At 50.3% G+C, this 115,343-nt stretch carries 98 protein-coding genes and 3 tRNA genes (2 of these 101 cut by a window edge); 63 read left to right on the top strand and 38 right to left on the bottom strand.

The annotated features are described in order from the left end of the window. The 7 genes from IEX02_RS11535 to ybaK all read left to right on the top strand — a co-directional run. Positions 1 to 335 carry the end of a M14 family metallopeptidase gene (locus IEX02_RS11535; protein WP_188694969.1) on the top strand. It extends 790 nt beyond the left edge of the window, so the window shows 335 of its 1,125 coding nt (coding positions 791-1,125); its start codon lies off the left edge, out of view; it ends in the stop codon at positions 333 to 335. Positions 336 to 504: 169 nt separating this feature from the next. Further along, positions 505 to 2,190 carry an alanine/glycine:cation symporter family protein gene (locus tag IEX02_RS11530; protein ID WP_188694966.1) on the top strand — a complete coding sequence of 562 codons (1,686 nt, stop codon included), beginning with the start codon at positions 505 to 507 and terminating at the stop codon, positions 2,188 to 2,190. 172 nt (positions 2,191 to 2,362) lie between these two features. Then, positions 2,363 to 2,755 (top strand): zinc-ribbon domain-containing protein, encoded by a 393-nt coding sequence (locus tag IEX02_RS11525; protein WP_188694964.1) that lies wholly within the window; start codon positions 2,363 to 2,365, stop codon positions 2,753 to 2,755. Positions 2,756 to 2,757: 2 nt separating this feature from the next. After that, positions 2,758 to 3,033: a YeaC family protein gene (locus IEX02_RS11520; protein WP_188695698.1), complete on the top strand. Its 276-nt coding sequence runs from the start codon at positions 2,758 to 2,760 to the stop codon at positions 3,031 to 3,033. Further along, positions 3,023 to 5,803: a DUF349 domain-containing protein gene (locus IEX02_RS11515; RefSeq protein WP_188694961.1), complete on the top strand. Its 2,781-nt coding sequence runs from the start codon at positions 3,023 to 3,025 to the stop codon at positions 5,801 to 5,803. Before IEX02_RS11520 ends, IEX02_RS11515 begins: the two co-directional genes overlap by 11 nt. A 113-nt stretch (positions 5,804 to 5,916) precedes the next feature. Continuing rightward, positions 5,917 to 6,330: a nucleoside diphosphate kinase regulator gene (rnk, locus tag IEX02_RS11510; protein ID WP_188694958.1), complete on the top strand. Its 414-nt coding sequence runs from the start codon at positions 5,917 to 5,919 to the stop codon at positions 6,328 to 6,330. Positions 6,331 to 6,365: 35 nt separating this feature from the next. Then, on the top strand, positions 6,366 to 6,830 hold the full coding sequence (gene ybaK / locus IEX02_RS11505) for a Cys-tRNA(Pro) deacylase (RefSeq protein ID WP_188694955.1): 465 nt from the start codon (positions 6,366 to 6,368) through the stop codon (positions 6,828 to 6,830). A gap of 9 nt (positions 6,831 to 6,839) precedes the next feature. Here the strand turns inward: ybaK and ansA are convergent, their stop codons facing one another. Then, positions 6,840 to 7,847: an asparaginase gene (gene ansA, locus IEX02_RS11500; RefSeq protein ID WP_188694952.1), complete on the bottom strand. Its 1,008-nt coding sequence runs from the start codon at positions 7,845 to 7,847 to the stop codon at positions 6,840 to 6,842. Positions 7,848 to 8,046: 199 nt separating this feature from the next. On the opposite strand from ansA, the gene IEX02_RS11495 reads away from it, so the two are divergent. From IEX02_RS11495 to IEX02_RS11450, 10 genes are all read left to right on the top strand, one after another. Next, positions 8,047 to 9,864, top strand: coding sequence for a DUF885 domain-containing protein (locus tag IEX02_RS11495; RefSeq protein WP_188694949.1), 1,818 nt, complete (start codon positions 8,047 to 8,049; stop codon positions 9,862 to 9,864). A gap of 155 nt (positions 9,865 to 10,019) precedes the next feature. After that, positions 10,020 to 12,284, top strand: coding sequence for a DUF5916 domain-containing protein (locus IEX02_RS11490; RefSeq protein ID WP_188694947.1), 2,265 nt, complete (start codon positions 10,020 to 10,022; stop codon positions 12,282 to 12,284). An 11-nt stretch (positions 12,285 to 12,295) separates the two neighbouring features. Further along, complete coding sequence (locus tag IEX02_RS11485; RefSeq protein ID WP_188694944.1) at positions 12,296 to 12,526, top strand: hypothetical protein; 231 nt, start codon at positions 12,296 to 12,298, stop codon at positions 12,524 to 12,526. Positions 12,527 to 12,741: 215 nt separating this feature from the next. Beyond that, a complete protein-coding gene (gene uvrY / locus IEX02_RS11480; RefSeq protein ID WP_188694941.1) occupies positions 12,742 to 13,386 on the top strand; it encodes a UvrY/SirA/GacA family response regulator transcription factor in 645 nt (214 codons plus the stop codon). A gap of 79 nt (positions 13,387 to 13,465) precedes the next feature. After that, positions 13,466 to 15,307 carry an excinuclease ABC subunit UvrC gene (uvrC, locus tag IEX02_RS11475; protein WP_188694938.1) on the top strand — a complete coding sequence of 614 codons (1,842 nt, stop codon included), beginning with the start codon at positions 13,466 to 13,468 and terminating at the stop codon, positions 15,305 to 15,307. Between the two features lie 61 nt (positions 15,308 to 15,368). Continuing rightward, entirely contained in the window at positions 15,369 to 15,932 is a 564-nt protein-coding gene (gene pgsA, locus IEX02_RS11470; protein WP_188695695.1) for a CDP-diacylglycerol--glycerol-3-phosphate 3-phosphatidyltransferase, read from the top strand. 153 nt (positions 15,933 to 16,085) lie between these two features. After that, positions 16,086 to 16,161: transfer RNA gene (locus tag IEX02_RS11465), tRNA-Gly, on the top strand. Positions 16,162 to 16,165: 4 nt separating this feature from the next. After that, positions 16,166 to 16,239, top strand: a tRNA-Cys gene (locus IEX02_RS11460). Positions 16,240 to 16,452: 213 nt separating this feature from the next. Then, positions 16,453 to 16,539 (top strand) — tRNA-Leu (locus IEX02_RS11455). A gap of 216 nt (positions 16,540 to 16,755) precedes the next feature. Beyond that, on the top strand, positions 16,756 to 17,412 hold the full coding sequence (locus IEX02_RS11450) for a helix-turn-helix domain-containing protein (RefSeq protein WP_188694935.1): 657 nt from the start codon (positions 16,756 to 16,758) through the stop codon (positions 17,410 to 17,412). Here the strand turns inward: IEX02_RS11450 and IEX02_RS11445 are convergent. Then, positions 17,364 to 17,759, bottom strand: coding sequence for a VOC family protein (locus tag IEX02_RS11445; protein ID WP_188694932.1), 396 nt, complete (start codon positions 17,757 to 17,759; stop codon positions 17,364 to 17,366). The two genes, IEX02_RS11450 and IEX02_RS11445, sit on opposite strands and share 49 nt — an antisense overlap. A gap of 350 nt (positions 17,760 to 18,109) precedes the next feature. Between IEX02_RS11445 and IEX02_RS11440 the strand changes: the two genes are divergently transcribed. The 4 genes from IEX02_RS11440 (at position 18,110) to IEX02_RS11425 (ending at position 19,695) form a co-directional block, all read left to right on the top strand. Further along, on the top strand, positions 18,110 to 18,508 hold the full coding sequence (locus IEX02_RS11440; protein ID WP_188694929.1) for a hypothetical protein: 399 nt from the start codon (positions 18,110 to 18,112) through the stop codon (positions 18,506 to 18,508). Positions 18,509 to 18,554: 46 nt separating this feature from the next. Further along, positions 18,555 to 18,953 carry a septal ring lytic transglycosylase RlpA family protein gene (locus tag IEX02_RS11435; RefSeq protein WP_188694926.1) on the top strand — a complete coding sequence of 133 codons (399 nt, stop codon included), beginning with the start codon at positions 18,555 to 18,557 and terminating at the stop codon, positions 18,951 to 18,953. 89 nt (positions 18,954 to 19,042) lie between these two features. Next, positions 19,043 to 19,216 (top strand): DUF3012 domain-containing protein, encoded by a 174-nt coding sequence (locus IEX02_RS11430; protein ID WP_188694923.1) that lies wholly within the window; start codon positions 19,043 to 19,045, stop codon positions 19,214 to 19,216. 53 nt (positions 19,217 to 19,269) lie between these two features. Beyond that, entirely contained in the window at positions 19,270 to 19,695 is a 426-nt protein-coding gene (locus IEX02_RS11425) for a DUF3788 family protein (RefSeq protein ID WP_188694921.1), read from the top strand. A gap of 21 nt (positions 19,696 to 19,716) precedes the next feature. On the opposite strand, the gene IEX02_RS11420 is transcribed toward IEX02_RS11425, so the two are convergent. Continuing rightward, positions 19,717 to 20,112, bottom strand: coding sequence for a MerR family transcriptional regulator (locus IEX02_RS11420; protein ID WP_188694920.1), 396 nt, complete (start codon positions 20,110 to 20,112; stop codon positions 19,717 to 19,719). Positions 20,113 to 20,182: 70 nt separating this feature from the next. Between IEX02_RS11420 and IEX02_RS11415 the strand changes: the two genes are divergently transcribed. The 7 genes from IEX02_RS11415 (at position 20,183) to IEX02_RS11385 (ending at position 28,356) form a co-directional block, all read left to right on the top strand. After that, positions 20,183 to 20,806, top strand: coding sequence for a cation diffusion facilitator family transporter (locus IEX02_RS11415; protein ID WP_188694918.1), 624 nt, complete (start codon positions 20,183 to 20,185; stop codon positions 20,804 to 20,806). Positions 20,807 to 20,821: 15 nt separating this feature from the next. Further along, the gene (locus IEX02_RS11410) at positions 20,822 to 21,154 is read left to right on the top strand and encodes a hypothetical protein (protein WP_188694916.1); all 333 of its coding nucleotides are present in this window, start codon (positions 20,822 to 20,824) and stop codon (positions 21,152 to 21,154) included. Between the two features lie 56 nt (positions 21,155 to 21,210). Then, complete coding sequence (locus tag IEX02_RS11405; protein WP_188694913.1) at positions 21,211 to 22,488, top strand: TolC family protein; 1,278 nt, start codon at positions 21,211 to 21,213, stop codon at positions 22,486 to 22,488. Positions 22,489 to 22,499: 11 nt separating this feature from the next. Then, complete coding sequence (locus IEX02_RS11400; RefSeq protein ID WP_188694911.1) at positions 22,500 to 23,729, top strand: efflux RND transporter periplasmic adaptor subunit; 1,230 nt, start codon at positions 22,500 to 22,502, stop codon at positions 23,727 to 23,729. A gap of 8 nt (positions 23,730 to 23,737) precedes the next feature. Continuing rightward, the gene (locus IEX02_RS11395) at positions 23,738 to 26,875 is read left to right on the top strand and encodes an efflux RND transporter permease subunit (protein WP_188694910.1); all 3,138 of its coding nucleotides are present in this window, start codon (positions 23,738 to 23,740) and stop codon (positions 26,873 to 26,875) included. 151 nt (positions 26,876 to 27,026) lie between these two features. Further along, on the top strand, positions 27,027 to 27,473 hold the full coding sequence (locus tag IEX02_RS11390; RefSeq protein ID WP_188694908.1) for a GNAT family N-acetyltransferase: 447 nt from the start codon (positions 27,027 to 27,029) through the stop codon (positions 27,471 to 27,473). Between the two features lie 163 nt (positions 27,474 to 27,636). Then, positions 27,637 to 28,356, top strand: coding sequence for a substrate-binding periplasmic protein (locus IEX02_RS11385; RefSeq protein WP_229702198.1), 720 nt, complete (start codon positions 27,637 to 27,639; stop codon positions 28,354 to 28,356). A 55-nt stretch (positions 28,357 to 28,411) separates the two neighbouring features. Here the strand turns inward: IEX02_RS11385 and IEX02_RS11380 are convergent, their stop codons facing one another. From IEX02_RS11380 to IEX02_RS11350, 7 genes are all read right to left on the bottom strand, one after another. Continuing rightward, positions 28,412 to 30,787, bottom strand: coding sequence for a family 20 glycosylhydrolase (locus tag IEX02_RS11380; RefSeq protein WP_188694906.1), 2,376 nt, complete (start codon positions 30,785 to 30,787; stop codon positions 28,412 to 28,414). 2 nt (positions 30,788 to 30,789) lie between these two features. Continuing rightward, positions 30,790 to 31,710: a sugar kinase gene (locus IEX02_RS11375; protein WP_188694905.1), complete on the bottom strand. Its 921-nt coding sequence runs from the start codon at positions 31,708 to 31,710 to the stop codon at positions 30,790 to 30,792. Between the two features lie 2 nt (positions 31,711 to 31,712). After that, positions 31,713 to 33,194, bottom strand: a complete 1,482-nt coding sequence (locus tag IEX02_RS11370; protein ID WP_188694904.1) for a sodium:solute symporter family protein — start codon at positions 33,192 to 33,194, stop codon at positions 31,713 to 31,715. 65 nt (positions 33,195 to 33,259) lie between these two features. Continuing rightward, the gene (locus IEX02_RS11365) at positions 33,260 to 33,646 is read right to left on the bottom strand and encodes a RidA family protein (RefSeq protein WP_188694902.1); all 387 of its coding nucleotides are present in this window, start codon (positions 33,644 to 33,646) and stop codon (positions 33,260 to 33,262) included. Next, positions 33,646 to 35,103 carry an N-acyl-D-amino-acid deacylase family protein gene (locus IEX02_RS11360; protein WP_229702197.1) on the bottom strand — a complete coding sequence of 486 codons (1,458 nt, stop codon included), beginning with the start codon at positions 35,101 to 35,103 and terminating at the stop codon, positions 33,646 to 33,648. Before IEX02_RS11360 ends, IEX02_RS11365 begins: the two co-directional genes overlap by 1 nt. 1 nt (position 35,104) lies before the next feature. Beyond that, complete coding sequence (locus tag IEX02_RS11355; protein WP_188694900.1) at positions 35,105 to 35,956, bottom strand: MurR/RpiR family transcriptional regulator; 852 nt, start codon at positions 35,954 to 35,956, stop codon at positions 35,105 to 35,107. 19 nt (positions 35,957 to 35,975) lie between these two features. Next, a complete protein-coding gene (locus IEX02_RS11350) occupies positions 35,976 to 37,217 on the bottom strand; it encodes an amino acid deaminase (protein ID WP_229702196.1) in 1,242 nt (413 codons plus the stop codon). A 210-nt stretch (positions 37,218 to 37,427) separates the two neighbouring features. Here IEX02_RS11350 and IEX02_RS11345 point away from each other — a divergent pair, with 210 nt between their 5' ends. Continuing rightward, positions 37,428 to 40,349 (top strand): TonB-dependent receptor, encoded by a 2,922-nt coding sequence (locus tag IEX02_RS11345; protein WP_188694898.1) that lies wholly within the window; start codon positions 37,428 to 37,430, stop codon positions 40,347 to 40,349. A 283-nt stretch (positions 40,350 to 40,632) separates the two neighbouring features. Here the strand turns inward: IEX02_RS11345 and IEX02_RS11340 are convergent, their stop codons facing one another. Next, complete coding sequence (locus tag IEX02_RS11340; protein WP_188694897.1) at positions 40,633 to 41,436, bottom strand: helix-turn-helix domain-containing protein; 804 nt, start codon at positions 41,434 to 41,436, stop codon at positions 40,633 to 40,635. A gap of 155 nt (positions 41,437 to 41,591) precedes the next feature. Between IEX02_RS11340 and IEX02_RS11335 the strand changes: the two genes are divergently transcribed. After that, complete coding sequence (locus IEX02_RS11335; RefSeq protein WP_188694894.1) at positions 41,592 to 42,068, top strand: carboxymuconolactone decarboxylase family protein; 477 nt, start codon at positions 41,592 to 41,594, stop codon at positions 42,066 to 42,068. 24 nt (positions 42,069 to 42,092) lie between these two features. Here IEX02_RS11335 and IEX02_RS11330 read toward each other — a convergent pair whose 3' ends face one another. From IEX02_RS11330 to IEX02_RS11310, 5 genes are all read right to left on the bottom strand, one after another. Then, positions 42,093 to 44,156, bottom strand: a complete 2,064-nt coding sequence (locus tag IEX02_RS11330) for a methyl-accepting chemotaxis protein (RefSeq protein ID WP_188694891.1) — start codon at positions 44,154 to 44,156, stop codon at positions 42,093 to 42,095. Positions 44,157 to 44,244: 88 nt separating this feature from the next. Further along, positions 44,245 to 45,477 carry an ABC transporter permease gene (locus IEX02_RS11325; RefSeq protein ID WP_188694889.1) on the bottom strand — a complete coding sequence of 411 codons (1,233 nt, stop codon included), beginning with the start codon at positions 45,475 to 45,477 and terminating at the stop codon, positions 44,245 to 44,247. A 10-nt stretch (positions 45,478 to 45,487) separates the two neighbouring features. After that, the gene (locus tag IEX02_RS11320) at positions 45,488 to 46,801 is read right to left on the bottom strand and encodes an ABC transporter permease (RefSeq protein WP_188694886.1); all 1,314 of its coding nucleotides are present in this window, start codon (positions 46,799 to 46,801) and stop codon (positions 45,488 to 45,490) included. Continuing rightward, positions 46,794 to 47,525 carry an ABC transporter ATP-binding protein gene (locus IEX02_RS11315; RefSeq protein WP_188694883.1) on the bottom strand — a complete coding sequence of 244 codons (732 nt, stop codon included), beginning with the start codon at positions 47,523 to 47,525 and terminating at the stop codon, positions 46,794 to 46,796. Before IEX02_RS11315 ends, IEX02_RS11320 begins: the two co-directional genes overlap by 8 nt. A 51-nt stretch (positions 47,526 to 47,576) precedes the next feature. After that, complete coding sequence (locus IEX02_RS11310; protein WP_188694880.1) at positions 47,577 to 48,848, bottom strand: efflux RND transporter periplasmic adaptor subunit; 1,272 nt, start codon at positions 48,846 to 48,848, stop codon at positions 47,577 to 47,579. Positions 48,849 to 49,041: 193 nt separating this feature from the next. Here IEX02_RS11310 and IEX02_RS11305 point away from each other — a divergent pair, with 193 nt between their 5' ends. Genes IEX02_RS11305 through IEX02_RS11295 form a run of 3 tightly spaced genes read left to right on the top strand, consistent with a single transcriptional unit; the run spans position 49,042 to position 51,067 of the window. After that, positions 49,042 to 49,422 (top strand): MAPEG family protein, encoded by a 381-nt coding sequence (locus IEX02_RS11305; protein ID WP_188694877.1) that lies wholly within the window; start codon positions 49,042 to 49,044, stop codon positions 49,420 to 49,422. Between the two features lie 6 nt (positions 49,423 to 49,428). Then, positions 49,429 to 49,950, top strand: a complete 522-nt coding sequence (locus IEX02_RS11300) for a DUF2937 family protein (RefSeq protein WP_188694874.1) — start codon at positions 49,429 to 49,431, stop codon at positions 49,948 to 49,950. Positions 49,951 to 49,990: 40 nt separating this feature from the next. Then, positions 49,991 to 51,067 (top strand): ABC transporter substrate-binding protein, encoded by a 1,077-nt coding sequence (locus IEX02_RS11295; RefSeq protein WP_188694871.1) that lies wholly within the window; start codon positions 49,991 to 49,993, stop codon positions 51,065 to 51,067. Here the strand turns inward: IEX02_RS11295 and IEX02_RS11290 are convergent. Continuing rightward, positions 51,055 to 51,852: a metallophosphoesterase gene (locus IEX02_RS11290; RefSeq protein WP_188694866.1), complete on the bottom strand. Its 798-nt coding sequence runs from the start codon at positions 51,850 to 51,852 to the stop codon at positions 51,055 to 51,057. The genes IEX02_RS11295 and IEX02_RS11290 overlap by 13 nt on opposite strands. 122 nt (positions 51,853 to 51,974) lie before the next feature. On the opposite strand from IEX02_RS11290, the gene IEX02_RS11285 reads away from it, so the two are divergent. The 10 genes from IEX02_RS11285 to IEX02_RS11240 all read left to right on the top strand — a co-directional run bounded on the left by IEX02_RS11285 (position 51,975) and on the right by IEX02_RS11240 (position 60,211). Continuing rightward, the gene (locus IEX02_RS11285; RefSeq protein WP_188694864.1) at positions 51,975 to 52,526 is read left to right on the top strand and encodes a GNAT family N-acetyltransferase; all 552 of its coding nucleotides are present in this window, start codon (positions 51,975 to 51,977) and stop codon (positions 52,524 to 52,526) included. A gap of 116 nt (positions 52,527 to 52,642) precedes the next feature. Then, positions 52,643 to 53,329, top strand: a complete 687-nt coding sequence (locus IEX02_RS11280; protein WP_188694861.1) for a rhomboid family intramembrane serine protease — start codon at positions 52,643 to 52,645, stop codon at positions 53,327 to 53,329. A gap of 261 nt (positions 53,330 to 53,590) precedes the next feature. After that, positions 53,591 to 55,345 (top strand): GGDEF domain-containing protein, encoded by a 1,755-nt coding sequence (locus IEX02_RS11275; protein WP_188694856.1) that lies wholly within the window; start codon positions 53,591 to 53,593, stop codon positions 55,343 to 55,345. A 61-nt stretch (positions 55,346 to 55,406) separates the two neighbouring features. Then, positions 55,407 to 56,048, top strand: a complete 642-nt coding sequence (locus IEX02_RS11270; protein WP_188694853.1) for a tetratricopeptide repeat protein — start codon at positions 55,407 to 55,409, stop codon at positions 56,046 to 56,048. After that, positions 56,045 to 56,701 (top strand): response regulator, encoded by a 657-nt coding sequence (locus IEX02_RS11265; RefSeq protein WP_188694850.1) that lies wholly within the window; start codon positions 56,045 to 56,047, stop codon positions 56,699 to 56,701. The genes IEX02_RS11270 and IEX02_RS11265 overlap by 4 nt, the downstream gene beginning before the upstream one ends. Further along, positions 56,698 to 58,017 (top strand): sensor histidine kinase, encoded by a 1,320-nt coding sequence (locus tag IEX02_RS11260; RefSeq protein WP_188694847.1) that lies wholly within the window; start codon positions 56,698 to 56,700, stop codon positions 58,015 to 58,017. The genes IEX02_RS11265 and IEX02_RS11260 overlap by 4 nt, the downstream gene beginning before the upstream one ends. Beyond that, positions 58,010 to 58,360 (top strand): cupredoxin domain-containing protein, encoded by a 351-nt coding sequence (locus IEX02_RS11255; RefSeq protein ID WP_188694844.1) that lies wholly within the window; start codon positions 58,010 to 58,012, stop codon positions 58,358 to 58,360. Before IEX02_RS11260 ends, IEX02_RS11255 begins: the two co-directional genes overlap by 8 nt. After that, positions 58,350 to 59,135, top strand: a complete 786-nt coding sequence (locus IEX02_RS11250) for a hypothetical protein (protein ID WP_188694840.1) — start codon at positions 58,350 to 58,352, stop codon at positions 59,133 to 59,135. The genes IEX02_RS11255 and IEX02_RS11250 overlap by 11 nt, the downstream gene beginning before the upstream one ends. Next, the gene (locus IEX02_RS11245) at positions 59,132 to 59,827 is read left to right on the top strand and encodes a hypothetical protein (RefSeq protein ID WP_188694838.1); all 696 of its coding nucleotides are present in this window, start codon (positions 59,132 to 59,134) and stop codon (positions 59,825 to 59,827) included. The genes IEX02_RS11250 and IEX02_RS11245 overlap by 4 nt, the downstream gene beginning before the upstream one ends. Before the next feature lie 18 nt (positions 59,828 to 59,845). Further along, positions 59,846 to 60,211: a CBS domain-containing protein gene (locus IEX02_RS11240; RefSeq protein WP_188694835.1), complete on the top strand. Its 366-nt coding sequence runs from the start codon at positions 59,846 to 59,848 to the stop codon at positions 60,209 to 60,211. Between the two features lie 49 nt (positions 60,212 to 60,260). On the opposite strand, the gene IEX02_RS11235 is transcribed toward IEX02_RS11240, so the two are convergent. The 8 genes from IEX02_RS11235 to IEX02_RS11200 all read right to left on the bottom strand — a co-directional run bounded on the left by IEX02_RS11235 (position 60,261) and on the right by IEX02_RS11200 (position 68,546). Continuing rightward, complete coding sequence (locus tag IEX02_RS11235; protein WP_188694833.1) at positions 60,261 to 60,797, bottom strand: cytochrome b; 537 nt, start codon at positions 60,795 to 60,797, stop codon at positions 60,261 to 60,263. Between the two features lie 34 nt (positions 60,798 to 60,831). Further along, a complete protein-coding gene (locus IEX02_RS11230; protein ID WP_188694829.1) occupies positions 60,832 to 61,626 on the bottom strand; it encodes a phosphatase PAP2 family protein in 795 nt (264 codons plus the stop codon). Next, complete coding sequence (locus tag IEX02_RS11225) at positions 61,619 to 63,217, bottom strand: phosphoethanolamine transferase (RefSeq protein WP_188694826.1); 1,599 nt, start codon at positions 63,215 to 63,217, stop codon at positions 61,619 to 61,621. Before IEX02_RS11225 ends, IEX02_RS11230 begins: the two co-directional genes overlap by 8 nt. A 9-nt stretch (positions 63,218 to 63,226) precedes the next feature. Further along, positions 63,227 to 63,652: a diacylglycerol kinase gene (locus IEX02_RS11220; protein ID WP_229702195.1), complete on the bottom strand. Its 426-nt coding sequence runs from the start codon at positions 63,650 to 63,652 to the stop codon at positions 63,227 to 63,229. Then, on the bottom strand, positions 63,642 to 65,225 hold the full coding sequence (locus IEX02_RS11215; RefSeq protein ID WP_188694823.1) for a ShlB/FhaC/HecB family hemolysin secretion/activation protein: 1,584 nt from the start codon (positions 65,223 to 65,225) through the stop codon (positions 63,642 to 63,644). Before IEX02_RS11215 ends, IEX02_RS11220 begins: the two co-directional genes overlap by 11 nt. Positions 65,226 to 65,445: 220 nt before the next feature. Next, positions 65,446 to 67,122, bottom strand: coding sequence for an ArnT family glycosyltransferase (locus IEX02_RS11210; RefSeq protein WP_188694820.1), 1,677 nt, complete (start codon positions 67,120 to 67,122; stop codon positions 65,446 to 65,448). After that, positions 67,115 to 67,819, bottom strand: coding sequence for a TVP38/TMEM64 family protein (locus tag IEX02_RS11205; protein WP_188694817.1), 705 nt, complete (start codon positions 67,817 to 67,819; stop codon positions 67,115 to 67,117). The genes IEX02_RS11210 and IEX02_RS11205 overlap by 8 nt, the downstream gene beginning before the upstream one ends. Then, positions 67,800 to 68,546, bottom strand: a complete 747-nt coding sequence (locus IEX02_RS11200; RefSeq protein WP_188694814.1) for a glycosyltransferase family 2 protein — start codon at positions 68,544 to 68,546, stop codon at positions 67,800 to 67,802. Before IEX02_RS11200 ends, IEX02_RS11205 begins: the two co-directional genes overlap by 20 nt. Before the next feature lie 324 nt (positions 68,547 to 68,870). Between IEX02_RS11200 and IEX02_RS11195 the strand changes: the two genes are divergently transcribed. Next, positions 68,871 to 70,457, top strand: a complete 1,587-nt coding sequence (locus tag IEX02_RS11195) for an ABC-F family ATPase (protein ID WP_188694811.1) — start codon at positions 68,871 to 68,873, stop codon at positions 70,455 to 70,457. A 45-nt stretch (positions 70,458 to 70,502) separates the two neighbouring features. On the opposite strand, the gene IEX02_RS11190 is transcribed toward IEX02_RS11195, so the two are convergent. Then, positions 70,503 to 71,429, bottom strand: coding sequence for a cation diffusion facilitator family transporter (locus tag IEX02_RS11190; protein WP_188694808.1), 927 nt, complete (start codon positions 71,427 to 71,429; stop codon positions 70,503 to 70,505). A 163-nt stretch (positions 71,430 to 71,592) separates the two neighbouring features. Here IEX02_RS11190 and IEX02_RS11185 point away from each other — a divergent pair, with 163 nt between their 5' ends. The 3 genes from IEX02_RS11185 to IEX02_RS11175 all read left to right on the top strand — a co-directional run bounded on the left by IEX02_RS11185 (position 71,593) and on the right by IEX02_RS11175 (position 76,525). Next, positions 71,593 to 73,314 carry a Na+/H+ antiporter NhaC family protein gene (locus IEX02_RS11185; RefSeq protein WP_229702194.1) on the top strand — a complete coding sequence of 574 codons (1,722 nt, stop codon included), beginning with the start codon at positions 71,593 to 71,595 and terminating at the stop codon, positions 73,312 to 73,314. A 199-nt stretch (positions 73,315 to 73,513) separates the two neighbouring features. Next, positions 73,514 to 75,931 (top strand): TonB-dependent receptor, encoded by a 2,418-nt coding sequence (locus tag IEX02_RS11180; RefSeq protein WP_373285003.1) that lies wholly within the window; start codon positions 73,514 to 73,516, stop codon positions 75,929 to 75,931. 114 nt (positions 75,932 to 76,045) lie between these two features. Further along, positions 76,046 to 76,525: a SixA phosphatase family protein gene (locus IEX02_RS11175; protein ID WP_188694803.1), complete on the top strand. Its 480-nt coding sequence runs from the start codon at positions 76,046 to 76,048 to the stop codon at positions 76,523 to 76,525. Positions 76,526 to 76,576: 51 nt separating this feature from the next. Here the strand turns inward: IEX02_RS11175 and IEX02_RS11170 are convergent, their stop codons facing one another. Next, positions 76,577 to 78,421: a M2 family metallopeptidase gene (locus tag IEX02_RS11170; RefSeq protein WP_188694800.1), complete on the bottom strand. Its 1,845-nt coding sequence runs from the start codon at positions 78,419 to 78,421 to the stop codon at positions 76,577 to 76,579. Between the two features lie 339 nt (positions 78,422 to 78,760). Here IEX02_RS11170 and psrA point away from each other — a divergent pair, with 339 nt between their 5' ends. From psrA to IEX02_RS11155, 3 genes are all read left to right on the top strand, one after another. Further along, complete coding sequence (gene psrA / locus IEX02_RS11165) at positions 78,761 to 79,423, top strand: TetR family transcriptional repressor PsrA (RefSeq protein ID WP_188694796.1); 663 nt, start codon at positions 78,761 to 78,763, stop codon at positions 79,421 to 79,423. Positions 79,424 to 79,437: 14 nt separating this feature from the next. Further along, positions 79,438 to 81,759 carry an acyl-CoA dehydrogenase gene (locus IEX02_RS11160; protein ID WP_188694793.1) on the top strand — a complete coding sequence of 774 codons (2,322 nt, stop codon included), beginning with the start codon at positions 79,438 to 79,440 and terminating at the stop codon, positions 81,757 to 81,759. A gap of 164 nt (positions 81,760 to 81,923) precedes the next feature. After that, on the top strand, positions 81,924 to 83,342 hold the full coding sequence (locus IEX02_RS11155; RefSeq protein ID WP_188694790.1) for a serine hydrolase domain-containing protein: 1,419 nt from the start codon (positions 81,924 to 81,926) through the stop codon (positions 83,340 to 83,342). Between the two features lie 54 nt (positions 83,343 to 83,396). On the opposite strand, the gene IEX02_RS11150 is transcribed toward IEX02_RS11155, so the two are convergent. Then, entirely contained in the window at positions 83,397 to 84,293 is an 897-nt protein-coding gene (locus tag IEX02_RS11150) for a LysR family transcriptional regulator (protein ID WP_188694787.1), read from the bottom strand. Positions 84,294 to 84,416: 123 nt separating this feature from the next. On the opposite strand from IEX02_RS11150, the gene IEX02_RS11145 reads away from it, so the two are divergent. Both IEX02_RS11145 and IEX02_RS11140 read left to right on the top strand, forming a co-directional pair. Next, positions 84,417 to 84,656, top strand: coding sequence for a DUF2798 domain-containing protein (locus IEX02_RS11145; protein WP_188694783.1), 240 nt, complete (start codon positions 84,417 to 84,419; stop codon positions 84,654 to 84,656). Between the two features lie 12 nt (positions 84,657 to 84,668). Further along, on the top strand, positions 84,669 to 85,154 hold the full coding sequence (locus IEX02_RS11140; protein WP_188694781.1) for a DUF2938 domain-containing protein: 486 nt from the start codon (positions 84,669 to 84,671) through the stop codon (positions 85,152 to 85,154). Between the two features lie 100 nt (positions 85,155 to 85,254). Here IEX02_RS11140 and IEX02_RS11135 read toward each other — a convergent pair whose 3' ends face one another. From IEX02_RS11135 to IEX02_RS11125, 3 genes are all read right to left on the bottom strand, one after another. After that, positions 85,255 to 85,428, bottom strand: coding sequence for a hypothetical protein (locus IEX02_RS11135; protein ID WP_188694778.1), 174 nt, complete (start codon positions 85,426 to 85,428; stop codon positions 85,255 to 85,257). A 5-nt stretch (positions 85,429 to 85,433) separates the two neighbouring features. Beyond that, on the bottom strand, positions 85,434 to 88,052 hold the full coding sequence (gene ppc / locus IEX02_RS11130) for a phosphoenolpyruvate carboxylase (protein ID WP_188694775.1): 2,619 nt from the start codon (positions 88,050 to 88,052) through the stop codon (positions 85,434 to 85,436). 192 nt (positions 88,053 to 88,244) lie between these two features. Beyond that, positions 88,245 to 88,553 carry an isoamylase early set domain-containing protein gene (locus tag IEX02_RS11125; protein ID WP_188694772.1) on the bottom strand — a complete coding sequence of 103 codons (309 nt, stop codon included), beginning with the start codon at positions 88,551 to 88,553 and terminating at the stop codon, positions 88,245 to 88,247. A 450-nt stretch (positions 88,554 to 89,003) separates the two neighbouring features. Between IEX02_RS11125 and IEX02_RS11120 the strand changes: the two genes are divergently transcribed. Continuing rightward, a complete protein-coding gene (locus IEX02_RS11120; RefSeq protein WP_188694769.1) occupies positions 89,004 to 91,238 on the top strand; it encodes an EAL domain-containing response regulator in 2,235 nt (744 codons plus the stop codon). Beyond that, on the top strand, positions 91,235 to 93,139 hold the full coding sequence (locus tag IEX02_RS11115) for a sensor histidine kinase (protein WP_188694767.1): 1,905 nt from the start codon (positions 91,235 to 91,237) through the stop codon (positions 93,137 to 93,139). The genes IEX02_RS11120 and IEX02_RS11115 overlap by 4 nt, the downstream gene beginning before the upstream one ends. A gap of 113 nt (positions 93,140 to 93,252) precedes the next feature. Here the strand turns inward: IEX02_RS11115 and rbp are convergent, their stop codons facing one another. After that, entirely contained in the window at positions 93,253 to 93,537 is a 285-nt protein-coding gene (gene rbp / locus IEX02_RS11110) for an RNA-binding regulator (protein ID WP_188694764.1), read from the bottom strand. 442 nt (positions 93,538 to 93,979) lie between these two features. On the opposite strand from rbp, the gene IEX02_RS11105 reads away from it, so the two are divergent. After that, positions 93,980 to 96,031: a putative bifunctional diguanylate cyclase/phosphodiesterase gene (locus IEX02_RS11105; RefSeq protein ID WP_188694762.1), complete on the top strand. Its 2,052-nt coding sequence runs from the start codon at positions 93,980 to 93,982 to the stop codon at positions 96,029 to 96,031. Here the strand turns inward: IEX02_RS11105 and cysZ are convergent. Continuing rightward, entirely contained in the window at positions 95,999 to 96,769 is a 771-nt protein-coding gene (cysZ, locus tag IEX02_RS11100) for a sulfate transporter CysZ (RefSeq protein WP_188694759.1), read from the bottom strand. The two genes, IEX02_RS11105 and cysZ, sit on opposite strands and share 33 nt — an antisense overlap. 138 nt (positions 96,770 to 96,907) lie before the next feature. Here cysZ and smc point away from each other — a divergent pair, with 138 nt between their 5' ends. From smc to IEX02_RS11070, 6 genes are all read left to right on the top strand, one after another. Next, positions 96,908 to 100,375 carry a chromosome segregation protein SMC gene (smc, locus tag IEX02_RS11095; RefSeq protein WP_188694757.1) on the top strand — a complete coding sequence of 1,156 codons (3,468 nt, stop codon included), beginning with the start codon at positions 96,908 to 96,910 and terminating at the stop codon, positions 100,373 to 100,375. Positions 100,376 to 100,384: 9 nt separating this feature from the next. Continuing rightward, positions 100,385 to 101,668: a cell division protein ZipA gene (zipA, locus tag IEX02_RS11090; protein ID WP_188694755.1), complete on the top strand. Its 1,284-nt coding sequence runs from the start codon at positions 100,385 to 100,387 to the stop codon at positions 101,666 to 101,668. A gap of 149 nt (positions 101,669 to 101,817) precedes the next feature. Further along, positions 101,818 to 103,845 carry an NAD-dependent DNA ligase LigA gene (gene ligA / locus IEX02_RS11085; protein ID WP_188694753.1) on the top strand — a complete coding sequence of 676 codons (2,028 nt, stop codon included), beginning with the start codon at positions 101,818 to 101,820 and terminating at the stop codon, positions 103,843 to 103,845. 48 nt (positions 103,846 to 103,893) lie between these two features. Continuing rightward, positions 103,894 to 104,217: a DUF3392 domain-containing protein gene (locus tag IEX02_RS11080; protein WP_188694752.1), complete on the top strand. Its 324-nt coding sequence runs from the start codon at positions 103,894 to 103,896 to the stop codon at positions 104,215 to 104,217. Next, a complete protein-coding gene (locus tag IEX02_RS11075; RefSeq protein WP_188694751.1) occupies positions 104,217 to 104,690 on the top strand; it encodes a DUF2919 family protein in 474 nt (157 codons plus the stop codon). The genes IEX02_RS11080 and IEX02_RS11075 overlap by 1 nt, the downstream gene beginning before the upstream one ends. A gap of 238 nt (positions 104,691 to 104,928) precedes the next feature. After that, complete coding sequence (locus IEX02_RS11070; protein WP_188694750.1) at positions 104,929 to 107,511, top strand: TonB-dependent receptor plug domain-containing protein; 2,583 nt, start codon at positions 104,929 to 104,931, stop codon at positions 107,509 to 107,511. A gap of 97 nt (positions 107,512 to 107,608) precedes the next feature. On the opposite strand, the gene IEX02_RS11065 is transcribed toward IEX02_RS11070, so the two are convergent. The 5 genes from IEX02_RS11065 to IEX02_RS11045 all read right to left on the bottom strand — a co-directional run bounded on the left by IEX02_RS11065 (position 107,609) and on the right by IEX02_RS11045 (position 114,084). After that, on the bottom strand, positions 107,609 to 108,211 hold the full coding sequence (locus IEX02_RS11065) for a GAF domain-containing protein (protein ID WP_188694748.1): 603 nt from the start codon (positions 108,209 to 108,211) through the stop codon (positions 107,609 to 107,611). 170 nt (positions 108,212 to 108,381) lie between these two features. After that, on the bottom strand, positions 108,382 to 108,795 hold the full coding sequence (locus IEX02_RS11060) for a hypothetical protein (RefSeq protein ID WP_188694746.1): 414 nt from the start codon (positions 108,793 to 108,795) through the stop codon (positions 108,382 to 108,384). Between the two features lie 2 nt (positions 108,796 to 108,797). Then, entirely contained in the window at positions 108,798 to 109,727 is a 930-nt protein-coding gene (locus IEX02_RS11055) for a LysR family transcriptional regulator (protein WP_188694743.1), read from the bottom strand. A gap of 126 nt (positions 109,728 to 109,853) precedes the next feature. After that, entirely contained in the window at positions 109,854 to 111,203 is a 1,350-nt protein-coding gene (locus tag IEX02_RS11050) for a DUF3472 domain-containing protein (RefSeq protein ID WP_188694740.1), read from the bottom strand. Between the two features lie 64 nt (positions 111,204 to 111,267). Continuing rightward, the gene (locus IEX02_RS11045; protein ID WP_188694737.1) at positions 111,268 to 114,084 is read right to left on the bottom strand and encodes a TonB-dependent receptor; all 2,817 of its coding nucleotides are present in this window, start codon (positions 114,082 to 114,084) and stop codon (positions 111,268 to 111,270) included. A gap of 332 nt (positions 114,085 to 114,416) precedes the next feature. On the opposite strand from IEX02_RS11045, the gene agaR reads away from it, so the two are divergent. Continuing rightward, entirely contained in the window at positions 114,417 to 115,202 is a 786-nt protein-coding gene (gene agaR / locus IEX02_RS11040) for a transcriptional repressor AgaR (protein WP_188694734.1), read from the top strand. A 10-nt stretch (positions 115,203 to 115,212) separates the two neighbouring features. After that, positions 115,213 to 115,343, top strand: the 5' portion of a protein-coding gene (locus IEX02_RS11035; RefSeq protein ID WP_188694731.1) for a Gfo/Idh/MocA family protein. The gene runs 1,237 nt beyond the window's last position; 131 of the gene's 1,368 nt are visible here — the first part of the coding sequence; its start codon is at positions 115,213 to 115,215; its stop codon lies beyond the right edge, outside the window.

The raw sequence follows: 115,343 nt of genomic DNA, 5'->3' as shown, positions 1-115,343 counted from the left end.
TACCCTACAATTTTGTCGCAGGTGGGGAAGGTATCCCCAATTACAGCGATAAAATTGCCCAGTTAGAGAGCACCTTTAAACAGGCTTTGCTCACCGCAACGCCAGAGTTTCAGGATACCTACGGTTATCCCAAGGACAACCCAGGTGAGGCCAACTTAACCGTGGGCTCTAACGCTGTGGGTAACGACTTTGAATGTTTGTCCTATACCCTGGAAATGCCGTTCAAGGACAACGCTGAGTTACCTTGCGCAGCCTATGGTTGGTCGCCAGAGCGTAGTAAGCAATTGGGCAAGGATGTGCTGGTTGCCATGCGCGCGGTATTGAATCAACTATAACGAAAAAAATACCAGCCGGGACAATGTGCCCGGCCAAAATAAGGGAAGAAAAACTTCCCACTACAATAATAAGCGGCTTGACCGCAGGGTGGGGCAAACAGGCCCCACTATTTTAGCAACAGGTGGTTATCCGCCTTTATCTCTATAACGATAAAAAAAGGGGAAAGCGTTGGAATCCTTTAATCAGTTCTTACTCTCACTGGACGGCCTGTTAGGCAGCGCCGCCTGGTTTCCTTACGTGCTGTTGGGCGTTGGTCTGTTTTTTACACTCTATCTCGGTTTTCCGCAGATTCGCTATTTCAAACATGCCTGGCTGGTGGTGACCGGTAAGCTGGACAGAAAAGGCGCGCCGGGGGATACCACCCATTTCCAGGCATTAACAACGGCGCTGTCAGGTACCGTGGGAACGGGGAATATCGGCGGGGTGGCGTTTGCTATCTTCTTAGGCGGGCCTGCTGCATTGTTTTGGATGTGGGCTACGGCTTTTTTGGGGATGACCACCAAGTTTGTCGAAGTCACGCTGTCGCATAAATACCGGGTAAAAACCGAAGATGGCACCATGGCAGGTGGCCCCATGTACTATATGGACCGTCGCCTGAACATGAAATGGCTGGCTGTTGCTTTTGCCATTGCCACCGTTATCAGCTCATTTGGTACCGGTAACCTGCCACAAATTAACAACATTGCTCAGGGCATGCAGGCCACCTTTGGTTTGGAGCCAATGCTCACCGGTGGTGTGCTGGCTGTGTTGCTGGCGCTGGTTATTCTGGGCGGCATTCACCGTATTGCTAAAGTGACGTCCAGAATCGTGCCCTTTATGTCGGTCTTGTATGTGATCGGCGCACTGGCGGTGATTTTCTACAACTATGAAAACATCGGGCCGGCTTTTGCGTCCGTGATTTCTGATGCCTTTACCGGTTCGGCAGCGGCTGGGGGCTTCCTGGGAGCCACTATCGCCTACGCCTTTAACCGCGGTGTAAACCGGGGCTTGTTTTCTAACGAAGCCGGTCAGGGCTCCGCGCCTATTGCTCACGCCGCCGCCAAAGCTGATGAACCCGTGTCCGAGGGAATGGTGTCCATTCTGGAGCCTTTTATCGACACTATTATTATCTGTACGCTGACCGGTCTGGTTATCTTGTCTTCCGGTGTCTGGAAAGAGAAGTTTGACAATGAGTTTGAGCGGGCTGATATGGTTATTCTGGCCGGCCAGTACTCAGAACAAAATGATGAGGACCGTCACCAGTTGTTTTTGTATCTGAACAACGAGAAAGCGCACAGCGTTGAAACCTTTAACGGCAAGATTGAAGTGGTATCCGGTAAAGCGGTAAGCCGTAACTTTACTATCATCAACTCGCGCTCTATCGCCGAGGATGTGCTGTTTAGTGTGGATGCCAAAGAGGATTTATTCACTGGCACCTTGAATGTTAAAGACGGCCGCTTACTGAAAGACAATATCCTGGTGTCAGGTAAGTCGTTGGTGCATTCAGCGCAGTTGACCACCTTGGCCTTTACTCGTGGCTTCTTTGGTGAGTACGGCAAGTACATAGTGTCAATTGGTCTCTTGTTGTTTGCCTTCTCCACGGCGATTGCTTGGTCCTACTACGGCGACCGTGCCATGACCTACCTGTTAGGGCCGCGTTCGGTGATGCCGTATCGGGTGTTTTATGTGGCTGGCTTTTTCTGGGCCTCATTCTCTGATACCACATTAGTCTGGAATCTTGCCGCAGTGGCCATTGTGGTGATGACCCTGCCGAACCTGTTCGGTATCATGGTCCTGCATAAGGAAATGAAACAGACGGTCAACGAGTACTGGCGCGATTTCAAGGATAAACAGGCGAATAAAGACCAAGCCTGATAACAGAATGAAAAGCGCGGCCCAGGCCGCGCTTGTTGTATGTCCATGGAGGGACGGGCAGAAAAGTTGCTCCTGCATTTTCTGCACTTCCACCGTCCCTAGTGGCGTTGACTAAAAGGGGCTTTCTGCGATAAAGCGCGTAGAAATTGAATTAAACCGAATTGGAGGAAATATGGCGCTGACAAATTGCCCATCCTGTAACAAGAAAATATCTGATAAGGCAAAGTCATGTCAGCACTGTGGGTTTGCTGTTGGGGCAGCAACAGAAGATGATATCCTGCGTAAGCAGCGCTTTAATAAATTTAAGAAAGTGCAGTCTATTCAGACCCAGTCAATGATTGCCATGCTGATGTTTATTGCTGGCTTCGCCATTTTATACTGGGGGGAGGGTCCTTCAACCGAATATGCTTGCAAACTGTCTTTTAATTTGATTAATAACACCAGCCCGATTTGCCTGTGGCACGGGCAGTTACAATACAATATTGCCATGAGTTGCTCGGTGATTGGTTTCGTCTGGTACGTAATCAATCGTGTTCGTTTGATTTTTATGAAGAAGTTTGATTGATGATGGATATCCAGCAGATGGTCAATGCCATGACACCTGACGTATATGAAAGGTTGCGTCAGGCAGTTGAAACCGGTAAATGGCCAGATGGCACCCCACTGAGTGAAGGGCAGCGCGACAGCAGTATGCAGGCCGTGATGCTTTATCAGGCGACTGTACTTAAGTCTGATGAACATATGACGGTAGGCGCCGATGGCAGCATAGTGCATAAATCTAAGCAAGCGCTAAAACAGCAGTTCCAACCCGCTATCGCCAGGTTTAAAGCAGATGATCTTTAAAAATCTGTTTCGCCCCAAATATCAGCATTCTGATGCAAAAATCAGGCAAGAGGCCATAGCGTCGTTGCAGCCGGAAAGCCCGGAACATAAAACGGCACTGCATGAAATGGCATTTAATGATGAGAGCATTGCCGTTCGCCTGGCTGCCCTGGATAAGCTCAACAGTTTTGCCCTTTGGTGGAAACTGGCGCAGACCGAGCGCAATGAGCGTGTCCATAAACGTGCACAACAGCGCGTAGAGAGTATTTTGCTGGATGATCAGGCTGATAACCTGACCGACAAGCAGCGGCAAACCTTTGTACAGGAGTGCACGAATCATACGCTGCTGGAAAAGTTACTGCTGCAACGTTGGCAGCATGATGACCCGGCCTTAAGCCAGGCCGTTCTGACTAAAGTTGATAAGCCAATGCTGCGCCAGCGTGTGATGTTTGAGACAAACGATGCGCAGTTGCGACATGCACTGGCCGAGCAGGAACAGGATCCAGAATGCTTGCAGCGTATGTTGCGTAAGCATAAAGATCCGCAGATAGTGGAACTGGCCAGGCAAAAGCTGGACAAGCTCAGTCAGGAGCAGTTGGACAAACAGCAGCTTGAGCGAGAATTGCGCCTGGTGCTGGCCAAGTTACTGGCGCTGAAAGATAGCCAGGATTATCCACTTCTGGTGGAACAGCTGGAACAGCTGTCCACCCAGTATCAGAATCAACAGGAACAGCTTGCCCTGTTGCCTCTGGCTATCCGCGAAGAAATTAGTCGCAAATATGAAGATTTAACAGACAAGGTGCGCCGTCGCACTGAGGCAACAAAACAAGCCTGGGTGCAGGCCGAAGCAGAGCGTAAGGCCGCTTTGCAGGCTGCTGAGATTAAACAGCTAGCGCAGCAATGGTTAGATGAGGTCGCAAAGCAACAGAATATTGAGCAGTTATCTGAGCAAGATAGAACGACCATGTTGCAACAGATTGAGGGACATCGTAGCGCGCTACAGACATTGTCCGGCAATCAGAGCGTTGAACGTCTGCATAATCGATTGGATCAGATGCAGGTCGCATTGAATAAATTACCGGCCCTGCAACGAGCAATTGAGGGAGCCCGGAACTTGTTGGAAGGTGTCCAGGATATTGCCTTACCAAGCAATGTGGCTGAGTTAGGCCCTGCCCAGCAGGCGTGGCAGGAAGCGCGCAGTACTTACCGAGAGCTGAAAAAGCCCCATGGCGATCTGTGGCCACTGGCATTGCAAAAACAGTGGCAAGGGCTGGATAAAGCCTGGCAGGGGGCAATAACTGAACTTCGCCAACAAGCCAGAGCGCAGGTCAATAAAGTCCGCGGTGGTTTGCATAAAGTTCAGGAGATGATTCAAGCCGGTAAGTTTCATGCTGCCATGTCGCTTTATCAGCGCCTGCAAGATAATTACCAGGCCTTGCCAGAGCATGAGCAACAAGCGCTGCAGCGTCTGTGCGAACAGGTGCAAGGACAAATTGAGAATCTAAAGGAATGGCAGGTTTATATTGCCCAGCCTCGTAAGCCAGCGCTGTTAGACGAAATCCGCAGTTTGCTTGACGCCCCGTTACCGGTAAAAGAACAAGCTGAAAAGGTTAAACAGTTACGCAGCCAATGGAATAGCCTGGGCAAATTGGACAGTGAACAAGACCAAAGCCTTAATGACGCCTTTGATCAGGCCTGCGAGCAAGCATTTTTGCCGGTACGCGAGCATTATGCCCAAGCAGAACAAGAGCGCGAACAAAACCTGCAAGCCAAGCAGGCCGTACTGACGCAACTGACGCAACTGACGCAACTGGCGCAGGTAGAGATTGGTATGGAGGAGTTGGCTAAGCAACAACACGCTTTGGAGAAGCAGTGGCGTAACATAGGTGAGGTAGATTACCGCCGTGTTGGGGAGCTGAATCAGCAGTTTCGCGAGCATAACGCACCAGTTAAAGCTAAGTTGTTGGCCTGGTATCAGGATAACGAGGCACAAAAGCAGCGATTAGTTGAAAAAGTGCAGAGTTTGCTGGATGCTGAGGATATTCAACAAGCCACGGTAGAGGCCAAGCAAGCCCAGGAAAGCTGGAAGCAGATTGGCCGGGGCCGTGCTAAGCAGGATCGCCAGTTGTGGGCGGTATTTCGACAAGCGAATGACGGGCTGTTTGCGCGGCGTAATCAGCAGCAGGATAAGCAGCGTCAGGCTAATCATGCCGTGGTCAAGCAAATTGATGTCTTGCTCAATCAGGCTGGTGCTGATCTCAATGGCGTACAAAGCCTAAGTGAACTTTCTGCGTTGCAGCAAGGTTTACAGCAGCCAATAGCTGATCTGCTAGCCGAATTAGATGAGCGGAGCCGGCAGAGTAAACAGCGCGACTGGCAAAAATTGGAAACAAAGTTTGCTGGTCGGGTAAAGGCCTTTAAACAGTCCGAGCAGCAAACGCACTATGCTCTGTTGTTTAGTCTGTTATCTGAGTGGTTGGATAATCCGCCGCCTGCGGGCATAGATAACCTACCCGGTGTCTGGCGGCAAGCATTTAACCAGTCTGAGCATTCAGAGCCCAGAGAGAATGTATTGGTAAAAATGGAATTGCTGGCTGGTGTTGAGTCACCGGTCGAACTGGCTGAGTTACGCCGGGAGATGCAACTGCAAATGATGACAAATAAGCTTGAACAAGGAGAGTCCGCGGATTTGGCGCAGTTACTGATTAAATGGATTGGTCAGGGGCCGTTAGCTGCCAGTGACCAAGCGCAATTGACCCGCCTGCAGCGACTTTTTGTGCCGGCAGGCTAGTACATTTGACGAACCACTAAGGGGCCCCGTCAAATGACGGGGCTTTTTTTTGATTATGTTATGTCCTGTATACGAGGAAAATCCGAACAGGACGTAGATGAAGTGAGGATAGTATGACAACACAACCTAGAATTATTGTCTCCAATCAGGACGCTGACAGATTGGAAGCTTTGCTAGATTCTTTATCCGACAAAGATTTCCCCGGCAAAGACGTACTGCTGGATGAACTGGACCGAGCCGAGAACGTCGATAGTAAGGATATTCCACCTACTGTCGTCACCATGAACTCGACTGTGCGTTTTAAGGTGGCATCCAGCGGTGAATCCTTCTGTAAAACCCTGGTGTATCCAAAGGATATGGATAACTCAGGCGATAAGGTGTCGATCCTGGCGCCTATTGGTAGTGCGGTGCTGGGCTTGGCAGAAGGTGATGAAATTCAGTGGCCTGCACCGGGTGGTAAGGCGCTGACAGTACACATCGATGAGGTCATTTACCAGCCAGAGCGTGCCGGCGAGTTTCACCGTTAACGCTAGCCTGTCGCATTTGAATACAAGGAGCCAGTATGACCCCAGCCGTGTTAACACTGCAAAAAGCCAAGGCCGTCTTTCAGGTTCATCAGTATGAACATGATCAAAAGGTTGCTTCCTATGGGTTGGAGGCGGTGCAAAAGCTTGGGGTCAACGCCCTGGAGGTGTTTAAAACCTTGGTCGCCGAGACCGAAAAAGGTGAATTGTTGGTGGCCATAGTGCCGGTGTGTGAAAAGCTAAACCTGAAGCAACTGGCTAAGGCCGCTGGCTGTAAGAAGGTCGAGATGGCCAAGCCTGACAAGGTGCAGCGTAGTACCGGTTATGTGCTCGGCGGGGTTAGTCCTGTCGGCCAGAAGAGAGCGCTGGCGACTTTTGCTCACCAGTCAGCGCAGGGATTGTCCACACTTTATGTCAGTGGCGGACGCCGTGGCTTGGAAATTGAACTGGCACCAGATGTACTGGCTAAAATCACCGGTGCCAGATTTGTCGACCTGCTTTAAGTAACACCCTTAGTCGCTTAGCTCGCCGCGCAAGTTCTCGGTTAGCAGTCTGCGAGTTTCCTCAACCGGTAAATTTTTACTGAGCAGGTAATGCAGTTTGGCCAACGCGGCCTCCAGCGTCATATCCCCACCGGATACCACGCCAGCCTGGGCCAGGGCATTACCTGTGGCGTAGCCGGCCATGTTGACCTTGCCACGCAGGCATTGGGTGCAGTTAAGTACAATAATGCCTTTTTGCCTGGCACTGGCTAATTGGGCCAGCAAGGCCGGGTTTTGCGGCGCATTGCCAACACCATAACTTAGCAATATCAATGCATTTACCGGCTGTTGCAGGGTGTTTCTTATTACTTCACTGCTGATGCCCGGATATAACGTAACCACGCCAATTGGTTGTGCCGTCACAGGACTGACCTGCAATGCATGCTGAACAACGGGTTTAACTTGGCCTTCCAATACGTCAATGTTTATCCCGGCTTCCATCAATGCCGGGAAGTTGGGGGAGGCAAACGCATTAAAGCCGTCGGCATGAATTTTTCGGCTGCGGTTACCCCGTAGCAGTTGATTATTAAAGAACAGGCAAACCTCATGCACGGGGTAATTGGCCGCCAGATACAAGGCATTTAGCAAGTTTACCTGACCATCACTGCGAATCTCGGCAAGGGGGATCTGTGATCCTGTGACGATAACGGGTTTGCCAAGGTTCTCCAGCATAAAAGACAGTGCCGAGGCGGTGTAGGCCATGGTGTCTGTGCCATGCAGGATAATAAAGCCGTCATAACTGTCGTAGTTGGACTGGATATCATCGGCAATGTGCTGCCAATCCAGAGGAGACATATCGGACGAGTCCATCAACTGGTCATATTCGTGAATAGTGAACTGGGGCATTTCGTCACGATGAAACTCCGGCATTTTGCTCAGGGTTTCAGACAAAAAGCCGGGCACACACACATAGCCTTTACTGGAAGGACGCATGCCAATAGTGCCGCCGGTATAGGCCACGTAGATATGTTTTTTCATGGGGTAGGGTTACTGTTCTATTTTGTTGGCTATTCTAGCGGTTCGGCCGGCTTGCCACAAACCACCGCCGCATAATGGCTAAATCATGCATAACCCGGCTTATCCCAAAACAAGGGAATTGGTGGATTTCCTGGGTACAAAGCTGCTTGCTTATGATTGAATAGCAACTTCGCATCTACCCTAACGACAGGAACTCTTTATGCGCTTATCCCTTCTGGCTGCTTCTGTTGCCATACTACTGACAGGTTGCCACAGCAACCATGCTATACAGTCCTCTCAGGCTAAAGCCGCTGTGAGCAGCCAGGCACAAGTACACACTGAAGCACAGAAGGTCACCGAGTTGGTGGAGCGGTATTTTGCTGAAAGCCTGGTGCTAAACCCGTTGTCCGCTACTTTTGTCGGGGTCATGGACTATAACGATCGTTTTACTGCGCCAATCAGTGCCAAAAGTTTGGCCGATGTTGCGGCCTTTGAACAAAAGTATCTGGCACAAGCTAAACGCATCGATGGCACAAAACTTACCGGCCAGGACAGGCTAAACCATGAGATTTTCTTGTATGCCCGTCAGCAAGCCGTGGATGGACTGGGTTTCCCCTCGCACCTGATGCCGTTTAACCAGATGTGGGGAGTACAGAATTTCTATCCCATGCTAGGCTCTGGCAGCAGTGCACAGCCGTTTCATACTGAGCAGGACTACCTTAACTTTATCAAACGTACCGATGGTTTTGCTGCCTATATGGACAGTGCGGTGACCGCTATGCGTGATGGTATGCAACAAGGGATAGTGTTGCCCAAAAGTCTGATCGTTAAAGTGTTGCCGCAGTTGCTGGCACATATCGTCAGTCAGCCCGAGGACAGCGTATTCTATGGTCCGGTGAACATGTTGGCTGACAATGCTCAGCTTAGTCCGGAGCAACAAGCCCGCCTTAAAGCTGATTACGAGCAAATGATTATGCAGGTTATCGTGCCTGCATATCAGCGTACTTATGATTTTATGCTCAATGAATACCTACCAGCGGGCCGCGACGCTGTCGGCCTGTCCGCCTTGGCCAATGGTAAGGCCTGGTATGAGCATATGATTGCAGTGAACACCACCTTGCCCTTAACCGCTGAGGATATTCACCAGTACGGCTTAGAGGAAGTGGCTCGGATCCGCAGCGAAATGGACAAAGTAAGAGAGCAGGTGGGATTTGAGGGGGATTTGCCTGCCTTCTTTACACATCTGAAAAGCGATCCGAAGTTCTTCTTCGCCAACGAGCAAGAGGTCATTCAGGCCTATGAGCAGGTTAAAGCGGATATTAATCGTCGCTTGCCCGCCTTATTTGAGGTTTTTCCTAAAGCGGATTACGAGGTTAAGGCTGTGGAAGCCTACCGGGCGGCATCTTCTGCGGGGGCCAGCTATCAGCAGCCAGCTCCGGATGGGTCTAGACCCGGGATTTTCTACATCAATACTCACGATTTGAAGTCTCAACCTAACTACCTGGTTGAAACCCTGAGTATTCACGAAGCGTCCCCTGGCCACCATTTTCAGATTGCCATTCAGCAGGAGGTGGAGGCCTTACCGGACTTTCGTAAGTACGAATTCTATACCGTATTTGCCGAAGGCTGGGCCTTATATGCCGAGAGCCTGGGCAAAGAGCTAGGGCTATTTAGCGATCCTTACATGTGGTACGGCCGTTTGTCTGACGAGCAGCTTAGGGCCATGCGTCTGGTGGTCGATACCGGGCTGCACGCCAAAGGCTGGAGCAGGGAACAGGCTATTGCCTTTATGCGCGAAAACTCCTCTATGGGGGAAGCCGATATTGAAGCTGAAGTTGAGCGTTATATTGCTATTCCTGGCCAGGCGCTGTCATATAAAGTGGGGCAGCGTGCTATACGTCAACTGCGTGAGAAGCTGGCAGACAGGCTCGAAGCGCGCTTTGATGTGCGTAAGTTTCATACCCAGGTGCTGATTGACGGTGCCATGCCCATGCCGGTACTGGAAGCCAAATTAAACCGCTGGGCACACACACTCTGATATGGTACGGCTCATTTTCGAACGGGCCGTAATTGCTTCTCAAACCTTGCGTGCCGGGTGCAAATCCCTGATTATATTGGGCTTACTTCCAGGGGAAGGGCCGCAGGCCCAAAATAAATAGCCAGCCACAGAAGCTCGGCAGCAAGGATAAAAACATGAGATTCTCCAGCACGCTGGCACTTTGTGCTGTCATCGGCTTTGGTGCGCTTGCCAATGATAAAATTGCGTATTTCGACCAACAGGTAGACATCGACGGTCACTTTGATGAAGTCGTCTGGCAACAGATTCAACCTATTGCCATCCATCATATTACCCGCCCTTCTGATCAGGGCAGTGCAGATGTGGAAACCACAGTTCGGGTGTTTGAAGACGGCGAGTACCTTTACCTGGCGTTTGATGCCCGTGATCCTCATCCAGAGCAAATTCGCGCCGCTTATCGTAAGCGTGACAATATCTGGGGAGACGATATTGTCGGGGTGAAAATTGACACTTATGGCAATCATCAACTGGCCTATCAGTTTTTTGTCAACCCGCTGGGCAGCCAACTGGATTCGGTTGAGAATGCCGTGACTGGGAATGAATCGTCTGCCTGGGATGGTCATTGGCAAGCGGTGGGGAAAATCACCGCGCAGGGATATCAAGTCGAAATCGCGATTCCATACCATATTATGAATTTTCCCAACAGCGAAGGACCCAAGCAGTGGGCAATGGAATTTGTGCGTTTCTGGCCGCGGGATGTTGACCGGCGGATTTCCAGCGTAGATATCAGCCATGCCAACGAATGTTGGGTTTGTCAGATGCCGCTGTATACGGGGTTTGCCAACGCGCGCTCCAGCCAAAAACTGATCCTGGCACCTGCCTTTGTTGCTGGTCGTGATGAAAGTCGTGATCGCTACAACCAAGGGGATTGGCAGCAGGAAAGTCAACATGAAGCCAGTTTGGATGTAAAGTGGGCCATCAGCGAGGATATTACGTTAAACGCCACAGTAAACCCGGATTTTTCGCAGGTTGAGGCTGATGCGGCGCAATTGTCGGTGAATGAATCATTTAGTTTGTTTTTCGAGGAAAAACGGCCGTTTTTTACCGAAAATGCCGATTACTTTTCATCGCCTTGGGATTTGGTGCATACCCGAAATTTAGCTGCCCCCTCGGTGGGGGCCAAAGTGACCGGAAGAGTAGGGGAACACACCTTTGGTCTGTTTATGGCGGATGATGACAGCACCTCCATGATTATACCCGGAAACCTCGGATCGGCGGCGGCGACACTGGATATCAAAAGTAAGAACCTGGCTGCTCGCTACAGTCAGCGCGTGAATAAGCAAGTGACGCTGGGGGCCATGACTACCTGGCGCTCAGCGGATGATTATCAAAATACCGTTGCTGCAACCGATGCCAATATCCGCTTTACCGAGCAGGATAATCTAACCATTGCCTTTGCTCGCTCTCAAACCGATAACCCGGATTATTTGCCTGATTATCTGTGGGGAGAAGCCGCTCAGCGTGCCAGTGTTGCCAACCAGGCGGGAAATGCCTGGCATCTGAATTATGAGCATAGTTTTCAAAATGGCAGTGTATTTGTCCAACATGACGATTTTGGTGAGCAATTCCGGGCCGATTTGGGGTTTATGACCAAAACCGACTGGACGCGCAGTTTAGTGGGCGGGGGATACAGTTTTTATCCAGAGCAGGAAACCTGGTGGAGCGCGCTAAATTTCTATACTGATTGGGATATTACCCATAATCAGGCAGGTGCGTTGCTTGAAAAAGAATGGGAAGCCACTGTCGGCCTGGATAGCTTGTGGGACAGTGCGTTTGAGCTGGGTTTTTATGTTCGTGACCGGGCTGGCCTGCGTTTTAACGACCAAATGTTGTCGGTTATTGATAACAGCGAACGATTTGAAGAAAAAGGTCTGATCTTTTTTGCCGAAGTCAGCCCTTTGTCTAACGCTTACCTGAGTGTGTTCATTGAAAAAGGTGATGGGCTGGACCTATACAACAATAGATTGTCGGATCTGCTGTATGTAGAATCGGAAGTCAAAGTCGCCTTTACCCATAATCTTCAATTCCATGTGCGCAACGAATATACCCGGCTGGATTATCAAACTAATCGGGTGCTGGATGCCAGCGTCACTGATGTGCGTTTGACTTATCAGTTTTCCAGCCATTCGGCGCTTAGATTGAGCATGATATTCGACGATACCGAACAGGGTTTAGCCCACTTTGCCGCTGGACGTGCTGAGGGATTGTACTGGCAAGAAACGGGTCTGGCATCACAACTGCTGTATTCGTATGAAGTAAATCCACAAACCGTTTTTTATTTGGGCTATTCGGAAAGTGCTAGTAAAAATGATGTATTGGACAGCTTGCGAGCGGATCGTCGCACGGCGTTCTTGAAGTTTTCGTATGCCTGGTTTGTATAGAGGAAGAGCCTGTGCTGGCAAAAGATAAACCCTGTTTAACCGACGCGACTGAGAGTGAAAAGGTACGGGCTATTGCCTGTCGCTGCGGCGGAAGGCCAGGACCATTAATGGCGGTGGCGGGCGCACGCGACCGCTGGCAGATACGTTGCCAGGTGAGCGTGTGCCAGGCCATGAATACCGGACAAGGGCAGGATGATGTGATCCGCGGATGGAACAGACTAAGTACGCATCTTTACCGTTAGGGCTGTACGTTTTCCAATCAATATCTATACCCAAAATAGTAATAAGCCCGATGAATATTATACGCTATAGCGATTTTTGCTGATGTGCATCAGGATTGATTGGAGTATGATAGGCCAAACTGGATGCCTGATGTTTGGATGTAGCGCAGATTACACCGGTTTCAGGTGAGGGAACCCATAAGCTCACAACAACAAGAAAGCCTGGAGCTATTCCTTTGATAAAAATTTTTCTGGTTGATGACCACGATTTGGTCCGTACTGGTATCAAATTGATTCTGGACTCAGAGAAGTCCTTTGAAGTAATTGGTGAGGCCGACAGCGGGGAAGACGCGGTCAAGTTTTGCCGTACCCAGCATCCGGACGTGGTCATGATGGATATGAACATGCCTGGCATCGGTGGCCTGGAAGCAACCAAAAAAATCCTTCGTCATAATCCTGATATTAAAGTTATTTTCTTGTCTATGTATAAGGAAAACCCCATTCCTGCCAAGGTTATGCAGGTTGGTGCCTGGGGGTTTGTTACCAAAGATGCTGAACCTAAAGAGATGATTCAGGCTATTTTTCAGGTACATGCCGGGCAAAAATACATAGCGTCGGATATCGCCCGCCAGATAGCGCTGGGTAAAATTGACAATCATCCGTCAGATCCCTTCCGGGACTTATCCGAACGTGAGCTTCAGATCATGATTATGCTCACCAAAGGTGAAAAAGTGCCGGATATTGCCACGCGTCTGAGTATCAGTGCTAAAACGGTCAATACTTATCGTTATCGTATGTTTGAAAAGCTCGGCGTGACCGGTGATGTTGAGTTAACCCATCTGGCCTTACGTCACAAACTGATCAGCCCTGAGCAGATTTGATTCCCTTTGCCGCCTTTTTATTTTCTTCTCCACAGTGCAGGGTTAGCCATTACCCTGCAGTTATCTCTGCATTGTTGCCATGAGCGAGCTGCCAAGCGAAAACACAGAGGCCTTTGACCATAAGGCCTTTCTAAAAAATCTGACTGGCGCCCCCGGTGTGTACCGAATGTACAACCTCAAAGGCGAGGTTATCTATGTGGGTAAGGCTAAGAACCTGAAAAAACGGGTATCGAGCTATTTTCGCGCTAACCTGGATAGCATAAAAACCCAGTCTCTGGTCAGACAAATTCAGCATATGGACGTGACGGTGACTCACACCGAAACCGAGGCTTTTATTCTTGAAAACAACTATATCAAGAAGTATCGGCCCCGCTACAACGTGCTGCTCAGAGATGATAAGAGCTACCCCTATATTCTGCTTACTGAACATCAGCATCCGCGTTTAACTGTGCACCGTGGTGGGCGTAAGCCCAAGGGCGAGTATTTCGGCCCTTATCCTAGTGCCTGGGCTGTGCGGGAAAGTTTGCGAACTATGCAAAAGCTGTTTCCGGTGCGTCAGTGCGAAGACGGAGAGTATAAAGCCCGGACCCGACCTTGTTTGCAGTATCAGCTTAAACGCTGTGCCGGACCTTGTGTTCAGGGGCTGGTCAGCGATGCGGAGTATGCGCAGCAGGTGCAATTGGCCAGGCTGTTCCTGAAAGGTAAAAATGCTGAAGTGATCGACATGCTGGTCAAAAAGATGGAGCAGGCCAGTGAAGAGTTGAAGTTTGAGGCGGCGGCCAGGTATCGCGACCAGATTTCAGCGCTACGTAAAGTGCAAGAACAGCAGTGGGTTAGTGGCGATCAGCCGGAAATGGATGTGTTTGGCTTTGCTTATCGTAACGGCATCGCCAGTATTCAGGGCTTTTTTATCCGCGATAACAAACTACTGGGAAGTAAGAGCTATTTTCCCAAAGTACCGGCCGATGTCAGCCCGCAGGAAGTGTTTCAATCTTTCCTGCTGCAATACTATCTGGCTGGCAACAAGTCTATCCCCCGTCAAATTGTGGTGCCGATGGCCCTTGAAGACAATGAGGCCATTGAAGAGCTGCTAAGCCGCCAAGCCGGTCATAAAGTGCAATTTTTCCAGGGGGCCAGAGATGAAAAGCGCCGTTACCTCAAGCTGGCCAATACCAATGCCGAGACCGCCCTGGAAGCGCAGCAAAGCAGTCAAAAATCGGTCTTTGCACGCTACCTGGAGCTGGAACAGGTGTTAGACCTGGATAACCCTATTCAGCGTATGGAGTGCTTTGATATCAGCCACACCTCGGGCCAGCAAACGGTGGCGTCTTGCGTGGTATTTAACCGCGAAGGGCCATTCAAAAGCGATTATCGCCGCTACAACATTGACGGAATTACGCCTGGGGACGATTATGCCGCGATGGATCAGGCCCTTAGGCGACGCTATAGCAAAATTACCGATCCCAGCAAAATCCCGGACATTTTGTTTATTGACGGCGGTAAAGGTCAACTGGCCCAGGCTGAAGCCTGTTTTGAAAACTGGCCCCACGATAAAATGCCGAAGCTGATAGGGGTGGCCAAGGGCACCAGCCGTAAGCCGGGTCTGGAAACCCTGATTTTGGCAGGGAGCCATGCCACCATTCCCATGCAGGCCGACTCTAGTGCACTGCATTTGATTCAGCATATTCGTGACGAAGCGCACCGTTTTGCTATTACCGGCCACCGGGCTCGTCGCCAGAAGGTAAAAACCCAATCCAAACTGGAGAGTATTCCAGGGGTTGGTGCTAAACGTCGGCAGAGTTTGCTTAAATATATGGGCGGCATGCAGGAAGTGTTGGCCGCCAGTGTTGAAGAATTAGCCAAAGTACCGGGAATCAGCGAAGAACTTGCGCTGATTATCCATGAACACCTGCATCTGTAAGGAAGAATTGGTGTAAGATGACGGCCAGCAGATTCCAACTGACAGAATTGTGACAAGCAGTATGTGGACCATCCCCAATATTCTTACTTCCCTTCGCGTGTTGTTGATCCCGGTGTTTGTCATCGTGTATTTCCTGGATTGGAAGTGGGCTCACCAGGCCGCTGCCTTTATTTTTTGGTTTGCCGCTATCACCGACTGGTTTGATGGCTATCTGGCCCGCCGTTTAAAGCAATCCACTGCCTTCGGGGCGTTTCTAGACCCGGTTGCCGATAAGCTGATTGTGGGTGCTGCGCTGATTATGATCGCCCACAGCTATAACTCGGCGTGGATCACCGTCTCCGCCGTGTTGCTGATGTCGCGGGAAATCTTTGTGTCGGCCTTGCGTGAATGGATGGCGGAGTCAGGTAGGCGAGACACAGTGCAGGTATCTTTTATCGGCAAGGCTAAAACCATGGCGCAAATGCTGGCCTTGATCGGTTTGTTGTCTGAACTGGAATATTTTATGGGCTTCCCCATTTACTGGGTAACACTAGGTAAGATCCTGTTGGTTATTGCTACGGTGCTGTCGGTTTGGTCCATGTGTATCTATTTGAAAGCCGCGTGGAAATACCTCAGCGCCGAGTGACTGTTGGAAAATAGGGCGTTTAAGTCAAAATTTCGGCAGTCGACACAAAAATGACATTTTTGTGGTTGACAGCCAAGGCGGTGACTGTAGAATTCAGCCCACGTTTGGCAAGCCAAGCGGCAAAGGCTCTAATCCGAGCCAATGCAGAAATAAGCGGGAATAGCTCAGTTGGTAGAGCACAACCTTGCCAAGGTTGGGGTCGCGAGTTCGAGTCTCGTTTCCCGCTCCAAATTGGCGGAATGGCAGAATGGCTATGCAGCGGATTGCAAATCCGTGTATCTCGGTTCGACTCCGGGTTCCGCCTCCATATCTCAACGCAACGCGTTGATTTCTCGTCAGCAAGTCGCTTAATAGTCCGGCGGCTGAGAGAAACCCCGATGCCCGGGTGGTGAGATGGGTAGACGATGTGCAGGAAGCACAAGTGTCGCGAGAGGCAGGAGCCGGTAGCGACCACAAGGAAACTGCCCACGGCAGTTCGACAAGCCTAAACAGGCAAGCAAGTTAGAAAAATCCTCCCGATGCCCGGGTGGTGAAATTGGTAGACACAAGGGATTTAAAATCCCTCGGCGGTAACGCCGTGCCGGTTCAAGTCCGGCCCCGGGCACCATTTAAAATCAAGCGCTTAGCTAATCCTCTCAGCAAATCCAAACATTTCATTTTCCCTAAAATGTCTGCACTCTGACTACAGTGTTCAAGATGTGAAATGTTAATGAAATCTGAAAATTCTTTGACTCGACCTGTTAATTGAATTTATTTTGATCATCACTTTTTCCCATACCTTGTCTATGCCAAGGTATCTCAAGAAGGGAATTTAGGTACACAAATGCTATTCAGCAAATGGTCATTCCAGGTAGACAAACCTGCCGTGGTGCAGATTATGCCCGATGGTTGCCGGGATCTGATTGTTATCAGTCGCGATAACGGGGTAGAGCAGGTGTTGTTCAGTGATTGGGATTGGCGGCCTCGGGATGTCACACTGTTATCTGGCCAGCACTATCTTGGCTTTCGATTTCGCCCCGGCTTATTGCCCGATTTGGCTGAAGTCGGGGCATTATGTGCCAACGCGCAAGCCATCAATCAAGAGCATAAAGTTGCCTCATTACTGTTACCAGATTGGGAACTGCTGCAGATCATTGATGCGTTAGCGGTGGAAGGTAAAAGTGTGAAGAAGGTGGCGGCAATGGCGGGTACCAGTGAACGTACCTTACAGCGCCGCTTTGCTAAAAAAGCCCTACCAGCGCCTGAGTACTGGCGACAGTTAGGTCGGGCCAGAAGGGCTGCGCAGTTGCTTTTACACTGTGAGTCCTTGTCGGCCTTATCGGCCGACGCAGGTTTTAGTGACCAAGCTCATATGACCCGGGAGTTTAGTCGTTGGTTTGGCTTGAGCCCAGGACGCTTGCAGCAATCACCGGATAAACTGGCCCTGTTGACTCACTCGGGACTGGGTAACTGGACAGGTGAACAAATCTCCACCAGATAACCATTGATATCCAGAATATAGGCAGTGGTTTGTCCCCAGGGTTCTTCTCTTACATCTTGTACCACTTTAGCTCCCGCTTGCTTGGCCCTTTCTAGCGCTCTGGCGACATCCTGCGTTTCAAAGGCGATTTCAAATACGGGGCGTTCCGGATTGGGATGTTGTGGACGTTTACCCAAGCTTTGCATCAAGCTATGGGAGGAAAAGGCCAGCTTGGTTTCGCCGGTGGACAGTTCACCGTAGTCACCACTTTCATGTAAAAAGCTGTTCTCCAGTCCCAACGCCTGTTGATAAAAAGCCAGTGTGTCGGCTACTTGTTCCACATATAAAATGGTGTATCTAAAAATCATCAATTGCTCCTTTTTTTAGGAATATTGCGCGCTTGACCATCTAAGGTATTGAATAAATGCGACAGCCTGGAAGAGGGCGCTTTGTTGTCGCTAATACCAGACACTCCGGGAGTGGAGTAAGAGGTGTTAATTAAATTTAGCGGCTGTGAACAAGGTATCTTCGGTTAAATCGGGTAAAAAGCACTTTTTTACGCCGTTAACTAAGCTAAATCCTTTACTTTTATGGGTTTGTCTTAGATTGGCGACGGTTGTCAGTCTGGCCGATTAGCACCACACTTTAGTGATGTGGGGTGCATGTTGCAGCCCGAGCATCCGGGCTTGCAATCCCGGCGTCAACCAGGAGTTCACTGATGAAAAAATCTATATATGCTGTTTTGATAGCGGCGGTACTGCCACTGTCTATTTCGGTACAGGCAGTAGCTCAGGATAAGGACGATCCTAAACAAGTGGCAGAGCAAAAACGCGAGCTGGCAAAGTCAAAGCAGGAGCAGGGCAAGCAAGCCAGTCAGTTTGGTCAGGAAAAGGCTGAGCAGGCCCGTGAGCAAGGGCAAGCTATGAAAGCCGAGCATGCTCAGAGCCAGGATAAAGCCATGCGAGAAACTCGGCATGCGACTGAGGCTCCAACCCGAGAAAGCAGGGACAAAATGAGTGAAGAGCGTAAGAGCGCTGCTAAAATGGCCAAAAAGCACGAGATGGACAGCAAAAAAATGATCAAGGATAAGGCCAAAAAGGAGCATAAAGGCCACTAAGGTCATAAAGGGCAGCCTAGGTGGTTTGCCCTGATTGCTTTTACTTATGACATATTTACATTCTTTGTTTAAAAGCGCGGCTGCGATATGGGCTGCGCTTTTTATGGTCGGCTGTACGACTATTCCGGCGCAAAGTCCTGCCAATTTAGTTGGCAAGAAAGAGTCCGGTCTGGCTTCTTACTATGCGATGAAATATCAGTTTCGCACTACCGCCAGCGGTGAGCGTTTTAATCAGATGGCCAGTACCGGCGCCCATCGTACTTTGCCTTTTGGTACCCGGGTTAAAGTGACCAATATCAAAAATAAGCAAAGTGTGATTGTAAAGATTAATGATCGCGGCCCTTTTATTAAGGGGCGAGTTATTGATCTGTCGCGTAGTGCTTTTAGTAAAATTGGCGATACGGATTCAGGCTTGATTTCTGTTACCATTGAAGTGGTCGAATAGTCGACCAAGAGAACTATCAGGTAACCGGCGGGTTACCCGTTTGCTGTATATATCAGGTCTGCCATACGGGCCTGTTGCTGGAGAAAATTATGAAAAAAGTGGGATTATTATTAGCTTGTTGTGCCTTATTAACTGCTTGTGCGCCTGAAGTTGGCAGCAAGGGGTGGTGTGAAGACATGAAAGAAAAGCCAAAAGGTGACTGGACCGCGAACGAAGCTTCTGATTTCGCCAAACACTGTGTATTTACCAGCAACGAAGACTAAGTCTTACTTAAGGGCTGAGTCTGACTCAGCCCTTTTTTGTGATTCTCACCCTAATGCAAACCATCAACAATGTTGAACTGGCCGACGAGGAAGTGTTTCCGTCAGCACAGGTGTTATCGTCAATTCTCGGTGAAAGCTATCCTGCTTACCTGAGCTTGCTAACGCTTTATCAACAGCATGGACTATTGCCCACCTGGCGTTACTATCATGACGGCGGTGCCTGGCTTTGCAAGGTCCAGCATAAAGGGCGCACTATTGCCTGGATGTCGGCTTGGAAGGGCTTTATGCAGGCCACCATCTATATCCCCAATAAACGTTTGGCCGAGGTTCTGGCGCTGGATATCGCCCAGAGTACCAGGGATAAAATTTTGGCCACTAAGGACGTGGGGAAATCCAAGCCTTGTATTGTCGAGATTGTTGATAGTGACGCAGTGAATGAGTTTGCCATCTTAATGCGCTATAAGATGCAGGCGCGCTAAATCACAACGGTGTGCGGGCCATTAAGCTTCCTCGCTGTGCAATTTATGCAGTATCCCACATTCGCTGACCTTATTGCGTTGACAGCTACTGGCCAATGCCGAGAGGCTCTGTTCAAGTTTGCATAACTCTTCACGGGCCACCTGCACCCGCTTTAGTTGCTGTTTGATAATGTTGTCTACCTTGTCGCAGGGGGCGCTGTTGTCGCTCTGAGCGGCTAACAGGGTTTTGATATCTTCCAGAGAGATTTGCAGATCCCGGCAACGGCGGATAAAGATCAACCTATGTACGTCATCTGTGCGGTAAATACGGTAACCGTTTTCTGCCCGCTGCGGCGCTTTAATTAAGCCGATTTCCTCATAGTACCTAATGGTTTTGGCCGGCACATCGGCCTGCTGTGCCAATTGGTTTATTTTCATCTTGACCTTCCAGTTGCTGGAACCTTTATTCTAGCTTACATGCATTAATATCAATGACCAAGGAATAGAGATGGCTGGCTGCTGTGCCCCTAATGCTGAAGATCTTCAGCAACGTAAACTGCTCTGGGTGGTGTTAACTCTCAACGCACTGATGTTTGTGGTGGAATTTGTTGCGGGCTGGTTGGCCCACTCCAGTGGCTTAATGGCCGACTCGCTGGATATGCTGGCCGATGCCATGGTTTATGGTGCTAGTTTGTATGCCGTAGGCCGGGCTATCAGTACCAAAGCTAATGTGGCGATGCTAAGTGGTAGCTTACAGCTTTTTTTGGGTGGTCTGGTGCTGTTGGATGTGATAAAAAACATCTGGCTTGGCGTCACACCTGATATCCAGACCATGTATGCCGTTGCTCTGATGGCGCTGGTGGTCAATGTACTGTGTTTTGCACTGCTGTATCAGCATCGACATGGAGATATTAATCTGCGCGCCAGTTGGGTGTGTTCGCGCAATGATATGCTGGCTAACCTTGGTGTATTGTTGTCTGCCGCGCTGGTGAGTTGGCTTGGTGCGGCCTGGCCGGACTGGGTAATCGGCAGTGTGATCGCCTTGATTATTATTTTCTCAGCCTGGCGCATTATCCGTGATGCCAGGCAGGTGGCGACAGATAATAAGCCATCAACAAACTGCTGTTATTAAGGTAAGTGAACAGGGATGAAGGCGAAACACGCCATTTATGCATTATTGCTGATTGTGACACACAGCTTTTTTAGCTGTGTGGCATCGCCTTTTCATGTGCCTGATCCAGAACATCCAGGGTATTCCCATCTGAGTCATTTAGAGGCCCCGGATTATCATCAAAACAATAGTGATGACTCAGGGCCTGATCATCAACACCAGTTACACGTGCATTTGTCCTGCCATAGCGGTTATGGCAGCGATATCCACTTTTCTCCTTGTGTCAGTGTGAATGCCGGTCATCCGGCCAGACATTATCTGAACCTGTTTTACCAACCACCGGTTCCGCCTCCCGACTTGTCTCTCTAAATCCCATTTAAGCGGGCATTACGCCCTGACAATGTATTGATTTAAGAGAACAATTTATGAGTATTGAGTTTTTCCGCAAGCGTGCGGCAAGGCTTGGTTTGCTATGCATTGGCTGTTTTTCGGCTTTTGCTGGGCAGGCCTCGCAGGCCTCGCAGCCCTCGCAGCCCTTATCGCTTGTTGAGGCATTACAGAAAACCTTAACCTTCCATCCAACCCTAGCCCAGTACCCTTTTGCCATACGGGAGACTGAGGCGCGGCGTCTGCAAGCCGGATTGCGACCTAACCCTAACCTGAATCTGGAACTGGAAAATGTGCTGGGGACCGGGGAGAGCCAGGGGCTGGACAGCGCCGAAGTGACACTCAGCTTCAGTCAGTTAATCGAGCTGGGGGACAAACGTCAGATGCGTCTGGCTTTACAGGATCAGATGCTACAACAGCAAGCAGTGCGTTATGAGTGGGACAGGCTACAAGTGCTGGCTGAGACCACGGCGCGTTTTTATCAGGTGCTTAATTGGCAGCAACTGCGTGAATGGAACCGCCAGCGTATCAGCCAGATTGAAGCATCACTGGTAATTATCCGTACCCGGGCCGCCGCCGGCGCAGTATCTGACGCCGATGTGTCGCGCATGGCGTATCGTCTGGCGGAAGTGCAACTGGAACAGCAGCGCATTGAGAGTGAATTTCAACGTGCCCGCTACCAGCTGAGCCAACAGTGGTTGCAGCCGCCTCAGTTTGACCGTCTTAAGGGCGATATTCGCCAGTTGCCGAGCGAGGTTTCCAGCCTGGCCGTGGAGCAGGCGGTAAATACCGCGCCTGAGCTGATGTTACTGCAACAGCAATATGCCCTTGAGCAGGCTAATCTGCGCTTAGCCCAGGCTAACGGCAAGGCAGACATTACCCTGGATGCCGGGCTTAGGTATAGCCGCGCCGGGTCAGACGGCGCACTGGTGTTTGGCCTTAGCATGCCGCTTAATCTGACCAATCCCAACCAGGGCAATATTGATGCGGCCAGAGCCAAGCTGGATGGTGTAAGCCATGCCCAGGCCCAGCTTCGCCAGGGGCTGCGTAATCAAGTGGCGGCCCTGGTTTATCAGGAACAGCGAAGCAGAGCGCGTATCCGCCAGCTCGACCAGCAGCTGCTGCCTGAAGCCCGTAAATTACTGGTTAGCACCAGAGCGGGCTATCAGCATGGGCAGATCTCGGTACTGCAATTACTGGACGCTCAGGAAGTCCTGTTTAACGCCGAGCGTCAATTATTGGAGGCGCACATTGCAGTGTTTGACACGCTGCTGAATATGCAGCGTTTAACCGGCCAGCCGCTGATTGACGCATAAGGAATAACCCGATGAAAAATTTTTTAGTGAGTTTGATGATAAGCGCGGCGCTGGCCGTAACCTGGGCTTTGCCTGTTATAGCTTCTGGGGATCACGAATCAGAAAGCCATACAGAGCCAAGGGAAGGACCACAAGGGGGACGCTGGCTGGAGCAGGGCGAGCTGGCCCTGGAGGTGGTGATCTATGAAACCGGCGTACCGGCCGAAATGCGTGTGTATCCCTACATTAATGGCCAGCTGGTTACCCCGGCCGGGCTGTCTTTGCAAGTGGCGTTACATAGATTAGGCGGCGAGATACAGGCCCTTAGTTTCGAGGCCGAAGGCCCGTATCTGGTTAGTCGCGAGGAGGTGTCCGAGCCCCATTCTTTTGAAGTAGAGATACAGACAAGTTATCAGGGCAAAGCCTATACCTGGCATTACGACAGCCCTGAGGGCAGAACGGAGCTGTCCGAACGGGCCATTAAACAGGCCAATATTGCCACTGCGGTAGCAAGCGGCGGGGAGATCAACAGCAAAGATAAGTTGTTTGGGGTGATCACCCCAACCATCGACCGGCGCTTTTCCTTGATGGCCCCTTATCCTGGCGTGGTAGAAGCCTTGCTGGTGCAGGTGGGTGAGCAGGTTAAACAGGGGCAAGCGCTGATGCGAGTACGAAATAGTCAAACCTTGCAAAGCTATACCCTAAACAGCCCGGCAAAAGGCGTAGTCACCGAGCAGTTTGCCAATGCCGGTGAACTGGCTGGCAATCAGGTGCTGATGGAAATAGCCGACCTATCTAAGGTCTGGGTAGAACTTTCCGCCTTTCCCGAAAACATCGAGCGGCTCAGGGTAGGTCAACGCGCACAGGTGATGGACTTGCACCAGCATCTGCAGGCCGAAGGGGAAGTGTTTTATATCGCCCCTATGATGTCAGCCGGACATATCGCCCGGGCCCGTCTGCTGATCGACAATGCCGACGGCCATTGGCGTCCTGGTATGCATGTAAAAGCTGAGGTGATCACCCAGCAGCGTCAGGCTCCTGTGCGAGTTAAGCGTCAGGCCATCCAGCAGATGGGAGAGCGCTCTGTGGTGTTTGTGCGGGTAGGCAACACCTTTGAAGCCCGGCCGGTTGAGCTGGGCCAAAGCGACAACCAGTGGATTGAAGTGTTGTCGGGACTGCCTGCGGGTATGCAGTATGTGTCGGCCAATAGCTTTGTGCTCAAAGCCGATGTGCTAAAAGCCGGCGCCAGCCATGTGCATTGAGGTGACTTATGGTTGATAAGATTATTCACTTTGCCATCACGCGGCGCATGCTGGTGATGGCACTGACCTTGTTTATCGCCGCCATTGGCATATACAACAGTTTTCGCCTGCCCATAGATGCGGTACCGGATATCACTAATGTGCAGGTGCAAATCAATACTAAGGTGGACGGCTACACCCCGCTTGAGGTGGAGCAGCGCATCACCTACCTGATTGAAAACGCCATGGCGGGGATCCCAAGCCTGGAATACACCCGTTCACTGTCGCGCTACGGCTTGTCCCAGGTAACCGTTATCTTCCAGGAAGGCACGGATATTTACTGGGCCAGACAGCAAATCGGTGAGCGTCTGCAAGGCGTAGGGGGGGAGTTACCGGTCGGGGTGGAGCCGGCTCTTGGACCTATTGCCAGCGGCCTGGGGGAAATATTCTCCTATGTGGTCAGTGCCGAGGGGGGGGCTACAAGGGCCGACGGTCAGCCCTATAACGCGGAAGATCTGCGTACCTTGCAGGACTGGGTTATCCGCCCGCAGTTACTTAAGGTGCCAGGTATAACTGAAATCAACAGCATTGGCGGCTTTGAACGTCAATATCAGGTGGCCCCCATACCAGGTAAATTGCTGGCCTTTAAATTGGGGGTAGCCGATGTGATTGCGGCGCTACAGAGCAATAACCTCAACAGTGGCGCTGGCTACATTGAACGTTTGGGCGAACAGTATCTTGTGCGCTCACCCGGCCAACTTCGCACTATTGGCGAGATTGAAGCGCTGGTGGTGGCCAAGCGTGATGATGCGCCGGTGCGTATCCGCGATGTGGCCAACGTGCAGCTTGGTCGTGAGCTGCGTAGCGGTGCGGCCAGCCATAATGGTCAGGAAGCGGTGTTAGGCACAGCCATGATGCTTTTGGGTGAAAACAGCCGGGTGGTGGCTAAACGGGTTGGGGCAAAGTTGGCCGAGGTGCAGCAAAGTCTTCCTCAGGGGGTTGTGGTTGAGGCCGTATACGATCGTACCAGCTTGGTGGAGAAAACCATTCAAACGGTACAAAAAAACCTCTTTGAAGGAGCGGTTTTAGTGATTGTGGTGCTGTTTTTACTGCTGGGGAATGTTACCGCGGCATTGATTACGGCTTTGGTTATCCCCCTAAGCATGCTGTTTGCTATCACCGGCATGGCCGCGAACCGGGTGTCAGGCAATTTAATGAGTTTGGGCGCTATCGACTTTGGCATTATTGTCGATGGTGCGGTGATTGTGGTGGAAAATGCCTTGCGCCGCCTGGGATTGGCACAGCATCGTCTGGGGCGTTTGCTGACATTGGAAGAACGGCTAAACGAAGTCTTCCACAGTACCAAGGAGGTATTCAACCCAGCCGTATTTGGCGTGCTGATTATCATGTTGGTGTATTTGCCAATCTTTGCCTTAAGCGGGGTGGAAGGCAAGATGTTCCACCCTATGGCCTTCACTGTGGTTGCCGCCTTGTTGGGTGCGCTGCTGTTTGCCATGACCTTTGTACCAGCGGCTATCGCTATTTTTGTGCGCGGTAAGGTAGTGGAGAAGGAAAACCCGCTGATGCGGGGGGCACGTAAGCTGTATTTGCCGCTGTTGTCACTGTCACTGAAACACCCTTTCAAACTGTTGCTGCTGGCGCTGTTGATGCTGGTATCAAGTACCTGGCTGGCCAGTCGAATGGGTGCTGAGTTTTTGCCCCAGTTGGATGAGGGCGATGTGGCCATGCATGCACTGCGTATCCCCGGCACAGGTATGGACCAGTCTGTGACTATGCAATTGCAGCTGGAGCAGGCGGTGGGCGAATTGGCGGAGGTCAGTGCGGTGTTTTCTAAAATCGGCACCCCGGATATCGCCAGCGATCCCATGCCGCCGAATGTGGCTGACACTTTTATCATGCTTAAAGACAGCGCGCAGTGGCCAAATCCAGCCTTATCTAAAGCCGAGTTGGTGGACAAAATTCGGGCACGAGTGGAGGATGTGCCAGGCAATAACTATGAGTTTACTCAGCCCATAGAAATGCGCTTTAACGAGTTGATTGCCGGGGTGCGGGCCGATGTGGCGCTGCGTATCTATGGTGATGATCTTGACGAGTTGAAAGCCAGCGGTGAGCGGGCCGAGGCGCTGTTAAAAACCGTGCCGGGTGCCACCGATGTGCGGCTTGAACAGCTCTCCGGCCTGCCAACCTTATCCGTTGTACCGCAACGAGAACATATGGCCTTGCTGGGCTTAAATGTCGCAGACATTCAACAAGCCGTTGCCGTGGCTATTGGCGGCGTACAAACCGGCCTTATCTATGAAGGGGACCGGCGCTTTAAACTGCTGGTCAGAATGGATAATGACTGGGGGCAGGACCCACAACAACTGGCCCAGATCCCGGTAAGTCTGAACAACAGCCAGAATCCTGACCTGGCTTATGTTCCGCTGGGGGAAGTGGCGGATATTGAACTGGTCAGTGCGCCTAATCAGGTTAACCGGCAAAACGGTAAACGTAATGTGGTGGTAACCGCCAATGTGGACGGGCGGGATTTGGCCGGCTTTATTAGCCAAACCCGTGAGCTGATGCAAAACCAGCTTGGGTTGCCGCCGGGCTATTGGCTTGAATACGGCGGTACCTTTGAACAGCTTCAATCGGCTAGTCAGCGCCTGAGCTTGGTGGTGCCATTGACCTTATTGTTGATTCTGGGGCTGCTTTATAGTGCTTTCAGTTCGCTGCGCGATGCATTGATTGTATTTAGCGGTGTACCGCTGGCGCTGACAGGAGGGGTTCTGGCGTTAAGCTTGCGCGGTATGCCGTTGTCAATATCTGCCGCTGTGGGTTTTATTGCTTTATCCGGGGTGGCAGTGTTAAACGGTGTGGTGATGTTGTCCTTTATTCGCCAACTAAGAGAGGACGGAAAGCCTCTTTATGAGGCCATTTGGCAAGGCGCGAGTCAGCGACTGCGACCGGTGCTAATGACAGCGCTGGTTGCCAGTCTGGGCTTTGTTCCTATGGCGCTCAATACCGGTACCGGTGCGGAAGTACAGCGGCCATTGGCCACCGTTGTGATTGGCGGAATCCTTAGTTCAACCTTACTGACTTTGCTGGTGCTGCCCGCGTTGTATCAGTTGGTATACCGGGTTCGGCCTATCTTACAGCGAGCCTGACAAGCAACCTAAAGGGGCGATGTTCGCCCCTTTATATACACGGCTTGGATGTACGCCGTTTAAGCAGACCGATGACAAACTGATAAGGTTTTTATATGTCGCCCAGGCATAATATCGCAGCGATAAATGGGCTGTAATATCAAGGAAGGCGATGAAAACGTTATCTATCAGGGAGTTTATTGCTGATGACTTTACCTGGCTGCAGGCTTGGTATCAGGACCCTTTGCTAAATGAGGAATTAGGACCATTGGATCAGGCATGGTTGGACCATGTACTGACCGATAAGGGAGGGAAGCAGTACTGCATCTTTGCTGGTAGCGAGCCCATCGCCGTGATTGGCACAGTATGGGCAAAACATCCACAAGCAGCGAATACGCTATCAGATATTGCCGTTAACCCCATGTTTCGAGGACAAGGTTTGGGGGCAAGTGCATTGAATCTGATGCTTGACCATACCGGGCTGGCGCACTGGGTGGCGTATGTCTGTCAGGACAATCTCCGCGCACAACATTTTTTTACCAAAAACGGCTGGCAATCTGAGGAGCCTTCGGCGTCTGATGGCATGCTTGTTTACCTTTACCAATCAGATAACGGCTGACAATTGGTTAACTTGTCGTCATTGTGACGAAAGCAGGTTTAAATATACTCGGCTGTGGTATGCAGTCATTAAACTTTTACGTACAGGGATGAAGGTGAATGGTATTATGCCTTGCCCTGAAATCGAATCAGAGAAGAATCAGTCTACGACTGCCAGGTGTTTTATGCGTTTTATCTCAGTATTTATTTTTTCACTTGCTTGTTTTGGCATGCAGGTCAACGCCAAAGAATTGCTCCGCTCCTCAGTGTCTCCCGAGTTTGCTGATGGTTTGCATGCCAAATACCTGGATTACATTGCCAAGCAGATGGACATGGATCTGGAAATTAACCCTATGCCGTTTGCCCGTCGTTTGATGGCGCTGAAAAACGGTGACATTGACTTGATGGTGGGGGTGACCCGCGACAGTGATAAGCAAGATGAAGTAATTTATCTTAGCCCCAGCTATGAGCAGCTTCGTCATACCTATTTTGTACGTAAAAACAATCAAAAGACGCTGGCTACTATCGATGATTTGGGCAACATGAAAATTGGTGTGACCATTTATGCCAAGTATTTTGATAATTTTGAACGTAAGCAGGACTTTGCCCTGGTTGGGGTGTCGACACTGCAGCAAAAGATCCAGCTTCTGATGAAAGGCCGAATTGATACCTTTATCCACTATCAGGAGAGTACTTTGCCGCTACTGGAGAAGATGGGCCTTAGCCAGGAAGTCGTGAAAGCCAAGTATCAACCCACTCACTACAACGATTATTTTGTCACTATCAGCGCCAACTCCAGGTTGCTGCATTTAAAAGATAAGTTTGAGCAAGTGATTAAGCATGGGGTGGACAGCGGTGAATTCACCAAGATTCGTGAAACCCATTATCAGCAACAGGCTGAATAATGCGCGTGTGAGACGTTGTTAAAAGCAAAAAGGGGGCAAAAATGCCCCCTTTTGCTTAGTGGCTACAACGGTCAAGCAGACGTTCGGCGCTGTGTGCTAAACCTATTACTATTTCCTGCTTGGCTTCGGCCAACTGCCAAAGCTGTTTACGCAGAGGTTGGGCCTGATCGGCAGTCATCACTGCCTGACGACAGTTCGCCACTATCTGGCGGCTTAGCAGTAGGCTTTGCTCGAGGTCGTCCACCAGTTTGGATAAAGGTTGTAACTCCTGATGTGCACCTACCAGTTTCTGTATGGCCGGGAGTTGTTGCTGCCAGTTAGCGAGCTGACTGTCTAGCTGCAGCAGGGTGGGCGACTGGGTTGGCTTAACCTGCGTGATGCCTTGGTTGAACGCAACCAGCGCCAGGCTTTCTGCGGGCAGAAAGTCTACGAAACGGTCGAGTCTTTCACCGTGATGATAGGCATCAGCCTGATATTTTAGGTGGTGTCGGGTGTAATACTGGGCCTGTTCCACCAGCTCGGCAAGGGTATACAAAGGGGAGATATCCGTCCCTTCGCTTACCAAGGCTTGAAAGCCTGCTTGCTGCTGAGTTTGATAGGCCAGACCCACTTGCGTACCGTAGTCTTGCATGATTGCCAGGCGACGATACATATCGTCTTTATCGGTGAGGGCCTGGGGCGACCAGAACCGCTCGGCCACGGCGTACAAACGAGGCCAGATACGCAGATCCAAATTATCGCCTGTGACTATCTCACTCCAGATAGTGGCTTCTCCACCCAGTATGTTGTGCGCAAATTTTTCGTCGAATTGCGCTGGTTTAGCTACTTTAGGTGCATTTTCGCCGCCGTTACCTGAAGCGAGCTGCTTGCCTTTGACTGCGTAAGGTGTGTTGCCAATCAGGATACGTCCGTCAATTTGCTCAGCCTTTTGAAGGCTGACATCAAATTGCATAGGTCCCATCCAGGTATCGAGCCAAAAACGGGTTAACGGGCCTTTGCGCTGGATATCTTTGAGCATACGGGTTTGTTGCTTATTCACCCTTATATAGCCCTGATGGCTGCCATCGGCCTGAGTGTAAAGCACAAATTCGCCGGTCACGGCACTGCCTTTTAGGCGCGGCATTTCAAACTGCCATTGTTGCCATTGGGTATCTGCCCCGATGGTAGGTGCAATAAAATCATTGGCCGGTATTGGCTCGTTGCGGTAGTGGTAGGCAGTCTGCTGTGGCTGATCGATGTAAAAACCGGTGGACAATAAGCCCTGATAACCGGCCATGGCGGTTTGTGCTAATGAATCCAGTCCCTGCCAGGACTGAATCATGATGTCTTTGGGCAAGTCGGGGTGAAAAATCTCATCCCAGCCCATCATTTTTTTGCCGTGGCGGGCCAGAATCTTCTGTACCTTGGCATTAAAGTGGGTATGCAACTGGTGATGGTCGGCTAATTGATGTTTGGCCATATAGGCGGCAATGGCTTCACTTTGTTGCCATTGCTTGGGATTAATTTCATCGCCACCAATGTGCAGATAGGGATCGGGAAATAAACTTGCAATTTCACCCACCAAGGTATCTATGAACTTATAAACCTCGGGGTTGCTGGGGTCGAGTAGTGGCTCAAATACCCCCCAGTGGCGCTCTAATTGATAGGGGCCCGGCTGGCTGATAAGTTCCGGATAAGCGGTGGCTATTGCGGTGGCATGCCCTGGTACATCAAACTCAGGCACGACGCGAATTCCCAGTTGGCGGGCATACTCCACTACCTGTTGAATTTCTTGCTGAGTATAGAACAAGCCGTCTGAGGCAAGCTCCTGAAGTTTGGGATAGGCCTTGGATGCTAGTCGCCATCCCTGGTCGTCGGTCAGGTGCCAGTGAAACACGTTCAGTTTGGCCGAAGCCATGCCGTCTAACTGACGGTATATGGCGTCCAGTGGCATAAAATGCCGGGCACTGTCGACCATTAATCCCCGCCAGGGAAAGCGCGGACTGTCCTGGATGCTGACATAAGGAAGTTCGCCGTTTTGTGCAAAAGCTAACTGGCGCAGGGTTTGTGCTGCACGCAAGGCACCAAGGGCGGTGGGCGCTTCGATCTTAATGCCCTGTGCATCAATGCTGAGACGATATGACTCATCTTCCCCCAGTTTTGGGTAGGTTGATGTTGTCGGGTTTTCTACCTGGATATGTAAGGCGAGGTTCTTATCGCCGTCTACCAACTGAGTAGCTAAGCCTTGTTGTAACTGGGTTTTGAGCAGCGCGACCCGGGTATCACTCAGCCCGGTTACCGACCAGTTTAATGCCTGAGGAATGACAAAACGTCCCTGTTGCTGCTGAAGGCTAGCTGGATAGGGCATTAATGCCGGGCTGGATTGTGCAGCCAAACTGGGGGTGCTTAACCCTGCGTATATGAGTGAGGCTAACAGCAGTTTTATTTTCATTGTTACTCCTTAATCGGCATCAAATCGAGCATGGCGCTGCGTGGAATAATGGCACCGGGGTGTTGTATTACGTGTGCAGCGAGCGCATGACCGTTTTGCGCCGCAACATCGGCTGGCTGGCCGCATAACCAGGCGGCCAGGAAGCCACCTGCAAAAGAATCGCCGGCGGCGCTGGTATCCACCACCTTAATGACCTTCTGTGCCGATACCTGGGTCAGTTCCCGGCGGGTGCGAACCAGGCAAGGTTGGTTGCCGCGTTTTATCAGTACATACGGGATGCCCCAGGTCTGGCAACGGGCAAGAATAGCCTCAGGATCATCGTCGCCGTATAGGGCGTATTCATCCTCGTCGGTGAGCAATACCAGGTAGGCCAGTTGCATGACCTTTTGATACCAGGGCAGGGGATTTTGCTGCCATAAGACAGGGCGGTAATTGTTATCAAAAATAACTTTGCCACCTTGCTGGCAAAAGCGTGCCATGGCGTCCAGTAACAGTTGGCGATGATGAGGCGTTAAAATAGCCAGGCTGATACCGCTTAAATAGAAATAGTCACAGTCCTGATTTTCAAGTACCGACAGCAAAGGATTATTGCCATCGCGCAAGTAGTACCGTGCAGCACTGTCATCACGCCAGTACTCAAAACGACGTTGTCCGTCGGGTTGTAAATGGATACGGTATCTGCCGGGTACCTTGTCAGTCAGACGTAAGACCAGCGAGGTGTCCAGCCCTTCTTGTTGCCAGGTTGCCAACAGCGCATCACTGTCTTGATCTATACCCAGTGCTGTGGCGTAGCGCACCTGCACTTTGCCTGCCGGTAGCATTCTACTCAGATACAAGGCTGTATTTAATGTATCCCCGCCAAAGCGAAATTCCCCGCTATCGCTGTGTTCAAGCATGCATTCGCCGAATAATACGATACGCATGATTATGCCTCCTGACCGGCCAGAGATTGCGACGCCGGGCGGCTTTCCATCTTCTGGCGTTCAGCATCCAAGATTGCCAACGCCTCTTCTCGGCTGATGGCACAGCGGGGCGTAATCAGAGTCACCAGTACGCCAGCCAATAAAGCGGCAGACAGAGAAGGCAGCACAGGGTTACCAAACAGACTGTTTATTTGTGGGCTCAGACTCACATACAAGGCCGTACCCATACCCGCGACTAAGGTCGCCAATGCACCTTGCCAGTTATAACGAGGCCAGAAGCGTCCAAGCAAACCACATATACACATACCGGACATCAAGATGGCGATCATCTTAGTGATATAGGCAATGATATCGTTCGACGTCAGGGCAAAGCCCAGTGCCAAACTGATAGTAATGACCAGTGAAATGCGTGATAACAGCACAACTTTATTGGCTTGCGGCATTTTACCCGTGACCAGTACAAACAAGTCGCGCAGCACGACACTGACGGCGGCAATGGCATCGGAACTGGCACTGGACAAGGTGGCAGAAATACCTGCAATAATGATCAAAACCCCTAAGCCCAGCGGCATAAAGTGCAGTGCAATGTGGGGAAAGGCGAACGACGGATTGTCCAGGTCGGCAACGGTGGCATAAGCAGTCATACCAATAATGGCCGGTATGCAGGAGAACATCAGATACAACAGACCCGAGTAGACAAAGGAACGGCGGATTGAGCTGACATCGTTGCCGGAGTAGATGCGCTGACGAAAAGAAGGGGTGGCCAGTATGCCAACCAGAATGGCCAGAGACAGAGAAATGGCTGGCAACACGCCGGTTTTATCCACCGCAAACCAGGAGATATTTTCTGCCGGTTGGGCTGCCAGCATGGCGTCCCATCCCCCCACATGGTGCAGGGAAAAACCGGCCATCAGTATAAAGCCGGTAAAAAGAATCAGGGCCTGAATGGAGTCTGTCCAGACTACGGCGGTATAGCCGCCAATCACCACATAAATAGCAAAGCTCAGGGCGATAAACACTTTGGCCCATTGAATATCAATACCCGTCAGCCAGGACAGGTACATACCGCCGCCAATAATATGTGCCCCAAGCCAACCAATGCTGGCAATAAAGATCACTAAGGCAATCAAGTTTTTAATCAGCGGATTGGCGCCCACGTAGTAGGCAAGCTCCTCACTCATGGTCATAAAGCGCAGGTTTCTGACCGGGGCAAACCACCAGGCCAATAATAGAATACCAATGGCACCACCGATGCCGTAGAGGGTACCAGCCCAGCCGTTTTGGTAGGCAAAACCCACTGCGCCCATCGAGCTGCCAGTGCCGACCATGGTGGCCACAGTGGTTCCCAGGGTTAACAGCAGTGGCAAACTGCGGCCGCCGAGCAGAAAGTCCTCACCACTGTTGCCCTTTCTGGATACATACCAGCCGAGCGCAATCATGCCGAGCAGATAAAGGCCAAAAGCCAGGATAAAGGTGGTTTGCATTGCGGTTATACCTCTGGGAAAAGGCGGCTGTGGCGCCGCCAGGAAAATCGTGCTGTTGGAGAGAGTTAGGCGCCCTTATAGCAAGTCACGTCGACTTCAACCTTACAGTCCACTACCAGGTCAGCGACTGCACAGATACGAGCGGGGGGATGTTCGCCGAAAACTTCTTTGAAAACCTTGTTAAATGACTGGAAATAGCGGGCATCAGTTAGAATTACTTTAACATGTACCACGTCTTGTAGGCCGTAACCGGCTTCTTGCATAATTTCCAGACAGTTTTCAATGGCGATGCGGCTTTGCTCGATAACGCCGCCTTCTACCACTTCACCATCACGCATCGGAGTTTGGCCTGATACGTAAAGCCAGCCGCCGGCTTCCACCGCCCGCGCAAAAGGCAGATGTTGTCCGCCCGTACCTACACCACCATGAATTCCAAAACGTTTGATTGTCATTACTCTTTACCTGTGTGTTGAAGAAACTGTCCGGCCCGATTGCCAGTCAGTGAAGGATGCTGTGTATTTTCATAGCTAAGCTGGCCATTGACCCAAACTTTTAAAATGCCATCGGCTGCCTGCTTGGGTTGGACAAAGCTGGCATTGTCTTTGACTTTCAATGGGTCAAATAGCACCAGGTCGGCTTGAAAACCCGGCTTAACTAAGCCTCGTCCGTGTAACATAAACTCCCGCGCCGATAGTCCTGTCATTTTATGTACGGCCAGTTCCATGGGCATCAGGCCTTTGTCCCGGGCGTAATGACCAAGCACTCTGGGAAAGCTGCCCCATAATCTGGGGTGAGGGCTGGGATCGCAGGGCAGGCCGTCTGAGCCGATCATACTGCCGGGAAAACTGACAATGCGCTGCACGTCCTGCTCGTCCATGCCGTGGTAAACCGCACCGGCAGGTTGCAGCTTCTCGGCGGCCTCTAGCAATGAGCATTGCCAGCTATCGGCAATGGCTTGTAAGGTTTGCCCGGCCATAGCTGGGTGCGGATCTGACCAGGTGATAAAAATCTCGAAATCTGTGGTGACCTGGCCTAAGTCCAAGGTGCTGGAACTGGCACTGTAGGGATAACAATCGCAGCCCACATGTTGATGCTGCTGCGCCGATTGCAGATGATCCAATACCTCGGCGGAGCGCCCCCAATTGGCCTTGCCGGCGCATTTCAAGTGTGAAATAACCACCGGCACTTTGGCTTTTTGACCAGTGGCGAAGGCCTCATCCAACGCATCAATAATGCCGTCAAACTCGGTACGTAAGTGCGTAGTGTAGAGAGCATCGTATTCCGCCAGCACCGCAGTTAACGCATCAATTTCTTCTGCTGGTGCATGAAAAGCGCTTTGATAGGCAAGGCCCGTACTTAAGCCTTTTGCACCCTGTTGAAGCGCTCCCACCAACATAGTACGCATGGTGTTGATTTCTTGTTCGGTGGCCGCGCGATCCAATCTGTCCATAACCTGTGCACGCAGGGCGGTATGGCCTACCAGCAAGGCGGCATTTAGCGCTGGCTGGGCTTGCTCAAAGGCCTCTTTATAAGCGCTCAGGGTGGGAAAACGAAATTCATCGGCTTTGCCCAACAAATTAAGGGGGTCGGGCACGGTATCCGTGACGGCCACAGGGGAGGCACTGATACCACAATTACCGACGATGACGGTGGTAATCCCCTGGCTGAGCTTGCTCAGCATCGCGGGGTTACGTATCAGCTCGATATCATCATGGGTGTGAACATCAATAAAACCGGGGGCCAAAGCCATACCCGATGCATCCACGACCTGCTGGGCGGTATAGCCTTTCAGATCACCAACTGCCTCAATTTTATCGCCACGGATTGCTACATCCTGTTGTAACGGCGGGGTCGGGGTGCCGTCATACAGACAGGCATTAAGTATCAATAAATCCGTAGCGTGCGACAAATTAGTCTCCGAGTGGTAATCGTTCCGAGCCCCTGCGGTGCTCATCAAGGTGGTGTTTTAAGCGCCGCAGCTTTTCGCGGGACTTGCGTTGATTTTTCACCGCCACTTCACTGGCCAGCATGTCAATGGCTGCCAGCATCACATAGCGGGACGCGCTGGGGTTAAAGATGTAATCTGCTTCGCGGGTCTGGATAGGTAAGTGAATATCGGCAATCTTGGCTAGCGGCCCATCGGGGCAAATAGCCACTACCTGTGCGCCATATTCCTGACTAATCTGGGCGGCTGATTGCACATCTGGGCTGACGCCAGAGAGTGACAGACAGATCAAGACATCATCTTTATTCACCGTAGAGGCGGTCATACGCATCATCATAGGATCTGAGTAGGCGTTGCTTTTCACTTCCAGGCGAAACAGCCGGTTATGGCACTCCTGCGCCATGACAGTACTACCGCCGCCGACGCCAAATATCAGTACGTGGTCGGCTTGGGTCACAAACTGACTGGCAGATTGCAGATCACTGTCAGAAATGAGTCCGGCATTTAAATCCAGGATCTCATGAATCGCCTGGTAAATGGCGGGAATATCCTTGCGATCAACGGGCTTGTTATTAATAAAGCGCTCGCCTACAGCAGCGGATTGGGCCAGTAACATCTTAAGTTGACGCACGTTTGTGCATTCCAATGCCCTGGCCAGACGGGTAATACTGGCGTGACTGACCCCAGCTTTATCCGCCAGCTCATTAATTGGCGCGCTGGCCGCGAAGGTCAGGTCATCAAGAATAAAGCGTGCCACTTTCTGTTCGGATGGACGAAGGTGAGCAAGGCGGCTGTTAATACGAGATACGATATCCAATCTGTTCTCCCCAATGGCGTTAGAAACAGGTTTCGATTAATTGCCGGACGCAGTGATCGTCATCGACAATTCCCAGATACCGCCATTTATCCATGGTTAAGCAGGGATGTGAAGTGGAAAAACACAAGATATCGCCAACAGTTAGCTTATCTTTTGGATCAATCTGCAACATAGCATGCTGGTCCATGATGCGGGTGAGCTGCCAATGCGAGGGCACGGAGCTTGGGGAGGCATCCCCCGGATGATAGTGTAAAACCGGTGTCGGCAAGCCAGCATCAAAAGCCGCATCTCGCTTACCCAGACCGATAACCGCCATACCTGGCTCTGGTATAGATTGCACATATGCCCAAACCTGCAAACTGCTGATCAGGTCACCTTTAATATCACAGGCCATGCGGCTTCTGGCTTTCACTTCAGCCTGTGCATCCTGATAGATACCGGTATCGTGAATCAAATAACAGCCGGGACGGATGACAACCGCCATATCCTGGGGCAGATTAGTGGGATCCATTTGTTCTGCCACCAGGTCATACCAGGCAGAGCCTGCACCGGTCAGAATAATCTCGCCTGTGGCGAAACGTTCTTGCTCGCGCCAGCTCAATGCCAGGTCACGTATTGAGCCTACAAACTGGCGAATTCGCTCGGGTGCATCCGGGCCGTGAATAACGCCCTCATAAAAAGCGATACCACGTAAATTCAATGCTGGCAGGGCGCTGATCTGTTCACACAGCGCATTGGCTTGCGTGACGCTGCGCACACCACAGCGTCCTTGAGGTACGCCTATTTCCAGAAGCAGGTTTAACTGCAAATCTTGCGCTGAGAAAAAGGCGTTTAGTGCCTCGACATTTTCGCTGGAGTCAACAAAACAGAAAAACTCCAGGCCGCTGCGTATTTGCTCGGCAATTAACTGCATATTGCGTTTGCCGACTAACTGATTGGCCATCAGTATGCGTTTGACACCGCTTTGGGCTGCGGCCACCACTTGTGGGGCTGTCGCCAGACTCATGGCCCAGCTTCCGGCTTCGAGTTGCATGGCAAACAGCTCAGGGGCCATGCTGGTCTTACCATGCGGGGCTAAACGCACACCGGTATGCTGAGCATAGTTCTTCATCCATGACAGGTTGTTTTGTAAGGCGCTGCGGCTCAATACCGCTACTGGCAAACTAACGTCTTCTGCCAGTAGGTTCCAGCCTTGTTGTAATTGCCCGGCATCGCCCTGGCCTTTACTGAATGCCAGCATGGTATTACGACTCAGTGTCATTGTTGTGTCCTCGGTAATTTGTTAAGCCCATATCTTGCCTGAATAACGCCTTTAAAAAATAACCATTGCATTTGTATTGATATAGGTGTTAAAAAATACCCGTTATTGTGAAATGTACTGGTAAAAAGTAACAAGCGAGATAAAGTTAATCATCATCATTGACTTTGTCAACCCAAGACGTGAGCAATAACAAAAAACAGGAGACATATAATGAAACCTCAACGGTTTAAGCGTCACTTGGTCGCAGCCAACGTTACCCTTATCCTCAGTGGCATTGCTGCACCTGTAGCAATGGCGCAGGAAGTGGCTGCTGACAATGTAGAAGTGCTGGAGATTCGCGGTATCGCCGCCAGTCATAAGCGTAATTTGAATGAAAAACGTTTCAGTGAAGGTGTGACAGATGCCATTACGGCCGAAGATATTGGTAAACTGCCTGATGTCACTATCTCTGATACCTTGCAACGTATTCCCGGTGTACAAATTCGTCGCTCTGCTGGTGAAGGTTCAACCGTAAATGTGCGTGGTATGCCGCAGGTTACTACCTTACTAAACGGCGAACAGCTGCTAAGCGCGGGCTCAATCACCACAGTACAGCCGGACTTCAGTGATATTCCTGCTCCGCTGGTATCCGCCATTTCTGTTCATAAATCACCGACGGCCAATATGTTGGCCGGTGGGATTTCAGGCACATTAAATCTGCAAACTCTGCGTCCTTTTAATCTGGAGCAGGGACTGACCTTAAATGGTGTGGTAGAAGCAACCCGCGGCAGCCTGTCCAAGGAAAATGATCACAAGTTGGTGGCCTTTGCCGGTTATCGTGGTGATGACATGGGGGTGATGTTTACCGCCTCTTATGACACTAATACACTAGCCAACTATCGCTACGGTACTATCCTCACGTCATTCGACTTACAAGGGGAGCAAACCGGTGATAAGCGCGATTTCAATGGTGATGGTGACAATAACGACAGTTACCTGAGCCAGCGTTTCCACGGCATGATGGACAAGCAGACCGAACGTGACCGTCTGGGTTTGAGCGCTAGCTTCCAGGCCAGTGTTACTGAAAACCTGGAGTTCCTGGCCGATGTGTTTTACACCGATATGGACGATGCGGACCGTCAGCAGGGGCTGATGATCGACAATGCCCGCGGTAACATCTGGGCTTATTCCGATAACTTTATTGAGCGTGCCCCTGGTCCTTTGGGCGGTAATATCTATACCGTTAACCAGGCTGAGCTGCTGGTGCGCCGCGTTAGTTCGTATTCCGAGAGCCTGACCAACGACCGCGAGTCAACCAATATCAATTTGCAGCTTAACTACCAAGGTGATGGTCCGTTAAGCGGTTCTGTGCGTTATCTACGTGGTGATGCCGAACGTTCACATACTGAAAACGTTGCGCACTCTTACTTAACCAGCGGTGCACAGCATGCTGCATTCACCAATAATACCGGTGTTGCTACCCCTGTGAACCCAAATGGTTATGGTCCAGATCCTATCAAGGTTGATTTTGACCGTACCGGTAAGTACATCACCTTAGGGTATGATCAGGGCTTTGGCTCTGATGTGAGCAAATACAACCTGGTCTCTACCTATTCGGAGAATAACTTCGATGAAGAGGCGACACTGGATGTCTTGCGCGCAGACGGTACCTATGAATTTGAAGGCGATCACCTGGCCAACGTTGAATTTGGTCTGCGCTGGGGCAAACGTGATGTAGAGCGTGATACCTATATTCTGGTGGCGCCCATGACGGGCGGTCAGTTTACCGCCGATGTTATGTGGAAGGACTCCAGTGCGGCGTTGGGTGACACCAACGGTGATGGTGAGGTGAATGTTTCGCAAGGCGACCTGACCATTGGTAACACCAATTTCTTTACTGACTTGCCAGAAGGCTGGGTGCATAAAGTGGATGGTTTTGGTCCTGCTAGTGGCGATAGCTTCTATATGATCAACCCTGAAGCCTTGGATGATCCTTTTGCGTTTCAGAATGCGTTGTATCCAGGCAACAAACGCCTGTCCAGACCATCTCGTTCCTTTAATATCGAGGAAGTGACCCAGACTGCTTATCTGCAGGCTAATTTTGACGGTGAGCTGGCGGGTATCCCTTATAAGGCCAATGTGGGTGGTAAATACATCAAAACCTCATTGGATATTGGCCAGTACATTATTGGTGATGGACGCCCTTGTTCACTTTGTACTGCCGCCAATTCCACAGGGTATGAAGTGTTGGATCGCAGCTACTCGGACTTCCTACCGGCTGCCAATATCACTTTTAACATTACTGATGACTTCCTGCTCCGTGCGGCCTATGGAAAAACCATGACCAGTCTGAACATGAGCCAGTTGTCTGGTGGTATCAGTGTGGGTCGTACCCGTGCCGGTGACGTGCTGGCTGCTGAGTTAGGGGTAAGTCCGGACTTGCTGGTGGCCATTAACGGTAGCCGTAACGGCAACCCGGATCTGGAGCCATGGCGCGCGAGCAACTACAACTTGTCTGCTGAATGGTATTTCGATGCGTCCAGCCTGGTGAGTGTCGGCCTGTTCAAGATGGATATAGAGTCCTTTATTGAAAAAGGTCAGGTCATGATGGCGTTGCCGGACATTGACGGTGTTGTACGCCGTGAAGTACCGGTAAATACGGAAATTAACGGTGAAGGTGGCAGCATAGACGGCATCGAGCTGGCTTACCATCAAGCCTTTGACTTCCTGCCTGGCGTACTGGGTGGTTTTGGCACTACGGTGAACTTAACTTATGCGCCAAGTGACAGTGCCAACGTGGATGTGTACGGGGCCGAGTTACCTATTCAGGACAACTCTGAGCGCTCTGCTAACGCTATCTTGTGGTATGACCGCGATGGTCTGCAATTCCGTATCGCCGCTAACTACCGTAGTGACAGACTGGACAGTCTGGGCTTTGGCGTAGGCGAGGGCGTATTGCCGATTTGGGCAGATGACACCCTGTATGTGGATATGTCGGCCAGCTACGATATTACCGAAAACGTCAGTCTCTACCTGCAGGGTAGTAACATTACTGAGGAATTCGAAAATATCTATGCACAGTGGGAAGACAACATCGTAACGCAAAACGTTTACGAGCGTCGTTGGACCTTTGGTGTGCGTGGTCGTCTGTAACCACCAATGCCCCGGCGTGCTTAAGCGCCGGGGGTATTTGAACAATGTTGCTTGGGTAACGCTGTTGTTTGAGGTGTGTTGTCCCTTGCCTATGGGGTAAGGGGCAGGAATAACCTGCTGAGATTCGCTGCATACACAAGCGATACATTGTACTGGATGGGCATGCCCATCCACCAATTCGGGGAAACCTGTTCAGGGTGCCCTCTCAAGAACAAGACTTTTCCCGATGGGAATTGCCGACGATGCTATTTGTAAAGGGGTCGTCGGCGATTCTGTTTCTCGCTCAGATTACCTGCTTTCTTTTCTGATATTGGCCAGGTGTTAATCCGACGACCTGCTTAAACTCGTGAATAAAATGTGCTTGATCATAGTAACCGGCCTGCAAGGCCAAATCAGTAAGTGACGCTGTGTGCTTGGGGGCTTTAAGTAAATCCCTGGCCAGGCGTATGCGCTGTAGTCGACTGAATTGTTTTGGGGACATGCCCAGCCAGCGGCTGAATTGGCGTTCCAGTTGACGCTGGCCCAGGCCTATGCTCTCAAACAGGTGTTGGATGGGATGCTGACCATCCGCTAACTGAATCCGACTGACGGCCTCATCGAAGCTGTGTTGTGCACCCAAATCAAGACACAGCAATCTTTGCAGTTGTTGTTCCAGTATCTGAATACGGGCAAGGGGAGCAAGTGGGGCCAGGCGTTCAGCTAACTGGCTGGTCGGCAAGTGCGGAAGAACGTCACGGGCGGATGCCTGGACATCAATAACCTCGGCAAGTGGCATAGCAAATAATGCCATGCCCTTACCGGGTTTGAACCTAACCCCTAACGCATCGATTTTGCCCTTCACCTTTAGGCGGGTGGTCTTACGAGTTGGTCCGTTTACCAAGCAGTCAGCGCTCATCCATTGCTCGTTAAACTGCATAGGCTCGGCGAAATTAAAAATCAGTCCGGTGCCACCCTCCGGATGCATAAACTCCGCCTCTGCTGCGAGATCACAATGCATGGTCTGGATGCTCCAATAGCAACTGATATAGTCAGCCAATGCCGGGCAGGGCATATGAAGACGAAAGCCCATATGGGCCAGCTTATGCATAACGAATCACCAACAAAAACTTGCCAACAGTGTACTGAATTGCGTGTTTCTCCGCCAGCGCCGCTAGAGCGTGTTGACCTAACAGGTCGGGTTTATACAATTTTGAGCATCGTAGACAACTTATGCTCAGTGGCTGCTAACCAAAAGGAGTCACTATGTCTTTCAGAGTCAATTTTTATCAAAGTTCGCCAGCAGCGGTGCAGGCTATGCAGGGGTTAGAAAAGTACCTCAGCAGCATTGCTGACAGGCCTGAGGGGTTACCCAAAGCCTTAATGGAACTGGTGAAGATGCGCGTATCCCAGCTAAATGGCTGTGCATATTGTCTGGATATGCATAGCAAAGATGCCAGGGCCATGGGGGAGACTGAACAACGGCTGTATTTGCTTAGTGCCTGGCATGAGTCGCCTTGTTATACCGCACAGGAGTGTGCGGCACTTGAGTGGTGTGAGGTGCTGACTAAACTTAGCGAGACAACCCCAAGTGAAGCGTGCTTTGAGCGGGTAAAAAGGCATTTTACCGATAAGCAAATGACTGATTTGACCTTAGCCATCAACGCCATAAACGGCTGGAATCGATTCTGCGTAGGGTTGGGAGCGGAAGTAGGCTCTTACCAGGTTGGGCAGTTCGACTAATACCAGTCACTGTGAATACGGGGGTTAACCACCCGTATTCACTGCTTCTGCAAGCACTAAGTTGCCAGCTAACTTGGGCGAGCTTTCCTTACTTTCCAACCGGTAACTCGCCGCGATGTTCTTAAGCCCTAAAGACAGCTTGCTTTGCTGCTCAGAGACTTCTTCAAGCGCTGCAACGCTGTTGGCGTTCTGGCTGGTCTCACCGTGAATACGGTGAATGGCCTGGTTGATTTCATTAACCGTCATGACCTGCTGCTCTGCAGCCGCGGCGATTTGCTGAATCAGGCCGTTCATTTCGCTGATACCTTTTTCCATATCAGACAAGGAACTATGCACTTCCGAGGCGATACGGGTAACGCTTTCGGTACGTTCACAGCTTTGTTTGATACTCTCGAAGGCATGGCGAATGCGCCCCTGAAAGTCTTGAATAATACGTTGGATTTGGTTGGTGGAGTCCTGCGTCTTTTGTGCCAGTTGGCGCACTTCATCAGCAACGACAGCAAAACCCCGCCCTTGATCGCCAGCCCTGGCCGCTTCAATAGCGGCATTCAACGCGAGCAAGTTTGTCTGCTCTGCAATGGCCTGAATCACCTCTATCACATTGGTAATATTGTCGCTGCTGTTGTTTAGTTCATCCATGATTTGGCCCATGCCGTTGATCTCTTGGGCAAGACTCTGTACTTCGGTGTTATTGCGCTGAACCAGGCTTTCACTCTGACGGGTTTTTTCACTGACGCTATTGGCGAGGTCAGCCGTAGAGGTGGTACTAGCGGCTACCTGGCTGATAGCTGCCGACATTTGCTCGGCGGCCGTAGCAACTTGCTCTGACTCGCTACGGGTATTGCTCAGATTGGCGCTACATTGTCCAATATTGCTATGTCCTTGCTCTACCGCGTGGTTAAGTTCGTCGCTGGTTTGGGTAATTTGTCGCATGGAATCGGCAAATACGTCGAGAATACTGTTTATTTGCCGTGCAACCTGGCCGAGATCGTCGTTGCATATTATGTCGGTACGTACACTCAGATCGTGCTGGTTGGCCACCGCCCCGGTAATGGTCGCGATGGCTTTCAGCTGCTTATTAATCAGGTTCGACAGCAGGGCACTCAAGCCGACTAGAATAACAATCACGGCCAGAGTCAGGATGGACACAAAAACTAGCCATTGGTAAGCGCTTTGCTGCTTTTCCTGGGCCAATAGCTGAATATCCTGACTGAAAACATCTTCCAGTGTTTTGAGTTTCTCAATTCGCTCGGTAGCGGTGGCAAACCAATCTGAGGCATTGACGGCAAACTCACCTTGCTGCCACTTATCTAAAGCCAGTTGCCTGTAGGTTTCGACCTGCTTAACACTGGTATCTTTTGAAAATTGCTCGAATAATAGCCGTTGGTGTGGGTCGGCAAATCGCTGAAAACTGTCCAGATAGCTTTGCTGTTGAGTCACCAGCGCTAGAAATCGCTGAAAGTTGTCGCCCTGAAAGCCATTCGCGGCAAAGGTATTGCTGAGCACGGCCCGCTCAAGTCCGGCTTTTTCTTTAGCATAAAGCAGATTGTAATAAGCCATGATCAGGCGGGTGAGTCTGACATCTTGCTGGTCATGAGCGAGTAGGGCGGTTAATGCCAACACTTGTTCATTAATCTGGGTATAAAAAGAAACCGCTTGCGCGGCACTTACCTCCAAGGTTCGTACTTGGTTGCGCGTTTGTTGCAAGGGCGCCCCCAGCTGCTCGGAGAGTTTGCTTACTCGCCCAATACTCTCTGTGGAGGCTTGTTGTTCAAAGGTATTTAGATCCTGCTGCCAGCGTTGCTTTTGCTTATCTGTTGCTTGGTATTGTGCTTGTAACTCTTGAGCAAAGAGTTGGCCTTTGGCACCAATATATCCGGCACTGGTACCGCGCTCTTTTTGCAGTTCATGAACCAAATTGCTGCTCAGTGCGACAAACTCCAAGTCGTTGACCAGCTTATTGGTACTGTGGTGAATCGACCAGTTCTGCTTTACATCCAGCAGCAAAAAGGTAAGGGCGAGTAGTAGTGTGGGTAAGGACAACAACAACAGCTTGTTTCTAATGGACAAATTTGCAATGAATTGCACGTTGCCTCCTTGCAGACAAGGCGTCGATATGAGTTCATCTTAAGCCTTGTCTGCAAGTGGTTAAAAATCAACCTGGCTGCAATAAAAGTTACACAGTGCGGGTGGCAATGGCGGGAGAGGTTGCTGTCGCACGACGGGCTGGCCCCAAAACAGCCAACTGACCAACCAGCCACAGGGTTAACATGCCAACTGGAATCAGCCACCAGTGCAGTTTGGTCAAACCCAAACTCTGCACCAGATAAATATTAAGTCCAACCGTCAGCACTGCACCCAAAATCACGCCAATGGAGCTGATTAAAAAGTTCTCCAGCATAAAATAGCGTAATACCGATGCTTGGCTGGCTCCCAGCGCACGGCGTGTGCCGATTTGTTTGCGGCGGCGATTAACGTTAAAGCTGGCCAGCCCCACTATACCCAGTGCGGTGACTAAGGTTAGGGTGATCATCACTGTGGTGAGGATTTTGATCATGGCCTGATCACGACGATAGGTGCGTTCCCGTGTTTCCTGCATGCTGCGTAATCCCCGCACAACCCGCCCTTTGTTGCTATCGGCCAGCATCTGCTCAACCGCCGGCATCAGCTCATCCAACCTTCCAGGCTCTGTGCGGACAAAATACATGCTTGAACTGAATAGGGTTTGCTCGGGAGATAACATGGCATTTTCCAGCCTTTCCCAGCCCACCCAAGGGGCCTGAAGCTTATCAATAATGCCTTTGATAATGACAGGTTCGTCATCATTGATGTACAAGGTTTTGCCCACGGTATCCTGATAGGATTGTTCGGGAAACAGGTTCTCTGTCAGCGCTCTGGTGATGATGATTTCCGCCGGCCAATCCCGCTGAGAGCGTTCACGCCAGCGTATATCGCTGGGCTGAAACGCTTCACCGGCAATGAGTTCAAGGTCCAGGGTATTTAGTACATGGTCGTCAACCATATAGACGGCAGTTCCAACCCCCTCAAACTCGGCTCCAGGCTGAGTTTGCAGACCCATAGACCAGCCGCCGCCACTAATGGGAATAGCATTAATCTGCATGGCGTCAATCACACCGGGCAGGGCGCGTATTGCATCCAAGTCCGTTTGGATCACCACCTGGTCGTTAAAATCATCGGCAAAGCCGGTACTGGAAAGGTAGAAGCTATTGGCTTCATCAATTCCGCTATCACGCGCCATTTGTTCGGTACGTTCCATCAGAATATGCACGGAATTGACGATAATGCACATGGTTACCGCCACTTGTAGTGCAATAAGTACCGCACCGACTTTATTGCGTGTCATGGCGCGAAAAATGGGGCCAATTTCCCAACTTGAAAAAGGTAACATGATGCTCTCCTTACTGGCTTTTCAATTGGCTGGCCGGTGCAATACTGCAGGCACGCCAGGTCGGATACAGTCCGGCAGCAATGCTGCTTATCAGAGATAGCAGCAAAGCCAGCAGTACCATGTTGATGTCGAGGCTAGTGAGGTTATCGGCAAAGCTGCCATACAAACTGCCGATCCCAAGCAAGCCCAGATAAGCCAAAGCTAATCCGGCAATACCGCCGGTTAAGCCTATACAGGCAGTTTCTACTAAATGTTGATAAAACAGCGCTTGGCGAGATGCCCCTATGGCGCGGCGCAGGCCAATCTCAGCAGATTTGCCACTGAACTTGGCCAGCAACAATCCCACGGTATTGAGCAGGCAGACCACTAGGAACATCAGGCTTAGCCATAGCATGACCCTGGCGTCATCGGTGACCACCTGGCGGTTTTCCATCCATTGCATTACATCGGACAGACGATTATTCAAAGGGCGGGAGAAACGGCCCAAGGCTTTTTGTTCATTGGCATAGTTATTCAAAAATGCCAGATAGGCTTGTTTGTCCTGTTCGTTGGGTAACTCCACCCACATCTGATAGTGGATGCATTCAGAACGGAGAAATCCTGCAAAACTGTCCTCTTCCGGGGTTTTCCAACAGTTAGTATTACCGCCATTGGGTAGTTGCAGCTCTTCTTTGAGCAAAAACGGAATATACAGGTCTTCAGGTTCGTCGAACGCGCCTGTGCCAACATCATAGAACTTGGGGGCTGGGTACCAGCTTTCTAATACACCCACCACGGTGAACTGGCGTCCTGCGAGTCGCAAACTACGACCAACCGAGTTTTCACCACCAAAAATCTTGTCATTGCTTTTACGGCTTAGTACTACCACCTGCTCACGGCCTTTATCGGCACTGGCCTGCCAATGTCCGCCGTACAAGAAGGGCACGTCAAACATGGGGAAAAACTCGTTTGTGGTTAGGCGAATATAAGCGTTAAAGGGCTTGGCATCCTGGCTTGGTGGCTCGACTACTGCGGCCGTGGTGGCCATAATCACTTGGCGCTCGGCTTTTTGTGCGGCGTATAAGTTGTTGGCGTCTGTCCAGGTTAGCTGATCCGGTGGCTCATTGGGTTCTTCAGCCGGATTGTTTGGGTCCCAGCTATCTACCTGCACGTAATAAAGCTGCTCGCTTTTTTGCGGGATAGGGTTCGACGACATCAGATAGTTCACCGTGATAGTGGTCATGCTGGCACCAATGCCCAAAGCAATAGCGGCCACCATAAGCCCACTGAGGATAGGATTTCGGCGAATACTAAGCAGCGCCAGCCGCAGATAATAGTTAAACATGGCAGGCTCCCGATGCGCTGATGCTGGCCACCTGCTCCGGTGTGCTGGCTGTAATGTGCGTGACGTCACTCACTTTGCCGTCCTTAACAAAGATATTGCGCTTGGCTTCCCGTGCCAGGGAAGGGTCGTGGGTTACCATAACAATAGTGGTGCCTTCATCATTGATATCTTTGAGTAGCTGCATCACGCTGTGTGCCATTTTGCTATCAAGGTTTCCAGTGGGCTCATCCGCCAGTAAAAATCTGGGCTCGCCGGCCAGTGCTCGGGCAATGGCAACTCGCTGTTGTTGGCCGCCGGATAGTTGGGCTGGTAGGTGTTTCATTCGGTTCGCCAAGCCCACTAATTCCAGGCAACGCTCAATGCGACGCTTTCGTTCACTGCTGTTAAAGCCCCGATAACGCAGCGGAACATCGACGTTGTCGAACAAGTCCAGGTCAGGGATCAAATTGAAGCTTTGGAAGATAAAGCCAATTTTTTCGTTGCGCAGGCGACTGCGTTGGGTGTCGTTGAGATGACGAACGTTCTGACCATCTAGGTCGTAAACGCCATCATCAAAGCTCTCAAGTAAACCAGCAATGTTTAAAAAGGTGGTTTTTCCCGAGCCGGACGGGCCAGTGACGGTCACAAACTCACCTTCTTTAACGTGCAGATTAAAATCGCTCAGGGCGCGGGTTTCTACCAGATCGGTACGGAATATTTTGGTCACGTTCTGCATGTTCAACATAATAGATTTCCTTTTTTTAATTGTGCGTAGCCAGGCAAATGGCAGTACTAACTAGTTGGTGATTTGGAGCCACTCGGCGCCGTCAAATTGCTCGGTACCTGAAACAATGATGGTGTCGCCCGCTTGCAGGCCTGCCAGAATTTCCACACTGGATAAACTGCGGGCACCGGTTTCTATACGCTGACGTTTGGCCATACCATCGCGCACTACATAGGCAATAGTGCCGTTGCCACTTTCCAAAAACTGGCCGCGCTGGACCATCAGAACATTGGTTTTGTTTTCCATCAGGATCCTGGTGGTCAGACGCTGATTCTGACGCAGCCCTTTAGGGGAGGAGGCGGCAAAACGCACCCGTCCGGTTACTTGATTGTTCTCAATCTCAGGGGAGAGAGTAACCAGGGTGGCGGGGTGCGTTTCGCCATTGAAATTGACTTGAGCATCCATGCCGATAGCGAGATCGTCTGCGTAGCTTTCCGGAATTGAAACTTCCAGTTCAAATTGACTGAGGTCCACCACAGATAAAATGGCCTGGTGGCGGGTCACCTGATTTTTATCCTGTACGGCCAGGTTACCGACAATACCCTTAACCGGTGAGCGCAGGGTCAGTTCATCGACCTTACGTTGCAGGTCGGCGACCAGTAATTGTTGGCGGTTCACTTGCAGTTGCTGCGAGCGAATTTCAAAGGCCAGGCTTTCTTCATCCAGCTTGGCGTCTTGCACAGCATGCTGGTGAACCAGGCGGGCATTCTCCAGTTCGTCCTGGGCTTTTTCAAAGTCAATCTGACTGATAGTCGCACTGGCATAGGCCTTATCTGCGCGGCGCTTTTCCCGCTCAGCGGCAACCAATGAGACATTGGCCATATCAACAGACTTTTGGTTTTCGAGGTGTTGGATTTTGGCCTGTATACGTTTTCTATCCAGTTCCATTTTCTGCTTCTGCAAACTGGACTCTTCCTGCTTGAGTTCGTTGTTTAACTCTGGACTGTCAATGCTTGCCAGTTCCTGGCCTTTTTCCACCTGGGCTCCGGCATCGACACTAAAACTGATGGTGCCCTGGGCGGGGCTATATAAGCGTGGGCTCACGGCAGCCACCACTTGTGCTTGCACTGATAAGTCGCGAACAAAGTCCCCTTGTACAACATCGGCCAAGCGAAGGCGCTGCATGGGAACGGATGCTTGCGCGCTGGACCACTGATTTAAGGTTGGAAAGAGTAGAAGCGTGGCACTGGCGAGTAACAAGCCGGTGATGATAAGGTAAGTTTTCTTTCGGCTGGCTTTGGGTGCCAGCAACACGTCCTGACCGCTGGTATCGGTTATGCTCATGGTATTTCCCCCTGGGTAACTGAACAATCGATGCTTAAGTCGAGGGGCAAGGACAGAAAGTTGGCAGACGGGTTGTAAGAAAATGTGTATTTTCTGTTAAAACCCTTGAGCGCCGGGTCTAAGGTTGGTGGCTTTTATGGGCGGCTTATGCTGTCTCAGCGTAACGTGACTTCGCGGGTACAGGAGGGCGTAAATGATTAGTTTATTTTATACCGGTTGGTTGCTGTTACTGGTGTTGTGGCTATCGATACAGGTTATCAGGTTGCGCCGGTTGCATCAGATTGCCATCGGTGATGGTGGCTACCAGGATCTGCAATTGGCGATACGTGCTCATGCCAATGCCCTGGAGTATCTGCCGTTAGCCTTACTGCTGATATTTATGCTAGAGCAACAGCAACTGAGCCCATGGTTTATTCATGCAATGGGCTTAACGTTGCTGGTGGGGCGCATCGTACATGCAACAGCCATCCCCAGGCGCAATCTCAGGTTACGCGTGATGGGCATGGCCATGACCTTTTTAGTTTTGCTGGCAGGCGCGATACTGGCAATAACCCTGGCACTAAGCCGTTTGTGAGGAATTATGCTGTCTGCTTTAGTCAACAAACTGGCGGAATATCTGCGTTTATTGGCCTTTATGATGGCCGTACTGATTGGGGTGCAGTTACCGGGTTTTATTCAGCAATATGAGAATACTCTGGCGGCTCACCTGGCAGAGGCGCAACGTAACCTTGCGCCTTTTCTTCAGGATGCCAGGTTGCATACCAATGGCGACATTCAGGCGCTGATTCAGCGTTATCAGCAAAACCCGGATATTGCTGTGCGAGATGGGGGCGACAATATTGAACAATTGCGTCAGCGGGTTGATTATCTAGCAAACATGGCTCAGCAGCTACAAGCCAACCCGGTGCAACGAGGCTGGTATGTATTGGCACAACCTGATGGGGAATTGTTTGCTGAGGTACGGGCAGCCTATGATTACAGGGTACCGCTCAATGGTGCTGCCATTATTTGGGGGTTATGCTGCGGTGTGATATTGGCAGCCTTTTTTGATTTAATCATCGGCCTTTTTAGGTGGATAATGCCTGTTAGACGTCAGGCCTGACTATACTCAGACATTAAAACGGCCCAGACGAAGGTTCTGTATGCGAACGCGTTTAGTGGTATCTGGACTTTGCTGGCTGCTGAGTGTTACCGCGCAAGCAGCTTCCGTGATGTTTGTGTCACCCTCGACTCCTGATGATCCTTTTTTCAGCCGGGTTGAGCTGTTTACCCGCCTGGCGGCCCAAAGCCTGGACTTAGACCTGACTGTGGTGTACGGCGATGCTCACCGGATTTACCAGCACGCTGAACTGGAAAAGCGTCTGGCTAATTCGCCGCCTGATTATTTGCTGGTGCAGGTGTATTCCGGATCTGGCAAGTCCTTATTCGACCTGTTAAAGCGTTATCCCAAGGTCAGTGTTATCAGTCTTGAGCATCTTCTGCTCAACCACGAGTCTGAAAATGTTGGCCTGCCGGGCCAACTTTACCCTAACTGGGTAGCAGAAATTGCCTTTGACAATGCCGCTGCCAGTGAATTGCTGGGAGCATACCTACTCAGTGAATGTGAAGCCAATGCATTGGCGGGACGCCCTGGTGTGGTCGGAGTAAACGGGCTGCATGGTCAGGAAGCGTTGCAGCGTCAAACCGGGCTGATTGAAGCGGTTGATCAAAAGGCGCCCTTTTTTGTCCATCAGGTGGTGAATGCAAAGTGGCAGCGGCCATTAGCCTATCAGCAAACAAAGGCTTTGCTGGGGCGATATCCGGATACCAGTGTTATTTGGGCAGCATCTGATTGGATGGCGTTGGGGGTCGCCGAGGCCGTGGAACCTATGACCAAACAAGGCGTGACATTTTGTATTGGTGGCTTTGATTGGCTGCCTGAGACTGTCAATAGCATTCAGTCTGGTCAAATAACGGCCAGCGTCGGTGGTCATTTTATGATTGGTGCCTGGGCAATGGTGATGGTTTATGACCATCTGCATGGCAGCCTGCCCGATTATGTCAAACAAGGTGAGCCACTATTTGACTTACATCTGATGCATAAAGGGAACGTTAATGAACTGGGTCCTTTGCTGGCTCCTAAAGCCTGGCAAGGCGTGGATTTTCGTTCCTACAGCCTGCATCATAATCCCGGCCAGCGAAAGTATCGCTTTGTTGTAAACCAATCTCAAAGTGACTGAAACGATACCTGGTGATCGATGGTTTTGCGCACCTTTTTGCGTTTGAACAACACTAAGCTGCCTCGTTGAGGTAAGAATGAGGCACCCAAATTAATCCCCGCAATATTACCTTTTGCCCAGCTTTTGCGAGCCGGTTCGCCACCTAGAATCACAGCATCTAGCTGGTGATAGTTGCAGCGCTTTTTGTTTGGCACATCAGTCTTTATAAGACAGTCCAGTAGCTGCATCAAACTCGCTGAGGCAAGCCCTTCTTTAGTGAAATCCTGAGGTGGGGATTTACTGATAAGTCCAATGGGAGGGTATTTTCTTTGCTCGATGAGAAAGGCAATGGGCAGAGAGTGGAGCAGGGGAATTGCATCAGTGAGGTCGCGAGCCAGTGTCAGATCCTGATTAAACGCCCACTGGCCACCGGCCATGTACCAATGCAGGTAATGCCCCCGTTTTAAGGCATCCAGCATCATAAGCTCGTGCACCCCTAATACGGTGAAGAACCAGGGTTGTTCCAGCAGCGTGAGTACCTTGGGGCTCTCGGTCCCTGGATCTATCAGGTTTCCAGTACAAAACAGCCGGTCACGGCGGGGGTCGAATTGCGTCTTATGCAGGGCACGTTTCAGCCCCGTATATTGACCGCCAATGTCGCCAACAAAATAGTCTTTTCCTCGCCAATTGGCGTTTAGACAACGTAAGCGCTCAAAACCTGACAGAATGTTGGCCAGTTCCTTTTGGTTCATTGCTGCACCGGCATTATGACTGCCTTTGGGGTGTTTCCCTGAATGATCAGTCAAACTAGCAGCTTCTTACTGCAGATCAATGGGGTCATAAATATTTAATAAACCCGGTGTGGATTGAAATACACCGCCTCAGGCCGCATTGACAAGGCCAGGTAACTTATACAAGGAGAGCCTTTATGCCAGGTGTTCCAATATTGGCGCTGACAAGTGAGCGGCTAGTTTTACGGCCTTTGGTTGCAGGGGATGCAGAGGCGTTATTTAAGATCTTTTCCGATCCTCAGGTTATGACCTATTGGTACACGCCGCCCTGGAAGGACATAAGTGACGCACACCAGTATATTGCTGATACGCAGCAGGCCATGGAGCTGGAAGCGCAGTATGTTTTCGCTATTGTTGATAAAAACACTGACGCGTTGATGGGAAAGTGCATGTTGTGGCATATACAACCCGACTCGCGGCGGGCCGAGATTGGTTTTGGTTTAGGAGTGGAATTCTGGGGTAAAGGCTATATTCAGGAAGCTGGCCGACTGCTACTAGATTTTGCGTTTTCGCAGTTGAATTTGAACCGCCTAGAGGCGGAGATCGACCCAGAGAATCTGGGATCGGCCAAGGCCCTGCAAAGACTGGGTTTTCAACAAGAAGGTTACCTACCTCAGCGCTGGATAGTCGATGGGCATATGTCTGATTCTGCACTCTATGGTTTGCTTCGTCAGGATTTCGCGCTGTAGTCTGAATAGCGGCGTGAGTTGTGGCCTGTTGATAGCACAAACTTTGCCCTCATTGGGTTTTAACTTGGCTATTCAAACCCTATATATACAGTTATAGCTTGATAGCGGAGCGCACAATGCCACAGACCAAACCGGCCAGCCTCGGGCGGGCTATGCTCATAGCCTGCTTGTCACTGTGCTTTCTGTGGTGGGTAAAACTGGCCGAGACTTTCTTTGCTTTGGATCTGTCAGCACTGGCATTGGTTCCTGGCAGTGTGGCAGGGTTGGTGGGAATTATTACCGCCCCCTTGTTGCATGGCTCTTACTCACATCTGTTTAGTAACAGTCTGCCTGTATTGGTGCTAGGGACCTTACTACTCTATGGCTATCCGCGCTCCTGGAAGCCAGCCTTGCTACTTATTTGGCTGCTTTCCGGAATGGGTGTCTGGTGTTTCGCCAGACAGGCGCCCCATGTCGGGGTGAGCGGTGTAGTTCACGGTATGTTTTTCTACCTGCTGGTCGCCAGCATCATCCGGCGCGATAAGCTTTCGGTAGCGCTAATGATGGTAGGTTTTTTCCTGTACGGTGGAATGGTGATGAGTATTTTTCCCACCGAGCCACAAATATCCTTTGAATATCACTTTTTCGGCGCTGTTGCCGGCACCCTGGCGTCGGTGTTGTTTCAACGCCGGGATCCAAAGCCGGTGGAGGAGCCGGTCGTTATGGTGGAAGATGAGGAGCCGGATCCACTTATTGGTGATCAGTGGCAGCAACTGCCTGATGACGCTGAACGAGACTGGTCTTCTCAGCGTCGTGATCATTAGCCAATGTGTTTTCACCTGTAGAGCAAGCGCGAAGGTGAGTTTTACAGCCTTTTATCTATGGCCTTATCCTGCTTATAAGCATGTGCTGAAGACAAACAACGGTTAATAAATGCCAATCTATCAGGTACTTGCTTCTATTATACGAATAGTCTGGCTACAATGGGGCACGTATCGCTGCAACCGGCACCTGAATGAATGACTAAAGGAGCTTCGCGCTTATTCTGTTTACTGGGCTGTATATCGCTTGCCTGGGGAGGTACCGTGCATGCGGCATCGACGGCCGAGGGGCTGGTTCGTTCTCTACAAGCGGATAATTATGAGTGCCCAACAGATGAACAAGCCGCACAGATAGAACAACATCTGCTGGGCAATAATCTGCCACGCTCCAAGGTATTCTATCTGCAGGTGCGTAAGGCGCAGTTTCTGGCCTGTGGCGGTAAGTTGGAAGAGGCCGGCGAGTTACTTGCACAGATGCTGAATGATTCTCCGCCGTCGGATGATTCAGAGAACCTGGCCTACGCATTGTATTTGGCTGGTATTGTCACCAGCAGTAGTGATGCCCAACAGCGGTGTGACTATTACCGCGCCGCCGAGCAAGAGGCCTTACGCGTTGACTCTCAGTCTATTTTATTGGGCGCGCAATTAGAGTTGACCTCCACCTGCGATATTGACGAACAGCACATTGATAAAAGTCTGGCTAAATTGTATGCCTTGCTGGAGCGCTATTCGACCGCTGAAGACCAGGCGGTGAGGTCGGATATTTTCAATAATATCGGTAACTTGTATGCACTGATTGGTCAGCATGAACTGGCTGGTGACCAGTACATGAAGTCGTATCAAATGTCTCAGGGTGCTTATCAGGGAGAAACCCTGCTAATGCCGCTTTTTAATGCCATTAACGCTTATCTTCATGGCGGTCGGGTTGAACAGGCCCATCAGGCCCTCGCTGAGTTGATTAAACAAAATAGTCAGGTGAATACCGCACTGAGCAATGCCTGGGTGCAGCAGGCACAGGCCGGTTATGCGCTCTATCAAGGGGATCAGCAACTGCTAAAAGACAGCCTGGCAAGATGGGCTGTGTTTTTGCCTGATTTGTCCCATCCGGATATGGATACCATTTATCGCAGAATGCAGGCAGAAGCCTGTCTGGTGGATTTAGATCTGCGTTGTTTGCGTGATTATATTGCCTTGGAAATGCCACAACGACCCTATCAGCAGTCGGAAGATCTGGCGTATTTGCGTTTGTTGGTTAATGGTTATCATGCATTGGGGCAGTCTGATGCCGCCTATGCGGTATTTAAACGCTATGATCGCGTCAGTCGGCGCTTGTTTGAAATCCAGCAATCGTCCTCGAAGATACTGGGGGTTGCGCAGATGTTGTCCGACATAGTGGCCTTGGAGTCCAGTCTAGAGCAGGTCAAAAAACAAGAAGCTGTCGCGACCATGCGTTTGGTGGCGGCCTTGTCGGTGATGGCTGCCCTGATGGGACTGCTGGCCTGGTTGTATTACCGCCGTCGTCGTGCAGAGCGGCAACGGGACCAACATACCGGACTGTTAACGGGCAGTGCCGCAATGGACAAACTAAAAAGCTTTAGTCGGCCGTCGGTGCTGAGGGTGCATGCCCTTAGCTTAATTGAATTAGACGGCCTCGATGGCATCAACCTGACCTGTGGCCATGGTAGTGTGGAGAAGGTACTCAAACAGGTGGCCGACATATTACGCCAGGCCTGTCGGGTAGGGGATGTGCTAGGACGTATGGGCAGCCAGGAATTTTTAGTTTGCCTGAACGATATAGATGAGATTCGTGCCAAGGCGCATATCGAGAGCCTGATTTTAAGCCTGACCCAGACCGCGTTTGAAACGGTATCAGGGCAAACCGTGAATTTACAGGTACGCTATTCATTAATGATTCTGGATGAAGCCGCCGATGATGTCGGCGCGCTTTATCAGGGGCTTGTTTTGGCCATGGCGCAGGAAAAGCGTATGCAAGGTGTTCAGCAGCCTGTCCTGACTTAATATTCTGTTAAGGGAAATGTTTTAGAGTCGCAGCAAGCTGAGTAAAACCAGGGTAATTGCGATGAACAACTGGGTAAGAGGACTGATGCTTTGCCTGGCCTGCCAATTGGCGGCTACGGTTCAGGCGCAACAGGTAGCGACGCCATTGCTGACACAATTAGCCGCTTCAATGGACGAGGTGGATGATGCAAACGTGCTGAGGACGTTAGCCCGTTTGCAACAGGAAGCCGAGAAATACACCCACCAATGTGCGCAGTGTGCTATCAATTGGCTGGTTTTAGGACGTATTAACCACGAACTGGCCCGCCAATCAGGCGGGCTGGCACAGCTTAGAGCGGCCCGTGCCGCCCGGGATGCGCTGACCCGAGCCGCCCATTTGGATGTGTATGTGGCCGACGGAGAAGCGCTGGCAGAGTTGGCGCTGTTATATCTTGAGACCCCGCCCTGGCCGTTGTCTTTTGGTGATAGGCGTAAGGCTAAACAGCTTATACAGGAAGCCTTGGTGGTGGGCCCTGAACATGTCGCCAATCACTTGGCTGCGGCACGCTACTATGTAGACAGTGGGCAAACCGAAACGGCCAGGCAACATCTGCTGATTGCCGTTAATAGCGCCCCAGATAACGAAGACCCCTTGTATTTCTTGAATTTACGTCAGGCCTCTACCATGCTGGCAAGAATCAATAGCAAACTGTTGGACCGATGAGACTTTTACTGATCGAAGATGATATGCAGCTGGCTGCCGGCTTGGTTCACGCTCTGCGTAGTGAGGGCTTTGCCGTTGACCATCTTAGCAGCGGCCGGCAGGGATTAGCGGCCTTGCAAGCCAAGCAGGCGGATATGGCCATTTTGGATTTAGGTTTACCTGACTTAGATGGCATTGAAATATTAAAACAAGCCAGACAGCAGCGTTTGGGGACGCCTATTTTGGTACTGACCGCCAGAGACAGTACCGCGGATAAGATAAAAGGGCTGGATTTAGGGGCCGATGATTATTTGGCCAAGCCCTTCGATGTTCCCGAGTTGCTGGCTCGTATACGGGTTATTGCCCGGCGTTTGGGCACCTCTGATGACAACTGTATCAACATTGGCAATGTGACTTTGGATACCTTGGCACACAAAGTGCTGGTGGCGCAGCAACCGCTGGCCTTATCCCGGCGCGAATATATGTTAGCTAAGGCATTGATTGAAAATGCCGGCCGCATTCAGTCCCGTGAACAGCTTGAGAGCCGCCTGTATGAATGGGGCGAAGAAGTGGCCAGTAATGCTGTCGAAGTGCATATACATCATTTGCGGAAAAAATTACCTGTTGGCTTTATTCAAACCATTCGGGGCGTGGGCTACACAATAAACAAATGACCTCCATCCGTCGTTATCTGGTACTTATACTGCTCTCGGTGATCACCCTGGTGCTCTTTTTTGCGGCCATAAAAGGCTATCGGGGCAGTATGGCGCGCGCCACCAGTTTGTTTGACAGTCAGTTGGTCGCGATGGCCGACACGCTGGAAACCATGCAGTTAACCATTCAGCTTGGGCGACTGAGCAAAGAGTCCGAGATGATTTTGCAGATCTGGCAGAATGATGAATTACTGCTGCATTCTTTTAACAGCCCAGAAGCCCCCATTACCCGCTTTGAACTGGGATTTCGGGATGAAAACTTCTCCGGCCAGCGCTGGCGAACGCTGGCGCGTTACTATCCAGACTCACAGCATTGGCTGATGCTGGCGCAGCCTCTCAGTCATCGCTACGAATTGGCAGATGAATTGGTGTTGGCCGCGGTTCAGCCTTTGGTCTTCAGCCTGCCGTTGTTGGCGTTACTGATTTCACTTGCTGTGAAGCAGGGCTTAAGACCCTTAGTGGGCTTATCTGATGCGTTAAAGCAAAAGAAACCGGATGATCTGAGTCCCGTGGCACTAAGCCAGCCACCCATTGAACTTCAGCCAGTGTTGAAAACCATTAATGGCTTGCTGGTTCGTCTTGATGCTGCTTTTGCCCGGGAGCGGCGCTTTGCTTCCGATGCAGCGCATGAGCTTCGCACGCCCCTGAGTGTTCTGAAAATCAATTGCCATAATTTGGCTCAGGAGCTGGGAACTGAGTCTGCCAATATGACATTGCTGCGGGATGGCGTAGAGAGAATGGGGCATGTGGTCGATCAGATTTTGCTGCTTAACCGCACTAATCCGGAACATTTTAGTGTGAAGTGGGTTGAGGTTGATTTGTATCGTCTATGCCAGACCTGCATTGCCAATTTGTATCCGCAGCTACAGGCCAAGCAACAGCAGATTGGCCTGTCTGGTACTGCGACTTCCATGCTAGGTGATGCGTTTTCATTGAATGTGCTCGTGCAGAATCTGGTTTCTAACGCCAGTAAATACAGCCCGGTCGGCAGTCAGATAGAGGTGAATATCGATAAAGGTCCAGAAGGCGTTTTGCTAGTGGTCGAGGATTCTGGTCCAGGCTTGGCTGAGTCGGAGTACGAGCGAGTGTTTGAACGTTTCTATCGGGTCGGGGGCGACCGTCACCAATCGGGCAGCATTGGATGTGGCTTGGGGCTGGCTATCGTCAAGCATATTGTGGAGTTGTACGGCGCCCATATCCGTTTACTGCGCTCAGCGCAGCTGGGCGGACTGCGTGTTGAGGTGCAGTTTACCGCAACGGGAGGGCAACATGGCTAAGGGGCGCCTTACCATTGGTATGTTGCTAGTGCTTGGCTTGCCCTGCCAGGCAGAGGTAGACGAGTTTGAACTGGTGCTCAAGGAGCATCTGTTTTATCCGGCCAGATTAGAAGTGCCGGCAGGGCGCAAAGTGAAGCTGGTGATCCATAACCAGGATGACACCCCAGAAGAATTCGACAGTTTTGATCTCAACCGTGAAAAAGTGATTTTCCCCAAGCGCAAAGCCACGGTGTACATCGGACCGCTTAAACCCGGCGTGTATGACTTTTTTGGTGAGTTTAATCCCAATACTGCCCGCGGTCAGGTGGTTGCCGTTAAGCAGGAGATCAGTGATGCTAATTAACTCGGTGATCCTGTTTTTGCGCGATGCACTGCCTGTATTTGTGCTGGTGAGCATGTTGTTGGCTGTGGCTAATCACTCACAGCGACAGATTAACTGGTTGGGATGGGCGTTGGCACTGGGGCTTTTGGGCAGCCTGGCGTTGACCCATGCGGTAGACAATCTCAGCGAACTGCTTGAAGGTGCCGGGGTTGAGGTGTTTATTTTCAGTTGCCAGGTGGCCATGTTTGCGCTGCTGTTGGTGAATCTGCATTGCCAGTTCAGTTTACGGCCACAGGGATGGCGTTGGTCGGCGATTGCCATGGTGTCACTGGTTCTGGCTATGGATGGCGCCAACTTTCTGGTGTACTTCTTTAGTTATTGGACCCATGAGCAAACACCATTGGCGCTGATTATGGGCACCATACTCGGCGGAGCGGTGTGTATGAGTGTGGCCGTACTGCTGCATATTCTGTGTCGTCAGTGGCTGGCTGCAGGGTATAAATTACCTGGCGCCTTACTGATGCTGATGTGGGGCGCCGGGCAGTTGAGCTATGCCTTGAATTTGCTGACCCAGGTAGATTTGCTGCCGCCTATGACGCCCATCTGGGATACCAGTCAGTGGATTGCGGATAATTCGGAACTGGGGCATTTGCTGAATTCCCTGATGGGGTATGAGGCAGCACCGGGTTTATGGCAACTATGTGTTTATTTGTTAGCCGTTGTACTGCCTTTTAGCTGGCTTTACCGACGCGTTCACCCGTCCCGCTCGCCTATGGCTGCAAAGGGGGAAGTATGAAAAATCAATTATTGGCAACGGCCTTATTGCTGACGTGTTGCCTGGCACAAGCCGATGGTTACGTGGTGGACAAGGTCTATCACCCCAATGTGCTACCCGATGAGCAGCGACTGGAATGGCGTTTTATGTCGCGTCAGAACGATGATCGCAATGTCCTGGCACAGCGTATCGGCTATGGTCACTCATTATCCGAGTACGTCACCTTAGAGGCGTACATTGTCGGAGAGCGCGACAGCGATGATAATTTTGGCTTGCAAGCCTATGAGCTTGAGAGTCGCTGGATGCTGACCGATCAGGGCCGATACTGGGCTGACTGGGGGCTGGTGTTTGAGTTGGAAAAACAGCACAAGCAGGATGCCTGGGAGGCCACCTCAGGTTTGGTGATGGAAAAAGAATTTGGCCGCAACAGCCTGACCTTAAACTGGTTTTTGGTGTATGAATGGGGTAAGGCATTACATGATGAATTTGAAACCGAATTCCGCATGCAGTACCGATTTCGTTGGAAACCACAAGTTCAGCCGTCAATTGAAGTTTTTATGGGCGAGGACTTTGTTGGCATTGGTCCGGCCCTGATGGGCGTGCAACGTTTTGACGGACAACGCCAGTTGAAATGGGAACTAGGCTTTATTTCCGAAGTCAGCGGTATCGGCAAAGATCATACGCTAAGATTTGTACTGGAGTATGAATTCTAACCAGACAGGGAGTGTGTTATGCGTATAGGGGACTTGCCACTACGTACTGTCATTCGTTACGTAAAAACCACTGATACGCTGGAAACTGCCCGCCAGCAAATGCTTAAGACCAATGTCAGCAGCCTGCTTGTGGTAGACAGCCAGGCTGCACCAAAAGCCATACTGACCAGCAGAGATATGCTGAAGGTGAGTAGCACAGAGCATGTTCCTATTGCCAGTCTGGCCAGTCGGCCATTATTGACCCTTTCCGAGGATGCCGATATGCGACAGGCCTGCAGCCTGATGCTTGAGCATGGATGTCATCATGTCGTGGTCGTGCGCAATGAGGATGTGGTGGGTGTATTATCCAGCCTGGATATTGTGGCTTATTATCTTAGTTTGTAGTGGGGAGAAATACAAACCGGCTGCAAGCTTACAGCCGGCTTGTTGTGTATTACTTCTTGCCGGGTAGCATGCGCAGCAGGGTATTATCTTTTTTGCCATAGTGGTGCCACAACGCCACTAAAGCATGCAGACCAATCAGAAAATAGCCTGCCTGGCCTATGGTTTCATGCCATTCTTTGATCATGCCGGCCAGATCCCCATTCTCTGCCACCAGCGGTGGCAGCGTCAGGCCGAAAAAGGGTACTGGCTTGCCAGCAGCACTTAAGATCAGCCAGCCGGCCAGGGGAAGTCCGAGCATCAGCAAATAGAGTAAACCGTGCATGGCCGCGGCAAGCTTTCTCTGCAGTGCCGAGGGGGCTGGTTCAATGGCGGGGGCGCGGGTTGTCAGGCGAAAATAAATGCGAATCAGCACCAGCGTACCGACCAGTAACCCCAGCATAAAGTGCCACTGTTTCAGCGCTTCTCTGGGGTCGCTGCCTTTAGGATAGATTTCTCTTAACTCAATACAAGCGTATACGGCCACAATCAGTAATAACATCAGCCAATGCATGGCGATACTGATAGGGTGATAGGTGCTACGGGACATCAGAGTATTCCTTATTTATTGTGGGGGTACTTTATTATTGTTCGGCTTTTTCGGGTACCAAGTCAATGGCAGCGTTAACCTGCTTTGGTAATTGAATATAGTGGTCGACCTTATGGGGGACTTGACGATATTCCTGCCACCACTGAGGAACCTCATAATACCGATATATGCGCCAGGCCAGGGTACAAATTATCATCCAGGCGAGCAGCATTGAGGCCAGGGTATGGCTAAGAAAATGATCGCCAATAGCCATTTTATATCCTCCCATCAGCCAGCCAAGAGACAGGCTGCCGATTAACGCCATTTGTCGTGCTCTGGCCGTGGGCATCAGAAATATCAGGGATAACAGGGCAAAGCCGCCGCTGGCATGACCGGCGGGAAAACACTTCTGAATACTGGCGGGAGATTGACCTGGTGGATAAGAGGCAAAGAGTGCAGCATGCTCGACCTTGCCGCCATACTGGAGCAGATTAACCGGGCAAGCCATATTGGTGTTCGCTTTTAACAGACTGACGGCGGCCGGTACCAATACCATTGAGGACATGACAATCAGTAAGCCCGCCCTGAAGGGTTTTAGTCTGGTGCTAAAACGGCTTATTATCAGCGTAGTCAGCAGTACTAAAAACAGCACAACCAGAGCGGCTTTTATACCGTCGTAGAAAAACAACCTGGCCCAGGGCTCCTGTTTATCCCAAAGCCATTGCTGTGTGTTGGCGTTGTAAAAAGTGTCTTGTACCAGCAAATCCAATGGGGTGAGGCTAAAGACCATCAATAGCACGGCTAATAACGTACCTGTTATGACTATATGGCGTAAAAACAACTTATTCATCCCGGTATACAAAGTAGGGGACACAAGGCGTGTCACCAGCAATTCGGCTGTCGATTTCAAAGGACTGCAGCAGACTGCAACTAAAATCATCATGGCTGTAGGCTTGATGGGTCAGGCCGCGAGACGGCTCCAGCAGGATATCGGAGCTCTCGCCCACCCAAACTAAGAAGGGCACATGGGTTTGCGCTTTGGGGGCCAGAAAATAGGGCATACCGTGCAGGTAAAGGCCGTTTTCTCCTAAGGATTCACCATGGTCGCTCATATACAACATGGCGGTTTCAAACTTTGGCGTGTTACGTTTTAAAAGCTCAATCACTTCATTCAGAAAGTAATCTGTGTAGAGAATGCTGTTGTCGTAGGCGTTAACAACTTCCTGCGTGGAGCATTCAGACAGCTCTTTGCTTTTACAGGCCGGGGTAAAGCGCTCAAATTCATCTGGATAGCGTTTGTAATAGGCCGGGCCGTGGCTGCCCATCTGGTGCAGCACAATTAAAATATCCCCTTGTTGCTGGTCGATGTATTGCTGCAGCCCCGCCAACATGCCCACATCCCGACACTCAGTGTCGTCACACACCGGATTGACCTTTGGGGAGTGATAATCCTCATAGGGCAGGCGGGTGGCGACCCCTTTCGAGTCTGAATTATTATCCCGCCATAGCACGTTAACCTTAGCTTTGTGCAATACATCCAACACATTCTCTGTGTATTTGGCACTGTCTAAATCAAAAGACTCGCGGTCACTGAATGAAAACATACAAGGTACAGAAACTGCGGTAGACGTGCCGCATGAGCTCACATTGGCGTAACTGAGCAGGTTGGCCTGTTTGGACAATAGCGGATTAGTTTGCCGCTTGTAGCCATTTAAGGCGAAATGATCGGCGCGCGCCGTCTCACCTACCACCAGTATCATTAATTCAGAATGGCCGGTAGGTTTAGGGTTTACCGTTTCGCCTGTGAGCTGCACCAACTCATTGGGATGTGGATTGCGTAGTTGACGGGCCGCAAGATCGATGGCCGAGTAGATGGGGTAGATGGGAATGGCGTTATAACGAACGGTTTTATGTTCGCGAAAGAAGCTGGCATATTGATCGGTAAAGGGCAGCATGCTGAGCAGGGTCAGAATAAAGGCTGTGGACAGCGTTATGGCTGAGGTTTTCAGGCCCGGGCGTTTTAATCCGTCCTTACATTGCCATAGCAGCAAGCTGGGAAGCACCGCCAGCAGTAAAATTCGCCATGCTAAGCCGGCATTCATCAGCTCGCCTGCTTCACCCAGATTGGTTTGCAACACATTGGTCAGCATGACCCGGTCAAATACCGTACCCAGTTCGTCGTTGAAATAGCCGGTGATGGCGGCAATAAGCAAGATTATCGGATACAACCAGCGTGGTGTTAGTAAGAGGCTGAATAGCTGTACCGTCAATAGCAATAGCAAGCCAAGTAGTAAGGTGACAGAGAGAACAAAACCTTGGTGTTGCGCAATCGGGTAGAGACGGGTTAACTGGCCGAAAAAGCTGATATTGGCGGTCAGTAACAAAAATACCACCAGCAGTAGCTGGCTCTGCCAGGGCGTAAGGCGAGTAAAAGCTAACATGTGGAATCCTTATGTCCAGTAGTCGTATAGCGCTAAACCCCATACCAAAGAAACAATCAGCATACTGAGTAGCACTGCAGCAGAGCCAAGATCTTTAGCCAGACCGGAAAGGCTATGAAACTCTGGGCCAATGCGGTCAACAACGGCCTCAATGGCGGTATTAAGGATTTCAACCAGGGGCAGTAGCAGCAGGCTGATAATCATCACCAGTCGCACTGACAGTGACATATCCAACAAAAAAGGTACTGGCAGCAGTACTATCAGCAACAATATCTCCTGACGAAAGGCCGCTTCGTGCTTACATAACCAACAAAAGGCTCGACAGGAGTTAAAGCCCGCTTTTATAAGCCGGGTTATGCCCTGGGCTTTTACCAGATGCGGTGGTTTGTCCGCATCAATAGCGTTCTGGGGGCCGTCCATTTGCTTAGAATGCATGCTTTACCTCTACGCGAAATTCCAGGCCGCTTACATCTTCCTGGTCTGAAAAGGGGTGAACGAGATCGATATGAATAACCTGGCGGTCGCTGGAATGAGTGGAATACAGCCTGGCTCCTATACCGGCACTTTGCAGCAATCCGGTGTCTTCATTGGGGCGAGGGCTGTCACCAAAACTTTTACCTGCGTCGTAAAATACCGCACCCCCCAGTTCAAACAGCTTGAATAAATTGATTCTGGGGTAGTAACGAAGTTCGGTGCTAACCAGTAAGGTCTGCTCACCATATTGGTATTGCAGTGGATAACCGCGCAGGCCGGTATCACCCCCGAGATTGACTGGGTTATCCAGGGTAGGGTTGTCGGAGAACTGCCAGGTAGCGCTGGCATACCAGGCAAAACGCTGGTTGAGACGATGGATAAGCTCGCCGCCCAAGCGACCTGTCATGGAACTGTGGTCTTGTGCGCCGCCGGCAAATCCGCCAGCTTGTAACCGGGCAAGCAACAAAGTGTCGGCGTTCCAGGCTAGCCCTTTACTGGCGGACAGGTTCCACAGCCAGGCGCCTTGTTGTGGCCCGGATGCCAGGTTATGGCCAAGATTGGCTTGCAAATGCCAGCCCAGATTAATGTCTTCTTTTTCTTCTATCAGGTGCAGGTTGCGTATGGTGACAAAGTCGTCTTCCAGCCATTCCATGCCAACCCAGGGATAGTTGAAGATACGGTCGGTAGGCAGATAGTCCGATTGAGGCTCGCTGAATCTATGTTCATCTTTGGTCCAGCCGGTCATTACACGTAAGTGATGGTCATCCCAATTGCCCACTTTCCAGCCCAGATTCAGGGTTTGGTAATCGATTTGATGTCGGAACAGCAGTTCGTCCTGGCTGTTGTGGAACAGGGTATCGACGCGATCTTCTGTGTTAAAACCGACACTGCCACCAAAATCACTGTCAACGCTGACCAAAGGCTTGTCCAAAAAGACGCTACGCTGATAGCCATCTGGGCTGTCAATCAAGCGTATTCTGGCACTGCTGTTGTGGCCCATAAATAACGGGAACTCGGTATCCAGCTTATAGCCTGTACGCTGTGGATCGGAGAAATAGGCAAGTTCAGCGTCTACACCTAGGCCCAGCAGATTGCGGTCTTTTAAGCCCACCTCAAAATGGTTTTTACCGCCTTTTCGGCCAAAGTCCATTATGGGCATCAACGACCAGGTATCCCAGGTGTCGATTTGGATACGGGGCGCTGTGTGGTGATCGTCCTTAACCAACTGAACCTTTGCATCGCGCAAATAATTTCGGCTACGTAAGTGTCGTTCCACTTCGTACAACTTTTGTGGGTCTGCTTCGCAGGGTGACAAAAATGCCAGCTCATTTTCCAAGGTGGCTTTTTGGGTATCAACGTGCAGGGTGTTGGCTAGCTTGTGAAGCCAGGTGGTATCAGGTTCACTTTCATCAAAAATAGTATGAATATTCAGTTCAATATCGGCGGGTTGCTCGCATGCCATGATGGGAACTGCCCCAAATAGGCAGGTTAAACCAAGAGGCAACGCCTTGTAATAAGACAATCTTGGGGGCATGGCATTTCCTTGAAAGAATACTGCTAACCCTTAGCCTATTCCCTGAGTCTTAAGAAAGTCTGAAGACGCAAAGATTTTTTCTATCCACATTCAGCTTAGTTAAAAAAATCCTTTTTACACAAGGGATTGCACAGGTTTCAGACTGAAAGTGTGGCGCCGATAAAGGTATGCCATTGCGGTATATTGATAAGATTGGGATGCGTAAAAGCTGGCTGCCAAACTAAGGTTTGGCAGCATAAAACACAGGGGAAACGGGAGCTTCTATGGGGCAGTCCGTTATCCTGGCTGAGCTATCCAGTAACAGCCAGTCTTCGCGGTGGGCAAAACCAAGGTCGATGGCCTTATCCAAGTTAAGACATTTAAATCCACTTTGGCGGGCAACCAACACTTTGCCTTGTGGATGCTCAGTCAACCACTGCCAGGCGGCCTGTTCTTGTTGGGGTATTGGCGTGTGGTAGCCAAAATGACCGAGGGGGTAAGGAGAAAAAAGCAAGAACTGTTCTTTTAACCCAATCATCACCAAAGGGAGAGGGTTGGGCTCATGAAGCGCGAGCTTAGCTAACACCTGTTTTGGGGTTTTGACCGGACCTAACAAGTTATAGCCCCAGGTGCTATAAATCAGCCAGAAGGGCAGAATAAATACCAGCCAGCTCTTTCCTTGTTGACGTACACATATAGCGCTTAAAAGCCCAATGGTACCCAGACTTAGCAACAACCACCAAGGGTTTATAGGGTAGTCATCCACTAAGCGCTCAACCTTTTCCATACCTGCCAGGCCAGCCACGGCCAATACCAATAGCAGTGTACCCAGCAGCGCGACAGTAAGGTTAATGAGACGAGGTGGCCAGCGGTGCTGCAAAACGTGCTGTAGAAACGGGGCGCTAACAAGGGCCAGCATGGGCAACGCGGGCAAAATATAAACGCCGCGTTTACCCGGACTCAGGCTGAAAAACAGCAACACCAGCAATACCCAGGTAACAGGCAGAATAATACGTCTGTCACCGGCTTTAATGGCCCGCCACCAATTGGGTATCAACCAGGGCAGCAGCAGGCTGAGGGGCAGCCAGAAGAGTGGGATCACCGAAGTCAGGTAATACCAGAAAGGCTTAATATGATGCCAGGAGTCGGCGTAACGCTTGGCGGTTTGCTTGAGAAGGATATTGTCCCGGTACATTTCAAAGGCTGCATCCTGGCTATGGGCCACCAGTAGCAGCATAGGCACAAACCACAGGGCGATAACCGCCAGCATGGCCAACGGGCCCGCCCACCAACGAAGGCCACCGGTGATTTCATTAGGCTGAGGTTGGATGCGGCGCACCAGAAAAAAAGGCAGCAACATTAGCAAGGGTAGAAAGCCCACGCCCTTGGTGATAACACCCAGCCCCATAGCGGCAAAGCCCAGGTAATACCAAAACCAGCCGTCCCGGCACAGCAGATGGCGCAATAAACCGTAACAGCCTAAGGTGATCCAGGCGCAGACCATGGCATCGATCTGCGCCGTTTTGGCTTGCAGGGTGAATTGAAAGCTCACCAGCAGCAGGGTCGCGGCGATGATACCGCTTTGTTGGTTCCACAGGCGCTTGCCCAGGTCATATACCAGATAGAGCGTCAGCAACCCGCATAGTGCAGAGGGCAGCAAGAAGGCCACTTTTATGCTGCCAAGCAGCCAGTAAAAAAATGCGATGCTCCACATAAAGACCGGTGGCTTATCCGGGTAGAGTTCACCGCCGCGCATGGGGAAAAACCATTGACCGGATTCCACCATCTCAACCGCTACCTGGGCAAAGCGGGGTTCGTCGGCGGGCCAGGGATCCCGCAGGCCTACACCGCTGAAAATCATCACTATGGCCAGCATGGCCAAGGCCACGCTGGCCTGTTTAGCATTAACACTAAACATGGGCTGGGGCGTCCTGGCGCAGATGCGATTCAGTGTGCAAGCGGCTACGGCGATACAGCCAGATCCCAATAGCGCTGGAAATAATCAGTAGCGCCGCGCCAAGCAGGATTTGTAAATGTGCATTGAACTTTAATCCTGCGCCGGATAAAGCAAACACTAGCATCTGGGGTAAGTAACCAATGAATGAGCCGCACAGAAAGGCAACCACAGGCAGTCGAATAAGCCCCGCCAGCAGATTCACCGCCAGATTATTCCCCACAGGGAAGAGGCGCACGGCGATGGTGGCCTGAAAGGTATTCTGAGACAGAAAATGACGCAGTCGTTGCCCCGTTAAGCGCTGTTTAAGTGTCGCTAACTGATTGCCAAGCAAGCGGACAGTCAGCAAGGTCAGGCTGGCACCTAAGGTGACGGCTAGGGTAGATAGCAGTAAACCGCTTAATACCCCAAAGTAATAGCCACCGATAAAGGCGGGGATTTGCCTGGGTAGCCCGATGGCACTGAGCACTGCAAATAAGCCCACAAATATTGCACTGTCATATAACACATTGCCGGTCAGATACTGACCAAAGCGTTCTGGTTGCCAATCGGCCAGCCACTGGGTTTTACCCACAAACCAGCCTATGATCAGCAGAGCGGTAAGCCAGGTGAGGGCAGGTAATACGCTGCGTGCAAAGGATTTAGGCGCCGGTTTGGTCATGGCGATACTCCGTGCACTGTGCGTTCATTCGGTTACGTCGCTGTAACCACATCACGCCAAATATATCCACCAGCCCCACCCAGGCACGATTCAGCATGCCGTACTTGGATACTCCCGTCATTCTGGCTCTGTGGTTTACTTCGGAGATTTTGACTTCTCCGCCGCTACGCTGAACCAGCGCCGGTAAAAAGCGATGCATATGGTCAAAATAGGGCAGTTTAAGAAAGGTATGGCGGGGAAACAGTTTTAGTCCACAGCCGGTATCCGGGGTGTTGTCGCCTAAAAGCGCGGCGCGGATTTTATTGGCAATGCGACTTTGAAACAGCTTCCAGCGACTGTCGTGACGGTTTTTTCGATAACCGGCAATCAGAAAGTCTTGCTTATCATGATAGGCTTTGGCCAGTTCGAGCATGGCGGGAATGTCGGCCGGGTCGTTCTGTCCGTCACCGTCTAGTGTAGCAATAAGTCTGCCTCTGGCGTTACTCACGCCCAAATGTACGGCGGTACTTTGCCCACAGCTTTGAGGATTTCTGAGAATACGCAGGGGAACTGTGCCGGCTTGTTGCAGGCGATCCAAAATGGCCAAAGACTGGTCATGACTGCCATCATCCACGTAGACGATTTCATAAGAAATCAGTCCATGCAGACTCTGTTGAATTTCGCTGATAAGGGGGTGGATATTGTCTTGCTCGTCTTTTATCGGGACAACGACGGATAACTCGGGCATAGGTGTTTGCTTCAATGCGCTACTTATGGCGTCAGCATATGGTGCATTGCTTAAGGTTTTCTTAAGACTGGCTTGCACTGGCTCAGAAGTTGTATTTGCATATGGCTCCCCTGGGTGTGACAGCTCCTGACTCAATGCTGCTCTTATTTGTTAATAAAATGTAGAAGCAACCTTTTGATTTTGCGTAAATTTCATAACAAAAAAATAAAACGCTCTATGCCGGTGCAAATGGGCATACTTTCGGTCTGAATTAGGCTACACTGCGCCGCATTTTTGACCGCTGTGCCGGTCAACCCTCTAACTCATTCGCTTTTACAGGTTCTTATGATTGCTACCGCCAATATCACGATGCAGTTCGGTGCTAAGCCGCTTTTTGAAAACATTTCCGTTAAGTTTGGTGGCGGTAATCGCTACGGACTGATTGGTGCCAACGGCTGCGGTAAATCCACCTTTATGAAAATTCTGGCCAAAAAGCTGGAACCTTCATCCGGTAACGTGATGCGTGAACCTAATACCAGAATTGGGGTGCTGGGCCAGGACCAGTTTGCTTTTGAGCAGTTCAGTGTTATCGATACCGTAATCATGGGTTACAAAGAACTGTGGGAAGTGAAAAAAGAGCGTGATCGCATCTATTCATTGCCGGAAATGAGCGAAGAAGACGGTATGTTGGTGGCTGAACTGGAAACTCAGTTTGCAGAAATGGATGGCTACACCGCTGAATCCCGTGCCGGCGAGTTGTTATTAGCGCTGGATATTCCGGTTGAACAGCATTTTGGCCTGATGAGTGAAGTGGCCCCAGGTTGGAAACTCAGGGTGTTGCTGGCACAAGTGCTGTTTGCCGATCCCGATATCATGTTATTAGATGAACCGACCAACAACCTGGATATCAACTCTATTCGCTGGTTGGAAGAAACCCTGGCACAAAGTAACGCCACCATGATTATTATTTCTCACGATCGCCATTTCCTGAACAAGGTATGCACCCATATGGCGGATCTGGATTATGGTGAGTTGCGTCTGTACCCCGGTAACTACGATGAATATATGACGGCTGCCACCCAGGCCCGTGAGTTGCTGCTTAACGAAAATGCCAAGAAAAAGGCGCAAATTGCCGAGCTGCAAACTTTTGTTAGTCGCTTCTCAGCTAACGCGTCTAAGGCCAAGCAGGCTACCTCCAGAGCCAAGCAGATTGAGAAAATCGAACTGCATGAGATCAAGGCTTCCAGCCGGGTGAGTCCTTTTATTCGTTTTACCCAACAGAAGAAGCTGTTCCGTAACGCCCTTGAACTTGAAAACATCAGCAATGGCTACGATGAGATGCTGTTTAAGCAGTTCAGCATGATCCTGGAAGTGGGCGAGAAGGTGGCGGTGATTGGCGCCAACGGTATTGGTAAAACTACCTTTCTGAAAACCCTGATAGGGCAACTGCCCAGCAAAACCGGTCTGGTGAAATGGTCGGAAAATGCCAGTATTGGTTACTATGCCCAGGATCATAATGAGGATTTTGCTGAGGATATGACCCTGTTTGATTGGATGAGCCAGTGGAAGAACCCGGGTGATGATGAGCAAACAGTACGCGGTTTATTAGGCCGTATGCTGTTCTCTCAGGATGACATCAAGAAGTCGGTAAAATCCTTATCGGGCGGCGAAAAAGGTCGTATGTTGTTTGGTAAGTTGATCAACTTGCGTCCGAATATCCTGGTTATGGACGAACCCACCAACCACTTGGATATGGAGTCTATTGAGGCGCTGAACCTGGCATTGGAGCATTTTGAAGGGACGTTGATTTTCGTATCACACGACCGTGAGTTTGTTTCTTCATTGGCCACCCGGGTGTTGGATATCAAAGCCGACGGCATTGTGGACTTCCAGGGACCTTACGAAGAGTACCTGAGCAAGCAACTGGCTTAATCTGTATTTTGTGTAGAAAAGCGGCACCAGATGGCGCCGTTTTTTTTAATGGGAATGCCCACAATGTGCGTGTTCGGTCTGAGGCTTAGCGTCCCGGCAATTTTCCTGTGGGTGTTCTATTTCAATGGTGGTGTGCGCCAGTTCAAATGGTTGCAAACGTTCATTAACGGCTTGTTTCAAGGCCTGATACTGCTGTGCCGATAACATCTGCGCACTGACGAGATGCACGGTAAGCACGTGTTTTTCACCGTCCAAGGACCAGAAATGCAGATGATGGATATCGGTAACTTGGGGGAGAGATAACAGCGCCTGTTCAACGTCCTGCTGCATCTGCAGGTCAGGACTGCGCTGTAAAAACAGCCCAATACTGCTAGCGGTATGGCGCAGCACATTAAACAAAATAAACAGACTGAAACAAATGGCCAGCAGTGGATCTAATATCGGTAGTTCAACCAGCATCATCACTATGCTGACTATCAGTACCGCCACCCAGCCCAACATATCTTCCAGCAGGTGCCAGTTAAGTACCTTCTCATTTAAGGTTTTGCCACCTTGCATGCGAAAGGCCGCATAGCCGTTTATTGCTATGCCCAGTATGGCTAACCCTAGCATGCCGGTGGTATGCGGCATCTGTGGATCCCACAGGCGGGGAATGGACTGATACAGTACCCAGCTAGTGCCGCCAATTAACACCAAACCATTAAGCAGCGCGGAAAGCAGGGATAAGCGCCTGAACCCGTAAGTAAAGCGATTGTCTGCCGGGCGCTCGGAGTAGCGCCCCATGCCCCAGGCAAAACCAATGGACAGCGCATCGCCAAGGTCGTGCACAGCATCGGCCATAATGGCGGTACTGTTGGTTAGCACACCACCGATAAATTCAATAATGGCAAAGCCGAGGTTAAGAAAAAACGCCACGGCCATGTTCTGTTGACCATTGTGGCTGTGGTGATGATGATGGTGATGATCGTGCATGGCTATCCCGCCGGTTTACCTAACGCATGAGCCTAACGGTTAACCGGCATAGCAGCAAGTCAGATATCAATAACAAAAAGGCATGGGCTGGATAAACTTCAGCGCTCGCCTTCACTGTTATAAAGATGTTAGCTTTCACTCTTTTATATTGGCGGGAGTAGCAGTGTTGACGCGAAATTCTGTGACCTGGGGCTTTTTGCTACTGGCGTTGGCCGCGGCATTATTGGCACATAACTATCAGCAACCGGTATGGAAGGAACAGAGTTACCTGTATGAAACCTTCACCGATGACACTGGTCGGTTGATGTATCGTAACAAGGGCGACGTATTGCCCGTGGACAATATTGTCGCCTATCAGGACTCTCCGCTTCGCCAGGCCAATCTGGACACACTGCAAGGTGAGCCAGAAGTGAAAAAGCAGTGGGTACAGAAAGATGACGGTCAGGTCATGATGCTACAGGCTGACTTTCATTATGGTATGTGGTCGTTACTGCCGGCTTTTGTGACTATTGCCTTGTGCCTGATCTGTCGCGAGCCCATAGTGGCACTGTTTGCCGGGATAGTGACCGGGGCCTTTATGATTGGACAATTTGATATCACAGATAAGGTGCTTATCCCCAGCCTGGCCACGCCCAGTGCGGCCGGTATTTTGATTCTGTATTTATGGCTGCTGGGCGGATTAACCGGTATTTGGGCAAAAACCGGTGCTGCTCAAGCCTTTGCCCAAAGTATGACGCGGCATTTTGTACGCGGCCCTCGCTCGGCAAAATTAGTCACTTGGTTACTAGGGGTGATTTTCTTCCAAGGCGGCACTATCAGCACGGTATTGGTGGGCACCACAGTTCGTCCTATTGCAGATAAAGCCGGGGTCAGCCACGAGGAGCTGAGCTATGTGGTGGACTCTACCGCATCACCTATTGCCGCCATCATGGCATTTAATGCCTGGCCGGCCTATGTTCAGGCCTTCTTGTTTGTACCGGGTGTGGCGTTTTTGGCCACTGAAGCCGATCGGATTGCGTTTTTCTTTGACAGTATTCCCTTTAGTTTCTACGCCATACTGGCGGTATTTGGTACCTTGCTGATGAGTTTGAATATCTTCACCTTCTCCGGGCGAAGATTGCGCCAGGCGCACCAAAGAGCTGCCAGCACTGGCCAGTTAGATGCGCCCACCGCCAGACCCATGAGCAGTGGTGAATTACACAAGGTTAAAGTGCCTGAGCACTACCGGGCCAGCCTGTGGGAATTTGTGCTGCCTTTGTTCGTGTTGCTGGGTATTGCCGTCGGTACGTTTGTGGTGCTGGGTACGCCAAAGGTTAACTGGGCCTTTGGTACCGCCTTGTTGTTGGCCGCCTCTATTGCCCTGGTCAAAGGCATGACCCTTGAACAGTTGCTTGACGGTTTCGGTGACGGTTTGAAATCTGTAGTGGTGGCCTCCATCGTGCTGATGTTGGCTGTGACCATTGGCGGCATCAGTAAGTATATTGGTGGTGGGTTGTATATGGTGGACTTGCTGGGTGAAAGCGTACCGTTTTGGGCGCTGCCGGTAATTTTGCAACTGATCACTATGGTGATTGCCTTTTCTACCGGCACTAGCTGGGGTACATATGCCATCGCGTTTCCGCTGGCGATGCCTCTGGCTTGGGTGATTGCCCAGGATCAGCAATTGGCGAACCCGGAGTTATATATGGCCGTCTGCTTTGCGACCGTGCTTAATGGCAGTGTCTATGGTGATCAGTGTTCACCTATTTCTGACTCTACCATTCTAAGTGCCATGACGACTGGCTGCGACTTGATGGATCACGTGAAATCACAGCTGTTCCCCGCCGGCTTAGCCGCCGGTGCTGCCGCTATCTTGTGGACCCTGGCAACCTTTCTTGCCCAGTAGTTCGTTGTTTTTTCCCTCTCTGTAAGCCTTTTCAAAGATGACAATTGGCAATGTTGCCAGTTGTCATCTAGCTTTAATTCCATCCCCACTGCTTCATAAGTTCTTGTTACGGCAGGTTATCTGCTCAAAAAAGAATCAGTTATGGGCATGTGTCGGGCTTCAACTAAAAAAAATTCCAATTCCAATTTGGAGAAGCATGATGGGCACACAAATAAAACCACTGAGCAAAGCTGTTAAAATCGGCTTATTTGGCATGTCGCTGTTGGGGAGCTTTTACAGCGTCCAGACCCTGGCGCAGCAGCAAGGCGACGAACAATCAGAGCAGGAAAATGAAGTGGAAGTGATTATGGTCACGGCCACCAAACGGGCGTCAACCCTACAGGAAGTTCCTTTCTCAATTAACGCTCAGTCCCAGGCTGACATAGAAAGGGCAGGGGCCACTAACCTTGAAGAGCTGTCACGCAATGTGGCGGGTTTGTCTATTCAAAACTTAGGACCTGGGCAAAGCCAGGTGGCGATTCGCGGTGTATCTGCCGGTCAGATAGTGCGTGACCAGCCAGGAGTGAAAGAACAGGTTGGTGTGTATCTGGATGAGAGCGTGATTTCTTTGTCACTTTTTACGCCGGATTTGGACTTATATGATCTCAATCGGGTAGAAACCTTACGTGGGCCACAGGGTACCTTGTTTGGCTCTGGCTCCATTGGTGGCACTATTCGTTATATTACCAACCAGCCCGAAGCTGACGAACTCAACGGCAGCTTAGAGCTGAATGTGAATACGCTAACCGATGGCGATACCGGCGGACATGTGAAGGGGATGGTGAATCTGCCGCTGGTGGATGACAAGTTAGCCATGCGCGCCGTGGTGTACACCACGGAATATGCCGGATTTATCGATGCGCTGGGTGAAAATGGCAGCCGTAAGGATGATGTTAACGGCGGTAGCCGCACCGGTGGACGTTTAGCATTAACCTGGTGGGCAACGGATAAGCTGACTATTACGCCTAGGGTGGTCTATCAGGAAATTGATGTGGACGGCTTCAATCGCCAGGAAGTGTTCAATATGTTTGCCAATCCATACACAACCACCCGCCCGGCCATTCAAATGGGCGAGCGTGAACAGTATCTGTTGCTGGATGAAGGCTTTAAGGACGAAACTCTGATTGCGGATGTAACAGCCGAATGGGAGCTGGGCAGTGCGGATATGACCTTTGTCTACAGCTATACCGACCGGGATATTATGGTCAGCCGTGATGCCAGTGCGTTGAGTGGTAGTGTCAGTGTGGATTTGGGATTCCCGGATGCGGCTGTTTTGATTCCGTCCAATTTGCGAGACCGTACCCAAGTGGAGCAGGATACCGTGGAGCTGCGCTTTAGCTCCAATACCGACGCTGCACTGCAATGGTTAGTTGGGGTGTTTTATTCCGATACTCAGCGTCAGTACAGTCAACGTTTACCTACCCCTGGTTATGATGCTTATACCGATACGGTGTTGGGGGCTGGGACCTCAGCCGATGCCGCCAATGGTTATGGGCCTGATTCTCCCTACAATGCGGATTTACCTTACGATCTGAATCAAACGTCCGTCTTTGGTGAGTTAACCTATGACGTCAACGATAAACTGAACTTGGTTCTGGGCAGCCGTTTCTACGACTATGAAGAAGAACGCCGCTTTACCACAGGCGGGTTGTTTTCAAACGCTGATGATCAGCTGGACTCCACATCCTCGGATGGTTTCACTTCCCGGTTTATTGCCAATTATGAGCTGAATGAAACGGTGAATCTGAATGCGCAGATTTCGCAAGGCTTTAGGCTGGGCGGGGTTAACGACCCGCTCAATGAAACCTTGTGTGAGGGAACGGATTTGGAAACGTTCGGCGGTTTTCAGAATTATGATGATGAAAAGCTGGTGAACTATGAGGTGGGTATGAAAGCCAGCGCCAGACGCTGGAGCGCCAATATGGCCCTGTTTTATACCGACATCAGCGATCTGCAGGTCACTCTGGATGCCGGCTCTTGTTCCTCCAGGATCTCTTTTAATGTACCGGATGCCCATACTGTCGGTCTGGAGTATGAGTTGACCCGACGAGCCACAGATAACTTATTTGTCACCTTATCGGGTAGTTTTGTGCAGGCCGAGTTCGACAGCACGGTCAGAGATGGGAGTGGTAATGTGCTAGGTGGTGTTGAAGATGGCAACCGTTTAGCCTCGGTGCCAGAAGTGCAATTTGCTTTGGCAGGTACCTACGATTTTGATACCCCACTGTTGGGGGCCAATGATACTTATGTGTCTGCGTCGTTCCAGTACATTGGTGACCGCATTACCCAGCCCAGCGATCAGGTGGAAGGGGCCGGTAACTTTGTCTCCGGGTTGCCCTTTGGTGGTGCCACGGGTAATGAGGTGACAGCCCTGGATTTGGAGCTGGATGCCTACAACACTCTGAATTTAAGTGCCGGATTAGTCTACGACAGCTGGGAAGCGGTCTTATATATCAATAATGTGACCGATGAGAATGCCAATTTGTCCTTAGATCGCGAACGCGGTGGCAGGGCCAGATTAGCCTATCGGACCAATCAGCCGCGAACCTTTGGGGTGACCCTAAGAGCAAGGTTCTGACCTGTTTGAAAGCCCTCCAAGCGAGGGCTTTTTCTTTGCTTGCAAAGTCCAGCAAGCAGGATAAAGTTTGCCGACCTAGCCTGTGCTTTTGGATCTTTTATTAAGCAAGCCACCTTGTTCCGGCATGCAAAGTCCAGTTGGAAATATGAACTGGAAGATGTGTTTCGGCCGCTAAACCGACGTGGATACCGGGACGCGAAGTTGATGGCTGAGGCACGGGATTACAAGGTGCCAGACCAGCTCTGTTGCTCGCCAGCCATCAGAACCTATAGCACCGCACTTTATTACCTGAAGCAGTATCAAATACCTATTAGCAGGCTGCATTTAGACTGGGCATTGTATGAAGCGACCGGGGAGCAGCTGTTTACTTATCTTCAGCAACTCAATGATAGCCTGCAACAGGTATGGCTGTTTGGCCATAACCCTGGCTTTAATGAACTGATCGAAATTGGCACCGGACAGCCAATGGACAATATGGTGACCGGCGCTAGCTTAAATTTGCGTTGGCAAGCAGACAGTTGGAAGACCTTAGCAAGAAGTCAGGCGGCTTTGAGCGAAATGACATGCCCGCCTAAACAACCTGCACAGCCGTGAGTCATTCAAGGCCCGGCAAAACGGAGATCCGTCTGCCGGGTCTAACTTTGCTTACCAACCGCACTGACGACCCTGGTTTTGTTCATCAAGCCAGGTTTTCAGCGGTGCGAAGTAGTCAAGAATCGCGCCGGCGTCCAGTTGTCTGGTGCCTGTCAGACTCTCCAGGGCATCCTGCCAGGGCTGACTCATACCCATTTCCAGCATGTTGTTCAGCGCCTTACCGGCTTCTTTGCTGGCATAGATAGAGCAGCGATGTACAGGTCCCTGATCCTGGGCAATATCACATAAGGCTTTATGAAACTGGAATTGCAGAATATGCGCCAGGAAGTATCTCGTATAGGGGGTATTGCCTGGCACATGGTATTTAGAGCCGGGATCAAAGGCATTGGCATCGCGGGCAACCGGGGCCATCACACCTTGGTATTGCTCGCGTAATTGCCACCAGGCGGTATTGTAATCTTGTGGCTTAATATCACCGGAAAACACCTTCCAGCGCCATTGATCAACCATCAGACCGAAAGGAACAAAGGCGATCTTGTCCAGTGCCACCTGCATTAGCATACCTAAATCATTAGATTCATCGGGGATGTCATCGATCAAACCAATCTGTTTAAGGTACTTAGGGGTAATAGACAAGGCGATGGTATCACCAATGGCCTCATGAAAGCCGTCATTGGCTGAGCCACGGTAGAGGAGGGGCTGATTTTTGTAAGCGCGTTGATAAAAGTTATGTCCCAGTTCATGGTGAATAACATTGAACTCTTCGCCGGTTTTTTGAATGCACATTTTAATGCGCAGGTCGTCCTTATCATCGATATCCCAGGCCGACGCATGGCAAATAACATCGCGATCTTTGGGTTGTATGAATTGTGAACGTTGCCAGAAGCTCTCTGGCAGAGGTTCAAAGCCCAGCGAGGTAAAGAAGGATTCGGCCTGTTTGACCATTTTTATCTCGTCATAATCTTGCGCTTTGAGGGCTCGGGTAACATCAGGCACCTGCATTTTCCGTTCGGGTTTTACCAACTCGTATATATTGCCCCAGCTTTGTGCCCACATGTTGCCGAGTAAATGGGCCGGTATGGGTTTGTCCTGTGCCACCACGTCGGTACCGTAGTAGTCACCTAACTTTGCTCGCACATGACAGTGCAAGGCTTCATAGAAGGGTTTAACCTGATTCCAGGTTCTGTCCAGTTCCATGGCAAAATCGTCGGCCGGCATATCATACTTACCGCGCCACAGTTCACTGGTATCGGCAAAGCCTAATTCTTGCGCCCCCTCGTTGGCCAGCCCAACCATCTCTTCATACAAAGGCTTCATGGGCACAGAGATCTGTCGCCAACCCTGCCACACCTCCAGCAACAAGTCGTTATCTCTGCTTCTTGCCATCTTGGCGGTCATTTGTCCCAAGTCCCAACACTCACCATTTGCACGACAATATTTACCTTTACCGTACATACCGTCTAACTCAGAGGAAAGCTGTGCCAGTCGTTCGGACTTGTCTGGCTGTGAAGGCGGGGCCAGGACAAAGGAATTCAACAGCAGATTTAACTGGCGACGGGTATCGGCATCGACTTCTACCTGATTAAATTTAGCGGCCTCTTTGGCCAGTTCTGCCGTGCGAGTAGAGAGCTTTTCTCCCAGATAGGCTGAAACGGCAGCAGTATCCTGATTGATATAGGTCGCGTAGGCCCACGCCGCCTGCGATGCAGGTAATTGAAGTTTCTCAATCTCTGCTTGGGCATGTTGAATAAAAGTACGAGCGTCATCGGCGCTGGGTATAGCTTGCGGCTGTGCGACAGGGGCACTATTGTCGGCCTTGGAGTCTTGCTGGCAACCCGTCAGTGTAGCCAGCAGCCCGACCATAATGGATGACAGTGTGAGTTTGGTGCTAAGCATCTTGATCCTTATTCTTGTTTATTGTTGGTCTGAAAATGAGCAAAACACCCTGCATCTGCTCAAAGAAAAGTCAGTATAAAAGGACTTGGCTGAAGGTGAAACCACCAGCAGGTGTTGAAATAACCGCCAGCAGATAAAAAAAGACCCAATTTCATATGCGCTAGCGAAATCGGGTCCAGGGAGAGAGGAAACAACATTCAAAGGTTATGACCGGCCTTTTTAGGTAAAGTTCAACGCGACAAAATCGGATAACCTGAACCCTGGCTAGCGTAACTAACACTTGAATTTGTTTTGATTTAAACATACATTTCAAACTATTGTTTGAATTGGTTGTTTACTATGAGCGCAGATACCAAAGTCCAGATTCTGGACGCCGCGGAAAGCCTTTTCTCCGAGCATGGCTTCGGTGACACCTCGTTGAGAACGATCACCAGTCAGGCCAAGGTCAATCTGGCCTCCGTTAACTATCACTTTGGTTCAAAGAAACAGTTGATTCAGGAAGTGTTACAACGTTATCTGACGGTATTTATGCCGGCGGTTGATGACCAGCTAACCCATTTGCTGCAAAAGCATCCTAAGCCTGATGTGAGTCAGGTCTTTTCCTGTTTAGTTGAACCTTTACTGAGTCTGAATCAGATTCGTCCTGACGGTACCGCTATTTTTGTCCGTTTGTTGGGGCGCGGTTACTCAGAGTCTCAGGGGCACTTGAGAAAATATATCACGTTTCACTATGGCGAGGTGTTAAGACGGTTTGTGCAAGCCGTACATCTGGCCGTTCCACAATTATCACCGGCGGAGATTTTCTGGCGTTTGCACTTTGCCATCGGCACGTTTGTGTTCACCATGGCATCAAGCAAGGCGCTGAGTGAAATCGCCCTGGCTGATTATCAACAGGATGTCACAGTGCAAGGCATTATTAGCCGATTGATGCCCTATATCTCCGCAGGAGTTGGGGCTCAGGCGACTGAAACGTCCGTCAATCCGTTATTGGATATAGCTTAATAGAAGGTGCAGTCATGTCTATTTTACTGATTTTGCTGGTTGTACTCGCCATTGTACTTGGCGTGACAGATATCAGGCGTAACCTGATAACCAAACCGGTGTTCCAGATCTTCAAGAAAATTCTGCCGCCCATGTCCAGCACGGAACGTGAAGCCATGGAAGCAGGATCTATCTGGTGGGAAGGGGAGTTATTCCGTGGCAAACCCGATTGGAACAAGCTACATGGCTATGCCAAACCGGCATTAAGTGAAGAAGAGCAGGCCTTTTTAGATAACCAGGTGGAAACCCTGCTGAAAATGTTGGACGACCATAAAATTGTCCACCAAGACAAAGACCTGCCTAAAGAAGTCTGGGATTACCTGCGCAAAGAAGGCTTCTTTGCGATGATTATTCCCAAGTCATTTGGCGGTAAGGAATTTTCCGCCATTGCCAACTCCACTATTGTGTCTCGTATATCCACCCGCTCATTGAGCGCTGCCGTTACCGTGATGGTGCCGAATTCATTGGGGCCGGGCGAGCTGTTGATGCATTACGGTACTGAAGCGCAGAAAAATTACTGGTTGCCACGTTTGGCCGATGGCACCGATATTCCCTGTTTTGCCCTGACCGGCCCGGAAGCTGGGTCCGATGCGGGAGCTATTCCTGATACCGGTATTGTCTGCAAAGGCATGCATGACGGTGAGGAAGTGCTGGGTCTTAAATTAAGCTGGGATAAGCGTTATATCACCCTGGCTCCCGTCGCCACTGTGCTGGGTCTGGCATTTAAAATGTATGATCCGGACGGACTGCTTGGTGACAAGAAAGACTTGGGTATTACCTGTGCGTTGATCCCCACCTCGCATCCCGGTGTGAATGTAGGTGATCGTCACTTCCCTGTAGCCATGGCCTTTATGAATGGTACGACAACCGGGGAGGATGTGTTTATTCCGCTGGATTGGATTATTGGCGGGCCAGATTATGCCGGTCGTGGCTGGCGTATGCTGGTGGAATGTTTATCAGCAGGGCGTGGGATTTCACTGCCGGCGCTGGCTACGGCAAACGGTCACTTGTCTGCGCGCACCACGGGGGCTTACGCCGCAGTGCGTAAACAGTTTGGTTTATCCATCGGTAAGTTCGAAGGTATTCAGGAAGCCATGGGCCGTATCGGTGGCCTGACTTATACCTTGGAAGCCATGCGTACTATGACCGCTGGTGCCATAGACCTGGGTGAAAGCCCATCGGTGGTGACGGCTATTGCCAAGTATCATATGACCGAGATGTCTCGCGAAGTGATTAACGACGCCATGGACGTACATGCCGGGAAAGGCGTGCAATTGGGGCCGAAAAACTACTTGGCGCACCAATATTTTGGTACACCGGTGGCAATCACGGTGGAAGGGGCGAATATTCTGACCCGCAACCTGATGATCTTCGGTCAGGGAGCCACCCGTTGTCATCCATACGTTTTTGATGAAATGGAAGCGGCGGCAAATCCTGACAGCGAACAGGGCTTAAAGGACTTCGACCAACTTTTGATTAAGCATGTGGCCTTCGCTACCGGTAACTTCTTTGGTGCACTTTGGCAGGGCTTAACGGCTGCGGCATTTAACCGCGCACCGGTATCCGGCGAAACCGGTGAGTACTATCAACAGTTGTCACGTATGTCTAAAGGGCTGGCATTATGTGCGGATTTCTCCATGCTGATGTTGGGTGGTGACTTGAAACGCAAAGAGATGATTTCGGCTCGTTTGGGTGATGTACTCAGCCAATTGTACATAGCCTCCGCAGTGCTTCGTCGCTACGAGTCTGATGGCCGTCAGGTGGCTGATCTACCTTTCGTACATTATGCCTTGCAGCGCAGTTTGCACCGTATTGGGGTGGCTTTTGATGGTTTCTTCCAAAACTTCCCAAGCCGTGTGGTGGCGGTGCTGTTGAAGCGAGTCGTATTCCCGTGGGGAATTAATTACCGTATGCCGCACGATGAAATCACACAAAAGGTCAGTGATAGCCTGATGACACCAGGAGTGATGCGCGATCGCCTGACACACTTGTGTTATATCGGTGAGAACGCAGACGACGCCGTGGGTATCGTTGAAAATGCTTTTGTCGCTATGCATGAAATGGTGCCGGTAGAGAAGAAAATTCTTGCTGCCCAAAAGCAGAAGTTGATTCCTCGTAAGCTGCCATTTGCTACAACCCTTGAGCTGGCGCTTGAAAAAGGCGTTATCTCTGAGCATGAAGCTGAGCAGCTTAAGCGCGCTGATGCGCTGCGCCGCGACGCTTTAAGCGTAGATAATTTTGCGCCGGGCGAACTGGAAGGGAAAGCACAGTCAGCCAAGGCCAAATCGGTCGCCTAAGCGAGTTAGCTGAGATAAAAAGCCGGTCCGCCTTGACCGGCTTTTTTTATTGACCTTTGCGCCGATAACTTCAAGGTATTAGCGCCCAAGCTTTTTTTATTGTATCTAGCAGACAATCCTTTTTACTCTTTGCAATGAATTTTCTGCCCTGATGGAGCACCCCTATGTCACGCTTTTCCCTTCCTCTCGCTGCAATGCTTTGCGGGCTTACTTCAGCCAACGCGATTGCGGCGCTTTCTGCACAGCAAGTTAAAAAAGTCGACGAGATCTTGAATGTTGCGCAGTGGGAGTCTGAGCCAGGTTGCAGTGCGGGGGTATTTAAACAAGGTGAGCTGGTGTATCAGTCAGCCAGCGGGCTGGCCGATTTGACTTCTGGCCTGCCATTGGACAAAGACACGCGCTTTTATGCCGCGTCTCTTTCCAAGCAGTTTACCGCCCTGGGTATGATGAAATTAGTGGAGCAGGGCAAGCTTAAGCTGAGTGACACAGTACAGCAGTATTTCCCTGAGTTCCCAACCTATAGCCAGCCGGTTACCATTAGTATGCTTATCCATCATACCTCTGGTATCCGCGATGCGTTGGGATTAATGCGTCTTGCTGGTGTGCCCAATTTAAGTGCCACTAATTTGCAAGCGACCCTAGATTTGATGATGCGCCAGCAAGCCACCGACTTTACACCCGGTACTCAGTACGCCTATTCAAATGGGGGGTATCTGTTATTGGCTGGCATTATCGAGCAGGTATCCGGCTTACCTTTCCAGGACTATATGCGCGATACCATTTTAGCGCCGCTGGGTATGCACAACAGTTTTTTTGCCGCCGCGCCTATCCCAGACGGATTTACAGCTAACGGATATCTTAATCATGAGGGACGCTTTACGTTGCAAAATGACTTTCCGGCGTTCAGTGGTTCCGGCGGGCTGATTACCTCACTTAATGATTTGGCTAAATATGAATACGATATCGCTAAGGGACACAAGGTGTGGAACGCGGCGACCCGCAAGGCAATGCAAACGCCAGCTACATTCAACAATGGTCAGGTAGTACGTGAACAACATGGCCTGATTTATGGCGGCGGGGTAAAGTTCGGCTATCAAAAAGGGCGTGAATGGATGCAGCATACCGGTGCTTCATCTACCTTTAAGTCGGCTTATGGCCGTTTATTGGACAGTGGCTATAGCTTTATCCTGTTGTGTAATCGTAGCGATGGTAAACCGGCGGATAAAATGCACGCATTGGCCGATCTGTTGGGCAATGCTGCCAGCGATCGTTCAGATGAAGATAAACGCAGTCACAAAAACCTGCCCGCTCCACAACCTGGTGATGTACCACCTGCTGGGGAATACTACTCAAAAGAGTTAGATGTGGTTTATAAGGTAACACCTATCAGCCCTGAAAGTGCCGAGATAACCATGATCTCAACCTGGCCTGGCCATTTGGAGCCTGGCTCAACGCTGCACTTGAACAAAGATGCCGAGGGACTGTTGCGCGATGGCCCTTATATTCTGGAATATAATCAGGGGGATAAGGGCTTTAGTATGCGCCGCGGCAACATTCACGGCATCCGCTTTGTGCCGCAGTAATAACTAAGGCATCAAGGTAAGAAATCCCGGCTATTGATGCCGGGGTTTTAGTTTTTATCTGTCTATTGTGGTGGGATGGCGACGCACGAAATCACGTAGATAGTCTCGCAGGCATTTGGCTTTTTCATTAAGCAACTGACCACTTGGCCACACAAGATAAACATCGCGTCTTTCTCCCAGCCATTGAGGCAGAACCTGTATAAGTTTCCCTTGCTCGAGTTCTTTTTGCACTTCGGTAAGCGGCAGCAGACTGATACCTTGACCGTCACAAGTTTGATGTTTGGTCATTTCGGTATCGTTAAAGATTGACTGAAATCGGGGAAAAACCTCCTGCATTTGGGCATTCTCTTTGTGTGTTAGCTGCCACTTTGTCCACATTGTTGTGCCTATGAGTTTGTGCTCTTTCAGCTGACTGGGATGAGTCGGGACTCCGTGGGACTCCAGATAAGACGGCGCAGCAGTCAGAAGCTTGTCAATGGTGCCCAGTTTTTGTTGATACAACATTGAATCTGGCTGAGGGCCAACTCGAATCGCTAGATCCGCTTTGCTTTTAATCAGGTCTTCTCGATGATTGGCAAGTACCAGCTCCAACTGTATTTGTGGATAGTCACGACAAAAGCCCAGCCACATAGGCCGCAAATAACCATGAGAGATATTGATGGGAGCCAGTACCTTTAGCTTCCCGTGTAAGTGTTGCTGTGCTTCGCTAAGTTGCCGCTGAGTTTGCTCAAACTGCTCTACCAGGTCGGCGTAAGCCTGATAGTAGATTTCGCCTTCCTGACTTAATACGCATTGGCGCGCAGAACGATGCAATAACTTGCAGCCAAGCTGTTGCTCCAGCTTTTGCAAACGTCGGGTAACGGTTGCCGGCGGAAGGTTAAGATACCCGGCCGCACCGGACAATCCCCCTTGCTGTACGATATGTATAAAGAGTTGCAGGTCATCCAACATAATTGCAAATACGAAATTATATATTCGAAAAGTGTTTGTATTTTAACTTATGAAACTACCTTAAGATCAAGTCCCCTGGATTACAGGGGAGCGTTTACGTCAACAGTGCAAAAGGAGAAGTGAATGATAAATGCCAAATACAGCCCTTACGTTTTCTCATTTTTCATGGCGTTGCTGATGTCGGGGATTATGTCACTGGTGATCACCTTGTTTAACATCGGTCCAGTCGTGGGGATAGTGACCTTGTGGCTAAAGGCATGGCTATTTGCCTTTAGTGTGGCCTTTCCCACCATTATTGTGGTCACGCCGCTGGTTCGACGATTGGTGGCATTGGTTATTCGTCAGCAAGCGTTAGTCAATTAAAAAGGAAAAGCTATGGATAGGATTTTGTTGCTGAATGCCATCATCATCGGTGTGGGCGCGACCTTGGTGATGGACCTGTGGGCGTTTTTTCTCAAGCGCGTATTTAATGTGGGGTCGTTGAATTTTTGTATGGTGGGCCGTTGGCTGTGCCATATGTCTAAGGGACGCTTTACGCATACTGCGATAGGGAAGTCTGGTGCTTTTGACGCAGAATGCATCATAGGATGGACAGCACACTATCTTATTGGGGTGTTATTTGCCTTTATATGGCTGCTTTATACCAACGGGCTGACAAATATTTCACTGGTTTCTGCACTACTTTTTGGCGCAGTCACGGTGCTTATCCCTTACTTTATTATGCAACCAGCCCTGGGGATGGGGATCATGGCCGCTAAGTTGCCAACCCCATGGAGAGCAAGAGGAAAAAGCCTGGTCACACATTTGGTGTTTGGCGCGGGTTTGTATGTGTCAGCGCTGATTATTAGGGGATTTTTCTGATAAAAGTTTTGTTGTACGGCTTTGTCTAAGGACAACGCATAATGTGTAATTCCAGGCTGTATTCATGACTGGTTTTCACACTGGCTGATGCTGCATTCAGTCATTTAATCAGATCCTGTTGCTCTTTTATCTGACTTTCGTAGTTGGAAATGGCAATAGCCAGCAATACACCGACAAAAGGTGCCACTAAAGTGAGATAAAGCCTGACGCCTGCTTGGAATTTTTCATGGAGTAAATGAAAACGTGAGCAGGCCGGTTTCAGACCGGCCTGCAAAGGGGTTAGCCTGTGTTACGCATACCCACAGCGATACCGGCAATAGCTACCATCATGGCTCGCTCCAGGGTCGGATTGTCCTGTTCGGATTTACGTATTCTGTCCAGTAATTCAATTTGCAGCAAATGCAGAGGCTCCAGGTAGGCGGCACGAATCTGCATTGACTCGCGGCCCTGTGGATCCTGCTCCAGCGCGCTGCTTTGTTTCATTAACTTAAATATCAAGGCTTGGCTTTGTGCGAGTTCTTCACGTAATGCTTTGCCAAAATATTGCAGAGGCTCTGGCACCAAACGCTTGTCGTACTCGGCACTGATGCGGGGGTCGGCCTTGGCAAATACCATGTCGAGCATGGAAAGGCGGGTTTTGAAGAACGGCCAGTCGCTGATCATCTCTTCCAGCACTTTCTGCTTCTTATCGCCATCCAGTGCATGGTCCACGGCCTTCATTACACCCAGCCAGGAAGGTAACACCAGGCGGTTCTGGGCCCAGGCGAAAATCCAAGGGATGGCGCGTAGACTTTCAACCCCGCCATCCGGTTTACGCTTGGAAGGACGACTGCCCAAGGGAAGCTTACCCAGCTCTTCTTCCGGTGTGGCGGCCCTGAAATAGGGAACAAAGTTGGCGTCCTGACGCACGACCTGGCGGTAGTTGTCGCATCCTCGAGAAGCCATTTCATTCATCAGGTGGCGCCACTCGGTTTTAGGGGCCGGTGGTGGCAGCAAGATGGCTTCAAGAATCGCACTGGCATAAAGTTTCAGGCTGCGATTTGCCAGCGCCGACATACCAAATTTATAACGTATGGTTTCACCCTGTTCAGTTACCCTAAAGCCACCTTTTAGCGAGCCTGGCGGTTGGGATAGAATCGCGGCATGTGCCGGCAAACCTCCACGGCCTATGGTGCCGCCGCGACCATGGAACAGGGTTAGTTCTATGCCCCGGCTATCGGCCAGTGCCACCAGTTTTTCCTGAGATTGGTATTGTCCCCAGCCCGCAGCCAGGGCGCCAGCATCCTTGGCAGAATCCGAGTAACCAATCATGACGTACTGGCGTCCCTGTATATAGCCTCTGTACCAATCGATATCTAATAGCTTAGTGGTCACCTCGGCGGCATTGTTCAGGTCATCTAATGTTTCAAACAGTGGCGCTACCGGCATAGGCCAGGTGATGCCGGCTTCCTGCAGTAACAATTGTACGGCCAGTACATCCGAGGGCTGGCTGGCCATAGAGATAATGTAGATACCAAAGCCGTCCTGACTTTGGGAAGCAACCACCGAGCACGTATCCAGTACTTCCTGAACATCCTCACTAGGCTGCCAGTTACGGGGTAGCAAGGGGCGGCGTGAAGCCAGTTCTCGTAGCAGGAAAGATTGCTTATCTTCTTCACTCCAACTGAGGTAATCACCAATGCCCAGATAGCGAGTGAGTTCGCTCAGTACCTGACCGTGACGCTCGGAATGTTGGCGTACATCGAGCTTAAGCAGATGGATACCGAAGCAATAGGCACGACGAATGGTGTCAAGCAGCTCCGCATCAGCGATGCGCTGTAAACCGGTCTCGCAAAGCGAGCGATAGCAAAGCAGCAGTGGTGCTAACAGCTCTTCTTGTGTAGCTATCCAGCGCTGCGGGTTTGCGCTTCGGCCTTGTAAATAGTCATCAATACCGTCGTGGGTTTCTTCCAGTCTGTCGCGTAAAGTGCGCAGGATCTTACGGTACGGCTCACGATCATGCTCCGCCGCCTCCATAAGCTCCGCTGTGCCGCAGCTCATGGAAAGCTCAACTTGCAGCCGGTTAGTATCATTAAAGAACAAGCGTGCCGCTCGCTTTCTGGCCCGCAGCAGAACTTGCTCGGTGACCTTAGCGGTAACAAACGGGTTACCGTCTCTGTCTCCTCCCATCCAGGAAGAAAATCTGACCGGACAGGCATCCAAGGGCATGGATTGGTCGAATTGCGTGCGGAATTTCTCATCCATTTCACGCAAAAACTGCGGTACGGCATCCCAAAGTGAGTTTTCAATTACTGAAAAGCCCCATTGCGCTTCATCTACCGGTGTAGGGCGGACAGAGCGAATTTCTTCGGTATGCCAGGCCTGGCAGATAAGGGCAGAAATACGTTTTAAAAGCTCGGCGCGTTCAGTGTCGGTCAGGCTGTAGCCGTGTATTGTCGCCAGGCAGTGGGCCAGTTCACTGTACTTATGAATCAGGGTACGGCGGGTGACTTCGGTAGGATGGGCCGTCAACACCAGATCGATACGAAGTTGTGACAAGGCCTGCTGAAAGGTTTTTCCTGCCAGATTATGCTGTTTAAGCTTATCACTTAGTTGATCAAGGGGATCCTCAGAGGGAAGTGAGCTGTTAAACTCCTGTTCGGCAATATTGGCCAGATTAAGAAACTGCGCAAAGGCCCGTCCTACCGTTAGCAGGTCGGCATCGTCAAGGGTGGCAAACAAAGTTTGTAGTTCCTGGCCTGCTTTTTCATCACCTTGAGAAGCGCTACGGCCGTGCTTCCTGATGGTCTCAATCCTGTCTAACCAACCTTTACCTAATTGTGCTTCGATGGTTTCGCCCAATATGCTACCGAGCTCTCGTACAGTTTCCATCAATTGATGATCGATTGGCGCTGACATGCAATCCTCCAACGTGTTGCTGAAATTCGGGATGTCCCGTTTATTTTTTGTAATTTTATTACAATAACCTGAATCGACCGACTTGTCGAAGTTTTGCCTTAGAACAGTCCGTTATATCAGAAATAGGCTGAATCTCAGACTTTAAAGGGAGGGGAAACCAAGGACTTACTTTAAGCCCTTGGCCTTAGGAATTCAGACAGAAATAACCGAGTTTTCTTCCAGGCTCATTGGCGATGGGACATAAGTGTCAGCATCCCAGTCATTCTCCCAAACCCTGTCATCAAGCAGGTAGCGAAATTGATACTGGCTGTCTTTGGGAAGATCAAGGGTGGTGGTAAACCCGCCGTCCTTTAGCTTTTTCATGGGCAGCGCAGATGTGTCCCACTGATTAAAATCGCCCAGTAAACGTACCGATTTGGCATGCTGGGCTTCGTGCTTGGACAACTTGAAAGTGACCTTGCAAATGGGTTTGGACTTGAGGTATTGCTTTTTAAAACTCATAACGGATGCTCCCTTTCTTTGTAAGAAAATTACATGTTTAGGAAAAACCTATCCCATCTATACCAGAATAGAACAAAATATCAGCAACTTTGCTGAAATAACCTTAAAACTATCGGCTATAAGCGCGCTTTGTCTGGCCGTATCTCCGCGACTGCTTGTGGCATTAATAGCGAATGGGAAGGGCAAATCCTTGGCTTCATTTGACCTAGATTATCTTCCTGCCGGACTGGCTGAAAATCATGAGTTGTTGTAATCACCGGTCTGTGACAATTGAGTGATTTTTGCTCAATCACTTGTATTTTCTGTCTTGCGAACCTAAACCTCCTTATATGAGCATCATAATTGCCATGTCGTCGGATGTGTCGGAATTGCAAAGATGGTAGCGCTCGTGACCTTCTTTGCGTGTAGCCATTGAGCGTCTTCCGTTTGGCAAGGGAAAAAGGAGTTTGTATGTCAGATGATCTGTTTGAATTCACTGATTCCCCCCAGAATAGCCTCTCACCGGGACCGAGTTGGAAGGTGCTGTCGGTGGAAGATAATCCCGAGTATCAGGCATCTTTGCTGTTGGCCCTTGCGCGTTGTCGGGTCATGGATCAGCCTTTGCAAGTGTTAACCGCCGGTTCTGCTATTGAGGCCGCGCCTAAGATAGCTGCCAATCCTGATATTGCTGTCATCTTGCTTGATGTGGTGATGGAAGAGGATGATTCAGGGTTGAGGCTGGTCAGAACCATCCGCGACGTTATTGGCAATTCTGCGGTAAGGATAGTGCTACTCACCGGGCAGCCAGGTATGGCGCCTTGTAAAGACATCATGCTTGATTACGACATCGACGAGTATTGGTGTAAATCTGATCTGGGCAATGACCAACTGCTTGGGGTCGTTGCCAGTAACATCCGGACTTGGGACTACATATCCAGACTAACCAAGGCAAAGCACGGTTTGCAGCTTGTTGTGGATGCCAGCCGCTCATTGAGTGACAAGCGGGACTTGCACAGCTTTGCACTGACGGTACTGGAAGAGATCAGTCGAATTGTTGATATCCAACAGCAGGGCATTTTGTGTGCTGAATGTCGGCGTGAAGAAGGCATTGATCTATGTACTGTCATTGCGTCATCCGACAAATTTAAAGCATCGAAAGGACACCTGATCGCAGAGGTGTTGGACGAGCGACAGATGCAAGCGTTTACGGCAGCCTTACATGAGGGCTGTCATATTTTTGAAGAAAATTTCTCTGTCCTTTACTTCAGCAGTAAAGAGCAAAGCGATAGGGTGTTTCTGACCTTGGTGGACACAGCACAACCGCTAAATGATGAACATATCAACTTACTCAAGGTGTTCAGCGAGAACATTTCCAGTGGCTTTATTAATCTTTTTTTATACAACCGACTAAGCGAAATGTCTTACCAGGACAGCAGATTGGGTATCCATAACCGCAATTGGCTGTGCATGGAGCTTAACAATATGTCGCGAATGGAAAAGGCCGCGATGAAGATCACATTGGCTGAAATTGTCGATTATGCGCATATGGGGATTACCTTTGGTGAGGACTTTTGTGATCAGTTGATGGAGAGTTTATATCACCACCTTCTGGCGCTATATCCCCAGGCCCGCTGCATTTGCCGGTTCAATTCAAATACCCTGGCGATAGTAAGTAAGGCGGAGGAGCATAATGATATGGCAAGCAGGGCCACCGATGAACAGGCATTGATGGTTGCCGGGGTTTCGCATTCTGTGCCTATTACTACAGTAGATTTTTTACTGCAGGACATGAATGACTGGGAGGCAGAGCAAATACTCAGGCTTGCCAAATGTGGGGTGGAACAAGCGAGAAGAAAGCAACTTAGATACGCAAGTTTTGACACCTCCTTGTCTGTTGAAATATCAGACCGTGTGGCATTACTGGACAGATTACGCACCGCCTTGACGGACAACGAACTGTACATTGTTTTACAACCCAAAGTTGCCTTAAAAGACCGCCGGGTGGTGGGGTTCGAAGCGCTGGTCAGGTGGCAAACCAAAGAAGGTCAGCAGTTTTCGCCAGGCGAGTTTATCTCGCTGGCAGAGGCGTCTGGACTTATCGGTCAGTTGGACAGACAGGTGCTTAAACTGACATGCGAAGCAATACATAGGTTAAATGATGAGGGGATATTTTTACCTGTCGCATTTAATGCCTCGCCAACGGAATTGTTGGTGACAGACTATTTTGACAAGCTGATGCAGGTTGTCGACGCATCTCATGTTGATCCCTGTTTATTGGAACTGGAAATTACCGAGACGCAGGCCATGCTCGATTATAAGGAGATTGGGCCGAAGCTGCGGAATATCATGGCATTGGGTATGAAGGTCAGTATTGATGATTTTGGTACCGGGTATTCGTCGTTGTCACATGTGGCGCAACTGGCCGCTACCACCTTAAAGATCGATCGCGCCTTTGTGAGTCGTTTGGGTCACAGCTCTGACGGTGAGCATATCGTCGATATGATCCTGAAGTTGGGAGAACGTTTTGGCTATAGCATTGTTGCGGAAGGCATAGAAACCGAGGAACAATGCCAATACCTGGTCAACAAGGATTGTCATGTAGGGCAGGGGTTCTGGTTCGCCAAACCAATGAAAATCGAGCCCTTGCTACAGTGGTTGAAAGACAAGGCCCTTGCAGCGTCGCAACCAGAACAGACCATGCTATGAAAGGAGCAAAGGCCAGCAATAAGCCGGCTATATATAAGGCAGCGGTTTTGGCTTTTCTGCTATTGGGCGCCGTTTTGATTTTAGCCAGGTTTATTTATAGCGAAATGTTAAATGCCAGGCTGGCTAGCTTAGAGAGTGAGCAGCAACAGTTACTCACCAATGCCATGGTGCATTTTAGTATTCAGGTTGGGGACATACGAAAGCTAACCCGCTTACTGAAAGAAAGTGAAGGGGTGAATGTCGCGCTGGAAAAAGCACCAGTGGATGTGGCGGCATTAACCAGCAAATTTGTCCGCTTTACCAAGAGCTCACCACTTATCTCACAACTTAGGTGGTTGGATGCGATGGGCAATGAAAAAGTGCGTGTTAACGTTGAGCAAAACCAGCCGATCGTCGTTCCACCCAGTATGCTGCAAAACAAAGCGTCTCGTTATTACTTTCAGCAGGGAAGAATGGCTGATGCCGGCAAGGTCTATGTATCCGCCATTGATTTAAACCGAGAGCACGGCGAAATTGTGGTGCCATTTCAACCCACCATTCGTGCCACAATCAGAACCGGGCAGCAAGGCAGTGAGTCAGATGGTTTGCTGGTCATTAACGTCGACCTGACCAGCTTATTCCAACGTGTGGCTGCATTGGCAGGCACTACGCCCTCAGACATTGAATTGCTTAGCCCAGAAGGGTATTGGCTGATGCACCCTGATAAGGACTTGCTATGGGGAGCGGATCTAGGGGAGTGGCAGGTTAATGCGGGGGCGCTGTACCCGTCGGTATGGGACAAGCTGCAACTGAATAACCTCAGCGTTTTTGTTGAGGGTGGCCGGCTGTGGCAATTTCAACGTTTCCCTTTGAATACCATTCAAGCGAATCGGGAAGGAGCCAGTAATTATTTGTACTTTGTGGTGAGCTCGCAGCCAAGTGTTCTGGAAAAACTCCAGTTTATGCCAGCATTACTGAGCCTCTCGCTGGGCGGCGTATTACTGCTAGTGGGCGGCATTGTAATTGCACGGTTGTATCGAACCGACACCGATATTATTCAGCTCAACGATAAATTAACAAAAGAGAAGCAAGAGCTGGCTGATGCATATCAGCAGCTAAACCGTTCGCTGGAACAACAGAAGTTGTTGCAGGATGAATTGGTGGAATCTAAGAAGCTATCGTCATTAGGCATGATGGTGGCCGGAGTCGCCCATGAATTAAACACTCCCAATGGTGGTGCCTTAATGGCGGTAACCAGTTTGAAAGAAGCCCTGCACACACTCAAAGAGCAAGTCAAAAAAGGCTTGAGTAAGGCCGAGTTGGAGCACTTTTTAGCCTATTCAGAACAGGGGATCAGCCTGGCCGAGCGCAACTTACGTAACATGTCTGCCTTAATTCTCAGTTTTAAAAGGTTGGCATTGGATAGATCGGATGAAGAGTTACATGAATTTAGCTTGCTACAACTCACCGAAGACTTATTGCTGACCATGAAGCCAAAGATTAAGAAAACGCGAATTAACCTGCATAACCGGATCAGCCCTTCGCTAGTTATGTATAGCTATCCCGGCTATCTGTCTCAGACCCTGCAAAATCTTATCGACAATGCGATTAATCATGGCTTTTCTCCCGGTCAAACCGGAAATGTCTGGGTGGATGCTAGCATTGAACAAAATGAGATGGTCAGGATCACCGTCAGTGATGATGGAAATGGCATTGATGCTGATATTCGCGACAGGATATTTGACCCTTTTGTTACCAGCGGACGTGGACAAGGACATACTGGCCTGGGTATGCATCTGGTCAATCAATGGGTGACGAAGTTCCTGCGGGGACGCATACAGCTGGATGCTGAACCTGGCAAAGGTACCACCTGGATTCTGACCTTAGTTAAAACAGTGAATCAACAGCAGCAAGCTTCTTAAACTATGAGATTGAAGGCGATGCAAAACAAAAAAACCAATAAAAAAGCCCCGTTTACAGGGGCTTAATTTCAGCGCGATATCAGAGAAATCTCTCCGACTGTCACTTCTTTTAATTAGAAGCGACCACGGCCGTTGGAGTGACCACCAGTTCTTGGCTTAGGTGGACGAGCTTCATTAACTACCAGGGCACGACCGGAAACTTCTTTACCGTTCAGACTCTCGATGGCAGCTTCAGCCTCAGCACGATTTTCGAACTCGACAAAACCAAAGCCCTTAGAGCGATTGGTTTCACGGTCTGTGATGATTTTGGCGGAGCTAACGGCACCGAACGCAGCGAATGCTGCTTCCAAATCAGCGTCTGTCATTTGATATGACAAGTTTCCAACATATAGTTTCATTGCAAGTTTTCTCACGGCTGTTAAGTATCTACGCCATCAAGGGAGCCAACAGCCAGAATCGCCCGATGTCGTGCGGCAAGCAACCATTGCTTACCACCTAGTTCGACTCTAGTGTGAGGCAAACAACTCATAAGAGCAACAAAGATTTACGTAAAATCTGATTATTTACTGTGCAATAAAGACTGGCCATTACGTTTTGTCTGTTCAACCAGAAGATTCGACCTTCGGATTCGGTTATTCGCGCGTTTTGGCATAGATTTCTCCAAGGGTTTGGCGCACGAGCCGGGACGCTGCACTTGGCGCTTAAGATTTGTCGGTTAAGCCTGAGGACATGACATTGTCGAGGTTGTGAACTATATACCATGAAGAGTATGGCGGATTCGTCTGGTACAGCGTATTACGCGTCCTGTGTCGTTCCGGCAATAACAACCCTAGTGATGTCATGCTGAATCATTCTTCCTGTTACCACGCATTCCAACAGTTTATGCACAACTCCTGTGAACCTATGGTGCTGCTAAAACAAGGGTACTTGGTTGCTGCTAATCAGGCTTTATTGGAAGCGCTGGGCTATGAGAATCAACAGCCTCTGCAGTCAATCCCCTTTGATAGGCTTTGCCAACCATTAGACAAAGATAACCCGCATCTTTTTGATACTTATGTGGGGGCTGGGCGAGGGCGTTGTCGTTGCCAGTGGCGCAGTCTAAAGGGGGATTGGCTAAGTGCACAGTGCCATTTCACCAGGCTGACGTTTGCTGATGAAGACTACTTACATGTGAGTTTAGGCTTTCAGGAGCAATTTGGTCCCAGTGCGGCTTTGCAGTTGCAGTTGTATCAGCAGGTCTTTTCGTCATCCAGTGAGTCGGTGTTGATAACGGATAAACAGCAGAAAATCCTGTATGCCAATGCGGCCTTTTGCGAGTTATCCGGCTATTCGGTAAATGAGTTAGTGGGAGAGGATGTTCGTATACTGCGTTCTGATAAACATGATGATGAATTTTTCTTAAATATCAAGCTTCAATTGATGGAAAAAGGTTTTTGGAGCGGAGAACTCTGGGATAAGAATAAGCAAGGGCATGACTTATTGTGCCAGGTTCGCCTCAGCGCTATTGTCGATGAATACCGCCGCCCTTGTTATTTTGTCGGCGTTTATTCGGATGCCGGCTGTCGGGACGGCTCCGTCAGCCATCTTCGGACGCTGGCCTATCATGACGCCTTGACCGGGTTACCCAACCGGGCTTTGCTGATGCAACTCATTCCTCACCAAATCAACCAGTGTCGGCGTGACAGCTCGGGCTTTGGTCTGATGTTTCTCGATTTGGACAGATTCAAGCAAGTGAATGACAGCATGGGGCACGAGGCAGGGGATACTCTGTTGCGATTAGTGGCCGAACGATTTTGCTCGGTGCTTCGAACCAGCGATACGGTAGCTCGATTGGGGGGAGATGAGTTTGTACTCTTGATCAACCATGCCAATGGTTCTCAGGCTGTATCCCGGGTTGCAGAAAAGATCATTCAATGCCTGGAAGAGCCCTTTGCGATAATGGGATTGGCTGTTGAAGTGGGGGCGAGCATTGGGATTAGCCTGTTTCCGCAGAACACCGAGCATGCGGAAGAATTGCTGCATCAGGCGGATATTGCTATGTACCGGGCTAAGAAATCACCTGAATCAGCTTTTGTTTTTTACAGTGAGGACCTCAATCAGGAATTGGTTAACTACAAACAGACCGAACAGCAAATTCGGCAGGGGTTGAAGCGTGGGGAGTTTATTCCTTATTACCAACCCCAGGTCAATAGCCTTACCGGCGAATTTGTTGGGGTGGAATGTTTGGCGCGCTGGCGTCACAGCACAAAGGGTATCATTCCTGCCACGGAGTTTATATCGGTGGCGGAGCGTTCAGGGCTTATACAGGAGGTATTTTTGCAAGTGCTGAGCCAGGCGATTGCCCATATCAGCTTATGGAAGCAGATGTATGATAGGCAAATTCAAGTATCGGTGAATATCTCCGGGCATCAGTTTTGTGATCATCAAAATATCCAACAAATGTCGCAACTGCTCAAAGCGTCAGGTTTGGAGCCAGGTGCGGTGAAAACGGAAATTGCCGAAAGTTCATTGATGGATAATGGCCACTATCTGTTGGAACGACTGGCGTGGGTAAAATCCGCTGGCTTTAGTATTGCTTTGGATGATTTTGGTAGTGGCTATTCGTCCTTGCGTCAGCTTAAAGTGCTGCCGGTAGATACCCTTAAAATTGATCGCTCCTACATGACCAACCTGAATGAAGAGCCCGGCGACAGGGTCATTATCAAGGCGATTATTCAACTGTCTAAAACCTTGGGTATTGGATTGGTGGCCCAGGGCGTTGAATATCAGGAACAGGTGGCATTTTTACAGCAAAACGGCTGTCACATCATGCAGGGCTATCATTTCAGCCGGCCGTTGCCGGCCGCTGAATTTGAACGTCTACTGGCCGCTCAAGTTGGATCTGGCGCCTAGTTTAGGGCGAAATTTATCCACCCACATGGCTGTAGCCCCACAAATGGCCACCGGCATGACTAAAAAGTTAACAATGGGCACCATGGCGAATAATGTGACAGCAAGACCGAAAGAAAATGCCGTGCCTTTTGCTTCACCAAGTTGGTCACGCATCACTGGGAAAGGAACCTTATGATTGTCAAAAGGGTAGTCACAGTATTGGATCGCCATCATCCAGGCAGTAAATAAAAACCAGATTACCTGGCCAAATACAGGTAATAAAAAGAAGATAATTAAAAAGCCCAGTGCACGGGGGATATAGTAGACCAGTTTGGTCCACTCTCTTCCCAACGTACGGGGAACGTCCTTTAGCACTGCTGCAAATCCGCCGTCATCAAATTGTTGGCCGGTTAAATGCTGCTCTACACGTTCAGCTAGTAATCCGTTAAAGGGCGCAGCCAACCAGTTGGCTATACTGGAGAAAATAAACGAAAAGGTGACCAGAATAATCACCACCGCCAGCGGCCATAGTATTACGCTTAGCCAGTCACGCAGCCAGGACAGCCACTCAGGAACCAAATCCATTACCCACAAAATGGCCCCGTCGATTTGCTGCAATAAAAAGTAGAATGCGACGGAAAAGAGTAGCAAGTTGACCATCAAAGGAATGAACACAAAACGTTTCAGTCCTTTGGTCTGGATAAGTTGAAAACCCTGGAAAAAGTAAGCGACACCGCTTTTTGGCTGTTGGCCCTGCATGAATCTCCCGGCAGCTTTTATCTTTGAGATAAGTAGGTTACCGCAAATAGGCAGTGGACAGAATTCCTTAATTGTTACACATCTTTAGTTTTGGTAGAGTCGAACCGCGCCCAAGACGCTACAACAATAATAGGACCCATGCGCTTAAAAAAGATCAAACTGGCCGGATTCAAATCCTTCGTGGATCCAACCAGTATTCCCTTTCCTGATGATATGACAGCCATTGTAGGTCCCAACGGCTGTGGTAAGTCTAATGTGATTGACGCTGTACGTTGGGTGCTGGGCGAGAGCTCGGCTAAGAACCTGCGTGGCGACGCAATGACTGATGTGATATTCAACGGTTCAACGGCCAGAAAACCTGTCTCCCAATGCAGTGTAGAGCTGGTATTTGACAATAGCAGTGGCCGTATTCAGGGCGAGTATGCCAAGTACAATGAGCTGTCGGTTAAGCGTCTGGTAACCCGTGATGGGCAATCCACTTACTTTCTCAACACAGCAAAATGTCGCCGCCGGGATGTGACGGACTTATTTTTAGGTACAGGTTTGGGGCCGCGTAGCTACGCAATTATCGAGCAGGGGATGATCTCCCGCTTAATTGAGTCTAAGCCACAGGAACTGCGTATCTTCATTGAGGAAGCTGCCGGCATTTCTAAATATAAAGAGCGGCGACGGGAGACCGAAACCCGAATTCGCCATTGCCGGGATAATTTAGAACGGCTGAATGATGTAAGAGGGGAACTGGGTCAGCAGTTGGAAAAACTCCAGCGTCAGGCCGCAGCGGCAAAGCGCTATAAAGAACTCAAGGCCAAAGAACGTAAATTTAAGTCAGAGCTGGCGGCACTTCGCTGGCTGAAACACTCCCAACAAATCAGCGAGCTTGAACAGGCTATTGCCGCTAGGGAAAGTGAGATTCAAGAAGTGGTGGCCAGGCAACGTGGTGATGAAAGAGGCATGCTTGGCTATCAGGAAAACGTGGCAGATTACAAACAACAACTATCTGATGTGCAACAGCAGTATTTTCAGGTAGGGAATCAGATCACCCGACTGGAACAAACCCAAATTCATGCGCGCCAGCGTAAGCAGCAAATTGAGCAGGAACTGACTCAACTGCAGGAGACGATACGTCAATTACAGCAAGAGCTGGAGCTGGAGCAACAAAGTCAGCAGCTTATCGATGCCAGCCTGAGTGATTTAGAGCCCGAGCAGGCGCTCTTGGTGGAACAGCAGCATCAGGCGCAGTCTGTGCTGCACGAGGTCGAGCAGCAGTGGCAGGATCAGCAAGATAAGTGGCGGCGACAGGAACAGGATGTATTTGGTCTGAAGCAGCAAGTACAAAGTCGTCAGACACAAATTCAGTCTTTACAAACCTTGTATGAGCGTGAGCAACAGCGTTTAGGCGATATGCATCAGGGGCTTAGAGATTTACAAGAAAGCAGCCTGGCTGTAGACGCGAACCAGCAAGCGCAGCTTCTGCAGGAGCGCAAGGCGGCCCTTGAGCAAGCCACTCAGCATTTGGAAAACAGCCAACAAGCGCGAGATGATGCAGATAGTAAGCTGCAATCTGATAAACAGCGGCAATTGACTTTGGCAGGGCAGCAACAGCATCTGCAGGCAAAGTTGTCGGCCTTATCTGCCATGCAAGCCAGCAGTGGTGGACGGGATGAAGCCGTTCAGGCCTGGTTGACAGCCCAGCCTGCTCAGCCTGTCTCAGCCTGGCAATGGCTTCAGGTGGAAGCCGGATGGGAGAAAGCCCTGGAGACGGTCATGGGCGACTGGCTGGCAGCCAAGGTTATTGAAGAGGGCTGCTACCCGGACATTGACGGTAGCTCCTGGCTGCTGGCCCAATTTATGACTAAAGACAAACCCGAGGGGTCATTAGCTGCCAAAATCACCAGTGAGCGGGTGCCAGATTGGTTAACAAGAGTGCAGATTGCTGACCAAGGGCGCCCGCTGGAGGCGCAACTTGATGCATTAGCCCCTGGATGCAGTTTGATAAATCAGCAGGGACACTGGCTTGGACAAGGATGGGTGAGTATTGGTAGTCATAGCAGCCAACAAGGCATGCTGGATAGAGCCAAAGAAATCCAGCGATTACAGCTGGAGTTGGACGCTCTGATGATAGATGTCGAGCAGCATGAGCAGATACTGTCAGAGGCGCAGCAGGCATTGGTTTTACACAATGACAAAAGGGCAGCGGCAGAGCATGCATACCGCCAGATAGAGCGAGAATGCATAGAGTTGGAGCAGCGACAGCTGGTGTTGACACAACAATGTGAGCAGCAAGCCCAACAACAGCAACGTTTGCAAAGCCAAATCGCATTGCTTGAAGCGCAATTGGATGAAGACCAGATAAAGCAAGAGACACTCGCCGCCGAGCTTGAGGAGTTGCAATTACAACTGGACTCGCAAAGCGATAGTGAGCAGGAAAACCAACGGCAAAGGGACGCGTTGCAACGGCAGTTGTCAGTGCAACGCGCACAAGCCGATGAACTGCGCAACAAAGTGCACCACATGGCGTTGCAGATACAGAGCCTGCAAAGTCGTCAACAAAATGCACAGCATAGTAGCCAGAGGCTGAAGCAATCGTTACAAAGTGCCGAACAGCGCCAGGCGGTGTTGACCGAAGAGCAGATGCAATGGCAATCACCGCTAGAAGAACAGACCGAGCAGCTTCAGGAGTTGCTGGCTCAACGTTTATTGCTGGAGGAGCAGCAAGCCGATTTAACCGTGCAATTGCAAAACGCCCAAGCGGAGCTTGAACAGGTACAAAAGGGACAGCAGGGGATTACTGAGCGGATAGCGCAATTGCGCGAGTTGCAGCAAAGCCTCAGGTTAGAGGCAGAAGGCGCCAGAGTCCGGGCTAACGCGGTACTGGAGCAGTTGCAAGAGATGAATCAGCCTCTCAAACCCCTGTTAGAGACCCTGGATGATGATGCGGATGAACATAGCTGGCAGCAGGAATTAGAAAAGACCCAGGCTTCGGTTTCCAGACTGGGAGCCGTTAACCTGGCTGCAGTAGAAGAATATGATATCCAGGCTGAGCGTAAACAGCATCTGGATGAACAACATGAGGATTTAACCGGCGCGTTGGAAACCCTGGAAGGCGCTATCAGAAAAATTGACAAGGAAACCCGTGGTCGCTTTCGTGATACCTTTGATAAGGTAAACGATGACCTGAAAATGTTGTTTCCTAAAGTATTTGGCGGTGGTTCCGCGTATCTGGAACTTACCGATGATGATCTACTCGAAACAGGGGTAACCATCATGGCACGGCCACCCGGCAAGAAAAATAGTACTATTCATCTGCTTAGCGGTGGAGAAAAAGCCCTGACCGCTTTATCATTGGTGTTTGCTATTTTCAGGCTGAATCCGGCGCCGTTTTGCTTGCTGGATGAAGTGGATGCTCCCTTGGACGACGCGAACGTTGGACGCTTTTGCAAACTCGTGTCGGAAATGTCTAAGACGGTGCAGTTTATTTATATCACTCATAACAAGATTGCGATGGAAATGGCAACCCATCTCACTGGTGTTACTATGGCTGAACCTGGAGTGTCGCGCATGGTTGCAGTGGATGTGGATGAAGCCGTCGCACTTGCGGAATTATAAAAAGATAAGATGGAAGAATTACGTCTGACTTTTCTCGTTTTTGGTGGCCTGGCCATTGCAGCGATCCTGGTTCATGGTTTGTGGACAGTTCGGAAGAAAAACCATAAAAAGCGCCAGGACAAACCCGCTTACTTAGATTATCAGGTGCAAAAGCAGTCTGAAGCGCAGTTTGAGGGAGATTCTGATTTTGCTTCCGATGGCGTTCGCAGTGAACCCCAGATTAAGGATTTTGACGAGCTGGGGTTAGGGCCGGTTAGGGTTGTTAAAACGGCCGAGAAGAAAACCGTCGAACCGGTCAACGAATCTGTTGAGTCCCCTGTGGTTCCTCCTGTTGTGGAGGCCGAGCTACGTACCCAAGACAAACGTGATGACAAGCGCGAAGAACCTCGCGATGCTGCGCCTTTGCCTGAGCCGCCGGCGTCTTTACTACGCAAAGACGGGGCTGCAACGCAAACTACTGCACAGCCACAGCCACAGCCACAGCCACAGCCACAGCCACAGCCACAGCCACAGCCACAGCCAGAATCAAAGCAGGAGCCAATGCCTTTGCAAGAGCCAATGCTTCAGCCTCAGACCCGGCAGGAGCCTGTGCTGGATACAGTGTCTGAAGTCCAGTCAAAAGAACAGCAGGATACCCCTGTAGAGGCTGAGCAACCCCAAGCGCCGGTGCAGCGACCAGGCTTGGCTGAGCAGGCCCGCAACTTAGTGCTGGGCAAAAAGAATGAAGCGCCTAAACGCCGTGAACCGCAGATGCGTAATAACAAAGTGCGTGAAGATCAGATGCGTATCGACTTTGAAGATGAGCCGGCTATGGAAGCGAAACCTGACGCCGCGCCAGCGCAGCCTGCTAAGCCGGTTAATCAGGAAGTGCTGGTACTGAACATCAAATCGCCGGATAACAAACCCATCTCTGGCGCCAGTTTGCTGCCGGCTTTGCTGACGCTGGGGTTTAAATTTGGTGACCAGGATATCTTCCATCGCCATGTAAACAGCAATGGCAAAGGGCCTGTGCTATTTAGTCTGGCGAATATGTTTAAGCCCGGTGTGTTTGATGTTGATAATCTGGAAACTTTCTCTACCCAGGGGTTGTCGCTGTTTATGATTCTACCTATCGAAGGCGACCCGCATCAGGTATTTAATATGATGCACAATGCGGCCCGAAAACTGGCTGACGAATTTGGTGCGCAAGTGCTGGACGGCCGCAGAGCTGTGTTAACTAAGCAAAGTTTGCAGCAATATGTAGAGAAAATTCGTGAATTCGAGAGAAAACGCATGATTAGGAAAGCGAACTGATCCCAGTGTTCGTTTTTGGCTTTTAACCTGTAGTGCCGTCTTAGGATGTTCCCATGCAGGTTTATGGTGGTAGACCACCGTTCATCGCGTACTAAGCCTGTGTCGATAGCACGGGCTTGATGCTTCCTGAGATCCTGTGGTGAGAGACAATGCACAACCCAGTTACTCAACGCCTGGCTGAACTTCGGGCAACCCTAAACGATTACAACTACCAATACTATGTACTGGACGATCCTAGCGTACCCGACGCCGAATACGACCGGGTTATGCAGGAGCTCAAAGCCCTGGAGCAACAACATCCAGATTTGATTACGCCGGACTCTCCCAGCCAGAAGGTGGGTGGACAACCCATAGCCGCTTTTGGTGAAGTGCAACATGAAGTACCAATGTTGTCGCTGGACAATGCGTTTGACAACGAAGAGTTTCAAGCCTTTGTTAAACGTGCAGGGGATCGTCTCAAGCGCCCGTTAAATTCCGGCTTTTGCTGTGAGCCCAAGCTCGATGGTCTGGCGGTAAGTGTGCTGTATGAAAACGGTCAGTTAGTCAGGGGAGCCACCCGAGGTGACGGCCGTACCGGTGAGAACATCACGGCTAATGTTAAAACTATCGGCAATTTGCCGCTGGCCCTAAGAGGCGAGGGCTACCCCGCCCGTTTCGAGGTTCGTGGCGAGGTATTTATGCGTCGTGACGGTTTTGAAAAGCTTAATCAAACCCAGGCTGAGCAGGGAAAGAAGCTGTTTGCTAATCCTCGCAATGCGGCGGCAGGGAGCTTGCGGCAGCTAGATTCTCGCATCACCGCTTCCAGGCCGCTGACATTTTATGCTTATTCGGTCGGTCTGGTCGAGGACGAGGTGGAAGAGCTGGCCGATACCCACTATGGCCGTTTACAGCAGTTAAAGGCATGGGGCTTGCCACTGTGCCCTGAGGTCAGGTTGGTTAAAGATAGTCAGGCCTGCGGCGACTTTTACCAGCAGATATTGCAAAAGCGCGATGCGTTGGCATACGAGATTGATGGTGTTGTGATCAAAATTGACGATCTTGGTATTCAACAAGAGTTGGGTTTTGTAGCAAGAGCACCACGCTGGGCCATTGCCTGGAAGTTTCCAGCTCAGGAAGAAATGACCGAACTGCTGGATGTGGAATTTCAGGTGGGCCGAACCGGTGCCATTACGCCGGTGGCCAGATTAAAGCCTGTGTTTGTCGGTGGGGTAACGGTTTCCAACGCGACCTTACATAATCAGGACGAGATTCAACGGCTTGGGATTAAGATTGGCGATACCGTTATTATTCGCCGCGCGGGTGATGTGATCCCGCAGGTGGTGTCAGTGGTGCAGGCTAAACGCCCCGAGAATGCCCGCGATATCCAGTTTCCAGAACATTGTCCAATTTGTGACTCTCAGGTAGAAAAACTGGAATCTGAAGCGGTGGCACGTTGTACCGGCGGTCTGGTATGTGCTGCGCAGCGCAAAGAAGCACTTAAACATTTTGCCTCACGTAAAGCGCTGGATGTGGACGGATTAGGTGACAAGCTGATTGAACAATTGGTTGACCAGGATTGGATCCATACGCCGGCTGACTTATTCCGTCTTGATTTGGCGAAGCTTTCCTCATTGGAGCGAATGGGTGAAAAATCTGCCGCCAATCTGGTCAATGCCCTGGAGCAGGCCAAACAGACTACCTTGCCCCGATTTTTATATTCGCTGGGGATCCGTGAAGTGGGTGAGGCAACCGCAGCCAACCTGGCACAGCATTTTCTAAACTTACCTGCTTTACGTCAGGCCAGTCTGGAAGCACTGCAACTTGTCCCCGATGTGGGGGAAGTGGTGGCGACCCATATCGTCAATTTTTTTGCCGAGCCGCACAATCAACAGGTAGTTGATGACTTAATTAAGGTTGGTGTCAGTTGGCCGGATATCCAAGTTAAAGCGGCCGCTGAGTTACCCCTGGACGGTCAGACGTTTGTCATTACTGGCACGCTTTCGGCTATGGACAGAAACGATGCTAAAGCCAGGCTACAGTCGTTGGGGGCTAAAGTGGCAGGCAGTGTATCGGCTAAAACTCATTGTTTGGTCGCGGGTGAAAAAGCCGGCTCTAAGCTGGCTAAAGCTAATGAACTTGGCGTCAGAGTCATGAATGAAGAAGAGATGTTGGCACTGTTTGCCCAGCACAATGTTTAACCAAACGGCGCGCGCCTAATCCGTGCGCCAGCGAATACAGAGAGCGATATGCAAGATATTTTGTTGCAACTGACCCGTTGGTTGTCGCCCTATATGGCCGAAATTGCCATGACCTTAGTGGCGACAATTCTGGTGGTGTATGGTGATGTGGCCAACAAACAAATCAAAAGCTTCCTCAGCCCTTACCATTTTGTTTTACGTACCTTAGTGTTTGTGCTGATTTGCGCCTTCGGCTACGGTGCCTTTATCTTGTTCGTGACACCTTTCATTAAAGACTTACTGGTAATGATCCCCGGTTTATACCGTGGTTTGACCATAGTACTGAGCTTTTTATTGCTGGGGTATCTGGCTGAGCAGCGTCGTTATATCTGATGCAGCGTCACCGGGCTATATTGCCCCTCAAGCATTACGACAACGAGGGGCGTATTAAACCCAATTGGGCAGTGTTCGCCAGTTTATTGGTATTGATGCGCGCATTTTTGGTGTTTATCGCCTCAATAAGTTACCGGCCAGATACGGGCTTATTGCTGTCGCTATTTTATCCAGACCGGCATTATTTCTATGCCAGCCTGTTGGTTGGGTTACCCGCACTGCTGGTGATGTTAATGGTAGTCTGGCGTCATTGGTTTAGGGAGCGCTGGCGCGGCATCTTCTGGTTAGTTAAGCCGCTGGTAATACTGGCATTGCTGGCCGACTTGCTATTGCATGTGCATATGGCCAACCACAGCCACTGGGCATTTTCCTGGTTGGTGGCACTTACCTTGCTGGCTGACATGCTGATGCTAATGTACTGGTTACGTAGTAATACCCTCAAATTGATGCTAATGGACTGGCGTAAGCCCTGATCTGCTTCTTTTTTCTATACTCTTGCCTAAAACTACTTGTTGTTTTCTATGCTGGTGTTGTACCTGCTACTTATCGGTCCCGCCATAGGTGCACTAACGCAATTTGCATAAGAGCCCATCGGCTTTCCACCTTTGCAGTTTATAAAAATTGCCCGCTTAGGCAGGTAAATCCTTGATTTACTGCTAATAGTTATATGCCACTTAGGTAAATAAGTGGAAATCACAATAAGGAAATTTTATGCAAAAGCAAAAACTATACCTCTCTGTTATCGCTACACTCACCACCTTAACCAGCCCTGGTATTTTGGCTCAGCAGACAACCGCAGCCGATAATTTAGAGAAAATTCAGGTAACGGGTTCGCGCATTAAACGCACTGATATTGAGGGCCCCAGCCCTATTCAAACCATTGGACGGGCAGACATTGAACGTTCAGGTTTTCAAAACCTGCAACAGCTGCTGGAGCGACTACCGGTAAACGGTGCCGGGACGTTTTCAACCCGCAATAACAGTCAGGACTCTACGGCTAACGGCACCGCCGCGGTAAGCTTACGGGGGCTGGGGCCAGATGCCACCTTAGTGTTGATCAATGGCAGGCGGGTCGGTATCAGCGCTTTTGCTGAGGGCATTACCAACTCTTTTGTTGATATCAACAGTATTCCGGTATCGGCTATTGAACGTATTGATATCCTGAAAGACGGTGCCTCGGCAATTTATGGCTCCGATGCGGTGGCCGGAGTAGTGAATATCGTGCTTAAGCAGGATATCGAGGGATTGGAAATAGAAGCTTCCTACGGACAGACCAAGGGCGGTGATTACGATGAAAAACATGTCAGTCTGGTATGGGGAACCGGGCAGGGTAAAAGCCGAGCGTCCATTATATTTGACTACTTTTCCAACTCAGAGTTGAGTAATGCGGAAATGGGCCGCTTTGGCACAGCAAACCAGTCACCTTATGGAGGGGAAGACTTCCGCTCTTCCCGTGGTTTTCCTGGTTATTTCTATGTCGACGGGGTAAAAACCGTTGATCCTGCCTGCCCGGAAGAACAACTGGTGCAAAGTGCGCAGGTTTGCTTATACGATTATGGCCCCTCCAGTATCACCATTCCCGAAGCGGAGCGGGTGGGAGCCATTTTTTTGCTGAATCATGAGTTTGGCAATGATGTTGAGGCCTTTGTTGAAGTGGCCGTGCAGCACAATACCTCAAACGCCGGGGGCGCTGCTACCCCATTAGACGAGTCGGCTGGCTTAACGGTGCCGGCATCCCACCCTAATAATCCTTTTGGACAGGATATTGATATCGGACGTTTTCGACCGGTAGATGGTGGCAACCGTCGCTGGGATATTCAATCCGACACCTTGCGCTTATTGGCCGGTCTGAAAGGCGAAGTGAATGATTGGCTGTGGGAAGCTTCGGTACAAAAAGGACGCAGTGAATCCAAGCAAACCGGCGACCATACCCAAGGCTGGGTGCGAGTGGATTATCTGCAGCGGGAAATTAACGCCGGGCGCTATAATCCATTTGGCGGTACCTACAATGATCCTGACGTGATTGCAGATATTACCACCAGCCTGGTGCGCCTGGGGGAATCAAGGATTACATCAGCTGATTTTAGCATCAGCGGTGATCTATTCGATTTTAATCAAAATACGGTGATGATGGCAGCGGGCCTGGAATATCGTAAAGAACAGGTCGCAGATACCCCGGATGAGCAGTTTCAAAAAGGCCTGATTTTTGGTACCGAAGCGGTATCCGCGGCGGCCAAACGTAGCCAATGGGCAGCCTATGTGGAGTTCTCTGTGCCTTTCAGTGATGCACTGGAGTTGCAGCTGGCTGGACGCTATGACGATTACAGCGACTTTGGTAATACCTTTAATCCCAAGTTGGCCATGCGTTATCTGCTCAGCGATGATATTACCTTGCGTGCTTCCTGGGCGCAGGGCTTCAGGGCCCCCTCACTGGCACAGGTGGGACTGGGCCCATCTGAGTCCTCTTTGTTCTTTATTGATACCTATCGATGTCAGGCAACCGGCCAGGACTGCGGCGTACTGGATTACAACGTGGAATTTAGTGGTAATGCAGATCTCAAAGCCGAAGAATCAGAATCCTGGAATATAGGGATTTTTTATGCCAATGACTCGGGCTTTGATGCCGGTTTGGATTTGTGGAGTATCACCCAGGACAACAAGATAGAAATATTCTATGAAGATGTCTATCAGGCGGAATGTAATAAACAGGACAGTCAGCTATGTGAGCGTTTGGCTCCTCAGGGCAGCGAGACCTTAGGGGTACTGTCAAAGCTGCATGGCAACTTACGTAATGTTAGCAGCCAGGATGTGGCCGGGGTTGACGTCTCTGCCAACTACCTTATGGACATGCAGGACATGGGGGATCTGAAGTTTGGTATACAGTGGACCGCCATGCATAAATTTGAACGTGACGGGCGGGACTATTTGGGCGAATACCAATACCCCAAACACCGCTGGGTGGGAACGGTAGACTGGCATCGTGGCGATTTGGGTGCCAGTTTGATATTTAGCTATATAGGTGAATTTGAAGATACGCCGGATATAGATTTTGATGGCAATTTGGACTTTGATCAAAACCAGAGTCGCATGGTGGATAGCCATCTACTTACCGATCTGCAGCTTACCTGGCAAGCCAGCGAACCCATGCGCTTTACCTTTGGGGTGAATAATTTGTTCGACAAAGAGCCACCATTTGCCATAGGTAATGGTGACGATGACTTGTATGGTTACGTCTCTAAGGTGCACAACCCCCGAGGCCGTCATTTATATGTGAAGGCGGCCTACAAGTTCTGAGTTTGCGTGGGCGCCGCCACCCTGGGCGGCGCTTTTTCAGCTGTGGGGTAGCTATGCTTAAGCTATTGCCTGATGCAAAGGAGGGGCGTAAAAAGTATTAATGCAACACATCCGGTGGCATATTGGTTTGCAAGTATTCAGGCCAGTTATCATCAAGGTCGCCGTTGCTGATGATATGGTGCAGTTTGATATGCATGGCTGTCCAGCGCGCCAGGCTATACAGCATGGCGGCATCTTGTCTGGTATAGAAGTTCTCTTGCGTACTGGCAATGTTCAGCGTGCCGATGCAGCGTTTATCTTGCAGTAGTAGTGGGGCGTCCATCGAGCTCTTTAATCCCCCCGTGGCTAATTTCTGGCAATCCTCATAGTCTGAGTGTTTTAAATCGGTACATACCATAATCTGCTTATCGACAAAGGTTTTACCTACCATAGTTCCGGCAATGGGAACCGGCGTTTGTATTGGGATCACCTGATTTCCAGCGATGGCCAGTAAACGCAGCTCCTGCTCGTTGTTTTTTAAGGTAATACTGGCCCGATCCGCAGCAACCACAGTGGGAAGCCAGCGCGCCAGAATATTCAACATGGATGACAAGGTATCAGTGTGCGACAGACTTTGGATAAAAGGAGCTGAGAGCTGGATTATATGCTGTTCGCTAAGCTCAGATAGCTGAGCTGGATCCAGACTATATTCGGTATTCATACAAACTCCCAATCGAACCTATGACAATGCCCTTGGGCATCAGGCTTAGTTGCTGCGCGGTGATTTTTGAATGGCGTTGCACGCTTCCTCAATCTGATACTAATCCAAATGTCAGAATCTTCAATTTAGCGGACAGAGCAGCCGGGTATACCGGTGCTGGGTTTGCCGTGCTACTGAACATTATTGCTTACGGCCTGATCAAAGTAGCTTTTCACGCTGATCTGGCTGTCATTGACTAAGCGTTGATAACAAATGCCGGCGAAGGCATAAGTATGGCCGGCATAGGCCAGTACGATATAGGGTGCCTCGGGATTACTTTGATCATAGTGCCAGTGCCCGCCCACCAGTTGGCGGAAAATTTCGCCGATATAAGCGCCATACAGATTGCAAATGGTAAATACCATATCGTTTGTCAGGGCGGACTCCTGATACTTTTCCAGCCATTTGAGTATCACAACATCGACCAGGGCAATGCTCTGTGGACTATGGTCAAGCTCAATACCAAACTCTTCGCGGGTGGTAAGTACCGCATTGTGGGCGGTATCTGACATTAAGCTTTGCAACTCTTCTTTGCTCATTTGCATGGTTATTCCTCGGCGGCGAGCCCTGGATTGACAGGATTAGGGGCTTGTAGTTGGCGGTGTGTCAGGATCAATTCCTGAAGCAGTTTGGTGCCCGGTCCGGCACTATCCGGACGAGGCACGACCAACCAATTGATATGTTTACGAAAACTACTGTTACGAATAGATAAACGTGCCAACTTACCTTGCTGAACTAAGGCGCTGACTTCATGGCAAGGTAACCAGCAAAAGCCTATCCCCTGACAGAGCAGGTCGATGGCGGTATGAAACTGGCTGACGGTCCAGCGTAATTCAGACTTTAACCAGCCCTGTTTTTCCTGCGGGCTGGCGGAGGTATCTTTAATCACTAATTGCAGATGGTGAACCAACTCATTGGGATCTAGCGGGAAAGGCATTTGCGCTAACGGGTGCTCTGGGTGACAGACCGCTTCAAAGTATATCTCACCAATGGCTTCACCTAAATATCCCCTGGGCACACCGCCACCAATAACCAGATCGGCCCAGCCCTCAGTAATGGCGTCATCGGTGCCGGTTAATACCGTATCCAATAATCTGATGCGGCTGCCTCGGCTTTGTGGCAAAAAATCCGCCAACACAGGATAAAGCCAGGCCCTTGGGTAGGCCAGATCCACGGCCAGGGTGATCTCCGGCTCCCAGTCCTGATTAATGCTGTCGGCCAGTGCCTCAAGCTCTTCTACGTCCTGCGTAAGATGTCTTGAGCGGCGCAGCATCACTTCACCGGCTTCGGTCAGAAAAGCCTTACGTCCTTTTACTTCTAATAGTTGCACATTCAGCAGCCCTTGCAATTTAGCAACGGCATGGTTGAGCGAAGACTGGCTTTTGTTCAACTTGGCAGCGGCTTGCGCGTAACCACCGTAGTCTACAACTGCTTGCAGTATTCGCCATTGTTCCAGAGTGGTTTTAGGCCGATACATGGCTGAATGTTTCTATTTTTTAGATAGGTTTCCATGCTAGTGCCGGGGCCGTGGAATTGCAATGCCCTTAATTGTGAATATGCAATATAGCGCCGGTTTCAGGGTGAAACCGGCGCTTAGTGTAGGTTAAGGCTGGGGCAGGGCGGAAAAATCTATCTTTGGTGCCTGACCAGAAGTTTGTCGTTCAAAGCGGGTATCAGCTGGGGTAGGGGGATAAGTAAAGCCGCCATTTTTCAGAATAAAGCCGTTATCCATGCTGTCTCCCTGAAAGTCCAGGCGGTCTTCAGCCCGACCGGTCGCATCTACGGTGAAACGGGCCTGGGTTAACTCATGCCATGTTCCTTCCTTGTCCTTTGCCCACTGGTTCTGGTACCAAGCCCAGCGGCTTTGATTGCCATATTGGGTGAGGAAGTTCTCCAAAAAACTGTGCAGGCGTGTGGCATAGGTGTCGGTTTGTGGCCGTTTAAAGCTGGCAATCAACCGCCATTTGTCCTCAGATTGAGGCTTGAACCACGCGGTGTAATCAGTGCTGTTGTCTACAGCCGGGGTCACCTTTAATAAAAAGCTGTAGGTGGTGTCGACAAGCCACGGATACTTTAAATAGCTTTGTCCCCCCGAGCCTTCATTACCGAATTCGCCTGTGTAAACCCCATCGCCTTTACCAAGCAGCTGGATGCGTTGCTCAGGCGGGATCTGGCTGGGATCGTCGGTTTGAAATGGGCTCCAGATGGAGAATAGCACCCGTCTTTCTACCTCGGAGTTTACCTGAATGCCAAAATAGCCTTCACCAAAGCCATTGGCCATATAGTAAGAGCCGGGCACATCCTGACCTGAAGGAACTGTGATCTCAGAGTAAAACCATTCAATATCCCTATTGAGCGGCATATCGTAGCTAAAATGGACAGAAGGGCCTCGGCGTCCCCAATAAGGGTTGTCGTTATCCAAAAAGTACAACTTGGTGTTGCTATTGCCGGGCCAAAGGGCCAGATGATGCAAGGTTGGCAGCTGACCGCTGCGGCCATCTAGACTGCGAATGTTAAGTTGTTGGTAGCCACCGCTAGCCAGTTTGACCTCAAATAGTGGATAAGTCTGCTGCTGACCTTTCTGCAGTGTAATTTCGGTTTCCTGCTCGCCGAGGCTGATGGCCAGACGCTGCGCTGCGGTGCTACTGGCGCTCAGGGCAAGGGTTAAGGTATCGGCCCTGTCCAGGGCAAAATAACTTAGCAGACTGTGTTGGCTGTCCTGCCAATTAAGCTGTGCGCTATTGTCATTGGCGACCAATGCCAGGCTGGCTTCGGGGTTATCTTCCACCCAGGTATTAAAGCTCAAGGGAATTTCTACTGGCTGACTGCTGGGCAATGTGATGCTGTTTTTATCCCCTTGTGGGCCGGTGACTGGACTGTGGCTTTCGTTATTACCCCCGCAACTGCATAGCAGCAGTATGAGTGGCATAGTGAATTTATGTTGATAACGCATGGCAATATCCCTTGCTGATAAGGTGAAAAATGACCGCCTCAGAACAAGGCGGCCATTCTCTTGTTTAGAACTTAGCTCTCACCCCCAGTGAGATCTGACGGCCAAAGCGGTTAAGTAAACTGACCTGGTCTTCCACCTTGGTATAAGCCCAGTAACGTTCGTTGGTCAGGTTACTGCCTTCGGCGAAAACACTGATTTTGTCTGTGACGTCATAGCTGAGGCTGGCATCCCACTGGCCATAGTCTGAGATATAGGCAGGGCCGCCCCAGGCCTCCGGGTCATACATATATTTACCGCGCCAGTTATAGGCGATACGTGCCTGAATGCCATATTGCTCGTAGTAGACCACGGCGTTATAGGAATTTTTCGACATGCCTTTAAAGGGCAGGCCTTTAGCCTTGCGCTCAGGGTCATCGTAACTGCTGTCAACATAGGTGTAGTTAAACTGAAAGCCCAGGCCGTTAAAGGGCTCGGGTAGCCATTCATCAAACGCTTGCTGGTAGGCAAATTCCAGTCCGCTGATATTAGCCCCATAAGGGCTCTTAACCGAACGGGTACCGTAGTAGGTGATGCCTTCGAGTGTGTAGGGGGCTTCACGCTCCTCGATAAACGATTTGATGTCTTTAACAAATACCCCACCACTTAAAATACTGCTGTCGCCAAAGTACCACTCCAGGGTCATATCGGCCTGATTGGCTTCTTCCGGGGTTGAGCTGGGATCGCCCATATTCAGTGTCGGTAGCCCTTCTTTCAGACTGTTAAAGTTAACCGAGCGCCAGGGGCGCAAGTCGTTAAGACTTGGACGACTGATCACCTTAGCTGCCGAGAAGCGAAACAGTAGTTCATCGGTTAGGTTGAGTTTAAAATTCAGACTGGGTAATACATTGGAATAATCGCTGGCGAAATTGACATCAATGGGGTCGTCCCAGCCGTTTTTGATTGGTTTACCTTCGTCATCCAACTCTATTTTATCGAGCTGATAAATGGCACCCATGGAGCTGGTGTTGGTTTGCGATGCCCGCAGGCCCAGATTAAGTTTGTAGGGCAGGGAGAATACTTCATCTTCTATAAATGCCTGTACATAGGCGGTTTTCACTTCTTCTTCAATGGTATAACTGCCCGCGCGGTTTAATGAGGCGACAATATATTTGTCGGCAGCTTCTGGGTTGATGCTCCGATAGAAATCCAGCAACTTGTCGTAGTTAAAGCTGGGCCAGGGCTGCGGCGTTTGGCCGGCTTCGCCGTCCATAAAGTTATCAAAGTTAGCAGCTTGGAATACATCAGACGGAATACGGAACAAGGTGAAGTCGCCGTTGGTAAATACATCGCTGTCGTCGTAATCGAGTTCCAATCTGTCCAAATAGTGACCGCCGCGACTGAATATCCCGGGATCCCTGGAGGCATATTCACTGCGGGCCTTAGATTGTTTCAAATAGGTCAGGCCAAATTCCACTTTACTCAGCAAGCCGTCCTCAACGCGGTACTCGCCGATAAGCTTGGCATCGTCCACTTTGTCTTCCACGCCCACCCCTGTGTTACGGCTGTAGTGCGCCCCATAGGTCTGCTCGGCAGTCAGTCCTGGTGACATTTCTACATCGGGCAACATATTACCTGTGTTGTGATCTATGCGGATACTGTCGATAAAGCCACGAGCTACCACAAAGCGGTTATCTCCGGCGTTCTCATTTTTAGCTTTGGAAGTGGCAAGATCGGCGGTCAGCGTAAGTGCATCACTGGCGTACCATTTAGTATTGAAGGCAAACTGGTAGGTATCGGTTTTTCTCGGCTCGGTGAGGTTTAGCAGTTCCACCATGGTATTGCCGGTTTGTGTCATGGCTACAACGCGCCCTTGGTCATCAAAGGTGGCATCGGAAAATACCGGTGTGCCTGGCGTCCAAGACTCGTCATAGTTAACAAAACCTATCTGATAGCGGTGGCCATCGGTATTGTAGCGTGAGTACAAACCGTCAAAATTGATATCCAGGGCTTCGCTGGGACGCCACTGTACTGCTACTGTGCCGCCTACACGGGTGCGAGTGTCTTGAGCATTATTAAAATACATATAGCTGGGAATTTTTGACGCGTAGGTTTCGTTGTCATCAATAATGCCGTTGCCATTGGTATCGACGGGCACACCCGCGCTGTCTTCATCCCAGCCTTCATCCGGGTCAAAAAAGCCCCCAGCGGAGTAAACATCTTCGCGCAGGGTCTTTTTCGAATATGCGCCGGACACCAGTACCCCAAAGGTGTTGTCGCTATTCACATCACCAATAATAAAAGAGCCGTGAGGGTTAATATCTTCAGAGCGGGATTCATAGATCCCCTTACCGGACAGGCTGAGGGTAAAGCCTTCAAGATCAAGGGGTTTGCGCGTTTGTATATTGACGATGGCACCAATGCCACCTTCGGTGAGTCTGGCTTCAGGTGATTTATACACTTCCAGCACATTGACCAGCTCAGAGGCGATAGTGTCGTAGTTAAAGTCGCGCCCGGCATTATCTGACGCCAGCTTACGGCCGTTGAGCGTGGTGATGTTGTAGCCGTCGCCCAGGCCGCGAACTAAAATATTCTGACCTTCGCCACCGTTGCGGGTAATAGTAATGCCGGGGATACGTTGCAAGGCCTCCGCCAGGTTTTCGTCAGGAAACTTACCTATGTCATCGGCAATAATCAGATCAACCACGCTGTCGGCATTTTGTTTTTGAAACAGCGACTCTGTAATACTGCTGCGTAAACCTCTGACCTGAATTTTCTCTACATCCTGACCGGTGACTTGGGCTTCGTCCTGCTCCTTTAACGCCACTTGTTGCGCCAGTACCGGTGCGCTGCTGCCCATCAGCGCCGCTAAAGCTAAGGCGATTTTGTTGTATCTGATCTTCATTGTTGTCATGTCCCCTGCATTGAATTGTTATTAAGGTCAATGAAACGAAGCAAAACGAAGCTTCTGTTTTGTTTTCGTTGTTTAAATAAAACGCTCTTTTTGTTAAATGATCAAGAAAAAACGAAAAAAAACTTTTAATAGCTTTCGAAGTTGTGCATGATGATGAGCAACTGAGGCCAAGTTGATACCGGTAGTTATGGGCTATCTATATGAAATGGCGCTAAATTTTTTGTTTGCTAGGTGAATGATGGTTTCGCTTTCGATCTCTTTTGAAAGCTTCTGGCTCATGATAAATTGCTGCTTTAGGTAATGAATGAAAGGAGCGACATAAGGTGGATGCATTCAACAGTATTGAGAGGCAGCAAGAGATTCTGCGTCTGACCCATGCACAAGGCAAAGTGTCGGTGAAAGATCTGGCAGAGCAGTTCAACGTCTCAGAAGTGACAATCCGTAATGATCTGAGTTTGTTGGATCGCAAAAAGCTATTAGTACGAAGCCGTGGTGGCGCCATGGTGAATAGCCAACTGGGACGAGAACTATCACTAAAGGAAAAGAGTCATCAGAACTCGCTGCTAAAGCGTCGTTTGGGCTCGGTGACAGCAGACTTAGTGCTGGAAGGTGAACGTATCCTGCTGGACTCTGGTACCACAACCCAAGAGGTAGCGGCTTGTTTGGTTGACCGTGAGGACTTAGTTGTGATGACCAACGGGCTGAATATAGCCACTGAATTAGCAAGATCTGACTCGGTTGAAGTCATGATGACGGGCGGGTCGTTGCGCAAAAAGTCGATGTCATTCTATGGGGCAATAGCAGAGCGTAGTTTGCAGAATTACAACTTCAGCAAATTGATTCTGGGAGTGGATGGCTTTGATTTACGCACCGGCATAGGCACACATTTTGAAAAAGAGGCCATTCTCAACCGTTTGATGTGTGAGATGGCAGAAGAAGTAGTGGTGGTGACTGATTCGTCGAAATTCGACAAACGCGCATTTCATGTGATTTGTGCGGTCAAGGAAATCCACACGCTAGTGACAGATTCTGGGATCCCCCAGAACTATATTGAAGAGCTGGATAAATTAGGCATCAACTTGCATATCGTTGAGCGTACCGATCAATAGGAGTAATACTATGTCTGAGTTTAATCGTCGATCTTTTCTCAAGGCGGCAGCCGCCACTGCAGCGGCAGGCACTGTCGTTGCCTGCAGCAGTACAGGCAAAAATGCGACAGCGCCGAAGGCAATGGGAAAAAGCGTTATGGG

Origin of the sequence: Bowmanella pacifica (genome assembly GCF_014645355.1) — a bacterium.
Classification (GTDB): Bacteria; Pseudomonadota; Gammaproteobacteria; order Enterobacterales; family Alteromonadaceae; genus Bowmanella; species Bowmanella pacifica.
Note: the sequence above shows the minus strand (reverse complement) of the source record. Positions and strands in the feature narration are given on the sequence as shown.

What these genes read in the sequence shown, in the direction of transcription:
- IEX02_RS11400 (WP_188694911.1), top strand. Translation starts at nt 22,500, where the DNA reads ATGAAAAATTTTTTAGTGAGTTTGATGATAAGCGCGGCGCTGGCCGTA.
- ansA (WP_188694952.1), bottom strand. Translation starts at nt 7,847, where the DNA reads ATGAAAAAACATATCTACGTGGCCTATACCGGCGGCACTATTGGCATG.
- IEX02_RS11365 (WP_188694902.1), bottom strand. Translation starts at nt 33,646, where the DNA reads ATGACAATCAAACGTTTTGGAATTCATGGTGGTGTAGGTACGGGCGGA.
- IEX02_RS11410 (WP_188694916.1), top strand. Translation starts at nt 20,822, where the DNA reads ATGAAGGCGAAACACGCCATTTATGCATTATTGCTGATTGTGACACAC.
- IEX02_RS11415 (WP_188694918.1), top strand. Translation starts at nt 20,183, where the DNA reads ATGGCTGGCTGCTGTGCCCCTAATGCTGAAGATCTTCAGCAACGTAAA.
- IEX02_RS11260 (WP_188694847.1), top strand. Translation starts at nt 56,698, where the DNA reads ATGACCTCCATCCGTCGTTATCTGGTACTTATACTGCTCTCGGTGATC.
- IEX02_RS11425 (WP_188694921.1), top strand. Translation starts at nt 19,270, where the DNA reads ATGCAAACCATCAACAATGTTGAACTGGCCGACGAGGAAGTGTTTCCG.
- pgsA (WP_188695695.1), top strand. Translation starts at nt 15,369, where the DNA reads ATGTGGACCATCCCCAATATTCTTACTTCCCTTCGCGTGTTGTTGATC.
- IEX02_RS11405 (WP_188694913.1), top strand. Translation starts at nt 21,211, where the DNA reads ATGAGTATTGAGTTTTTCCGCAAGCGTGCGGCAAGGCTTGGTTTGCTA.
- IEX02_RS11440 (WP_188694929.1), top strand. Translation starts at nt 18,110, where the DNA reads ATGAAAAAATCTATATATGCTGTTTTGATAGCGGCGGTACTGCCACTG.
- IEX02_RS11205 (WP_188694817.1), bottom strand. Translation starts at nt 67,819, where the DNA reads ATGACCAAACCGGCGCCTAAATCCTTTGCACGCAGCGTATTACCTGCC.
- IEX02_RS11370 (WP_188694904.1), bottom strand. Translation starts at nt 33,194, where the DNA reads ATGCAAACCACCTTTATCCTGGCTTTTGGCCTTTATCTGCTCGGCATG.
- ppc (WP_188694775.1), bottom strand. Translation starts at nt 88,052, where the DNA reads ATGTCAGCGCCAATCGATCATCAATTGATGGAAACTGTACGAGAGCTC.
- IEX02_RS11190 (WP_188694808.1), bottom strand. Translation starts at nt 71,429, where the DNA reads ATGCACGATCATCACCATCATCATCACCACAGCCACAATGGTCAACAG.
- IEX02_RS11200 (WP_188694814.1), bottom strand. Translation starts at nt 68,546, where the DNA reads ATGCCCGAGTTATCCGTCGTTGTCCCGATAAAAGACGAGCAAGACAAT.
- IEX02_RS11145 (WP_188694783.1), top strand. Translation starts at nt 84,417, where the DNA reads ATGATAAATGCCAAATACAGCCCTTACGTTTTCTCATTTTTCATGGCG.
- IEX02_RS11160 (WP_188694793.1), top strand. Translation starts at nt 79,438, where the DNA reads ATGTCTATTTTACTGATTTTGCTGGTTGTACTCGCCATTGTACTTGGC.
- IEX02_RS11150 (WP_188694787.1), bottom strand. Translation starts at nt 84,293, where the DNA reads ATGTTGGATGACCTGCAACTCTTTATACATATCGTACAGCAAGGGGGA.
- IEX02_RS11320 (WP_188694886.1), bottom strand. Translation starts at nt 46,801, where the DNA reads ATGTTTAACTATTATCTGCGGCTGGCGCTGCTTAGTATTCGCCGAAAT.
- IEX02_RS11180 (WP_373285003.1), top strand. Translation starts at nt 73,514, where the DNA reads ATGGGCACACAAATAAAACCACTGAGCAAAGCTGTTAAAATCGGCTTA.
- IEX02_RS11125 (WP_188694772.1), bottom strand. Translation starts at nt 88,553, where the DNA reads ATGAGTTTTAAAAAGCAATACCTCAAGTCCAAACCCATTTGCAAGGTC.
- ligA (WP_188694753.1), top strand. Translation starts at nt 101,818, where the DNA reads ATGCACAACCCAGTTACTCAACGCCTGGCTGAACTTCGGGCAACCCTA.
- IEX02_RS11250 (WP_188694840.1), top strand. Translation starts at nt 58,350, where the DNA reads ATGCTAATTAACTCGGTGATCCTGTTTTTGCGCGATGCACTGCCTGTA.
- IEX02_RS11170 (WP_188694800.1), bottom strand. Translation starts at nt 78,421, where the DNA reads ATGCTTAGCACCAAACTCACACTGTCATCCATTATGGTCGGGCTGCTG.
- IEX02_RS11295 (WP_188694871.1), top strand. Translation starts at nt 49,991, where the DNA reads ATGCGAACGCGTTTAGTGGTATCTGGACTTTGCTGGCTGCTGAGTGTT.
- IEX02_RS11235 (WP_188694833.1), bottom strand. Translation starts at nt 60,797, where the DNA reads ATGTCCCGTAGCACCTATCACCCTATCAGTATCGCCATGCATTGGCTG.
- IEX02_RS11045 (WP_188694737.1), bottom strand. Translation starts at nt 114,084, where the DNA reads ATGAAGATCAGATACAACAAAATCGCCTTAGCTTTAGCGGCGCTGATG.
- IEX02_RS11335 (WP_188694894.1), top strand. Translation starts at nt 41,592, where the DNA reads ATGTCTTTCAGAGTCAATTTTTATCAAAGTTCGCCAGCAGCGGTGCAG.
- IEX02_RS11270 (WP_188694853.1), top strand. Translation starts at nt 55,407, where the DNA reads ATGAACAACTGGGTAAGAGGACTGATGCTTTGCCTGGCCTGCCAATTG.
- IEX02_RS11310 (WP_188694880.1), bottom strand. Translation starts at nt 48,848, where the DNA reads ATGAGCATAACCGATACCAGCGGTCAGGACGTGTTGCTGGCACCCAAA.
- IEX02_RS11055 (WP_188694743.1), bottom strand. Translation starts at nt 109,727, where the DNA reads ATGTATCGGCCTAAAACCACTCTGGAACAATGGCGAATACTGCAAGCA.
- IEX02_RS11325 (WP_188694889.1), bottom strand. Translation starts at nt 45,477, where the DNA reads ATGTTACCTTTTTCAAGTTGGGAAATTGGCCCCATTTTTCGCGCCATG.
- IEX02_RS11255 (WP_188694844.1), top strand. Translation starts at nt 58,010, where the DNA reads ATGGCTAAGGGGCGCCTTACCATTGGTATGTTGCTAGTGCTTGGCTTG.
- IEX02_RS11420 (WP_188694920.1), bottom strand. Translation starts at nt 20,112, where the DNA reads ATGAAAATAAACCAATTGGCACAGCAGGCCGATGTGCCGGCCAAAACC.
- IEX02_RS11495 (WP_188694949.1), top strand. Translation starts at nt 8,047, where the DNA reads ATGCGCTTATCCCTTCTGGCTGCTTCTGTTGCCATACTACTGACAGGT.
- IEX02_RS11210 (WP_188694820.1), bottom strand. Translation starts at nt 67,122, where the DNA reads ATGTTTAGTGTTAATGCTAAACAGGCCAGCGTGGCCTTGGCCATGCTG.
- IEX02_RS11520 (WP_188695698.1), top strand. Translation starts at nt 2,758, where the DNA reads ATGGATATCCAGCAGATGGTCAATGCCATGACACCTGACGTATATGAA.
- IEX02_RS11515 (WP_188694961.1), top strand. Translation starts at nt 3,023, where the DNA reads ATGATCTTTAAAAATCTGTTTCGCCCCAAATATCAGCATTCTGATGCA.
- IEX02_RS11070 (WP_188694750.1), top strand. Translation starts at nt 104,929, where the DNA reads ATGCAAAAGCAAAAACTATACCTCTCTGTTATCGCTACACTCACCACC.
- IEX02_RS11350 (WP_229702196.1), bottom strand. Translation starts at nt 37,217, where the DNA reads ATGACACTGAGTCGTAATACCATGCTGGCATTCAGTAAAGGCCAGGGC.
- IEX02_RS11240 (WP_188694835.1), top strand. Translation starts at nt 59,846, where the DNA reads ATGCGTATAGGGGACTTGCCACTACGTACTGTCATTCGTTACGTAAAA.
- IEX02_RS11215 (WP_188694823.1), bottom strand. Translation starts at nt 65,225, where the DNA reads ATGCCCCCAAGATTGTCTTATTACAAGGCGTTGCCTCTTGGTTTAACC.
- rbp (WP_188694764.1), bottom strand. Translation starts at nt 93,537, where the DNA reads ATGAAACTATATGTTGGAAACTTGTCATATCAAATGACAGACGCTGAT.
- IEX02_RS11380 (WP_188694906.1), bottom strand. Translation starts at nt 30,787, where the DNA reads ATGAAAATAAAACTGCTGTTAGCCTCACTCATATACGCAGGGTTAAGC.
- IEX02_RS11490 (WP_188694947.1), top strand. Translation starts at nt 10,020, where the DNA reads ATGAGATTCTCCAGCACGCTGGCACTTTGTGCTGTCATCGGCTTTGGT.
- IEX02_RS11390 (WP_188694908.1), top strand. Translation starts at nt 27,027, where the DNA reads ATGAAAACGTTATCTATCAGGGAGTTTATTGCTGATGACTTTACCTGG.
- IEX02_RS11300 (WP_188694874.1), top strand. Translation starts at nt 49,429, where the DNA reads ATGCTGTCTGCTTTAGTCAACAAACTGGCGGAATATCTGCGTTTATTG.
- IEX02_RS11245 (WP_188694838.1), top strand. Translation starts at nt 59,132, where the DNA reads ATGAAAAATCAATTATTGGCAACGGCCTTATTGCTGACGTGTTGCCTG.
- IEX02_RS11315 (WP_188694883.1), bottom strand. Translation starts at nt 47,525, where the DNA reads ATGTTGAACATGCAGAACGTGACCAAAATATTCCGTACCGATCTGGTA.
- IEX02_RS11375 (WP_188694905.1), bottom strand. Translation starts at nt 31,710, where the DNA reads ATGCGTATCGTATTATTCGGCGAATGCATGCTTGAACACAGCGATAGC.
- IEX02_RS11345 (WP_188694898.1), top strand. Translation starts at nt 37,428, where the DNA reads ATGAAACCTCAACGGTTTAAGCGTCACTTGGTCGCAGCCAACGTTACC.
- IEX02_RS11525 (WP_188694964.1), top strand. Translation starts at nt 2,363, where the DNA reads ATGGCGCTGACAAATTGCCCATCCTGTAACAAGAAAATATCTGATAAG.
- IEX02_RS11395 (WP_188694910.1), top strand. Translation starts at nt 23,738, where the DNA reads ATGGTTGATAAGATTATTCACTTTGCCATCACGCGGCGCATGCTGGTG.
- ybaK (WP_188694955.1), top strand. Translation starts at nt 6,366, where the DNA reads ATGACCCCAGCCGTGTTAACACTGCAAAAAGCCAAGGCCGTCTTTCAG.
- IEX02_RS11115 (WP_188694767.1), top strand. Translation starts at nt 91,235, where the DNA reads ATGAAAGGAGCAAAGGCCAGCAATAAGCCGGCTATATATAAGGCAGCG.
- IEX02_RS11230 (WP_188694829.1), bottom strand. Translation starts at nt 61,626, where the DNA reads ATGAATAAGTTGTTTTTACGCCATATAGTCATAACAGGTACGTTATTA.
- IEX02_RS11080 (WP_188694752.1), top strand. Translation starts at nt 103,894, where the DNA reads ATGCAAGATATTTTGTTGCAACTGACCCGTTGGTTGTCGCCCTATATG.
- IEX02_RS11120 (WP_188694769.1), top strand. Translation starts at nt 89,004, where the DNA reads ATGTCAGATGATCTGTTTGAATTCACTGATTCCCCCCAGAATAGCCTC.
- IEX02_RS11445 (WP_188694932.1), bottom strand. Translation starts at nt 17,759, where the DNA reads ATGATTTTTAGATACACCATTTTATATGTGGAACAAGTAGCCGACACA.
- IEX02_RS11050 (WP_188694740.1), bottom strand. Translation starts at nt 111,203, where the DNA reads ATGCGTTATCAACATAAATTCACTATGCCACTCATACTGCTGCTATGC.
- IEX02_RS11280 (WP_188694861.1), top strand. Translation starts at nt 52,643, where the DNA reads ATGCCACAGACCAAACCGGCCAGCCTCGGGCGGGCTATGCTCATAGCC.
- smc (WP_188694757.1), top strand. Translation starts at nt 96,908, where the DNA reads ATGCGCTTAAAAAAGATCAAACTGGCCGGATTCAAATCCTTCGTGGAT.
- IEX02_RS11285 (WP_188694864.1), top strand. Translation starts at nt 51,975, where the DNA reads ATGCCAGGTGTTCCAATATTGGCGCTGACAAGTGAGCGGCTAGTTTTA.
- IEX02_RS11430 (WP_188694923.1), top strand. Translation starts at nt 19,043, where the DNA reads ATGAAAAAAGTGGGATTATTATTAGCTTGTTGTGCCTTATTAACTGCT.
- IEX02_RS11340 (WP_188694897.1), bottom strand. Translation starts at nt 41,436, where the DNA reads ATGCATAAGCTGGCCCATATGGGCTTTCGTCTTCATATGCCCTGCCCG.
- IEX02_RS11195 (WP_188694811.1), top strand. Translation starts at nt 68,871, where the DNA reads ATGATTGCTACCGCCAATATCACGATGCAGTTCGGTGCTAAGCCGCTT.
- psrA (WP_188694796.1), top strand. Translation starts at nt 78,761, where the DNA reads ATGAGCGCAGATACCAAAGTCCAGATTCTGGACGCCGCGGAAAGCCTT.
- IEX02_RS11155 (WP_188694790.1), top strand. Translation starts at nt 81,924, where the DNA reads ATGTCACGCTTTTCCCTTCCTCTCGCTGCAATGCTTTGCGGGCTTACT.
- IEX02_RS11265 (WP_188694850.1), top strand. Translation starts at nt 56,045, where the DNA reads ATGAGACTTTTACTGATCGAAGATGATATGCAGCTGGCTGCCGGCTTG.
- IEX02_RS11305 (WP_188694877.1), top strand. Translation starts at nt 49,042, where the DNA reads ATGATTAGTTTATTTTATACCGGTTGGTTGCTGTTACTGGTGTTGTGG.
- IEX02_RS11065 (WP_188694748.1), bottom strand. Translation starts at nt 108,211, where the DNA reads ATGAATACCGAATATAGTCTGGATCCAGCTCAGCTATCTGAGCTTAGC.
- IEX02_RS11060 (WP_188694746.1), bottom strand. Translation starts at nt 108,795, where the DNA reads ATGCAAATGAGCAAAGAAGAGTTGCAAAGCTTAATGTCAGATACCGCC.
- IEX02_RS11225 (WP_188694826.1), bottom strand. Translation starts at nt 63,217, where the DNA reads ATGTTAGCTTTTACTCGCCTTACGCCCTGGCAGAGCCAGCTACTGCTG.
- IEX02_RS11075 (WP_188694751.1), top strand. Translation starts at nt 104,217, where the DNA reads ATGCAGCGTCACCGGGCTATATTGCCCCTCAAGCATTACGACAACGAG.
- rnk (WP_188694958.1), top strand. Translation starts at nt 5,917, where the DNA reads ATGACAACACAACCTAGAATTATTGTCTCCAATCAGGACGCTGACAGA.
- IEX02_RS11450 (WP_188694935.1), top strand. Translation starts at nt 16,756, where the DNA reads ATGCTATTCAGCAAATGGTCATTCCAGGTAGACAAACCTGCCGTGGTG.
- cysZ (WP_188694759.1), bottom strand. Translation starts at nt 96,769, where the DNA reads ATGCAGGGCCAACAGCCAAAAAGCGGTGTCGCTTACTTTTTCCAGGGT.
- IEX02_RS11140 (WP_188694781.1), top strand. Translation starts at nt 84,669, where the DNA reads ATGGATAGGATTTTGTTGCTGAATGCCATCATCATCGGTGTGGGCGCG.
- IEX02_RS11105 (WP_188694762.1), top strand. Translation starts at nt 93,980, where the DNA reads ATGCTGAATCATTCTTCCTGTTACCACGCATTCCAACAGTTTATGCAC.
- zipA (WP_188694755.1), top strand. Translation starts at nt 100,385, where the DNA reads ATGGAAGAATTACGTCTGACTTTTCTCGTTTTTGGTGGCCTGGCCATT.
- IEX02_RS11220 (WP_229702195.1), bottom strand. Translation starts at nt 63,652, where the DNA reads ATGCATTCTAAGCAAATGGACGGCCCCCAGAACGCTATTGATGCGGAC.
- IEX02_RS11435 (WP_188694926.1), top strand. Translation starts at nt 18,555, where the DNA reads ATGACATATTTACATTCTTTGTTTAAAAGCGCGGCTGCGATATGGGCT.
- IEX02_RS11385 (WP_229702198.1), top strand. Translation starts at nt 27,637, where the DNA reads ATGCGTTTTATCTCAGTATTTATTTTTTCACTTGCTTGTTTTGGCATG.
- uvrC (WP_188694938.1), top strand. Translation starts at nt 13,466, where the DNA reads ATGAGCGAGCTGCCAAGCGAAAACACAGAGGCCTTTGACCATAAGGCC.